The following is a 97,746-nucleotide window of genomic DNA, read 5'->3' as shown; positions in this document are numbered from 1 at the left end:
ATCCCCTCCCTCCCCCCCCCCCCCCCCCCCCCCCCCCCCTCCCCCCCCCCCCCCCCCCCCCCCCCCCCCCCCCCCCCCCCCCCCCCCCCCACGGCCCAGAACCACCTGCCCCACCCTCCCGCTGCGGGGGCGGGACGCCGGCCCGGCCGACGTCCCGCCCCCGTCGCGGTTCCTCCGGGGGCGGGTCACTGCTCGTCGCCGTCCTCGCCCTGGTCGTCGTCACCCGCGTGGAGCCCGGTGGGCTTGGCGAAGACCTGGGAGTTCTCGACCGCCGGGCCGTTGCCGCCGGCGACCAGGTTGCCGCTGGTCGAGCCGAACAGCACGGTCCTGCCGTCGGCCGACACGAACGGGTCGTCCGACGAGCCGTTGCCGAGCGAGCCGTCCGCAGCGGTGGTGACCCGTTCGGTGCGGCCGGTGCGGAGGTCCTGGCGGTAGACGTCCCAGCCCGGGTGCTGCGGGCCCGGCACCAGGTTGTCGGCGGCGGACGAGAAGTAGACCCAGCGGTGGTCGGCGGTGATCGAGCCGTGGCCCGAGGAGGCGACCGAAGTGGTGCCGGGCAGGCCGCCGCTGACCCGCGTCACGGTGCCCGTCCGCAGGTCCCGGACGTGCACCACGGTGTGGTAGCGGTGGCCGCCGGTCGAGCCGCCGGGCTCGGGCAGGGCGTAGACCGCGTACCGTCCGTCGGGGCTGATGGTGGCGTCGAAGGCCGCGTTGGTGAGCTTGCCCTCGGTGTCGTAGCTCGCGGGCGAGATCGTCCGGGAGGCCACGTCGTACGTGTAGTAGGTGGCGGTCGTCGGGCGGGCCAGGAGCGGCGACGCCCCGGCGGACGCGGCGGGGGCGGGCGTCTCCTCGGGCGGCAGCAGCGCGGAGCTGGAGCCGAAGCCGATGGTGCGGCCGTCCGCGCTGATCGTCGGACGGAAGGACGTGTTCTCGCCCGCCCGGCCGTTGTGGTCGCGGGTGACCAGCCGGGTGGTGTGGGTCCAGCGGTCGGTGAGGTAGACGTTGATCTTCCAGGTGTAGGGCCTGGTGAGCGAGGGACCGGTGGTGGACTCCGTTCCGGGCTCCGTTCCGGGCTCCGGCTCCGGCTCCACGACGGTCGGGTCCAGGTCGTTCCGCGAGGACACGTAGACCACGTACCGGCCGTTCCCGCTGACCTGCGCGTTGTACGAGTAGTGGTACTGGTCCTTGTCGGTGTTGGTGGGGCTGCTGCTGACCAGCTCGGTGTGGCCGGTCCTGCGGTCCCTGATGTACACCTCGGTGCGGTGCTCGACCTGCGCGCCGGGCGCCACGTTCTCGCCGTCGCTCTCGAAGACGACGTAGCGGCCGTCGGCGCTGATCCCGGCCTGGTCGGTCGAGCCGTTCGGCGCCGCACCCGAGTCGGACAGGTTGACCTGCTCGACGCGGCCGGTGCGCAGGTCCTTCACGTAGGCGTTGCTCCAGCCCGCCGGGGGCTGGGGCAGCAGGTTCGTGGCCCGGGACGTGAACAGCGCGTAGCGGCCGTCGGCGCTGAGGCCCTGGGCCGAGGACGGGTTGTCGGGCACGGTGCCGTTGACCCCGGTGCTGACCTGTGAGGTGCCACGCGGCGGCGCGGCGGCCTGGGCGGGCGCGGCGGTGACGGCCAGTACGGCGGCGGCGGCCAGCACGCCGCCGCCCGCCGACCACCGGTTGCGGGTGGTACGTGTCATGAGGTTGTTCCTCCCCAGCGATCGCCCGGCCGGGCTCCCTCCCGGCGACGGGCTTTCGCAGAGCCAACCGTCGGGAGGGTCGGAGGGTCAACGTCCTCGGTCGATGTCGGCGGAAAATACGTCAACGGACGTATGCGGAACGGGAGTCAGGGCGTCACAGGCGGCGCAGGAAGACGTCCTGCTGGTCGCCGGTGTTCCCCGGGACCAGGTTGCCGCCGACGGCGGTGAAGATCACCGTGTTGCCGGCGGCGTCCACGGCCGGGCTGTAGGAGGCGGCGCCGGTGGTCTGCTCGCCGTCCCGGGTGAGGCTGACGCGTTCGATCAGGCCGGTCCTCAGGTCGCGTCGGAACACGTCGGTGCTGTCGTTGGTGTCGCCGGGGACGAGGGTCTCGGCGTCGGAGGCGAAGTAGACCCAGCGGTCGTCGAACGTCATGACGCCGCCGAAGGACGACCACTTCGTGCTGGTGCCCGGCAGGTCGGTGTTGACCTTGGTGACCTTGCCGGTGGCCAGTTCCTGGACGTACACGTCCATCCGGATGCCGTGGGCCGGGCCGGGGAAGCCGCCGATGAAGATCGGGAGGCTGTAGACCGCGTAGCGGCCGTCCGGGCTGATCCGGCCGTCCCGGGAGCCGACCAGCTCCCCGGTGTCGTCCAGGCTGCCGCCGACGATGCCGGTGGCGGCGTTCCAGACGTAGTAGCGGTAGTAGTGGGGCCCGGTCAGCCCGGGCGCCCCGCCGTCGGGCGCGGACTCGGCGTCGGCGGTCGGGTCGGTGCCCGGGTCGGTGGCCGGGTCGGTGGCCGGGGCCGGCGGTTCCGGGAGCAGGTTGCCGGCCCGGGAGGTGAAGCCGACCGTGGAGCCGTCCGCGCTGATCGTCGGCTCGAAGGAGTTGTTGTTCGCGCCCTCGCCGTCCGCGCCGACGGTGACCAGCCGGCTGGTGTGGGTCCAGCGGTCGGTGATGTAGACGTTGTTCTTGCCGCGCCGCAGGACGCCCGGGGCGAGGTCGCTGCGGTTGGAGACGTAGGCGACGTAGCGGCCGTCCCGGCTGATGCTGGGGCTGAGGGCGCCGTAGTTGCTCTGGTCGTCGGTGCTCGGCAGGGCGGCGGCGGTGACCAGTTCGGTGCGTCCGGTCCAGCGGTCGCGGACGAAGACGTCGCTGGCGTGCGGCACCTGGCCGGGCACCACGTTGGTGGCGGCGGTGCTGAACGCCACGTAGCGGCTGTCGCCGCTGATCGAGGCTTCGGTGGTGGGGGCGTTCAGCGGGGAGCCGTCGTCGGCGACGCTGGCCCGCTCGATGTGCCCGTTGCGCAGGTTCCGCACGTAGATCTCGTCGGAGTTCGGGGTGCCGGCCACGGGCAGCAGGTTGGTCGCGGCGGACGTGAAGAGCGCGGAGCGGCCGTCCTCGCTCAGCCCGAGCGCGGACGAGGGTCCGTTGAGCTGCTCGCCCTTCGGGCCCTCGCTGACCTTGGCGGTGTCGCCCTTGGGCGGCTTGGCCTCGGCGGCGGGCATCGCGGCGCCGGCCACGGCGGTGGCCGCCAGGACGGCGGCGGCGCGGGCCAGCCATCGGCGGGTGCGTGCGGTGGTCATGGATCGTCCTCCCCTGGGGTCGCCCGGCCGCGCTCCCTCCCGGCGGCGGGCTTCCGCAGAGCCAACCGTCGGGAGGGCCGGTGGTCAACGGCCACGGGTGATCCCGTCGGGAAATACGTCAACAGGCGTATCCCGCAGGGGAGTCAGGCCGTCACAGGCGGCGCCGGAAGACGTCGGTGGTGGCGCTGTCGACGACGGGCGCCAGGTTGCCGTCCTCGGCGCTGAACAGCAACGTCGTGTCGCCGTCGTCGACCTGCGGGAAGAAGGCGGAGGTGGTGCTCTGCGAGCCGTCCTGGGTGAGGGGGACCCGCTCGGTGAGCCCGGTGCGCAGGTCGGTGCGGAAGATGTCGGCCTGCCCGTTGGTGTCGTCGGGGACGAGGTCGGTGACCTCGGAGGTGAAGTACACCCAGCGGTCGCCCAGCGACATCACGGGGTTGTAGGACGATTCGAGGGTGCTGCCGGACAGTGGCTGGTCGACCTTGGTGGTGCGGCCGGTGGCCAGCTCGCGGACGTAGACGTCCTGGTGGCGGCCGTGCGAACCGGGCCGGCCGCCCTCCGCGTAGACCGTGTAGAGCGCGTAGCGGCCGGAGGGGCTGATCCGCCCGTCGCTGCCGGCGCCGATGAGCTGGCCGGCCGCGTCGTAGCTGGCGCCGGTGATCTTCCCGGTGCGGGCGTCCCAGACGTAGTACGGGTAGGCGCGGATGGCGGCCAGCGCGGCCTGGGCGCCGGCGGTCCGCGGGGACTGCGCCGCCTCGGCCCGGTCGGCGCCGCCCGAGGCGGCTTCCGCGGCGGCCGCGGGCGGGGTCTGGTCGGCCGGGAGCAGATTGCCGGCCCGCGAGTTGAAGCCGATGACGGTGCCGTCGGCGCTGATCGTCGGGCGGGAGGAGTTGTTGTCGGCCGGGGTGCCGTCCGCCCCGGTGGAGATCAGCCGGGTGGTGTGGGTCCAGCGGTCGGTGACGAAGACGTTGAACTTGCCGCGGCGCACGCCGGGGGCGAGGTCGGTGCGGTCGGAGGAGTAGACCACGTAGCGGCCGTCGGCACTGATGTCGGCGTCGAAGGCGTTGCGGCCGCTCTGGTCGTCGCCCGCGCCGGAGCTGCCGTCGCCGGTGGTGACCAGCTCGGTGCGTCCGGTCCAGCGGTCGCGGACGAAGACGTCGGTGGGGTGCTTCGGCTGGCCGGCCACCACGTTGCCGGCGTAGCTGCTGAACACCACGTACCGGCCGTCGCCGCTGATCGCCGCGTCGTAGGTGCCCGCGTCCAGCGCGGAGCCGTCGGGGGCGACGCTGATCCGCTCGGTGTGGCCGTTGCGCAGGTCCCGGACGTAGACGTCGCCCACCGCCCCGGCGCCGCCGGGCAGCAGGTCGGTCGCCGAGGAGGAGAACAGCGCGTAGCGGCCGTCGCCGCTCAGACCGAGGGCGAGCGAGGGCCCGTTCAGCGCCTCGCCCTTGGCGCCCTCGCTGACCCTGGCGGTGTCTCCCTTGGGCGGCCGGGCCTCGGCGGCGGGCATCGCGGCCCCGGCCACGGCGGCGGCCACCAGGACGGCGGCGGTGCGGGCCAGTCGGCGGCGGGTGCGTGCGGTGGTCATCGATCATCCTCCCCAGATGACGGCCCCGGGCCCTCGGCCCCCCGTGGCCCGGTCGGTAAGAGCCAAGCGCCGTACGGACGGTCGGTCAACGACCTGGAGCGATCTCGTCCGGAAATGCGCCTCCCGTGCCGCCTCCGGCCGAAACCGCTGCTCCGGGCACTGCCGCCGCCGCTCCGGCCGGTCCGGTGTGCCGCGCCGCGCTGGCAGAATTGGTGCGTGATCGACGCACGACGGCTGCGGACCCTGCGGGCCGTGGCGGACCACCGCACCGTGACCGCCGCGGCGGCCGCCCTCTACCTGACCCCCTCCGCGGTCTCCCAGCAGCTGGCCGCCCTGGAACAGGAGACCGGCCACCACCTGCTCGCCCGGGAGGGCCGGGGCGTGCGGCTGACCGCCGCCGGGGAGATCCTGCTCGGCCACGCCGACGTGGTGCTCGCCCAGCTGGAGCGCGCCGAGGCCGACCTCGCCGCGTACAGCGCGGGCGTCTCAGGGGAGGTCACCGTGGCCTCCTTCGCGACCGCCATCGCCTCCGTGCTCTCCCCGGCCGTCGGCCTGCTCGCCGAACGCGCGCCCGGGGTGCGGCTCAAGGTGCTGGACGCCGAGGGCGACGCCAGCCTGCCGATGGTGCTGGACGGCCGGGCCGACCTCGCGGTGGCCGTCGAGTACCGGGGCGCGCCGCGCGCCGACGACGCCCGGCTGACCAGGGTGCCGCTGTACGCCGAGCCCTTCGAGGCCGTCCTGCCGCTCGGCCACCGGCTGGCCGCCGAGTCGGGACCGCTGGCCGTCGCCGCGCTCGCCGACGAGCCGTGGATCGGGCCGTACCCGGGCAACCCCTGCCACGACGTGGTGCTGCTGGCCTGCGAGCACGCCGGGTTCCAGCCCCGGCTGCTGCACTCCTCCGACGACTTCCGGGCCGTGGTCGCGCTCGCCTCGGCGGGCCTCGGGGTGGCGCTGGTGCCGCGCTCGGCGCTGCGCGGTGTGGACCTCCGCGAGGTGGCGGTGCGCCCCGTGGACAGCGAGCTCGCCACCCGCAGGGTCTTCGCCGCCGTCCGGGCCGGCGCGGACGGGCACCCGCTGGTGCGGCCGGTGCTGGACTCCCTCGCCGAGGCGGCCGCCGCGGGCGCGTGAGCCCGCCGGGCGCGTACCGATGCGGGACGGTACCGATCGGTGCCGTTCGGCGTCGGGGGTGGCTAGGATCTGCCGCATGGCAGTCAACGCGAGGGCGCGCCTGCTGACCACGGCGGAGTCCCTCTTCTACGCCCACGGGATCCGCGCGGTCGGCGTGGAGCGCATCCTCTCCGAGTCCGGCGTGGGCCGGGCCTCCTTCTACCGGCACTTCGCCGGCAAGGAGGCGCTGGTGACGGCGGTCCTGGAAGGCCGCGACGCCCGGTGGCGGGAGTGGCTCAGCGAGCGGGTCGCGGCCCACGGCGGCCACCCGCTGTACGTCTTCGACGCGCTGGCCGAACGCTTCGCGGCGCAGGACTACCGCGGCTGCGTCGCGATCAACACGATGACCGAGATCGCCGACCCGGCCAGCCCGGCCCGCCGGATGGCGGCCCTGCACAAGACCCGCGTCATCGAGCTGGTCGAGCAGCTGATGCGGGGCGCGGACGTCCCCGAACCCGGGGAGCGGGCACGGCAGTTCGCGCTCCTGATGGACGGCGCCATCGTCACCGCCCTGCGCGAGGGCACCCCGGACGCCGCCTGGCGGGCCCGGGGCATCGCCGAGGCTCTGCTGGCGGCCTGACCCACCGCCGGAGGCCGGGCGAGCCCCCGCCCGACCCGCCCCATAGGGTGGGGGCGGCCGACGACCGCGCACCACAGGAGCCCTCATGAGTTCGACCGCCGCACCCGAGACCCGGCTCCCGGTCGGGGTGATCGGCCTCGGCGACATCGCGCAGAAGGCCTACCTGCCGGTGCTCACCGCGCTGCCCGGCCTCGACCTGCGGCTGATGACCCGGGACGCGGCCAAGCTGGACCGGCTCGGCGAGGCCCACCGGATCGCCCCCGAGCACCGCTTCACCGACCTCGGCGCGCTGATCGACGGCGGCATCCGCGCCGCCTTCGTGCACGCCGCCACCGACCAGCACGTCCCGATCGTCGAGCAGCTGCTCACCGCCGGGGTGGACGTCTACGTCGACAAGCCGCTCGACTACACCCTGGACGGCGCCCGTCGGCTGGTCGACCTCGCCGACCGCACCGGCCGCTCGCTGATGGTCGGCTTCAACCGCCGCCACGCGCCCGGCTACGTCCAGGCCAGGGAGCGCCCGCGCGACCTGATCGTCCTCCAGAAGAACCGCGAGGGCCTGGCCGAGGCCGCCCGCACCCTGGTGTACGACGACTTCATCCACGTCGTGGACCTGCTGCGCTTCCTGGCCCCCGGCGAGATCGAGCACGTGGACGTCCGGGCCCGCACCCGGGACGGGCTGGTCGAGCACGTGGTGCTCACCCTCGGCGGGGCGGGGTTCACCGCGCTGGGCATCATGAACCGGGTCTCCGGCTCCACCGAGGAGGTGCTGGAGGTCTCCGGCGGCGACTCCAAGCGCGAGGTGCGCAACCTGGCCGAGGTGATCGACCACCGCGGCCAGCCGACCGTCCGCCGCCGCGGCGACTGGGTGCCGGTGGCCCGCCAGCGCGGCATCGAGCAGTGCGTGCTGGCCTTCCTGGCGGCCGTCCGCGGCGGGCAGACCCTGGACGCCCACGACGCGCTGCGCACCCACGAGCTGTGCGAGCTGGTCGTCGAGCGGATCGAGGCTTCCTGGGAGTCCGCTGGGAGCGGCCTGTGAGAAGCCCGGGTTGACCTGGCGTCAAGTCATCCCGGCGGAACCGACAGTTCACCGGCAGGGTCTTGTCGGGGCATTTTCTACGCGCGTATCTTGAGGGGCGCCGCGGGGGGCGGGAGTCCGTCCTCCGCTTCTTCCCCACGCGAGTAGCGCGCGCTCCAAGCGCGCCTCCGCCCGGACCGTCGTGCCGCACCAGCGCCGCACGACGGAGCTAGGAGTCCTGCCCCGGTGACCACCGCCCCCGCCCCCCGTCCCCGCAGAGCCCTGCTGCGCGCCGCCCTGATCCCGGCGTCGCTGGCCGCCTCGCTGGTGCTCGTCCCGCTGCCGGTGGCCACCGCCGCCTCCACCGCGACCCCCGCCCCGACCGAGGTCGGCCCGCTGCGGATCCACGACATCCAGGGCAACACCCGGATATCCCCGCAGGCCGGCAAGCCGGTCACCGGCGTGCCCGGCATCGTCACCGGCGTGCGCGCGTACGGCAGCTCCAAGGGCTTCTGGATCCAGGACCCGAACCCGGACGCCGACCCGGCCACCAGCGAGGGCGTCTTCGTCTTCACCGGCGCCAACCCGACCGTGAAGGTCGGCGACTCGGTGCTGGTGAGCGGCAAGGTCACCGAGTACTACCCGAACTTCGGCGGCGGCTCGCAGTCCCTCACCGAGATCTCCGCCCCGGGCACCACCGTCCTGTCGGCCGGCAACCCGCTGCCCGCCCCGGTCGTCGTGGACACCCGCAACATCCCCGGCACCTACGCCCCGCCGGCCGGTGCGGACGGCTCCATCGACGGCGTGAAGCTCGACCCGGAGAAGTACACCCTGGACTTCTACGAGTCCCTGGAGGGCATGCTCGTCGAGGTCAGGGACGTCCGGGTGATCCAGGCGACCGACAAGTACAACGAGCTGTGGGTCGCCGCCGACAAGCAGGACCAGCGCAGCAAGCGCGGCGGCGTGCTGTACGAGTCCTACCGCGAGCCCAACGTCGGCCGCCTGATGATCCAGCAGCAGGCCGCCGTCTCCCAGCAGCCCTTCCCGGTCGCCAACGTCGGCGACGAGCTGACCGGTGCCACCACCGGCCCGCTGGACTACAACAACTTCGGCGGCTACACCCTGGTCGCCGGCACCATGGGCACGCTGAAGGACAACCACCTCCAGCGCGAGGTCACCGCTCAGGCGACCGACCGCGAACTCACCCTCGCCACCTACAACGTGGAGAACCTGGCCCCGGGCAACCCGGACGCCAAGTTCGCCGAGCTGGCCCGGGGCGTCGTCACCAACCTGCGCTCGCCCGACATCGTCGCCCTGGAGGAGATCCAGGACAACAACGGCGCCAAGAACGACGGCACGGTGGACGCGAGCCAGACCGTCGCCAAGTTCGTCGCCGCCATCAAGGCGGCCGGCGGCCCGGCCTACGACTGGCGCTCGGTCGACCCGCAGGACGGCAAGGACGGCGGCGAGCCCGGCGGCAACATCCGCCAGGTCTTCCTGTTCAACCCGCAGCGGGTGTCCTTCACGGACATCCCCGGCGGCACCGCCACCACCGCCGTCGGCGTGACCGGCACCGGCGCGAGCACCGCGCTGACCGCCTCGCCCGGCCGGATCGAGCCGAACGACGAGGCCTGGACCAACAGCCGCAAGCCGCTGGTCGGCCAGTTCTCCTTCCGCGGCAAGAAGGTCTTCGTCATCGCCAACCACTTCAACAGCAAGGGCGGCGACCAGGGCATCGACAGCCGCTTCCAGCAGCCGACCCGCAGCTCCGAGGTGCAGCGGATCAAGCAGGCCACCGTCGAGCAGGCCTTCGTCGCCCAACTGCTGGCCGCCGACAAGGAGGCCAAGGTCGTCTCCCTCGGTGACTTCAACGACTACCAGTTCTCGCCCGCGCTCGCCGCGCTCACCAAGGGCGGCGTGCTGCGCGACCTGGTGAACGAGCTGCCGGAGACCGAGCAGTACTCGTACGTCTACCAGGGCAACTCGCAGGTGCTGGACCACATCCTGGTCAGCCCCGAGGTCGGCTACGCCAAGTACGACGTGGTGCACATCAACGCCGAGTTCGCCCAGCAGGCCAGCGACCACGATCCGCAGGTCGTCCGCATCAAGCCGTAGTTCCACCCGGGGTTCCTCTCGCGGTTCCTCCCGCGGTTCCTCTCGCGGCCATCCCGCCTCCGCCGCCGGTGATCACCGGCGGCGGAGGCGGTACGCCCTGGAGGCCTCGGCGCGGATCCTGGAGACGGCCCTCCGCTCGACCCGGCCGCGGCGGCCCGGCCCGGGCCGGACGGCTCAGCCGGAGTGGGACGGCCCGGCCGAGGCAGGACGACTCAGCCCAGGTAGTCGGCCAGCGCCTCGCCGGTCAGCGTGGAGCGGGCCGCGACCAGCTCGGCCGGAGTGCCCTCGAAGACCACCAGCCCGCCGTCGTGGCCGGCACCCGGGCCGAGGTCGATGATCCAGTCGGCGTGCGCCATCACCGCCGGGTGGTGCTCGATCACGATGACCGACTTGCCGGACTCGACCAGCCGGTCCAGCAGCCCGAGCAGCTGCTCGACGTCGGCCAGGTGCAGCCCGGTGGTCGGTTCGTCGAGGACGTAGACACCGCCCTTGTCCGCCATGTGGGTGGCCAGCCTGAGCCGCTGCCGCTCGCCGCCGGAGAGCGTGGTGAGCGGCTGGCCGAGGCTCAGGTAGCCGAGCCCGACATCGGCGAGCCGCTCCAGGACGCGGTGCGCGGCCGGGAGCTTCGTCTCGCCCGAGCCGAAGAACTCCTCCGCCTCCGTCACCGACATCGCCAGCACCTCGGCGATGTCCCGCCCGCCCAGGTGGTACTCCAGCACCGCGGGCTGGTACCGCTTGCCCTCGCAGTCCTCGCAGGTGGTGGCCACCCCGGCCATCATCGCCAGGTCGGTGTAGACCACCCCGGCGCCGTTGCAGGTCGGGCAGGCGCCCTCGGAGTTGGCGCTGAACAGGGCCGGCTTCACGCCGTTGGCCTTGGCGAAGGCCTTGCGGATCGGCTCCAGCAGCCCGGTGTACGTGGCCGGGTTGCTGCGCCGGGAACCCTTGATCGCGCCCTGGTCGACGGAGACCACACCCTCCTCCGCCCGGATCGAGCCGTGGATCAGCGAGCTCTTGCCCGACCCCGCCACCCCGGTCACCACCGTGAGCACCCCGAGCGGGACGTCCACGTCCACGTCCCGCAGGTTGTGGGTGTTCGCGCCGCGGATCTCCAGCGTGCCGGTGGGCTCGCGCACGGTCTCCCGCAGCGCCGTACGGTCGGCCAGGTGGCGGCCGGTCGCCGTGCCGCTGGTGCGCAGCCCCGCCACGTCGCCCTCGTAGCAGACCGTGCCGCCGGCCGCACCGGCCCCCGGGCCGAGGTCGACCACGTGGTCGGCGATCGCGATGGTCTGCGGCTTGTGCTCCACCACCAGCACCGTGTTGCCCTTGTCCCGCAGGCGCAGCAGCAGCCGGTTCATCCGGTCGATGTCGTGCGGGTGCAGGCCGGTGGTGGGCTCGTCGAAGACGTACGTGGTGTCGGTGAGCGAGGAGCCGAGGTGGCGGATCATCTTGACCCGCTGCGCCTCGCCGCCGGACAGGGTGCCGGAGGGACGGTCGAGGGAGAGGTAGCCGAGGCCGATCTCCACGAAGGAGTCGAGGGTCTGCCGGAGCGTGCCGAGCAGCGGCGCCACCGAGGGCTCCCGGAGGTTGCGGACCCAGGCGGCGAGGTCGCTGATCTGCATCGCGCAGGCGTCGGCGATGCTGATGCCCGCGATCTTCGAGGAGCGGGCCGCCGCGCTGAGCCGGGTGCCCTCGCAGTCGGGGCAGGCGGTGAAGGTCACGGCCCGCTCCACGAAGGCCCGGATGTGCGGCTGCAGCGCGTCCTTGTCCTTGGACAGCATGGATTTCTGGATCTTGGGGATCAGGCCCTCGTAGGTGAGGTTGACGCCGTTGACCTTGACCTTGGTCGGCTCCCGGTACAGGAAGTCCTGCAGCTCCTGCTCGGTGAACTCGCGGATGGGCTTGTCCGGGTCGAGGAAGCCCGAGTTGGCGTAGACGCCGACCGTCCACCAGCTGTCCGTCTTCCAGCCGGGGATGGTGAACGCGCCCTCGGAGATCGACTTGCCGTCGTCGTACAGCTGGGTGAGGTCGATGTCCGAGACGGTGCCGCGGCCCTCGCAGCGCGGGCACATGCCGCCGGTGATGCTGAAGCTGCGCCGCTCCTTGACCGTCTTGCCCGCACGTTCGACGGTGACGGCGCCGGCGCCGCTGATCGAGGGGACGTTGAAGGAGAAGGCCTTGGGGGAGCCGATGTGCGGGGTGCCGAGGCGGCTGAACAGGATGCGCAGCATCGCGTTGGCGTCGGTGGCGGTGCCGACGGTGGAGCGCGGGTCGGCGGCCATCCGCTGCTGGTCGACGATGATCGCGGTGGTCAGGCCTTCGAGGACGTCCACCTCGGGCCGGGCCAGGGTGGGCATGAAGCCCTGGACGAACGCGCTGTAGGTCTCGTTGATCAGCCGCTGGGACTCGGCGGCGACGGTGTCGAAGACCAGGGAGCTCTTGCCCGAGCCGGACACCCCGGTGAACACCGTCAGCCGGCGCTTGGGGATGTCGACGCTGACGTCCTTGAGGTTGTTCTCGCGTGCGCCGTGCACGCGGATCAGGTCGTGGCTGTCGGCGACGTGCGGCCGCGCGTCCGTCCGGTTGGGCATCGTTGTCTTCGCTCCCTGGCTCTCGGTGGTCCGTGGGGTGTCCTGAAGGGTACGGGTACCGGCGGGGGTCAGCCCAGCTCGTTGAGGCGGACCATGTTGCCCGCCGGGTCGCGGAACGCGCAGTCGCGGACGCCGTACGGCTGCCGGGTCGGCTCCTGGACCAGCTCGGCGCCGCCGGACTTCAGCCGGTCGTAGACGCCGTCCAGGTCGTGGGTGCCCAGGACGATCCGGGCGAAGGTGCCCTTGGCCATCATCTCGGTGACGGTCCGCCGCTCCTCCTCGGTGCGGCCCGGGTCGGCGGACGCCGGCTCCAGCACCAGGGAGACGTCGGGCTGGCCGGCGGGGCCGACGGTGATCCAGCGCATCGGGCCGCCGCCGATGTCGCTGCGCACCTCGAAGCCGAGCAGGTCGCGGTAGAAGGCGAGGGAGGCCTCGGGGTCGGTGTGCGGGAGGAAGGTCCAGTGAATGGTGATGTCGCTCATGACGGCAACGCTAGGCGCGCACCCCGGTCGGGCGCTTCTCGAATCCTGATCGGTCGCGGCGGGTCCTGGCCGGTCGGGGCGGGTCCTGGCCGGTCGCGGCGGGTCCTGATCGGCGGGGCGGGCCCTGATCGGTCGCGCGCGCGGGCCCTGACCGGTCGCGCGCGGGCGTCCCGGGAAACGCGACCGTGCCGGCCGCACCACCTCGTCGGTGGCCGCGGCCGGCACGGTCGGCCCGCTGCTAGCAGTCGGGGATGGTCGTGCCGTTGTTGTCCTTGGCCGTGTCGTTGCCCCAGCGCGACAGGTAGAACGCGGAGACCCACTGGCCGGCCGGGCCGCCGTCCGAGTCCGTCTTCAGCCACCAGTGGTTGTAGCTGCTGCCGTTGGAGACCTCGCGGCCCCAGGCCTTGCAGTAGACGTAGTTCGTCCCCTGGTTCAGCGTCCCGGTGGCGTTGGTGGAGGTCGGCGAGGCATAGACGCTCGCGCTGGTGAAGGTGTCCACCCAGTACTTCCCGGTGGCGGGCGGGGCGCCGCCACCGGCGCAGGTGGGGATGGTGGTGCCGTTGTTGTCCTTGGCGACGTCGTTGCCCCACCGGGAGAGGTAGTACGCGGACACCCACTGGCCGCCGGGGCCCACGTCCGGGTCGGTCTTCATCCACCAGTGGTTGTAGGCGCTGCCGTTGGAGACCTCACGGCCCCAGGCCTTGCAGTAGACGTAGTTGGTGCCCTGGTACAGGGTGCCCGTGCTGGTGGTGGAGGTCGGGGAGCCGTACACCGGCGCGTTGGCGTTGGTGTCCACCCAGTACTGGCCGCTGTTCGACGGGGGCGGCGTGGTGGGCGGGGTGGTCGGGGTGGAGTTGCCGGGGCCGTACAGGCGGATGGCGCCGTAGTAGTCGCTGTGCGAGGAGAGCGCCACCACGCGGACGTAGCCGCCGGAGTACGGGGCCTCGACGATCCAGCCCTGTCCGAGGTACATCGCGACGTGGTGGATGGTGGAGGCGGTGTTGCCGAAGTACACCAGGTCGCCGGGGAGCAGCGGTGCGGTCCCGTCCGACTTGTAGTAGCGGGCGACGGCCCGCGAGGTCGGCCACTGGGTCCGCGTGGTGCCGTTGATGACGTCCGTGCCGACGGCCAAGTAGTACGCGTAGCGGACCATGCCGGAGCAGTCCAGGCCGCGCACGTTGCAGTCGTTGGGCGCGCCGTTGGCCGAGTCGCAGAGGCCGTACGTCGGGCCGGGCTGGGAGCCGTGGCCGCCACCCCACGAGTACGGGGTGCCTATCAGGCCGCAGGCGGAGCGGACGGCGGCGTCGGCCTGCGAGGCCGCGCCGGTGGAGAGCACCGCGCAGGAGGGCGCCGCCTGGGCCTCGCCGGCGCCGGCGAAGAACACCCCGACCGACACCAGCAGCGACAGCAGGGCCGCCAGCCGGAGCGGGGCGGTCAGCCGTCTTGACAGAAGGTTTACGCGCGTAGTCATGGTGGCGCATCCTTCCGGAATCGCTGACTCCGGGTCAATGGTTGTGGCCCACACACCTCCTGTGGTCGTCCGACCTGCCGGTTTACGGCTCGCGGGCCCCGCCGGCGGCAACTGTGCGGCAAGTTGCCGGGAGGGCTGTCGGGCCTCCCGCCCGGTCAGGGGCCGCCGGTCCGGAGTCCGGCTGTCCGCCGGTTCGCCGTCGGTGCGCCCGTCGAGCGGGGCGAACTGATGTCGGAAAAACAAGCAAGCATGATTGCTTTTTTCTCGGGGCGGTGCCACGCTGCTGGTCGGCGCCGCCCGCCCGAGGGTGCGCCCAACTCAGCGGCAGGGGAGGCGCATTGGCGCGCGACGGCACGGTACTGCGGATCGGCAACGCCTCCGGGTTCTACGGGGACCGCTTCGCGGCGGTGCGGGAGATGCTCACCGGCGGGCCGCTGGACGTGCTCACCGGGGACTACCTGGCCGAGCTGACCATGCTCATCCTCGCCCGGGACCGCTTGAAGGACCCGTCGCTCGGCTACGCCAGGACCTTCCTGCGCCAGATGGAGGAGTGCCTCGGCCTGGCCCGGGATCGCGGCGTGAGGATCGTGGTCAACGCGGGCGGCCTCAATCCGGCCCGGCTCGCCGAGGAGTTGCGCGCGCTGGCCCGGCGGCTCGGCGTCGAGGCGGCCGTCGCCCATGTCGAGGGCGACGACCTGCTTCCGCGCCGCGCCGAACTGGGCCTGCCAGACGTCCTGTTGGCCGCCAACGCCTACCTCGGAGGGTTCGGCGTCGCGGCCTGTCTGGCCGGCGGCGCCGACGTGGTGGTGACCGGCCGGGTGACGGACGCGGCGCTGGTCGTCGGCCCCGGGATCGCCCACTTCGGCTGGACCCCGCAGGACCTGGACGCCCTGGCGGGCGCCGTGGTGGCCGGGCACGTCCTGGAGTGCGGCGCCCAGGCGACCGGCGGCAACTACGCCTTCTTCCACGAGCACGACGTCACCCGCCCCGGCTTCCCGCTCGCCGAGCTGCACGCCGACGGCTCCAGCGTGATCACAAAGCATCCGGGCACCGGCGGCGCCGTCACCATCGGCACCGTCACCGCCCAACTCCTGTACGAGACCGGCGGATCGCACTACCTCGGCCCCGACGTCACGGCCCGGCTGGACACCGTGCGGCTCACCGGGCAGGGCCCGGACCGGGTCCGGATCGACGGCGTGCGCGGCGAGGCCCCGCCGCCGACCCTGAAGGTGGGCCTCAACCGGCTCGGAGGCCACCTCAACGAGGTGGTGTTCGTCCTCACCGGCCTGGACATCGAGGCCAAGGCCGCGCTCGTCCGGCGGCAGTTCGACGACGCCCTGCCGGCCGGTTCCCGCCCCGCCGAACTGCGCTGGACGCTGGCCCGCACCGACCACCCGGACGCCCCGACCGAGGAGGCCGCCTCCGCGCTGCTCCGGTTGGCCGCCCGGGACCCGGACCCGGCCAAGGTGGGGCGTGAACTCGGCAAGGCGGCCGTGGAGTTGGGGCTGTCCGGCTATCCGGGCTTCCACCTCACCGCCCCGCCGGGGCCGGGTGCGCCGTACGGGGTGTTCAGCGCCGCGTACGTCGACGCCAAGGCCGTCGAGCACACCGCCGTCCTGCCGGACGGCCGCCGGATCGTCGTACCGCCGCCGACCGTCACCGGGCAGGCCCGCCCGGTGGAGGGCGAGCTGCCCGAGCCGCTGCCGGCCGGCCCGACCCGGCGGGCCCCGCTCGGCCTGGTGGCCGGCGCCCGCAGCGGCGACAAGGGCGGGGACGCCAACCTCGGCGTCTGGGCCCGTTCCGCGGACGGCTGGCGCTGGCTGGCGCACGTCCTCACCGTCGAGAAGCTGCGCGAACTCCTCCCCGAGACGGCGGAGTCGACCGTCACCCGGCACGTGCTGCCGAACCTGCGCGCGGTCAACTTCACCCTCACGGGACTGCTCGGCGAGGGCGTCGCCGCCCGGCACCGCTTCGATCCGCAGGCCAAGGCCCTGGGGGAGTGGCTGCGCGCCCGTCACCTCGACATCCCGACCACGCTCCTGGACAGCCCGGAGGCCCCGCTGTGACCGTCCTGACCACCCGCGTCGACCCGGCCGGGCCCGAGTACGCCGAGCACCGCGCCACGATGCTCGGCCGGCTCGCCGAGCTCGACGCCGAGCACGCCAAGGCGCTGGCCGGCGGCGGCCCCAAGTACGTGGAACGTCACCGCAAGCGCGGCAAGCTGCTGGCCCGTGAGCGGATCGAGCTGCTGCTCGACCCGGACTCGCCCTTCCTGGAGCTGTCCCCGCTGGCCGCCTGGGGGAGTGACCACCCGGTGGGCGCGGCGCTGGTCACCGGCATCGGCGTGATCGAGGGCGTCGAGTGCGTGGTCACGGCCAACGATCCGACGGTGCGCGGCGGCGCCAGCAACCCGTGGACCCTGCGCAAGGCCCTGCGGGCCAACGAGATCGCGCTGAACAACCGCCTCCCGCTGGTCAACCTGGTCGAGTCCGGCGGCGCCGACCTGCCCAGCCAGAAGGAGATCTTCATCCCCGGCGGCGCCCTCTTCCGCGACCTCACCCGGCTGTCCGCCGCCGGGATCCCCACCGTGGCCGTGGTGTTCGGCAACTCGACGGCCGGCGGCGCCTACGTGCCCGGCATGTCCGACCACACCGTGCTGGTCAAGGAGCGCGCCAAGGTGTTCCTCGGCGGCCCGCCGCTGGTGAAGATGGCCACCGGCGAGGAGGCCGACGACGAGTCGCTCGGCGGCGCCGAGATGCACGCCCGGGTCTCCGGCCTGGCCGACCACTTCGCGGTGGACGAGGCGGACGCCCTGCGGATCGCCCGCCGGATCGTCGCCCGGTTGGACCACCGCAAGCCCGGCCCCGCCCCGGATCCGTCCGCCGAGCCGCCGAAGTACGCCGAGGAGGAGCTGCTCGGCATCGTCCCGGGCGACCTCAAGGTGCCCTTCGACCCGCGCGAGGTGATCGCCCGGATCGTCGACGGCTCCGACTTCGACGAGTTCAAGCCGCTCTACGGCGGCAGCCTCGCCACCGGCTGGGCCCGTCTCCACGGCTACCCGGTCGGCGTCCTGGCCAACGCCCAGGGCGTGCTGTTCAGCCAGGAGTCCCAGAAGGCCGCCCAGTTCATCCAGTTGGCCAACCAGCGGAACACCCCGCTGCTGTTCCTGCACAACACCACCGGCTACATGGTCGGCAAGGACTACGAGCAGGGCGGCATCATCAAGCACGGCGCGATGATGATCAACGCCGTCGCCAACTCCAAGGTCCCGCACCTGTCCGTGCTGATGGGCGCCTCCTACGGGGCCGGCCACTACGGCATGTGCGGCCGCGCCTTCGAGCCGCGCTTCCTGTTCGCCTGGCCGAGCGCCAAGTCCGCGGTGATGGGCCCGCAGCAGCTCGCCGGAGTGCTGTCGATCGTCGCCCGGCAGTCCGCCGCGGCGAAGGGGCAGCCGTACGACGAGGACGCGGACGCGGCGATCCGGGCGATGGTCGAGCAGCAGATCGAGGCCGAGTCGCTGCCGGTGTTCCTCTCCGGCCGGCTCTACGACGACGGCGTGATCGACCCGCGCGACACCCGTACGGTGCTCGGCCTGTGCCTGTCCGCGATCCACAACGCGCCGGTCGAGGGCGCGCACGGCTACGGCGTCTTCCGCCTGTAAAGGACCACCGAGACAATGATCACCAACCTGCTGGTCGCCAACCGGGGTGAGATCGCCCGCCGGGTCTTCCGCACCTGCCGGGAGCTCGGCATCGCGACCACCGCCGTCCACTCCGATCCGGACGCCGGGGCCCCGCACGTGCGGGAGGCCGACGCCGCCGTCCGGCTGCCCGGCGCCGCGCCCGCCGACACCTACCTGCGCGCCGACCTGATCGTCGGGGCCGCGCTCGCCGCCGGGGCCGACGCCGTCCACCCCGGGTACGGATTCCTCTCCGAGAGCGCCGAGTTCGCCCGGGCGGTGCTCGACGCCGGTCTGGTCTGGGTCGGCCCGCCGCCGGCCGCGATCGCCGCGATGGGCTCCAAGACCGCCGCCAAGCGGCTGATGGCCGAGGCCGGGGTGCCGGTGCTGGGCGCGCTCACCGAGCCCGCCGAGGCCGACCTGCCGCTGCTGGTCAAGGCCGCGGCGGGCGGCGGCGGGCGCGGCATGCGCGTGGTGCGGAGCCTGGCCGAACTCCCCGGCGCGCTGGCGGCCGCCAGGGCCGAGGCGGCCAGGGCCTTCGGCTCGGACGAGGTGTTCTGCGAGCGCTACCTGCCCGCCGGACGCCACGTCGAGGTCCAGTTGCTGGCCGACGCCCACGGCACCGTCTGGGCGGTCGGCGACCGTGACTGCTCGCTCCAGCGGCGCCACCAGAAGGTGATCGAGGAGGCCCCGGCCCCCGGCCTGCCGGCCGAGGTCCGCGCCGAACTGCACGCGGCGGCCCGCAGCGCGGCCCGGGCGATCGACTACACCGGCGCCGGCACCGCCGAGTTCCTGCTCGCCGAGGACGGCCGGTTCTTCTTCCTGGAGATGAACACCCGGCTCCAGGTAGAACACCCGGTCACCGAGGCCGTCACCGGACTGGACCTGGTGGCGCTGCAGCTCGCCGTCGCCGAGGGCGCCGCGCTGCCGCCCGAGCCCCCGGCCTCCCGCGGGCACGCGATCGAGGCCCGGCTCTACGCCGAGGACCCGGCCAGGGACTGGCAGCCCGCCACCGGCACCCTGCACCGGCTCGAACTGACGCTCCCGTACCAGGAGTTCACCAGTACCAGTACCGGTGCCAGTGCCAGTACCGGTGTCGGTGCCGGTGCCGGTGCCGGTGCCGGAGCAGAAGCCGGATCCGGAGCCGGATCCGGAGCAGGCACCGGACTGCGGCTGGACTCCGGCGTGGCCGCCGGCAACGAGATCACCCCGCACTACGACGCGATGCTCGCCAAGGTGATCGCCTGGGCGCCCACCCGCGCCGCCGCCGCCCGCCGACTCGCCGACGCGCTCGCCCGCGCCCGCCTCCACGGCCCGGCCACCAACCGGGAACTGCTGGTCCGCGCCCTGCGCCACCCGGCGTTCCTGGCCGCGGACCTGCACACCGGCTTCCTGACCGAGCACACCGCCGAGCTCACCGCCCCGGACACCAAGGGCGCCGACCGCGTCGCCCTGGCCGCCGCCCTCGCCGACGCGGCCGGCCGCCGCGGCGCCCTGCCCTCCGGCTGGCGCAACCTGCCCTCCCAGCCGCAGCTCAAGCGCTACCGGGCCGAGGACGGCACCGAGTCGGCCGTCCGCTACCGGCTCACCCGGGCCGGCCTGCTGGCCGAGGACCACCCGGGCGTCGAGCTGGTCGAGGCCGCGCCGGACCGGGTCGTGCTGTCCGAGGACGGGCTCCGCCGCGCCTACCGCGTCACCCGGTACGGCGACCGGGTGTACGTCGACACCCCGGCCGGCTCCGCCGCGCTCACCGCCCTGCCGAGCTTCCCCGACCCCACCGTCCGCACCGATCCCGGTGCCCTGCTCGCCCCGATGCCCGGTACCGTCGCCCGGGTCGTCGCCGCCGTCGGGGACACCGTCACCGCCGGCCAGCCGCTGCTGGTGCTGGAGGCGATGAAGATGGAGCACCGCATCGCCGCCCCGACCGACGGCACCCTCGTCGAATTGCGCGCCGCCCCCGGCCGCCAGGTCGAAACCGGCACCCTGCTGGCCGTCGTCCAGCCCACCGAAGCCTGAGGAAGGACCCCGCATGTCCACCATCGGCAGTCAGCTCCTGGAGACCCCCGAACGCCAGGCCCTGCGCCGGGCCGTCGGCGACCTCGGCCGCCGCTACGGCTCCGCCTACTACCTCGCCAAGGCCCGGGCCGGCGAGCCCGCCGACGAACTGTGGGCGGAGGCCGGCAAGGCCGGCTACCTCGGCGTCAACCTGCCCGCCGAGTACGGCGGCGGGGGCGGCGGCATCACCGACCTCGCCATCGTCCTGGAGGAGCTCGGCACCGCGGGCTGCCCGCTGCTGCTGCTCATCGTCTCCCCGGCGATCTGCGGCACCGTGATCGCCCGCTACGGCACCGAGGAGCAGAAGCGCCGCTGGCTGCCCGGCCTGTCCGACGGCAGTCGCCGGATGGCCTTCGGCATCACCGAACCCGACGCCGGCTCCAACGCGCACCGGATCTCCACCGTCGCCCGCCGGGACGGCGAGGACTGGGTGCTGACCGGCCGCAAGGTTTTCGTCTCCGGCATCGACCACTGCGACGCGGTGCTGTTCGTGGCCCGTACCGAGGACGCGCGGACGGGCAAGCTGAAGCCCTGCCTGTTCGTCGTCCCGCGCGAGACCCCCGGCTTCGAGTACCGGGCGATCCCGATGGAGCTCGTCGCCCCGGAGAAGCAGTTCCAGGTCTTCCTGGACGATGTGCGACTGCCCGCCGACGCCCTGGTCGGCGACGAGAACGCGGGCCTGCTCCAGCTGTTCGCCGGCCTCAATCCCGAGCGCGTCCTCACCGCCGCGTTCTCGCTCGGCCTCGCCCGCCAGGCCCTCGGCAAGGCGGTCGAGTACGCGAAGACCCGCACCGTCTGGTCCACCCCGATCGGCGCCCACCAGGGTCTGGCCCACCCGCTGGCCCAGTGCGCGGTGGAGATCGAGCTGGCCCGGCTGATGACCCAGAAGGCCGGGCTGCTCTACGACGCCGGCGAGGACCTCGCCGCCGGGGAGGCCGCCAACATGGCCAAGTACGCCGCCGGCGAGGCCGCCGCCCGGACCGTCGACCAGGCCGTGCAGACCCTCGGTGGCAACGGCCTGACCCAGGAGTACGGGCTGGGCGCGCTGCTGGCCGCCACCAGGGTCGGCCGGGTCGCCCCGGTCAGCCGGGAGATGGTGCTCAACTACGTGGCCCAGCACACCCTCGGGCTGCCCAAGTCGTACTGAGCCTCGACGTCGCGAACGGACGTGCGGACACCCTCGCACCGGTCCCGGTGGCCGGTGCGACGGTCCGCGGTCGGGGGGAGGCCCGGGGGCGCACGGGTACGGTGCGCACCGCCGCGTCGGGCGCCCCCCGGGAGCAACCCGCGCCACACGAGGTCCCGCACGGGTTCCCCACAATGGCCGAGCCAGGCCCCCGACTGTCCGTATGCTCCTGAACGCGCCCCGCACGGAACTGTTCGCCGGTTTTGTTGCTACGTCAACTTCCTTACTGGAGGCTCATCTTGGTGTTCCGCAGCGAGTTCCCCGACGTTCCGGTGGTCGACCTGCCGATCCACGAAGCGGTGCTCGGCGCCGCGGCGAGGTACGGCGACCGCCCGGCCCTGATCGACGGCATCACCGGCGACATCGTCACGTACGCCCAACTCGCCGTCACCGTCGAGCGGATGGCCGCCGGGCTGGCCGACACAGGCGTCCGCCGCGGTGACGTCGTCGCCCTCTTCAGCCCCAACTCGACCGCCTACCCGATCGCCTACTACGGCGCGAGCAGGGCCGGCGCCACCATCACCACGGTCTCCTCCTTCGCCACGCCCACCGACCTGGCCGGCCAGCTGAGCGACAGCGGCGCCCGCTGGCTGGTCACCGTCTCCGCCTTCCTGCCGACCGCCCGTGCGGCCGCCGAACTCCTCGCCGAACAGGGCCGCCCGCTGGCCGAGATCTTCGTCCTGGACGGCGCCGAGGGCCACCGCTCGCTCACCGACCTGCTGACCACCACCGCCCCCGTCCCCGAGGTCGCCGTCGACCCGGGCGAGGACATCGCCGTGCTGCCGTACTCCAGCGGCACCACCGGCCTGCCCAAGGGCGTCATGCTCACCCACCGCTCGATCGCCACCAACCTCGCCCAGTGCGACGCCCTCTACCGCCCCGCCGAGGGCGAACGGGTGCTCGCCGTCCTGCCGTTCTTCCACATCTACGGCCAGGCCGCGCTGCTCAACCAGCCGCTGCGCTGCGGCGCCACCGTCGTCGTGCTGCCCCGCTTCGAGCTGGAGCAGTTCTGCCGCACCGTCCAGGAGCAGCGGGTCCAGGCCCTGGTGGTGGCCCCGCCGATCGCCATCGCGCTCGCCCGGCACCCGATCGTCGACCAGTACGACCTCTCCTCGGTCGAGTACCTGCTGTGCGCCGCCGCCCCGCTCGACCGCGAACTCGCCGACGCCTGCGCCCGGCGCCTGGGCCTGCCGCACCTGCTCCAGGGCTACGGCATGACCGAACTCTCCCCGGTCAGCCACGTCGTCTCCCCGCGCGAGGGCGACCCCTCGCCCGGCTCCGTCGGCCGGATGCTCCCCTCCACCGAGCTGCGGATCGCCGCCCTGGACGGCTCCGACGGCGACCTCGGACCCGACGAGCGCGGCGAGCTGCTGATCCGCGGCCCGCAGGTGATGAAGGGCTACCTCGGCCGCCCCTCCGAGACCGCCGCCGTGGTCGACGCCGAGGGCTGGCTGCACACCGGCGACGTCGGCTTCGTGGACGGACGCGGCTACCTGCACATCGTCGACCGGGTCAAGGAGCTGATCAAGTACAAGGGCTACCAGGTCGCCCCCGCCGAGCTGGAGGCCGTCCTGCTCGGGCACCCGCAGATCACCGACGCCGCCGTGATCGGCGTCCGGGACGCCGAGGGCACCGAGTGCCCCAAGGCCTTCGTGGTCCGCGCCCCCGGCAGCACCCTCACCGAGGACGAGGTCACCGGGTACGTCGCCGGGCAGGTCGCCCCGTACAAGAAGGTCCGCGTCGTGGAGTTCGTGGACATCGTCCCCAAGTCCGCGGCCGGCAAGATCCTCCGGCGCGAACTGCGCGCCCGCGAGGCCGCCCGCACCGCCGTCCGCTGACCGGCCCCAGGCGCCCCGGCGGCCGCGGACCCGCACCCGTCTGTGAGGATCTTCCTGCCGCGCCCCGACCGGGAGCCGCCGCGCCCCGACCGGAACAGGAACCGCCCGCCGCCATGACCAGCCACCCCGCCGCCCGCACCCCGCAGCAGGACCGCAGCCGAGCGACCAGGGCCCGGCTGCTGGCGGCGGCCGTGGACTGCCTGGCCGAGCTCGGCTGGCACGGCTCCACCGTCGCCGTCGTCGCCGAGCGGGCCGGCGTCTCCCGGGGCGCGGCCCAGCACCACTTCCCGACCCGCGAGGACCTCGTCACCGCGGCCGTCGAGCACGTCACCGCCGAGCGGCTGGCCGCCGTCCGCGCCCACGCGGACGAGCTGCCGGCCGCCGGACCGGACCGCACCCGCGCCGTCGTCGACATGATCGTGCGCCTCTACACCGGCCCGCAGTTCCGCGCCGCCCTGCACCTGTGGACCGCCGCCGCCACCGAGGAGTCGCTGCGTGAGCGGATCATCGCCCTGGAGGGACACGTCGGCCGCGAGGCCCATCGGGCCGCCGTGGAGTTCCTGGACGCCGACGAGAGCCGCCCCGGCGTCCGCGAATCGGTGCAGGCCACGCTGGACCTCGCCCGCGGACTGGGCCTCGCCAACCTGCTCACCGACGACAGCCACCGACGTTCCGGAGTGATCCGGCAGTGGGCGGGCGTTCTGGAGAGTACGCTGCGGCCGGTACGCCCATGACGCCCGTACACCCGGAGCGGCCGGAGGCCCTGACCAAGGGGTCGCCGGGCGGCCGATGTCCGTGCAGTCTGGAGAAGAACCCGGCCGGCACGGACCGCGTGGCCCAACCGGCCGGGCACGAGCCGAACCGGGGTGCTGCCTGATCATGCACGGACACGAGTGGGACGCTACCGACGCCGCCGACCCGGCACCGGGCGGTACCCCGGGCCGCCCCGAGGGCGCGCACCTTGAAGGCCACCGGCTCGTCCCGTTCGCGACGGCGCTGCTCCAGGACGACGGACTGATCCTGCACTGGAACGAGGACGCCGAGGCCCTCCTGGGCTACACCGCCGAGGAGGCCGTCGGCAGCTACGCCGCCCAGCTGCTCACCGACGAGTCCGACCGCACCGAGGTGCTCGACCTCTTCCAGCGGATCATGAGCGGCACCGGCTGGTCCGGTGTCTTCCCGGTCCGCCACCGCGACGGCCACAAGGTCGACCTGGAGTTCCGCACCTACCCGATCGCCGGCCCGGTCGGCACCCTGCTGCTGCTCGCCACCGCCTCCGACACCCGCGCCCTGCACGCCGTCGAGGCCGACCTCGCGGTGCTCGACGGCATCTTCGACCGCTCGCCGATCGGCATGGCCGTCTACGACACCGAGCTGCGCTACGTCCGGATCAACGAGGCACTCGCCCGGATGAACGGGGTACCGGTCGCCGCCCACCTCGGCCGCCGGATACCCGTCGTGCTGCCCGGCATCAACAGCGCCGAGATCGAGCAGATCATGCGCCAGGTGCTCAATACCGGCAAGCCCGTGGTGGACGCCCGCTCGCACGGCAGGGTCCCCGGTGACCCCAAGCGGGACCGCGCCTGGTCCGCCTCCTACTTCCGGCTGCAGGACTCCACCGGCCGGATCTTCGGCGTCTGCTCCTCGATCATCGACGTCACGGAGCGCTTCCAGGCCGAGGCCCGCGCCGCCCGCGCCCAGGAACGGCTCTCCACCATCGCCGAGGCGACCGCCCGGATCGGCACCACCCTCGACCTCCAGCGCACCGCCGAGGAGCTGATCGAGGCCGTCGTCCCCCGGTTCGCCGACTTCGCCACCGTCGACCTGCTGGAGCCGGTGCTGCGCGGCGCCGAGCCCACCGCGATCCCCTCCGACCGCAACATCACGCTGCGCGCCGTCGCCGTCGGGGAGTCCTACGAGACCGGCCTGGCCCACGCCGTGGACGTGATAGGCGAGACCTCCGAGTACGCCCCCGACCGCAGCTACGTCCAGTGCCTGCGCAGCGGGAAGCCGCTGCTGCGCGCCCAGGTGGACGAGGAGGCGCTGCGCGGACTGGTGGCCAGTGAGGACCGGGTGGCCCCCGGCATGGCGGCCGGCATCCACTCGTACATGATGGTGCCGATCACCGCCCGGGGCATGGTGCTCGGTGGCTCCGAGTTCATCCGGATGCGCAACCCCCAGCCGTTCACCGCCGCCGACGTCGCCCTCGCCGAGGAACTGGTCGCCCGCACCGCGCTGGCGCTCGACAACGCCCGGCTCTACCGCCGCGAGCGGGAGACCGCCCTGACCCTCCAGCGCAGCCTGTTGCCGCAGGAGGTCCACCGCACCCTCGGCCTGGAGATCGCCTACCGCTACCTGCCCAGCAGCGTGGTCAGCGAGGTCGGCGGCGACTGGTTCGACGTGGTGCCGCTGTCCTGCGGGCGGGTCGCCCTGGTGGTCGGCGACGTGATGGGCCACGGCATCCGGGCCGCCGCCACGATGGGCCAGCTGCGCACCGTCGCCCGGACCCTCGCCACCCTCGACATGCCGCCCGAGCAGGTCCTCACCCGACTGGACGAGACCGCCTCGGGAATCGGCGAGGGCCAGTTCGCCACCTGCATCTGCGCGGTGTACGACCCGCTGGAGCGCACCGTCCAGGTCGCCTCGGCCGGACACCTGCCGCCGGTCCGGGTCGCCCCCGACGGCACCGCCACCCGGGTGGACGTGCCGCCCGGGGTGCCGCTGGGCGTCGGCGGGGTGGCCTTCGAGTCGATCGAGTTCACCATCCCCGAGGGCGGCATGGTCACGCTCTACACCGACGGCCTGGTCGAGCGGCGCGGCCAGGACCTGGACGCCGGGATCGACCAGCTCGCCCGCACCCTGGCCGGCCCCGGCCGGACCCTGGAGGAGAGCTGCGACGCCGTCCTCGCCGCGCTGGTCACCGACGGCACCGAGGACGACATCGCGATGATCATGGCCCGGGTGCTGCCGCTGCCCGCCGACCGGATCGCCAGCCTGCCGCTGTCCGGCGGCGGCCGGCTGCCCGGCAGAGCCCGCCGCTTCACCCGCGCCACCCTCGAGGCCTGGGGCCTGTCCGCGCTCACCGACTACGCCGAACTGCTGGTCAGCGAGCTGGTCACGAACGCCCTGCTGCACGCGGACGCCCCGCGCCGGCTGAGACTGTTCCGCGACCGGGTGCTCACCGTGGAGGTCTCCGACGCCGGCGGCCAGACCCCGCAGCTGCGCCCGTTCGCCGAGCAGGACGAGGGCGGGCGCGGGATGTTCCTGGTCAGTGAGCTGGCCCAGCGCTGGGGCACCCGGCTCACCCGGGACGGCAAGGTGGTCTGGGCGGAGCTGGAGCTGCCCTTCGGGACCTCGTAGGAACGACCGTTCCGCGGACGAGAACGGCCGTTCCCCAGGGGGAAACGGCCGTTCTCATCCGTTCTCGGGCGCCCTTGCGGGCCCCTGCGCTTCCGTTCTCGGGCGCCCTTGCGGGCCCCTGCGCTTCCGTTCTCGGGCGCCCTTGCGGGTCCCTACGCGTCGACCTTCGACCGGACGGCCGGTGCGTCGACCGTGCCCTCCGCGCCGCTCTGCGCCCCGGGCCTCCGCTCGGAGAGCCCGCGCAGCATCCGCCAGGCCATCACGGCCGCACCGACCAGCAGCGCGGCGGCCAGCAGTCCGGCGCTGTTCATGCCGTGGACGAAGGACTCCCGGGCGCTCGCCAGCAGCGGCTGGGCGAGCTCCGGCGACAGGCCCCGGGCCGTCTCGACGGCCGAGCCCAGCGACTCGCCGGCCCGGGCGGCGGCCGCCGGGTCCGTCCCGGCCGGGACGGCCAGACCGCTCGCGTACATCGAGCCGACCACCGAGCCCACCACCGCGATGCCGAGCGCGGTGCCCAGCTCGTACGCCGTCTCCGAGACCGCCGAGGCGGCGCCGGCCTTGTCGGCGGGCGCGGCGCTCAGCACCAGGCCGGCGCCGAGCGTGTAGACCACGCCCTCGGCCGTCCCGACCAGCAGGAAGGAGGCGGCCAGCAGCAGGTAGGCGGTGTCCTGCGACAGCCAGCCGAGCGCGCCCACGCCCAGACCCATCGCCAGCAGACAGGCCGTCAGCGCCTTGCGGGCGCCGAAGCGCCGGGCGATCGCGGCGGTCAGCAGTCCGCCGGCCACCGATCCGGCGAAGGCCGGCAGCTCGGCCAGGCCCGCCTGGAGCGGCTGGTAGCCGCGGACCAGCTGGAGGTACTGCGAGACCACGAAAATCACGCCGGAGAGTCCGACCAGGGAGATCAGCGAGGCCGAGACGGCCGCGGTGAACCGCCGGTCGCGGAACAGCCGGACGTCGAGCAGCGGGGTCTCCAGCCGCAGCTGGCGGCGGACGAAGGCGAACAGCGCGGCGGCGCCCAACACGAAGGCGACCGGCACGTCCCAGCGGTCCACGCCGTGTGCGGCGGCCTCCTTGACCGCGTACACCACGCCGATCACACCGGCCATCGACAGGAACACGCTCAGCACGTCCCAGCGGCCCGGCTTCGGGTCCTTGGACTCCGGCAGCAGCCAGGCGCCGGAGACCAGCAGCAGGGTCAGCACCGGGATGTTCATCAGGAACACCGAGCCCCACCAGAAGTGCTCCAGCAGCACCCCGCCGACCACCGGCCCGAGGGCGGCGCCGGCGGTGGCCGCCGCACCCCAGATGCCGATCGCGGTGGCCCGCTCCCGGTCGTCCGGGAAGAGCCCGCGGATCAGCGAGAGGGTGGAGGGCATGATCGTCGCCCCGGCCACGCCGAGCAGCGCGCGGGCCAGGATCAGCCAACCGGCGCTCGGCGCGTACGCGGCCAGCAGTGAGGCGGCGCCGAACGCGGCGGACCCGGCCAGCAGCAGCTTCTTGCGGCCGATCCGGTCGCTCAGGGCGCCCATGCTGACCAGCAGGCCGGCCAGGACGAAGGAGTAGGAGTCGCCGATCCAGAGCAGCTGGGTGCCGCTGGGGCGCAGCGTCTCGCTGATCGACGGGATGGCGAGGGAGAGGACGGTCGCGTCCAGGGCGACCACGGTCACGGCCAGGACGAGGACGGCGAGGCCGGTCCAGCGCTGGCGGGCGGTCAGGGTGCTCATGCTGCCACCCCGCTTCGCTCGGCAGGCGCTTCGCACGATGCGCGCCTCGTGATGATTCGCTCGCTTCGGTCACTCATGGTTTATCGGTGTCCGGCCTGTGGTCGGCGGTGCTGGGGGTGGGGGTGGGGGCGCTGTCGGCGACGGGAGCGGGGGTGCGGGCGTCCGGTCTGCGCAGCGCGCCGCCGAGGAACAGCTCGGCGAGCGAGAAGGCGGCGTCGCGCGGGGCGAGCCGGCCGTCCTGGATGGCCCAGCCGACGCCGGCCACCAGGTCGAAGAAGGCCTCGCTCAGCCAGGCGGCGCTCAGCTCGATGCGGAACACGCCGTGCTGCTGGCCGCGCAGGAAGAGCGCGTGCAGCCGGGCGATCTGGACCTCCCAGAGGTCGTTGATGTCGTCGTGCTCGTAGAGCTGGTTCTCTCCGGCCAGGAAGGCGCAGAGCGCGGCGTCCGGGACGGAGGCGTCCACCAGGCGGCGCAGCGCGGCCTCGGCGTCACCCTGCTCGACCTCGGCGGTGTCCAGCGCGGTGGCGAACCGGCGCAGTCCGAGCAGGCCGATCTCGCGGATCAGCGCGTCGCGCCCCGGGAAGAGCCGGTGCAGCGTGGCGCGGCTGATGCCGGCGGCGCGCGCGATCTCGTCCAGGTGGGCGGTCGGGCGGCGGGAGAGCACGCCGACGGCGGCTTCCAGGACGGTGTCGCGATCGGTGGCCATGAGTCGAGTCTAGTTCATGTGAGACATGGATGTCTCACTATTGATGTCCGGCTCTCAGCTGAGGCGTGGGGGATCGGTGTCCGGGCAGCAAAAAACCGGGGACGGTGGGTGTACCGTCCCCGGTTCCGGGGTGTCGCGGTCGCGGCTCTGCTCTGCCGGCCCAGCTGCGGCGGCTCAGCTCTGGTTGTAGAAGCCGGTGTCGTCCATCGGGCGGTCGATCACCATGACCTCGACGTCGGCCGGGGTGAGCAGGAACACCCGCTTGGCGATCCGCTCGATGCCGCCCCTGGTGCCGAAGATCAGCCCGGAGGCGAAGTCGACCATGCGCTTGGCCTCGGCCTCCTCCATCTCGGTGAGGTCCATGACCACCGGGGTGCTCGCCCGGATGTGCTCACCGACCGTCCGGGCCGCCTCGAAGCCCGTCGGCCGCAGGGAGACGATCTTCGCGGGCGCGGGGACGGCCGGAGCCGTCTCCTGATCGATCCACTCGTCGTCGTACACCGCGGCCGGGTAGTTCCCCGAGGGCATCAGCCACCCGTTGTGGTGCTCGTCGCGAAGTGCTCCCATGCCGCGCCTCCCTGCCTCGTCCCGTCCTGGTCCCCCGGGGGCGCGTGCCGTTCTTGACACGTCATCCACTCGTCGGAACTGTCCGAGTATCGCACTGTTCACCGGTCCCGTGCCCGCTCGCAACCCCCGTACGAGTCGTGCCGCGCCGGAAACCCGGGCGAACCCGGGCACTCCCACTGACGCGGCGCAGCGCCGTACGGTTGCGCGCGTTGACCTTATCGGTCGCCGTCACGGCGTAATTGACCTTCTGTCAACAATGCGGAAACGATTTCACCCGCGGCGTCACTCGCCGGTCGCACCGTCGATCAATTCGCGCAGAAGATCCGCGTGGCCGTTGTGTCGCGCGTACTCCTCGATCATGTGGGTGAGGATCCAGCGCAGCGTCACCGGCTCGCCCCGGCGCGGCTTCTTGCCGACGGTGTCCAGCGGCAGGCCGGCGGCGGCGCCGCGGGCGGCCTCGACCTCGGCGCGCCAGGTGGCCAAGTCGGCCGCGACGTCGGCGGTGTCGACGTCGTCGAAGTCGCCGTCCTCGTTCTCCTTCGTCCAGTAGTGGCCGTTGGTGGTCTCCCGGCCGAGCAGGACGGACTGGAACCAGTACTGCTCCACCTCGGCCATGTGCCGGACCAGGCCCAGCAGCGAGAGGTTGGACGGCGGGACGGAGCGCAGCCGCAGCTGGTCGTCGGTCAGGCCCTCGCACTTCAGCGCGAGGGTGTCGCGGTGGTAGTCGAGGAAGGCGGTCAGGGTGGCGGCCTCGTCGGCCGTCGTCGGCGGGTCCACCCGCGGGTCCGGTTCGATCATGCGTGCCATCCTGGCGTCCGGCGGCGCCCGGGGCGAACGATTTTCGCCGCGGGGTCGCGGGGTCGCGGGGCCGCGGGTCGCGAGTCGCCGCGCCGTGATGGCCTTGCTCGCGCCGGGTTCAGCCCGCCGTCGCCCGGCGGCGGGTGCGGGCCGTCCGCCACAGGCCGACCACGCTGCCCAGCACCAGCAGCGCGATCACCCCCGCCGACAGGAGGAAGGCCGCCGAGCCCGGCCGGCCCGCGCTGGCCGCCGCCGTGACGTACACCGCGGTGGTCGGCACCACGCCGATCGCGGTGGCCAGCACGAAGGGCAGGAAACGGACGCCGGAGAAGGCCGCGCCGTAGTTGGCGGCCTGGAACGGCATTCCCGGCAGCAGCCGCAGCACCAGCACGCTGCGGAAGCCCTGCTCGGTGAACCGCCGGTCCAGTGTCCCGAGCACCTTGCCGCGCAGGTACGGGCGCAGCGCCTCGCGGCCGAGGCCCCGCCCGAGCACGAAGGCCAGGGCGGCGCCCACCGTGGTGCCGAGCACCGCCAGCAGCACGCCCTGCTGGATGCCGAGCAGCAGCCCGGCCGCCGCGTTGAGCGCCGGCCGGGGCACGAAGGCGAGTGTCCCCACCGCGTAGACCAGGGCGAACAGCGGGCCGAACCAGTACCCCGGCATCCGCTCCGCCAGCCCGCCGGACAGCAGCTCCGTCGGGCTCCACAGCAGCAGCGACCCGGCGGCCGCCGCGAGCACCACCACCAGCAGGGCGAACCGCCACCAGGGCGAACGCGACGGGACGGCGGCGGGTACCGGCGGCGCGACCGGCGGCGCGGGCAGGGCCACGACGGGCGGCGCGGGAACGGCATCGGGCTCGAACACCGCCCGAGCCTAACCGGTGCCCGGGCCCCGCCCGCGCCGGGTCCCGGCTCAGCTGTACGGGCTCTTCTCCGGGTTGTAGTGCCAGTACTGGTTGTAGGCGCCCGCGAGGTACTTCCACTGGATCACCGGGGTACCGTTGTCGATGACGCCGCCGGAGACGTCGAGGACCAGGCCGCTGTTGGCGTTCACGATCCGGCGCGGGGTGCCGGGGTGGCTGGCCGGCGGGTCGCTCCACTGCTGGTTGCGGCCGCCGTTGCAGCTCCACTGGCTGGCCTGGACGCCCGGGGCGGTGCTGAAGGCGGCGATCTCCAGGCACTTGCCGCTGTGCAGGTTGATCCAGCCCTGGGCGGTCTGGGTCCACTTCTGGTTGTCGCCGCCGGTGCAGGTCCAGATCCGGACCGGGGCGCCGTTGTCGGTGCGCCAGTCGGCGACCTCCAGGCAGAGGTCGTTCGTCCCGGCGTACATCCCGGTGCGGATCTCGGCGGGTCCGAAGTCGGCGGTGGTGGAGGTGGTGGCGGTGGCGGGCGGGGCGGTGAGGGCCACCGCCGCGGTGGCGAGGACGGCGGCGGCGGTGGAGAGACGGGCTCTGAGGGGCATCTGTTCGACCTCCGTGGTCAGTGCACCTGGCGCGGCCGGGCGAGGAATCCCAGCAGGCGTTGCCAGGAGTCCCGGGCCGCGTCGGCGTGTTCGACAGCGGAGAGTTCGAAGAAGTTGTGCGGGGTGTGAGGATATTTGACGAACTCGTGCGGGCAGCCGGCGGTGGTGAGGGCCGCGTCGAAGGCCGCGACCGTGTCCGCCGGGATGTGCTCGTCGGCGCCGCCCCAGAAGGCGAGGATCGGGGCGGTCAGCTCCCCGGCCAGCTGGGTGGGCCCCGGGGCGCCGTTGATGGCGTCCGGGTAGCCGTAGTAGCCGACGGCGCCGGCCAGGCCGAAGCGCGGCGCGGCGGTGCGGAAGGCCTGCCGGCCGCCGAAGCAGAAGCCGAGCGCGACCACCTCGGCGGGCCCGACGGCGCGCAGCCGGGCCAGGGCGGCGGTGATGTCGGCGTCCAGTCCGTCGGGGGTGAGCGCGAGCAGGTGGGGGAGCAGGTTCGGCAGTTCGCCGAATTCCGCCGGGCGCTTTTCCGGGAATGCGCCGGCGGTGCGGCCGTAGTAGTCGAGGACGAGCGCCGGGTGGCCCTGTTCGGCGAGTCGGGCGGCGGTCTGCCGGTAGAACGCGGAAAGGCCCTTGTTGTCCGGCAGGACGAGCACGCCCGGCCCGGTGGCGATCTCCGGGCGGGCCAGGAAGGCGCCGAAGCGGGTGCCGTCGGCCGAGGTCAGGACCAGTGGGGCGGCCTCGGCCAGCGGCCACGGGGCGGGGGTGAAGGCGGGCGGGGCGGCGTCCGGGTCGTAGCACACGGGGAATCCCTCTCGTGGAACACGAAGAACCGCCGGGCGCGGTTGCGCCCGGCGGTTCGAGACCTTAGTCGGGAATTCCCTCGGGAATGCACCATCATATCGCGGGGAGATCTTTTTCGGAAGTCTTTTCCGGTGACGTTGTGGTCACGTTTTCACCGGTCCCGCTTTTTCCGGCGGTGTTTTTCCGGCGGTGCTTTCGCGGTCGGAATTCCGCTCGGCCAGCCGCAGCGCCCCTGCGCTCAGCAGCAGGGCGCAGGCGAGCGCGGTGACCAGCCCGAAGGAGACCGTCAGCGAGGTGGCCTGGGCGAGGGCGCCGATGACCGCGGGGGCGATCAGGCCGGAGGTGTAGGTGACGGTGGCGACGCCGGCGATGGCCTGGCTGGGATTGGTGCCGATCCGGCCGGCCGCGGCGAAGGCGAGCGGGACGATCACCGCGATGCCGATGCCGATCAGGCCGAAGCCGGGGATGGCCAGGGCGGGGCTGTCGGCGGCGACCACCAGCAGGCCGCCGGCGGTGGCGACGGCGCCGCCGATGCGGGTGGTGCGGACGGCGCCGAGGCGGCGGATCACCGCGTCCCCGGCGAGCCGGCTGACCGCCATGGTGAGCGAGAAGGCGGTGTACGAGGCGGCGGCGACGGTGGCCGAGGCGCCGGTGACGTCCCGCAGGTAGACGCCGCTCCAGTCCATCGAGGCCCCCTCGGCGAAGACCGCGCAGAAGCCGACCAGCCCGATCACCAGCGAGCTGCGCGGTGGCAGGGCGAACCGCGGCGGCTCCTCCGCGCCCTCGTGCGCCCGGATGTCCGGCAGGCCGCGGCAGACGGCCTGGGCGAGGACGAGCAGGACCGCCGCGGTGACGGCCAGTTGGAGCCGGGCGTCGAGGTCCAGGTGGGCGGCGAGGATGCCGAAGGGGGAGGCCAGCAGGCCGCCCGCGCTCCACATCCCGTGCAGCCCGGACATGATCGAGCGGCCGAGCCGCTCCTCGATCTCCACGCCCTGGGCGTTCATCGCCACGTCCGCCATCCCCGAGGTGGCGCCGTACGCCAGCAGCGCCACGCACAGCGCCGGCAGCGAGGGGGCGAGGGCGGGCAGGGCGAGGGCGAGGCACCAGAGCGAGAGCAGTCCGCGCACCGCGGCCCGGCCGCCGTAGCGGTGGACGAAGCGGCCGGCCAGCGGCATGGCGAGGGAGGAGCCGATGGCGGGCATGACCAGGGCCAGTCCGAGCTGGCCGGCCGAGAGGTGGAGGTGGTTCTGGATCCAGGGGATGCGGGTGACGAAGCTGCCGGTGACGGCCCCGTGCACGCAGAAGACCAGGGCGATGCTCGCCCGGGCCCGGCGCGGTGCGGTCAGCGGCTCCGGTGGTGGTGTGGTGGTCCCGGTCATGCGGTGTCCCTCCCGGTCGCGCGGCGCGGGCGCGACAGTGCCCTTGACGGTCGATAAATTATCAGGGAGGGATCCTGATAGAAAGGCTCTGGAAGGATGATCTGCCATGACCACCGCGCGTACGGCCACGCCGAGCACCGCCCGGGCGATCAACGACCGGCTGGCGCTCAACCTCCTGCTCGAACAGGGGCCCCTCACCGCGACCGAGCTGCGCGACCTCACCGGCCTGTCCCGGCCGACCGTCGCCGACCTGCTCGAACGCCTCCAGCGCACCGGCCTGGTGGCCGTCGTCGGTGAGCGCGGAGAACAGCGGCGCGGCCCCAACGCCCGGCTCTACGCGCTGGTCGCCTCCCGGGCGCACCTCGCCGCCGTCGACGTCCGCTCCGGCGGCGTCAGCCTGGTCGTCGCCGACCTGGCCGGGCGCAGCCTGGCCACCGCCGAGGTCCCGGTCGACGGGGACGGCGGGCCGGACACCGCCGGGGCGATCGTCGCCACCCTGCTGGAGACCGCCCGCGGCGTCGGCGTCGAGCGGCTGCACACCGTCGCGGTCGGCGCCCCCGGACTGGTCGACCCGGCCACCGGGCGGCTGCAGAGCACCGGCAAGCTCCCCGGCTGGCACGCCGAGCTCCTCGCCGCGCTGCAGGAGCTGCCCGGCACCGAGGTGATCCTGGAGAACGAGGTCAACCTGGCCGGGCGCGCCGAGTACCGGGTCGGCGCCGCGCGCGACCGCGACACCTTCGTGCTGATGTGGCTCGGCCACAGCGTCGGCGCCGCCGTGATCCTGGACGGCCGGCTGCGCCGGGGCTTCTCCGGCGGCACCGGCGAGATCTGCTTCCTGCCCGTCCCCGGCACCGTCGGCCTGCCCAGCGCCGACAGCTGCGAGGGCGGCTTCCACGGCCTGGTCGGCAGCGCCGCGATCTGCGCGCTGGCCCGCGCCCACGGACTGCCCGCCGACCGCGCCGGGGACGCCTCCGCCGCCGAGGCCGCCGTACGGGCCGCCCTGGTGGCCGGCCCGGTGGGCGAGGGCTTCCTGGACGCGCTGGCCGAGCGGATCGCACTCGGCGCGGCGAGCGTCTGCGTGGTGCTGGACCCCGGCTGCATGGTGCTCGGCGGCGAGGTCGGCCGGGCCGGCGGGCCGGAGCTGGCCGGCCGGGTCGAACGGCGGCTGGCCCTGCTCTCGCCGCTGAGCACCGAGGTGCGGGCCGGTACGGCGGGCGGCGGTGCGGTGCTCGCCGGCGCGGTGCTCACCGCCGGCGACGCGGTGCGGCGCGATCTCTTCGGCGAGCCGTGACGGCCCTCGCGTGACCGTCCGTGCCGCCGGTACGGCAGGATGGCGCGGGGGCGCACGCCTCCCGATCCCGAACCACCGTCAGGAGACGTACATGGGCCAGCCCGAGGTGCCGGCCAACCCGTACCGCATCGGCGAGGCCGCGGCGCTGCTCGGCGTCAGCGCCGACACCATGCGGCGCTGGGTGGACGCCGGGCGGGTCGCCGCCGCGCGGGACGAGAACGGGCACCGGATCATCCCGGGGGCCGAGCTCGCCGCCTTCGCCCGGGAGCTGGCGCGGCCGGAGAACGCCGAGACGGAGGGCCGGCCGTCCTCGGCCCGCAACCGCTTCCCGGGGATCGTCACCGACGTGGTGCTCGGTGACGTGGCCGCGCAGGTGGAGATCCAGGCCGGCCCGTTCCGGGTGGTGTCGCTGATCAGCCGGGAGTCGGCGGAGGAGCTGAACCTGGTGCCCGGCGCGCCCGCCACGGCGGTCATCAAGTCCACCAACGTGATGATCGAACGGCGCTGACGCTCCTCGCAGGAGCCGTCGCACCGAGTCGCCGCAGGAGTCCCGCACGAGCCCCCGCAGCACTCGCCGCAGGACCCCCGTCACGAGTCCCGGAACCGAACGAGAGGCCCCGGATGCCACCCCAGCACCTGCCGACCACCCAGAGCGCCGTGCTCGCGATCGAGGCCGTGGCCGCCAGGCACGGCCGCACCGTCCGCGCCCAGCACGACATCGGCCGCGACCGGACCTTCGCCGGGCTGGTCGGCCCGGACGGCCCGGGCGACGAACTCGACGGGGCCTGCGGCACCATCCCGCACGAGGCGCTGCTGGAGTTCGACGGCAGCCCCGCCGTCACCGTCCGGCTGTTCACCCACGACGAGGTCACCGTCACCGTCGAGGGCATAGCCTTCGACGTCGACCGCGACCGCGTCCCCGGCTTCCTGAACGCCGTCTGGTCCGACCTGGTGCACGTCAAGGCACGCACCTTCCCGCCGTCCACCACGCTGATCGTCACCGTCCCCGGGGAGCCGAGCCACCGCGAGAACGTCGGCGTCCGCGACCTCACCCCGTGGCTCGCCGGAAGGATCCGATGAACACCGCCGCCAAGCCGCTCGCCGTCGCCCACCGCGGCGACCCGTTCCGCTTCCGCGAGAACACCCTGCCCTCCGTCGAGTCCGCGTTCGCCGCCGGGGCCGACGCCGTCGAGGTGGACGTCCAGCTCACCCGCGACCGGGTGCCCGTCCTGCTGCACGACCGCACCCTGGGCCGGCTCTGGGGCGACCCGCGGTCGATCGACCGGGTCACCGCCGAACAGCTGGAAGAGCTGCGCCAGGGCCCGCTCGCCGTCCCCACCCTCGCCGAGGCGGTCAAGGCGGTGGCCGCCGTCGAGGGCCGCCGGCTGCTGATCGACCTGGACGACGCCCGGCCGGCCGCGGCCACCTGGGAGGTGGTCACCGGCCTCGGCGCCGAACGGGCCGTCGCCTTCTGCGGCCCCACCACCGCCATGCTCGCGGTGCGCGAACTCAGCCCCGACGCCGAGATCGCGCTCACCTGGAAGCAGCTCCGGATGCCCGTGCGCGCCCTGCTGGACGACCTGCGCCCGCGCTACCTCAACCCGCCGTTCGGCCTGGTCACCCCCGACTTCACCGCCGCCGCGGCGGGCGAGGGGCTCGCCGTGTCCACCTGGACCGCCGACCTGCGCCGCACCATGCGCCGACTGCGCGACACCGGCGTCGCCTCCATCACCTCCAACCGGATCGGCGTGCTGCGCTCGGTGCTGGACGGCCGCCGGTGACCGAACCGGTCCTCGGGCGGCGGGCGCTCGGCCGGGGCCTGCCGGCCCGCCGGCAGCTGCTCGCCCGCACCGACCCGGCGCCCGCCGCGCTGGTCCACCACCTCGGCGGCCTCCGGGCCCAGGCCGTACCCCAACCGCCCTCCGTCCTCCCGTTCGCGCCGCCGCGCCGGGCCGATCGGCGGGCGGCGGAGGCCGAGGCGGAGCGGGTGCTGGCCTTCGCGGGGCCGGGCGGCGGCGGGTCCGTGCGGTTCGGGGAATCCGGGTAGCTCGTTCGGGTGCTCCCGGCCGATCCGCCGCGCGGGCCGTCGGAACCTCTGCTGAGCTGGGGCGGTTCGGAAACGTCGACGACCCCCCGGCGGAGGTGGCCGTGTCCGTGGAGCGTGCGCCCGGCGAGGATCCGCGGCCGGACCACCGCAGGCCGTACCTGATGCTGCCGCCCGCGCTGCGCCGGGCGGCGGCCTGGTCACTGGCGGTGATCCTGCTGATCGCCGTCGCCTCGCTGGTGGTCTTCGCGCTGGTCGAACTGCGGGCGGCCACCGTGCCGTTCGTCCTGGCCCTGCTCGGGGCCTCGCTGCTCTACCCGGTGGTGCCCTGGCTGGTGCGCCGGGGCGTCGGACGGAGCCTGGCCGCCGGGCTGACCTGCGCGGTACTGGTGGCCGCGGTCGGCGGGGTGATCGCGCTGCTGGTCAACTCCCTGGTGCACAGCGCCCCGCAGATCGCCTCCTCGCTCCCGGCGGCCGGGCGGCGGCTGTCCGGCTGGCTCGGACCCTTCGGGGCGAAGATCGAGCACGCGCTGAGCAACGCCAGGGGCGAGACCAACTCGCTGATCTCCACCCTCACCAACGGGGTGCTCTCCGGGCTCGGCCTGCTCACACAGGTGATCACCGGCGGGGTGCTGGCGCTCGCCCTGGTGTTCTTCTTCCTCCGGGACGGGCACCGCACCGGCGACGTCATCCGCTCCTACCTGCCGGAACGCAGCGCCACCACCGTGATCGCCTGCGCGGAGCGGGCCTTCGAGGCGATGGCCGGGTTCATGCGCGGCACCACCCTGATCGCCCTGATCGACGCGAGTTTCATCACCATCGGCCTGGTCGCCCTCGGCGTGCCGGGCGCGCCGGGGCTCGGCGCGCTGGTCTTCATGGGTGCCTACATCCCCTTCGTCGGCGCGTTCCTGTCCGGCACGGCGGCGGTGCTCGTGGCCCTCGCCAACGGCGGCCTCGGCACGGCCCTGTGGGCGCTCGGCGTGGTGCTCGCGGTGCAGTTGATCGAGGGCAACATCCTCCAGCCCGTCATCCAGAGCCGCACGGTCGAGCTGCACCCGGCCACCATCATGGTCGCCGTGGTGGCCGGCGCCGGCATCGCCGGCATCATCGGCGCCCTGCTCGCCGTCCCGGTCTGCGCCGCCGGCATGGGTGTCGTCACCGTGTTGCGGGGCGACCGGGCCCGGACGGGGAAGTCGCTTGCCGGGCCGTGAGTCGCCGTGTGATCATCACTAATGCGAAATGAGTCGCAATAGTGTCTGAGGGGGCGTTCATGGAGCTGATCGAGGTTGCCGGGACGGGGGCCGGGCCGTACGGGGTGGCGATGGGGGCCGACGGGGGTGTCTGGTTCACCCTGGTGCACGGCGGGGAGATCGGACGGCTGGCTCCCGACGGGGCGGTGGAGCGGTTCGGGCTCGGGGCGGCCGGGTGCGGGCCGGCGGTGATCGCGGCGGGGCCGGACGGGGCGATGTGGTTCAGCCGGTTGCGGGACCACCGGATCGGGCGGATCGACGCGGGCGGGGCGACGGCGTCCTTCGCGCTGCCGACGGCGGACGCCGGGCCGTACGGGATCGCCGCGGGGCCCGACGGGGCGCTCTGGTTCACCGAGTTGAACGCGAACCGGGTCGGGCGGATCACCGTCGACGGCGAGGTGACGGAGTACCCACTGCCGGTCGACGGGGCCTTCCCCTCGCTGATCGCGGCCGGGCCGGACGGCGCCCTGTGGTGCACGCTCCACCAGGCGGACTGCGGTGGCGAGGGTCGCCACGGACGGCGAGGTGACCGTCCACCGGCTGCCCACCGGGGGCACCGCGCCGGTCGGGATCGCCGCCGGGGCGGACGGGGCGCTCTGGTACGTCGGGATCGGCGGCGGGCTGGTCGGGCGGATCGCCGTCGACGGGGAGGTGACGGAGTATCCGCTGGCCGACCGCTCGGCCAGGCCGCACGCGATCGCGGCCGGGCCGGACGGCCGGCTCTGGTTCACCGAGTGGGGCGCCGGGCGGATCGGGGTGCTCACACCGGACGGCCGACCGGACGGGTACCCGATCCCGGGCGAGCGCGCCGAGCCGCACGGCATCGCCGTCGCCCCGGACGGCACGGTGTACGCGGCGCTGGAGCGTGGGCAGATCGCCCGGCTGACGCCGTAGCGGCGCCCGACGGACGGTCAGGAGGTCCCGGCCGCGCGGTCGGGAGGTCCCGGTCGGGGCCCGGGAACTCGGGCCCAGCGGCCCCGGGCGGGCGGGCCGAAGGGCCCTGGGGTGCGGAGGCGGCGAATTCGGATCATGGATCGCCACCCATTCGCACGACGTTCCGAAGGAGTGCGTCCTTGAGCGCCACCCAGGCACAGGGCGACCCCACCTCACCGCCAACGGCCATCCCCGCGGGGACGGTCAGGGCCAGGAGGCCCGGTTCGGCCCTGGTCAGGCTGCTGACCACCACCGACCACAAGACGATCGGCACCATGTACCTGGTGTCATCGTTCGCGTTCTTCCTGATCGGCGGCATCCTCGCCCTGGTCATGCGCGCCGAACTCGCACGGCCCGGAACGCAGATCCTCTCCAACGAGCAGTTCAACCAGGCGTTCACCATGCACGGCTCGGTGATGCTGCTGCTGTTCGCCATGCCGCTGTTCACCGGCTTCGCCAACTGGATCATGCCGCTCCAGATCGGCGCCCCGGACGTCGCCTTCCCGCGGCTGAACATGCTGTCGTACTGGCTGTTCATGTTCGGCTCGCTGATCGCCGCGGCCGGCTTCGCGACCCCGCAGGGCGCCGCCGACTTCGGCTGGTTCCTTTACGCGCCGCTGTCCGACGCGATCCACTCGCCCGGCGTCGGCGCCGACATGTGGATCATGGGCGTGACGCTGTCCGGCTTCGGCAGCATCTTCGGCGCCGTCAACTTCATCACCACCATCATCTGCATGCGCGCTCCCGGAATGACCATGTTCCGGATGTCCATCTTCTGCTGGAACGTGCTGCTCACCTCGGTGCTGGTGCTGCTGGTCTTCCCGGTGCTGGCCGCCGCGCTGCTGGCGCTGGAGTGCGACCGCAAGTTCGGCTCCCACGTCTTCGACCCGGCCAACGGCGGGGCGATGCTCTGGCAGCACCTGTTCTGGTTCTTCGGGCATCCCGAGGTGTACATCCTGGCGCTGCCGTTCTTCGGGATCGTCTCCGAGGTCATCCCGGTGTTCAGCCGCAAGCCGATGTTCGGCTACGCCGGCCTGATCGCCGCGACGGTGGCCATCGCGGGCCTGTCGGTGACGGTGTGGGCGCACCACATGTACGTCACCGGACAGGTCCTGCTGCCGTTCTTCTCCTTCATGACCTTCCTGATCGCCGTCCCGACCGGGGTGAAGTTCTTCAACTGGGTCGGCACCATGTGGAAGGGCTCACTGAGCTTCGAGACCCCGATGCTCTGGACGGTCGGCTTCCTGGTCACCTTCCTGTTCGGCGGCCTGACCGGCGTGCTGCTCGCGGCCCCGCCGATCGACTTCCACGTCTCCGACTCGTACTTCGTGGTCGCGCACTTCCACTACACGCTGTTCGGCACCGTGGTCTACGCGATGTTCGCGGGCTTCCACTTCTGGTGGCCGAAGATGACCGGCAAGAAGCTCGACGAGCGGCTCGGCCGGATCACCTTCTGGACGCTGACCGTCGGCTTCAACGCCACCTTCCTGGTCCAGCACTGGCTGGGCGTGGAGGGCATGCCGCGCCGCTACGCCGACTACCTGGCCTCGGACGGCTTCACCACCCTGAACACCGTCTCGACCATCGGCTCGTTCCTGCTCGGCCTGTCGATCCTGCCGTTCCTCTACAACGTCTGGAAGACCGCCAAGTACGGCGAGAAGGTCACCGAGGACGACCCGTGGGGCTGGGGCCGCTCGCTGGAGTGGGCCACCTCCTGCCCGCCGCCGCGGCACAACTTCGTCAAGCTGCCGCGGATCCGCTCCGAATCCCCGGCCTTCGACCTCCACCACCCGGACATCGCGGCCCGGGACATCCTGGAGAACAGCGGCAAGCCCGCCAAGCACCTGGGTGACGTGGAGCCGGCGAAGTACGACCGGCCGCTGAGCCGGGCGGACCGGGCGGCGGCCGCCGTCGCCACCAAGGACCGGGTCACCGGGCCCACCGATTCACCCTCCTCGGGCGGCTGATCCCGCTCCCCGAACGCCGTCCCCGCCCGCGTCGCTGCCCCCGGGCGGGCGGGGACGGCTCCTCCGCTCCTGATCTCTCCCCTCTCCTCACCCCTTCGTGACCAGGAAGGCCGGGTCGTGAACCACAACGTTCTCGCCATCGGCACAGCCGCCCTCACCGCGAGCGGCTGTGTCTGGTACCTGCCCGCCATCGCCGACCTCCAGGCCGGCGCCGACCGGCCCCGCTCCACCCGCACCGCCGCCGCGGCGTGCGTGCTGTGGTGGGCCGGGCTCGCGCTCGCGGGCGGGCTGCTGCTCGTCCTCACGGACTGGCGGCCCGCCGCACAGGTCGCGCTCGCCGGACTGGTCGGCGGCACGGCGCTGCGGCTGCGGGCCCTGTGGGACCGCCGCCGGGAGGTGCGCGAGACGGCGGCCCGCTGGGCCGCCCTGGACGCCGGGCCCGCCCCGCGCTCCAACCGCCCGCCGGCGCTGGCCCTGGCCGGGTGGCTGGTGGTCGGTACGGCCGTCGCCCTGCTCGGGGCGGTGGCCATCCTGCTGTCCGGCGGCGGCGAGGTCGTGCCCAGGGTGGCGCTCGCGGCGGTCAGCGGCGCGGGCGTCGCGCTCGCCTTCCTGCTGATGGGCCTGGGGAACGTCCGGCGGCAGGGGCGCTGAGACGCGCCCGCCGGCCGGGCCCTGTGTCCCGGTCGCAATGGGGCCCTTGGGCCCTGGGCCGGCGGCCGGCCGTGCGGGATGATGCCCTGGGCCCCGCTGGGAGTGTGCGGGGGTGACGAAGGTGGAGCCGCGTGATGGCGACCAAGACGGAGGGTGCCGAGGCCTCGGCGCCGGTCCGGGTGTTCCTGCTGGACGACCACGAGGTGGTCCGCCGCGGGGTGCACGACCTGCTGGACGGCGAGCCGGACCTGGAGGTGGTCGGGGAGGCGGCGACGGCCGAGCAGGCGCTCGTCCGGGTGCCCGCGCTGCGGCCCGACGTGGCCGTGCTGGACGTCCGGCTGGGCGACGGCGACGGCGTCTCGGTCTGCCGTGAGCTGCGCTCGCGGATGCCCGGCCTCGCCTGCCTGATGCTGACCTCCTTCGACGACGAGGAGGCGCTGCTGGACGCCGTGATGGCGGGTGCCGCCGGGTACGTGCTCAAGCAGATCAGCGGGACCGACCTGGTCGCCGCCGTCCGCACCGTCGCCTCCGGGCGCTCGATGCTGGACCCCGGCGCCGCGACCCGCCTCCTCAACCGGCTGCGCAGCGACGCCGAGCCCGCCCAGCCGGTGACCACAGGACCCGGCCTGACCGCGCGCGAGCAGGAGGTCCTCGAACTCATCGGCGAGGGCCTGACCAACCGGCAGATCGGCGAGCGGCTCTACCTCGCCGAGAAGACCGTCAAGAACCACGTCTCGCGGCTGCTCGCCAAGCTCGGCGTCGAGCGGCGGGTGCAGGCCGCCCTGATCGCCACCGAGCTGCGCCAGGCCGCCGCCCCGCAGCCGTCCGCGCTGCGCTCCGGCCGGTACTGACCCGGCCGGTCGCGGCCGTTCGCGGCTGCCCGGGCCCGTCGGGGCCCGTCCGGTTCCGTTCGGGGCCGAACGGGCCTTCGGTCCCGGGGTCGGCGGTCCTCGGGGCGGGGCCCTCGCCGGGACCATCGGCCCTCGCGACCGGGCCCGGGCCCGGGCGAGCATCGCTCGCATGAACCGCGACCACGTCCCGTCCCCCCGGCCCGTCCCGTCCCCCCGGCCCACCCCGTACGACCTTCCCGAACTCCGCGAACTCGACCGCAGGCGCTCGCTGGAGCTGCTGGCCAGGGCCGACGTCGGCCGGGTGGTCTACACCGTCGACGCCCTCCCGGCCGTCCTGCCGGTGCCTTTCCGGCTCGGCCCCGGCGGCGTGCTGCTCTCGGCGCCGGCCGGTTCCGAACTGGCCCGGGCCGTCGACGGCGCGGTGATCGCCTTCGAGGTCGACGAGGTGGACGGCCGGGACGGCACCGGCTGGTTCGTCACCGTCCTCGGCCGCGCCCAGGTCCGCCCGGCCACCAGGAGCACCGACCCGGGCGACACCGTACGGATCCGGATCCGCCCGGAACTGGTCATCGGCCGCTGCCTGGCCTGAGCCCCGCCGGCGCCCCCCTGCGGCCCCGGCAACTCCTCAGTGGGGCTCCTCAGCGGAGCAGGGGAGTTCGGGGTCCGCCGCAAGGGTCCGGGCCGGGGCGGTCGGGTGGGCGCCCTCGACCGACACGGCGAACTCCCGGGCGCGGGACCGCCGTTCCTCCTCCGCCGGAGCCGGGCGGCGTCCGGCGAGGAGCCCCGGCACCCGCCCGGGGCCGATGGGGCGCTCGAACCTAAAATCACGTCATGACTGAATCCGCCGTGACCGGTTCCCCCGACGACCTGCGCTCCTTCGACAGCGGCCACGGCCGCCTCGCCTACCTCGACGCCGGTACGGGCGAACCTCTGGTGCTGCTGCACGGCGGCCTGCTGGACCACCGGAGCTGGGCGGACCAGCTCCCCGCCCTGCTGCCCGAGTACCGGGTGATCGCACCGGACACCCGCGGCCACGGCGCCTCCGCCAACGCGAGCCGGCCGTTCCGCCCCGCCGACGACCTGGCCGACCTGCTGCGCCACCTCGGCCTCGGTCCCGTGGTCGTGGTCGGGCTCTCCATGGGCGGGACGATCGCCCTCGACCTGGCCCTCGAACACCCGGAGCTGGTCCGCGCGCTGGTGATCAGCGGCAACGGCACCGGCGAGTCCGAGTTCAAGGACCCGTGGCTCGGCGAACTCCGCGACGAGCAGAACGCCGCGCTGGCCGAGGGCGACGGCGAGCGCTGGCTCGACTCGTTCACCCGCCTCGCCTCCGGGCCGCACCGCCGCCTGGACGAGGTCGATCCCGAAGTGGTGCGCCGGCTCAAGGAGATGACCCGGAACACCGTCGCCAAGCACACCCCCGACGAGCCCCAGTACCTGGTGCCGGTGACGGACACCTGGAAGCGGCTGACCGGGATCACCGTCCCGCTGCTGGCGATCAACGGCGGCATCGACTCCGTGGACCACATCGGCCTGGCCGAGCGGGTCGTCCGCACCGTCGTCGACGGCCGCGCGGTGATCGTCGAGGACACCGGGCACTACCCGAACATGGAGCGGCCGGAGGAGTTCAACGCCCACCTGCTCGGCTTCCTGCGCGCCCTGCGGGGCTGACGGCCCGGGCCCGCCGACGGGCGGCCGGCACCCGGCGGTGGCCGGCCGGCCACCGTGGCCCCGGTAGCCCCGGTGGCCGGCCTCCGCGTCGGGAGGGGCCCTCAGGACCCGAGCGGGGCCTCCCACACCAGCCGGGTGCCGCCGCCCTCGGCCGGGTCGACGGTGAAGGAGCCGCCGACCCGGTCGGCGCGCTCGGCGAGGTTGCGCAGCCCGCTGCGCCGCCCGCCCTCGGGCACGCCGACACCGTCGTCCGTCACGGTCAGCACCACCCGCCCGGCCAGGGCGCGCAGCGTCACCTCGACCCGGGACGCCCGGGCGTGTCTGGCGGCGTTGCTGAGCGCCTCGGCGAGGACCGCGACCACGTGCCCGGCCAGCTCCTGCGGCACGTCGGTGTCCAGCAGGCCCTCCAGGCTCAGCCGGGGCGGGAACCCGAGCGTGCCCTGGGCCTCGGTGACCACCCGGGTGGCGCGGGCGCGCAGGCCGCGGTCCGGCTCGCTGTGGGCGCGCAGGCCGAAGATGGTCGAGCGGATGATCTTGATGGTCTCGTCCAGGTCGGCCACCGCCCGGGCCACCCGGTCCGCCGCGGCCTGGCTCTCGATCAGCCGGCCCGCGCTCTGCAGCGTCATCCCGGTCGCGAACAGCCGCTGGATCGCCAGGTCGTGCAGGTCCCGGGCGATCCGGTCCCGGTCCTCCAGCAGGTTCAACTGCTCGGCGTCACGCCGCCGTTCGGCCAGCTCCAGGGCCAGCGCGGCCTGGTCGGCGAAACCCAGCAGCGGGCCGGTCTCCTCCGGCCCGAAGGCCGGCTGCCCCTGCGCCCTGGCCAGCAGCAGCACGCCCCGCCCGTACCCGGCACCGGTGCCCAGCGGCACCGCCACCGCCGCGCCCAGCCCGTCGAAGCGGCCCGCCGGTCCGGCCTTGAACCGGGCGTCGCAGGCCAGCTCGTCACTGGTGGCCGGCGAGCCGGAGGCGTACGCGGCACCGGACAGCGTGCCGTCCACCGGCACCGTCACCCCCAGCCGCGCCGACGGCGTGCCGCCCAGCGCGACCTCCACCGTCAGCTCCTCGGCCCGCTCCTCCGGGCCGGCCAGCGCCACCGAGACGTCCGCCAGCTCGGCGCCCGAGATCTCCCGCGCCCGGCGGGCGATCAGCTCGACCACCTCCAGCCGCGGCGCCCCCGACAGCAGGCTGCGGGTGATCTCCGTGCTCGCCCGCAGCCAGCGCTGGCGCAGCTGCGCCTCCTCGTACAGCCGGGCGTTGTCGATCGCCACGCCGGCCGCGACCGCCAGGGTGGCGATCACCGCCTCGTCGTCCTCGTCGAAGTCCAGTCCGCCGCGCTTGTCGGTCAGGTAGAGGTTGCCGAACACCTCGCCGTGCACCCGCACCGGCACCCCCAGGAAGGTGTGCATCGGCGGGTGGTTCGCCGGGAAGCCGACCGAGGCCGGGTGCTCGGACAGCACCGGGCAGCGCAGCGGCTTCGGCTCGCGGATCAGCTCGCCCAGGATGCCGCGGCCCGACGGCGGCGGGCCGATCTCGGCGATCTCCTCCTCGGTCAGGCCCACCGTCAGGAACTGCGACAGGGTGTGCCCGTCCGGCCCGATCACCCCGAGCGCCGCGTACCGGGCGTCCACGAGGTCGGCCGCCGCCTCCACGATCCGGTGCAGCGCCTGTGCCAGGTCCAGCTCCCGCCCGACCGCCAGCACCGCCTCCAGCAGGCTGTGCACCCGGTTCTGGGTGCCGCGCGCCGCGTCGATCCGCCCCTGGAGCTCCTCCAGTAGCTCGTCCAGGCGCAGCCGTGGCATCCGCGCGCCGCCACCCGTCGCGCTGCCGTCCGCTCCGCCCACCGCTGTCCTCCTCGTCGTGCCGCCCTGACCGGCCCGTCCACCGTCCGGACGTGCCCCATCCGCCCTGCGGACGGCCGCTCCCACCGTCCGGCCCGGCTCGGGCGCCGTCCGACCAGCGGGAATGTCCATTACACGATAGACCGAACGGGGGACCCCACACCGGGCCGGGGAGGGATCCGGGCGGCCGGCGGGCCCGAGATGTCAGTGGCGTGTGCCAGCCTTCCGGTGGGCGCGGGACAGAACGGGACGGAACGGGACGGCGGCGAGGTGGTGATGACGCGGGGCGTAACGGGACGGCGGTGAGGTGGTGGCGACGCGGGACGGAACGGGACGGCGGTGAGGCGATGACGACGCGGCAGGACGCCGCGGGGAGGGGGCGGTGGGAGCCGGGCACCGGATGCCGTGTCATTGGTGGGGACGGCGGGGTCGGCCGTAGGCTCCGTCGGGCGGGGCCTTTCGTCCCGCCGCAGGGGGTCCTGCGGCCTCTGCCGCCGGTCCTGCGCCGCTGCCAGGGTGGGGGAGGAGCGGACGGGGCGTCAGAGCGCACCGCGGCCCGCACCGAACCGCCGAGCGTCGACAGCGTGTCGACAGTGTGGAGGAACTCTCATGACGTCAACCGTGCTGGCCGGGGTCGACGGCTCGCCGCAGAGCACCGCGGCCGCCCACTGGGCCGCCGCCGAGGCGGTGCGCCGCGGTGCCTCGCTGCGCCTGGTGCACGCCTGGCCGTGGCTGACCGACGGGGTGTCCTCCTTCGCCGAGCAGGACGACCTGCCCGCGGCCGTCCGCCGCACCCTCGCCGAGGCCGCCGAGGACGTCCGCCGCCTGCACCCGGACCTGACGGTGGAGACCGACGCCGTCCTGGACGCGCCGGTGGACGGGTTGGTGGCCGCCGCCGCGGAGGCGGAGCTGCTGGTGCTCGGCTCGCGCGGCCGCGGCGGCTTCACCGGCCTGCTGCTCGGGTCGGTCAGCATGTCGGTGGCCGGCCGCAGCAGCGTGCCGCTGGTCGTGGTGCGCGAGGAGGGCGAGACCGGCGAGGGCGAGGTGGTGGTCGGCGTCGACGCCCACGCCCCCGAGACGGAGGTGCTCGACTTCGCCTTCCGTGAGGCGGCCCTGCGCGGCGCCCGGGTCCGGGCGGTGCACGGCTGGGACCTGCCGCCGGTGTTCGGCTACGCGGGCGGCGCCGTCCCGGCGGCCGAGCTCGCCCAGCTGGAGGCGCTGGAGGCCGAGCTGCTCTCGCTCGCCCTGGCCGGCCCGCGCGAGCAGCACCCGGAGGTCGAGGTGGTCGAGGACGTGCAGCTCGGCGCCGCCCGTGCCCTGGTCGAGGCCTCCGCCGGAGCCGCGCTGGTCGTCGTCGGCCGTGGCCGCCGCCCGATCGAGATCGGCCCCCGGCTGGGCCGGATCGCGCACGCCGTCCTGCACCACGCCGAGGCCCCCGTCGCGGTCGTTCCGCACGGGTGACGGAGCGGCCCGTCCGGTGGATCCACCCCCGTCCCTGATCCACCGGACGGGCCCGATGACGGGCCGAAGGACGGGCCCAAGGGCCCTGTCCTCGGGCACCACCGGGCGCGCACGCTCGGAAGCAGCGGGACCTCCTGGCGGGTGCGCGTGCCCGGAGGCGAAGCCGACGCCCCGCGGTTGAAGGAGTGGATCGCCATGACGCTCGACCCGGCTCTCACCCAGATGCTCAGCGCGGCCGACCTGCGCCTGCTCGCCGCCGCCGGCGGCGCGGCGCCGTCGCTGCACAACAGCCAGCCCTGGCGCTTCGTGCCGACCCCGGACGGGCGCGGGCTCGCCGTGTACGCCGACACCGCGCGCTCCGTACCGCTGGCCGACCCGGTCGGTGCCGCCGTGCACATCGCGGTCGGCGCGGCCCTGTTCAACCTGCGGGTGGCGGCCGGGCAGCTGGACCGGGAACCACTGACCCGGCTGCTGCCGGACGCCGCCGAGCCCGAACTGCTCGCCGTGCTGGACCTCTCCCGCCCGGCCGCCGAGCTCACGCCCTTCGGCCGGGACCTCTACCCCGCCATCGCCGCCCGGCACTCCAGCCGCGAGCCGTTCGCCCAGCGCGACGTGCCCGAGGCGGTGATCGGCGAGCTGATCGACGCCGCCCGCGAGGAGGGCGTCACGCTGGCCGCGCTGGAGGAGGAGGGCGCACGGCGGGTGCAGGCGCTCACCGCCGAGGCCGAGAGCCGCAACGCCACCGACCCGGCCCGTGCCGCCGAGTCCCGGGCCTGGCTGCGGTCCGACGACGGCACCGCCGAGGACGGCATCCCGCACGCCGCGCTCGGCCCGCAGGACCACGACGCCCGGGTGCCGATGCGCGAGTTCGGCGGCCGCCCGCCGGAGGCCCCCGCGCAGCCGTCCCGGCGCTTCGAGGCGCTGCCCCAGCTGTGCACCCTCACCACCCCCGGCGACGGCCCGCTGGACTGGCTGCGCACCGGGCAGGCGCTGGAGCGGGTCTGGCTGCTGGCCACGACGCACGGCGTCCGGCTCTCCATCTGGCACCAGGCGATCGAATGGCCGGACACCCGCTGGGCGCTGCGCGACCCGGACACCGGGCCGGGCCACGTCCAGCTGGTGCTGCGGGTCGGCTACGGCCCGTCCGGCGCGGCCACCCCGCGCCGGGCGGTCGAGGAGACGCTCGGGGAGCGGCCTTCCTGATCGCTGCCCCGAGTCGGTGGGAGTGGCCGGAGTCGACGGGAGTGGCCCGGGCCGGTGGGAGCGGCCCGGGCCGTCGCCGTCGCTCGTCGCCGTCGCGCAGCGCGGTCGCTCGCCGCCGTCGCTCAGCGCGGTCGCTCGGCCGCGGGCAGCACCCGGGCGCCGAGCCGCAGCGGCGGGCTGTGGCGGAAGGTGAGGGTGAACTCCACCCACTGGCCGGCCCGCAGCGGTGGCGGGTCGGCGATCATCAGGTCCGCGTCCTCCGGGGTCATCCGCAGCTCGCCGCGGCCCGGCACCGGCAGCGCCGACGCCGGCTCCCAGCGGCCCGCCGCCCCCTGGTGCAGATGCCGTTTCGGGGTGATCCGGCCGCCGAACTCCCAGCTGGCGCCGGTCAGTTCGTCGGGCACGTCGCCCGGGTTGCGGACCGTGAAGAAGGCCGCCGTGGCGGCGGACGCGCCCGCCGTCGGCAGCAGCACCCAGCCCGGCCCGGCCTCCACCGGGCGGGTGCGGCCGGCCCCGCCGACCGCCGTCCACCCGGTGAGCAGGACCAGCGCCAGTGCCGCCGCGCCGACCGGCGGGCCCGCCACCCTGAACCTCTCGGACACCCTCACCGGCGTCCCCCTCGGCTCCTGGCCCGCCCCGGCTCCCAGGTGCGCAGCCGCAGGCTGTTGCCCACCACGAGCAGCGAGCTGAGCGACATGGCGACCGCCGCCAGCATCGGGTTGAGCAGTCCGACGGCCGCCAGCGGGATCAGCACCAGGTTGTAGCCGAAGGCCCAGAGCAGGTTGGCCCGGATGGTCGCCAGGGTCTGCCGTGCCAGCCGTACGGCGTCCACCACCGCTTCGATGTCGCCGCGCACCAGGGTCAGCCCGGCCGCGCCGATCGCGGCGTCGCTGCCGGAGGCCAGCGCCACCCCGAGGTCCGCCGAGGCGAGGGCCACCGCGTCGTTGACGCCGTCGCCGACCACCGCCACCGTCCGTCCGGCGGCGCGCAGTTCGGCCACCACCTCGGCCTTGCGCTCGGGGGAGGCCGAGGCGTGCACCCGCTCGATGCCCAGCTCGGCGGCCACCGCCCGGGCTGCGCCCGGGCCGTCCCCGGTCAGCAGGACGGTCTCCAGGCCCAGCCCGCGCAGCCGGTGGAGCGCCCGCCAGCCGCCCGGGCGCAGCGTGTCGCCGACCGTCAGCACGGCCGCCGGCCGTCCGTCCAGCTCGACCACGACGGCCGTGCGGCCGGCCTTCCCGGCCCGCGCGGCCGCCTCGGCCAGGTCCGGCGGCAGGACGGTGTCGTCCGGCCGCACCACCCGTACGGCCCGGCCCTCGACCGTCCCGGACACCCCGAGCCCGGTGGCGGCCCGGAAGCCCTCCACCGCGGGCAGCGGCCCGCAGCGCTCCCGCGCCGCCTGCGTGACCGCCCGGCCGATCGGGTGCTCGGAGCGGTGCTCGACCGCGCCGGCCAGGCGCAGGGCCTCGTCCGGGGTGGGGCCGCCGGTGGTGGTGACCTCCGCCAGTTCCATCCGGCCGGTGGTCAGCGTGCCGGTCTTGTCCATCACCACCGTGTCCACCCGGCGCAGGCTCTCCAGCACCTCCGGGCCGCGCACCAGCACGCCCAGCTCCGCGCCCCGCCCCGTCGCCGCCAGCAGTGCCGTCGGCGTGGCCAGCCCCAGCGCGCACGGGCAGGCCACCACCAGCACCGCGACCGCCGCCGTCACCGCCGCCTGCGGGGCCGCGCCCGCGCCCAGCCAGAAGCCCAGCACGCTCGCCGCGACCGCCAGCACACAGGGCACGAACACCCCGGCCACCGCGTCCGCCAGCCGCTGCGCCCGCGCCTTGCCGGCCTGGGCCTCCGCCACCAGGGCGGTGATCCGGGCCAGCTGGGTGTCCGCGCCGACCGCCGTGGCCCGGACCACCAGCGCACCGCCGACGTTCACCGTCGCACCCGCCACCACGTCCCCGGGGCCGACCTCGACCGGCACGCTCTCCCCGGTCAGCAGACTCAGGTCGAGCGCCGAACCCCCTTCGACCACCACCCCGTCGGTGGCCACCCGCTCGCCCGGCCGCACCACGAACTCCTGCCCGGGCAGCAGCAGTTCGATCGGCACCAGGCGCTCCTCGCCGTCCGCCCCCCGCAGGCACACCTGCTTTGCGCCCAGCTCGGCCAGCGCCCGCAGCGCGGACCCGCTGCGCCGGCGCACCCGGCCCTCCAGCAGCCGCCCGGCCAGCACGAACAGCGGCACGCCGACCGCCGCCTCCAGGTACACGTGCGCGGTGCCGCCGCCGTCGGCGGTCAGCGAGAACGGCATCCGCATGTCCGGATCGCCGGCCCCGCCGAGGAACAGCGCGTACGCCGACCAGCCGAAGGAGGCCACCACGCCCAGGCTGACCAGGGTGTCCATGGTCGCCGCCGCGTGCCGCAGCCCCTGCCAGGCCCGGCGGTGGAAACCGGCCGACCCCCAGGTCACCACCGGGACGGCGAGCGCGAAGCAGACCCACTGCCAGGCGGTGAACTGCGCCGACGGCACCATCGACAGCACCAGCACCGGGACGGCCAGCAGGGCGGTGACCAGCAGCCCCCACCGGTCGTCCGGTTCCTCGGCCGCGACCCCGACCGGCGCCCCCGCGGGCAGCGGCTCGGCGGTGTAGCCCGCCCGCTCGACGGCCGCGACCAGCTCCGCGACCGGCACCCCGGCCGGATGCAGCACCCGGGCCCGCCCGGTCGCCAGGTTCACCCCGGCCGTCACGCCCTCGATCCGGGCCAGCCGCTTCTCGACCCGGCCCACGCAGGCGGCGCAGGTCATCCCGCCGACCGCCAGATCGGTGGCGACCACGGGCTCGGCGACGGCGCTCATCGCATCCCGCCCATGTCGTGCCCGCCCATCCCGGGCGAGGCGCCGCCCCCGCTGCTCGGCCGCAACCCGGGCGCCACGGGCCCGACCTGCCGTCCCACCCCGTAGGCCACCACGAACACCACCACCAGCAGCAGGACGAATCTCGCCAGCACACTCAACGGCCGGACACCCGGCGACTTCGCACTCACGCCCCAGCAGTCGGACGGGCACCGCGATCGGTTCCCGTACGGTCCGAAGTCGGAGGTGCGGAACCGCTCGCGGGGTGGCGCCCCGACAGGTGTCCTCCGGGCAGGCGTGTTCTGTCGGTGGGGTGTCGTAGGTTTGCTCCGTACGCCGAACACCAGGCGTACGACCGAGGGCACCGAAGGGGGAATCAGCGGTGAAGCGCATGAAGAAGCACGGCTTCGTGGCGGTGGCGGGGGCGTTGGGGGCGGTTCTCGCCGTCGCCGGGACGGCGGTGGCGGAGCCGGCCACGGGCGGGGCCGCGGCTCCCGTCAGGGCTCTGGGCCAGCCGGGGACGGGCGAGATCCTGCCGCACCCGGGGCCGGAGGCGCTGCTCTGGATACCGGACTGGATCGGCGACGGCGGCGCCGTGACGGCCTCGGTGAACCCGTCGTTGCCGTTCACGTTCACGCTCGGCTGTCGTGGCGGAGGCTCGGTGGACGTGCACATCGGCGGCGAGGCGCCGGCCGACTTCACGGTCCAGTGCCCGACGGACTCCACCGGCATCGGCTCGGTGGAGGTCCCCGCCCGCCCGGGCCGGGACCTGCTGTTCACCGCTCACACCTCGGACCCGTCCATCCACTGGGGCATGTACGCCGTCCAAGCCGACTGAGGTCCTACGGCCGCACGCTGCGCGGCCCGGTGACGTCGGCGCCCAACGCGCCGACCCGGGCGCGCAGTTCGCGGTCGGCGGTGGCCACCAGGCAGGCCCGCTCCGGGTGTTCGGTACGAGCCGCGCGGACCAGCTCCACGATCCGGTCGTCCCCGCTCCCGCTCGCCTCCACCACCCGCACCCCCGGCACCCCGGCGACGCCCCGGGCCGCGCCCTCCACCACCAGAACCACCTCCAGCGGTCCCGGCAGCTCCGGCACACCCCGCCCGGCGACGGCGACCAGCGCGTCCCGCAGCCGCTCTGCGGCGCCCCGCCGGTCCCGCCACCACCCGTCCGGCACCGATCCGACCACGTTCGCGCCGTCGACGACCAGCAGGGGGAGCGGCGCGGCCTCGTTCTCGTCCATGGCCGTCAGCCTGCCACCCCGGCCCGCGGGACTCCTCAGGGCGTGGCGGTCCAGCGGACCGGGTGGCCCGAGGAGTCGGTGGTGAGCCAGGAGCCGTCACCGAGCGGCAGGAGGTCGTACGGCTCCGCCGTGCGGGCGTCGAACTCGCCCCGGACCCGGCCGGACCGGGCGTCGACGAGGTAGTGCCCGAACCAGTCCTGCTCGTCCTCGGTCTCGCCGACGAGGGTGGCGACGAGGGTGTCCGGGGTCAGGTAGCCGCCGCTCCACTCCAGGCAGACGGCTTCCGGGTCGTGCCCGAAGTCCTCGGCCGTCAGGCTGAACGCCACCTCGCCTCCGGGGAAGGCGTGCACGGCGAGGTCGTTCTGCGCGTGGTCGACGGTCAGGAACCGGTGGCCGTCGGGCGAGAGGTCGATGAGGCACCGGTCGACCCAGGGGTAGCTGACGAGGTCGATCCGACCGTCGGCCAGCGACGCGTGGTGGACGACCGTGCCGTCCTGCCCCTCGCCCACGTTGAGGAAGATCCGCCCGCTCGCCGGGTGCGGCAGCTGGATGCCGCCGTGCCCGGCCGTCTCCAGGTCCGTCCGGGCGAGGACCTCCCCCGTCGAGGCGTCCACGGCGACCCACTGGTCCGGCCGGTCGCGGCCCGCCGGTACGTCGGGCCGGTAGACCCAGAGCACCCGTCCGTCCGGGGACAGCTCGCAGGCGGGCCGGTGGCCGTGGACGGGGTGCGCCTGCGGCTCGAACCGCGACCGCCAGACCTCGGCGCCGTCCGCCGTCGCCACGCAGACGGCGGCGTCGAGCGTCGTGTAGTAGGCGTGCCGGAGGTCGGCGGCGACGGTGTGGCCGACGACCTCGTCCCCGGCGGCCGGCCGGCAGGCCACGGCGGGCGACAGCACGCCCACGGCGTCGGGGGCGGGGGCGTAGGCGCAGACGAGTCCGTCGACGAGCCGGGTGGTGGGCCGAACGGGGCGGGGAGGGGAGGCCATCCCCGGAGGCTAGCGAACCCGGCCCCCGCCCGCCCGTCCGGGCCGGTCCCCGGGCGGGGTCAGTCCGTGAGCGTGATCCGGATGCCGACGGTGCCGCGCTCGCCGCGCCGCAGCCGGCTGCCGAGCAGGGTGAGCACGCCGAGCAGGCCGTACTTCTGACGCAACAGGGTGCGGTAGGCGGAGGTGCGCTCGGGGCCGAGGATCTCGGCGGTGGCGGGGTACTGCTCGCCGGTCGGGCGGCCCTTGACGTCGCACGGGCCTACCAGCACGTCGGCGCGGTTGCGGATCCGCTTGACCTTCCAGGAGTCCGCGACCGTCCAGACGCCCAGCGCCTCCCCGTCACGCACCACCCACACCGGGGTCGGTACGGCGGTGCCGTCCTTCTTGTAGGTGGTGACGAGCAGGTAGCTCCCGGCGGAGAGCCGGACGATCCGGTCGAGCCGGGCCGCGGGGGAGGAGTCGGGCGTGGTCATGGCCGGAAGTCTAGGGCGTGTCCGACAATGCGCGCCTGGCGCGAATCGTCGGACGCGCCGCCCTGGGGCCGGCCGGCGCGGGACACCCGGCGGGGACGTCCGGCGAACGACGGCCACCGGTGCGGCCCGCCCGGCCGGGATGTCGGCCTCGGTCACCGGGGTCCGCGGCCACGGGCGGTACGGGCGGAGCGGACCAGGGCGCGGGCCCGGCGGGTGAGGCCGCGCCAGCCGCGCCCGCCGACGCCGCGGAGGGCGGTCCTGCCGCCGCCGGACCCCGGGGCGGCCGCGGGTTCGCCCGGCGCTGTGCGGCGGCGGGCGACGACCCAGGAGATGGCCCAGGCGGCGAGGGCGGTGCCCAGGATGGCGGCGGTCCAGACGGCGGGGGCGAGGCCGGGGCCGGATCCGTCGGCCGCCGGCGGGCGGGACCCGGGCGGCAGCTGCTCGTCGGCCTCGGACCGGACCTGGGCCTGGGCCGTGGCACTGGGGGAGGGCGCGGCGGTGTCGTCGACCAGCTTGCCGACCGGTTGGACCTTCCCGGCGGCCGCGAAGCCCCAGTCGAGCAGGCTGGCGGCCTCGTCGTACACCCTGCCCTGTGCGTTGGGGTGCATCACCGTCACCAGCAGGGTGCGGCCGTCGCGTGTGGCGGCGCCGGTGAAGGTGGCGCCCGCCTTGGTGGTGTAGCCGTTCTTGACGCCGATCAGGCCGGGGTACTTGCCGAGCAGCCGGTCGGTGTTGGCGATGTCGAAGCTGATGCGCTGGCCGGTGACCTTGTCCAGCCCGCCGGGGAAGCGTGCGGTGCGGGTGGAGCAGTAGGACCGGAAGTCGGCGTTGCGCAGCCCGGCCCGGGCGAAGAGCGTGAGGTCGTAGGCGGAGGAGACCTGGCCGTCCATGTCGTAGCCGTCGGGGGAGAGCACCTTGGTGTCGCCGGCCTGGAGCGTCCGGGCGCGCTCCTGCATCTCGGCGACGGTCTGCTCGATGCCGCCGTTCATGTGGGCGAGCACGTGGACGGCGTCGTTGCCGGAGCTGAGGAACACGCCCCGCCAGAGGTCCTCGACCCGGTACGGCAGGTTCTCCTTGACCCCGACCAGGCTGCTGCCGACGCCGAGGCTGGCGAGCTCGGCCGGGGTGACCTGGTGCTCCAGCGCCCGGTCGAACTTGGGCAGCACGGTGTCCGCGAACAGCATCTTGAGGGTGCTGGCCGGAGGCAGCGGAAGGTGGGCGTCGCGGGCGGCGAGCACCTCGCCGGTGGACGCGTCGGCGACCAGCCAGGAGCGGCCGGTCAGCTCGGACGGCAGCGCGGGTGCCCCGGCCAGCGGCGCGACCTGGACGGCCGGGCGGCCGAGCCGATCCCCGCCCACGGCGGGGACGGCGTCCCGGGCGAGGGCGGACGGGGCGACGGCGGTGAGCACCAGGGCGGAGGCGGTGGCGCCGACCGCGACCCTGGTGACGGAACGTTTCTTCTGCGCCGCGTGGGTGGGGAGCACACGGCGAACGTAACCCGGGCCGCCGCCGGGGCGCCGGGCCTGCTGCTCCGTCCGGAGCCACTCGGGCGGGGACGACTTTGGTGGCGCAGGGCCGCACCGAAAGTCGGATGTCCGGCCGAGGGCGGCTTCCTAGGCTCGGGGACATGAAGACCCTGCTCGGCTACCTCGGTTTCGTGTTGATCGTCGGCGGCGCCTCCGGCCTGGTGTCCGGCTGGGTCGCCGGCTTCCGGCTGTTCGGTTTCGTCCGGTTCCTGGTACCGGAGGGCCACGAGACCGCCGGGTACGCCGTCCTGGTGGCGCTCGGCGTCCTGCTGGCGATCCCCGCCGCCCGGCGGGGTTAGGGGGTCTCCGAAGGGTCCTCCGTCGACGGCTGCCGCGCTGACGGTTCCCCCGCCGACGGTTCCTCCGCCGACGGCTGCCGCACCGCGATGCCGTCGAGGAGCACGGCGAGCCCGCTGCGGAAGGCCTCCCGGTGGCTGTCCTGCGGGGCGCCGCCGCCCGTGCTCTGCAGGGCGACGAGCAGCGGGAAGCGCTCCGCGAAGTCCGGTGCCAGCTCGGCGAGTCGGGCGGAGCGGCCGGCCCACCACTCCTCGTCGGCGACCCCGGTCGCGGCCGCCGCGCCGCGCGCGTCGGCGGTGGTGGCGGCCAGGCCGCGGACGAACTGCCAGAGCGCGGCGACCGCCCCGCGCAGCCGCAGCGGCGACAGCCCGGCCGGTCGCAGCGCGCCCAACAGCGCTTCCATCGCCGCCAGTTCGGCCGGGCCGAGGACCGGGCGGGCCTGCGAGACCTGGAGCACCCAGGGGTGGCGCAGGTAGCAGGCGTACAGTTCCTCGGCCCAGGCGGTGACGGCATCCCGCCAACTGTCCGACGCCCGCTGCCCGGTGGGGATTTCGGCGAGCGCCCGGTCGTGCATCAGGTCCAGGAGTTCGGCCTTGCCGGGCACGTAGGTGTAGAGCGCCATCGCGGTCCGGCCGAGCCGTTCGCCCACGGCGCGCATCGAGAGCGCGGCCATGCCCTCGGCGTCGGCGACCGCGATTCCGGCGGACACGATCGCCTCCACGCTCAGGCCCGGCTTGGGGCCGCTGCGCCCGGCGCGCGGTTCCTCGGGTGCGCCCCAGAGCAGGGCGAGCGAGCGATGGGCGTCGCCCTGCCCGGCGTAGACGGTCATCCGACATCTCCTTATGGCGTAAAGTATCGTTCCGACGGCAACTCTTTATGCCGTAAGGTTACCAACCGAAGGGGTTTCGCGATGACATTGCCCGTCACCTTCGTCGAGGTCGTCGAGGTCCGCCGGATCACGCCCCGCACCGCCCGGATCACCTTCGCCGCCGAGGAACTGCCCGACACCGTCGGCTCCGCCCCCGACCAGCAGCTCAAGCTCTGCTTCCCGCGCCCCGGGCAGCGCGAGCCGCTGCTGCCCGCCCGGCAGGACGACCCGACGGACTGGTACCGGGCCTACCTGGCGATCCCCGAGGAACAGCGCCCGCTGCTGCGCAGCTTCACCCTGCGCGGCCGCCGCGCCGGCACCCGGCTGGTCGAGATCGACTTCGTGCTGCACGGCGACACCGGCCCGGCCGCCGCCTGGGCGCTGCGCGCCGCGCCGGGGGACCGGCTCGGGATGGTCGGCCCCTCCGCGCTGTACGCCCCGGCGGTGCCGTTCGCCGAGGTCGCGGCGGCCGCCGACTGGGTGCTGCTGGCCGGGGACGAGACCGCGCTGCCGGCGCTCGCGACGCTGGTCGGGGCGCTGCCCGCGGGGGTGCGGGCGTACGCGTGGATCGAGGTCGCCGACCGGGCGGAGCGTCAGGAGCTGGCGAGCCGGGCGGAGCTGGAGGTGGTGTGGCTGTACCGCGCCGGGGCGGCTCCGGGCGCCGTGCTGGCCGAGGCGTTCCTGGACGGTGTGCTGCCGGCCGGCGAACCCTTCGTCTGGCTGGCCGGGGAGGCGGGGGCGGTCCGGACGATCCGGCGGCACCTGGTCGAGCGGGAGGGGGTGCCGAAGGAGAACATCGACTTCACCGGCTACTGGCGCCACCGGCTGACCCAGGACGACGCGCCGACCGCCGAGGACCTGGCGGACGCTCAGGAGCGGGCGGCCGGGTATTGACCAGGGGGAACGGGGCCGGATCCGCTCGGGGCCGATCGGCTGAAAGATGCGGATTCGGCCCGATTTCCTCCCCGAATTTTACTGATTGATGGTCAACTTTACTTTCTGATGGGGATTTACCCCCTTGTCGTGATCCTCTCAGGTGCGTTGGAATGCGTCAGCTATCCATTCGACTACCCATCTGACGAGAGGATTTATATGATCGGCTGGCGCAAAACCCAGCTAGCAGCCGCCGTCACGGTCACCGCCGCGTCCATGGTCCTGAGCCTCGGGACCATCGCGAGCGCAGCCCCGGCCCCCGACCCGCAGAACGCCTCGGCGGCGTCCGCGGACGGGGCTCCGGTGCCGGTGATCGTGATCCTGAAGGACCAGGTCGCGGACGCCCCGGCCGACCACGGCCACCTGGGCGCCCGGCAGCAGAAGACCGCCTCCGCACAGGCGCCGCTGCTGAACAAGGTCAAGGCGGGCGGCGGCACCGACATCAAGAGCTTCGTGGTCGGCAACGCGTTCTCGGCCACGGTCAGCCCCGCCCTGCGCGCCCAGCTCCAGGCGGACCCGGCCGTCTCCTCCGTGGTGGCGGACGCCCAGGTCCAGGTCGCCCCGCCGGCCGCCACCAAGGCGAAGGCGGCCAAGGACGCCGCCGCCGGTGCCGGCGCCAAGGCCCCCAAGGCCGACGCCGCCGCGCAGGCCGTTACGGGCAGCAACGGTCAGGGCGCCGAGGAGAACGCGACCAACACGGTCTGCCCCTCCGACCCGGGCAAGCCGCTGCTGGAGCCCGAGGGCCTGTACTCCACCCGGGCCGTCACCGGCAACGGCAAGCCCGGCGTGGAGGACCTGGCCACCGGCAAGGGCGTCAAGGTCGCCTACATCGCGGACGGCCTCGACCCGAACAACCCGGACTTCATCCGGGCCGACGGCTCGCACGCCGTGGTCGACTACCAGGACTTCGCGGGCGACGGCTGGGACGCGCCGACCGGCGCGGCCGAGGCCTTCGGCGACGCCTCGGCGGTCATCGCCCAGGGCCGCCAGGTCTACGACGTCTCCAAGTTCGTCAACTCCTCGCACCCGCTGCCGGCCGGCTGCAACATCCGCATCCGCGGCCTCGCCCCGGACGCCGACCTGGTCGCGCTGAAGGCCGGCGGCGAGATGATGTCCAACTCCTCGATCCTGCAGTCGATCGACTACGCGGTGCGGGTCGCCCACGTCGACGTGCTGAACGAGTCGTTCGGCGGCAACGTCACCCCGGACAGCGGCGCGCACGACACCATCTCGCTCTTCAACGAGCAGGCCGTCAAGGCCGGTGTCACCGTCGCCGTCTCCAGCGGTGACGCCGGGCTCAGCGGCACCGTCGGCACCCCGGCCACCGACCCGTACGTGATCGCGGTCGGCGCCTCCACCGACAACCAGAACTACCAGCAGACCGGCTACGCGGCCTCCAAGTTCTCCAACGGGACCTGGAGCGACAACCGCATCTCCGCGCTCTCCTCGGGCGGCTTCACCCAGGCCGGCCGGACCGTCGACCTGGTCGCGCCCGGCGAGTCGGACTGGGCGCTGTGCACCCCCGACACCAGCAAGTACACCGACTGCACCGGCTACAACGGCCAGCCCTCGCCGATCCAGCCGTTCGGCGGCACCAGCCAGTCGGCCCCGTTCGTCACCGGCGCCGCGGCCCTGGTCATCCAGGCCTACCGCGACACCCACGGCGGCGACTCGCCGTCCCCGGCACTGGTGAAGAAGTTCCTCACCGGCACCGCCACCGACCTCGGCGTGCCGGCCGAGGAGCAGGGCGCCGGCCTGCTGAACGTCCGCGCCGCCGTCGAGGCCGCCCGCGGCTACGACGACGGGGACGGCACCGACGGCGCCAGGACCGTCGTGGTCGACACCGGCCAGATCGACATCGCCGGCACCCCCGGCTCGACCCACATCGCCGACGTGACCGTCACCAACACCGGTGACAGCACCCAGACGGTGAGCGCCGCGACCCGCAGCTTCGTCCCGCAGTCGGGCAGCCGGCAGACCGTCCAGCTGGACCCGTCCTCGAAGGACACCTTCAAGTACGCGACCAACGGCGCGGACTGGGTGCAGAAGCAGGTCAAGTTCACCGTCCCGGCCGGCGCCGACCGCCTCGCGGCCTCGATCGCCTGGCAGGGCGCCCCCAACCCGGTCACCAACGGCCCGGTGGTCCGCATGACGCTGCTCGACCCCTCGGGCCGCTTCGAGACCAACACCCGTCCGCAGGGTGGCGCCACCCCGGCGAACTACGGCCTGGTGGACGTCCCGCACCCGGTGGCCGGCGAGTGGACCGCGATCCTCTACACCCCGGCCGGCAAGGCCGGCTACAGCGGCGCCGTCCAGCTCGGCACCGCCACCCAGCGCGCGGTGCCGGCCGGCGCCGTGAGCCCGAACACCACCGACCTGAAGCCGGGCCAGACCAAGACCCTCAAGGTCCAGCTCACCACCCCGGCCACCAGCGGCGACTCCAGCGAGGCCGTCCTGGTCTCCGGCTCCAACGGGAACACCACCAGCGTCCCGGTCGTGCTGCGCAGCCTGGTGCCGGTCAACCAGGGCAAGGGCACGTTCACCGGCACCATCACCGGTGGCAACGGCCGCAGCGCCTCGCCGACGCAGAGCTTCTCGTACGCCTTCGACGTCCCGAAGGGCCAGCGGGACCTGCGGGTCGGCCTGACCGTCGCCAAGGACCCGAAGCTGCTCATGCAGGGCGCGCTGATCAGCCCGAACGGCACCCCGGTCGACATCGAGGGCAACGGGCAGTTCGACGCCCAGGGCAACCTGGCCGGCACCGGCAACGGCGTCTCGGCCACCGCCGTCAACCCGGCCGCCGGCCGCTGGCGGTTCGTCCTGAACGTGCTCGGCCCGGTCAGCGGCCAGGAGCTCGCCCAGGACTTCACCGGCACCGTCGCGTTCAACCAGAACCAGGCCACCGCGGCCGGTCTGCCGAACGACCCGCGCACCGGGCTGGCGGCCGGCAAGCCGGTCACCGTCCAGGTGAACTACACCAACAACACCGTCGCGACCCAGCGGATCGCGGCCGACGGCCGACTGGACCGCCGGGTGGACGTGCCGCTGGTGCCGCAGGGCTCCTCGGCGACCGTCAGCCTGCCGCTGAGCCTCAGCTCCGCCGTGCCGTCCTTCCTGGTGCCCCCGGGCACCGACCGGCTCAAGGCCGTGGCGGCGTCCTCGACGCCGGCGCAGATCGAGCTGAGCGCCACCACCGGCTCGCCGGACCTGTTCGGCGACCTGAAGAAGGCCCAGGACGGCTCGACCGTCTCGGTGGTGACCGACAACGGCACCCCCGAGCAGCCGGTCGTCCCCGGCACCTGGGGCACCTTCGTCCAGCAGATCGGCCCGTTCGGCAACGGCTCCGCGCCGGCCGGCACCTCCACCATCACGGCCACCGCGCACACCCAGGCCTTCGACCCGGCGCTGACCTCCAGCACCGGTGACCCGTACGCCGCCTCGGTGAACGCCTCGGCCGTGGCCGCCAACCCGGTGACCGTCGCCCCCGGTGCCACCGGTTCGCTCCAGGTGACGCTGACCCCGACCGGCCCGAAGGGCAGCACCGTCAAGGGCGTGCTGTACCTGGTGTCCGGCCCGACCGGCGTGGCCACCGCCAACAACGTCCTGAACACCACCGGTTCGGTGCTCGCGGCGATCCCGTACAGCTACACGGTGAACTGACGTAACGTCAACTCACCTGATACCGAGGCCGTCCCGGAGTTCCGGGGCGGCCTCGGCCGGTTCCGGTGGGCCGGGTTCCGGCGGCCGATGGAAACCTTCGGGCGCCGCCGGTCGTTGGGCCGGGCAGGGGCCGTTGCGGCCCGACCGACCGACCAGGGAGCGGGAGTTGAACGACGCGATCAAGCACGGCGAGGTCGAGGTCAACGGCGTACGGCTGCACTACGCGGAGCAGGGCGAGGGGCCGCTGGTCCTGCTGCTGCACGGCTTCCCGGAGAGCTGGTACTCCTGGCGGCACCAGTTCGCGCCGCTCGCCGAGGCCGGGTACCGGGTCGTCGCGCCGGACCAGCGCGGCTACGCCCGCAGCTCCCAGCCCGAGCAGGTGGACGCCTACACCCTGCTGCACCTGGTCGGCGACGTGACCGCGCTGATCGGCGCACTGGGCGAGGAGCGCGCCGTCGTGGTCGGCCACGACTGGGGCGCGCCGGTGGCCTGGACCACCGCGGCGCTGCGGCCTGACCTGGTGCGCGGGGTGGCTGGACTGAGCGTGCCGCCGCTGCCGGTGGGCGGGCCGCGGCCGCTCGAGGCCGCCCGGGCGGCCTTCGGGGAGGGCTTCTACCAGGTCTACTTCCAGGAGCCCGGCAAGGCCGACGCCGAGCTGGCCGCGGACGTCAAGTCCAGCCTGCGGCGCATCCTCTGCGGCAAGCAGCCGGACGGCGTGCCGCGGCCGTGGATCGTCCCCGAGGGCGGGAAGCTGCTGGACACCGTCCCGGAACCGGAGCGGCTGCCCGACTGGCTCACCGACGCGGACCTGGACGTCTTCACGGCCGACTACGCCGCCCACGGCGAGCGCGCCTTCACCGGCGGCCTCAACTGGTACCGCAACCTCGACCGCAGCGCCGAACTCCTGGCCGCCTTCAGCGGGGTGACGGTCGAGGTGCCCGCGCTGTTCGTGGTGGGCGAGCAGGACCTGGTCAACGCGCTGGTCCCGCGCCCGGTGCTGGACCACCTGTTGGGCCGGCTGCCCAGGCTGCACGGCCACGTCCGGCTGCCGGACACCGGGCACTGGACGCAGCAGGAGCGCCCGGCCGAGGTGACCGAGGCGCTGCTGGACTTCCTGGCGCACCTGGACAAGTAGTCGGGCCGGGCGCCGTCCGCGGCCGACGACTGCGGCCGACGACTGCGGCCGACGACTGCGGCCGACGACTGCGGACAGCCGCGGACGGCGTCAGACCGGCAGCAGGCGGGCGATCAGTTCGCCGAGGCGGCGGGCGTTGCGGCAGGAGTGCATCTCCACCACGCCCGCGTAGGCGAGCGCGGCGGAGTCGCCGGTCGGCCAGAGCGAGGGCTGCTCCGGGTTGAGCCAGAACACCCGGCGCGCCCGGCCGGCGACCCGGCGCAGCGCGTCCAGGTTGGGGTCGCGCTGGTTGTTCCTGGCGTCGCCGAGGACCAGCACGCAGGTGCGCGGGCCGACGGCGTCCAGGTGCCGCTCGGCGAACTCCCCGAACGCGGCGCCGTAGTCGCTGTTGCCGTGGTAGCCCGTCACCTTGGCCTCGGCGAGGATCCGGGCGGCCAGCCGCGCCGGGTCGTCGCCGCCGCGCAGCAGTCCGGTGACCTCGGCGGTGCGGTTGACGAAGGCGAACACCCGGACCTTGCTGAACTGTTCGCTCATCGCCTGCACCAGCAGCATGGTGAAGTCGGCGAAGCCGGCCACCGAACCGGAGACGTCGCACAGCAGCACCAGCTCCGGCCGGGCCGGGCGGCGCAGCCGGTAGGCGGGGCGCAGCGGCACCCCGCCGGTGGTCAGCGAACGGCGCAGGGTGCGGCGCAGGTCGATCTCGCCGCGGGCGGCGCGGCGGCGCCGGGCGGCCAGCCGGGTGGCCAGCTTGCGGGCCAGGGGGTGGACGGTGCGGCGCAGTTCGGCGAGCTGGGTGCGGCCGGCGTAGAGGAAGTCGACCAGGTCGGTGGTCGGGGCGACGGCGCGTTCGGCGATCCGCTCGGGGCCGCGCAGCTCGGCGACCCGGCGGCGGGCCTCGCCGGCGGCCATGGCGCGGAAGTCCCGGATGCGGCGGCGGATCTCGTCGGCGAGCACCCGGTCGGAGAGGTCCCGGGTGTTCTGCCCCTCGCACAGGGCGGCGAGGACGCGGGCGAGCAGGGTGTCGGGGGCGAGCCGGCCGAGCGCCTGCTGGGCGGACCAGCCGTCGGAGCCGGGCGAGCTGCCGACGCCGTACCGGCCGAAGGCCTCCAGCACCTCGCCGGCCAGCCGGGCCTGGGCGGCGCGGTCGTCGGCGGCCAGCGCGGCGGCGAGCCGGTCGCGCAGCTGGTCGCGCAGCGGGTCGGGGCGGCCGAAGCGCGGCGGCTCCGGGTCGTCCGGGATCGGCGGCGGGTCGGCCCGCACGGCCTCCGGGGTGCCGACGCCGAGCGGGAAGAACAGGTCGAAGGTGGCGTCGAAGACCGCCCGCTGGCTCTGCGAGCGCAGCAGGGCGGCGGCCAGGCCGGCCCGCATCGGCTCGCGGTCGGTGAAGCCGAGGACGTCCAGGACGGCGGCGGCGTCCACCGTCTCGGCCGGGCCGATCGGTAGGCCGTGGCCGCGCAGGGCGCGGACCAGGCCGGTGAGGCGGGCGGCGGTGTCGGCTTCCGGGGGCGGCGTCGTCACGCGAGGGTGAGCTTCTGGGCGGCCTTGCGGACGTCGTCCTGGTGCTTGAGGATCACCCCGAGGGTGTCCCGTACGACGGTGTCGTCCAGGGTGTCGGCGCCGAGGGCCAGCAGGGTGCGGGCCCAGTCGATGGTCTCGGCGACGGACGGCGCCTTGCGCAGCTCCATCGCGCGCAGCGCGCCGACCACCCGGACCAGCGACTCGGCCAGCGTCTCGTCCAGCCCGGGCACCTTGAGCCGGACGATCTGTCGCTCCAACTCGGCCTCGGGATAGTCGAGGTGGAGGAAGAGGCAGCGGCGGCGCAGCGCCTCGGAGAGCTCGCGGGTGGCGTTCGAGGTGAGCAGGACGAAGGGGCGGCGGCTCGCGGTGATGGTGCCGAGCTCGGGGACGGTGACCTGGAAGTCGCTGAGCACCTCCAGCAGCAGCGCCTCCACCTCGACGTCGGCCTTGTCCATCTCGTCGATCAGCAGCACGGTCGGCTCCTCGCCGCGGATCGCGGTGAGCAGCGGGCGGGTGAGCAGGAACTCCTCGCCGAAGATGTCGGTGCGGGCGTCCTGCCAGCCCTCGTCGCGGCCGGCGGTGATCCGCAGCAGCTGCTTGGCGTGGTTCCACTCGTAGAGCGCGCGGGCCTCGTCGATGCCCTCGTAGCACTGGAGCCGGACCAGCCGGGCGCGGCCGATCTCGGCGACGGCCTTGGCGAGTTCGGTCTTGCCGACCCCGGCCGGGCCCTCGACCAGCAGCGGCTTGCCGAGCCGGTCGGCGAGGAACACGGTGGTGGCCACGGAGGTGGAGGCCAGGTAGCCGGTGGCGGCCAGCTGTTCGGCGGCGTCCGCCACCGAGGTGAAGAAGCCCGTGCCGTTGTCGCTCATCCGTCTGCCCCGTTCCGGTTCGCCGTCTCCGTGCGGCGACACCCTACCGGCCGGTCACTTCGCTGTCTCGGGTTCGTGGGCTCGGCGTTCGTTGGCCCGGGTTCGTCGGCTCGGCGTTCGTTGGCGTGGGATGGCGCGGTGGCTTCGGTGCGGTGCCGGGGCAAGGCGGTGCGGCGGCGTACGGCTCCGGTGAGGGTGCCGTACGCCGCCGTCGTCACGACGGGCCGGGTGGGCCCTGGTGTCAGTTGACGAAGAGGACCGGCTGGCCGGGGGCGGTGATGTCGATGACCTGGCCGTAGGTGGCGCTGAAGAAGCCGGTCGAGAAGCACAGGCTCGGGCCGGAGACCAGGGTGAACGGCTGGCCGGAGAAGCCGATGGTGTTGCCGGTGTTCGAGGTGGTGCCGTTGATCCCGGTGCTGTTCTGGTAGTTGCAGTTGATGCTGCCCAGGATGGTGTTGAGCACCACCGTGGTGCCCATCACGCCGGCCGCGCCGGGGGTGAGCTTGACCGGGTTGCCGGGCGCGTCGCTGACCGTGTTGGTGAACGGCAGGTTGGTGACGCTGATGCTCTTGACGCCGGTGACGCCCACGACGTTGGAGGTGCAGGACCCGAAGGTCTGGGTGTCGAGCCGCTCGACGGCGCTGCCCGGCGCGGCCGGGTTGGAGGTGACGGTCGCCGAGAAGGAGGAGGCGGCACACTTGACGCCGGTCGTCCCGGTGGCGCTGTTGTAGAAGGTCGCGTAGGTGCCGGAGACCAGGTTGGCGGTCAGTACGTCGCCGACGGCGACGGCCGGGCCGCTCGGGCTGCCGGTGGTCAGTACCGCGCCGGCGGCCTGGGCGGGGGCGACGGCCGCGCCGGTGAGGGCGAGCGAGGCGAGTGCGGCGGTGGCGAGGGTGCGGCTGATGCGCATGAGGGTGCCTCTCTCCGTCCGGTGGACGGGTGGGGGAATCCCCGCGTGCGGGTGTGGTGGTGTGCACGGCGGGGGAGGTGCATGGCGTACCGGGGGCTTCGTACCGGCGGCCGGTGCCGAACGCCGCTTCGGAGGCCTGAGTTGCGGGCGTCGTCCGGTGGGCTTCGGCACAGGCCGAGGGGAGGGCGGGCCCGGCGCCACGGGCCCGCCCGTGTGGTACGGCGGTGCGGACGTACGCGAGGGTGGGCGCGTACGGCGGTGCGGTGGTACGACAGTGCGGTGGTGCGGTGGTGCGACCTCGCGGTGGAACTGCGGTGCGGTGGTGCTGACGTGCGTACGGGCGGCGGCGTGGACACCAGCGGCACTGCGCCGTTCGGTCGGGGACGTGCGGTGCCGTGGGGCACGTGGACGGCTGCCACCGTCGCGTCCCCGCCTCCGCCGTGGTCCCGACGGCCTGGGCGTTCGCCCGGGCCGTCGGAGCCCCCGGAAGGTCCGTCCGGTGGTGGCCTGCTGGCCCACCGGTCGGAAACCTGTCAGTGTTGTAAACCCGGTGTACCGTCAATGTCAATACAGGACACAGGAGTTGGTGATGGATCGGAACTACCTCCGCGAAGCCGACGTGGTCCTGCTGCCGGGTGCCAGGACCGGCCGCGATCCGGCCCGCTCGATCAAGCCGGGGCCGCGCCGACTGCCCGCCGGCGTGATCGCCGCGACCCAGCGCGAACGGCTGCTGGACGGCCTGGTGCGGACCGTGGCCGAACGCGGCTACCAGCACGCCACGATCAGCGACATCTGTCGTGCGGCGGGCGTGACCAGGCCGGTCTTCTACGAGCTGTTCAGCGGCAAGGAGGACGCCTTCCTGGCCGCGCACCGGTACGGCACGGGCGTGGTGATCCGCCGGATGGCGGAGGCCTACGCGGCCGAAACCGACTGGTGCCGGGGCATCCGCAAGGGACTCGGAGTGATGCTCCAACTCCTCGCAGGTACACCGGCGTTCGCGAAGATGGCGGTGATCGAGATCGAGGCGGTCGGCCCGGCCGGACGTTGGGAGCGGGCCCAACTGCTCACCAGGTTCCGCACGTTCTTCTCCGAGGTGCCCCAACTCCCGGGTGGGGTGGAGTCCAAGGAGATGGTGGACGCCGTGGTGGGCGGCGTCTACAGCGTCGTCTACCGACGGATCGACTCCGGAAGGACCGAGCAACTGCTGGAGATCCTGCCGGTGTTGAGCATGTTCTGCCTGTCGCCGTTCCTCGGCCCGGCGGAGGCGGCCGAGCGGCTGGGGGTGCGGGACTGGCCGAAGCGTGTCGCGGATTGGTGAAGAACCTTCGTGCACCCGTATTGACCCGGCCAATACCGGGCAGTAGCTTCCCAGTTACTTACCGCGTGCTGACCGGAAGGACCCCGCTGCCGAGGGGTTGACGGCCCGGTCGCGCCGAAGAACGCTGTCCGCGCCAGGACAACGTGCCAAGTGCCTGCACACCCATCCACCCACAGGGAGCACACACATGGCCATGTCCGAGGACGCCGCCACGGCGGCCGAGGCCCCGCAGACGCCGGGCACGCCGAGAAGAGGCCGGGTCCGCCTCAAGCGCACCGCCCTGATGGCCGTACCGGCCATCGCGGCCGGCGGCGTCCTGATGGCGCTCACCGCCCAGGGCGTGCTCGCCGCCCAGTTCTCCATCTCCGGCATGCCGTTCACCATCACCGCCGACAAGCTGGAGGGCGAGGGCTTCGCCCAGTTCGGCGCGCTGGACTCGATGATCCCCGACAGCCCCAACGCCGGCTCCACCGGCGGCCAGGTGCTGGTCGCGGTGTCGGCGATCAAGAAGGCCGAGATCACCAACCTCTGCCAGAGCGTCGACCTCGGCGGCATCAACCTGGTGATCCACGCGGGCGACGGCGGCACCCCCGTCTCCGCCAGCAACCTCACCACCGACTCCGACCTGCTCTCCGGCGACGCGGAGTTCACCAACATCGAGATCGGCGGCGACGCCAGCACTTACACCAAGGCCGGTCCGATCGGCAAGGGCGGCCCCGGCGTGTTCGGCCAGCAGGCCGACACCGTCAAGCTGACCCACCTGAACCAGCACAACTACGCGAGCACCGCCGCCGGGTTCAAGCTGCCCAACCTGCGGCTGAGCTTCAGCTCCACGGGCTGCTGACCATGACGGAGTCCGTACCGGAGCCGGCCGGCACCGGCGAGGGCACCGCGGCACGGGCCGAGGGGGTGGCCGCCGAGGGGACGGCGGCCACGCCCGCCCAGGCCGTGGCGGCCCCCGTCGCCGAGCCCGCCGCACACCCGGTCAAGAACGACTGGCGGGGGCGGCGACCGTTCTGGGGCGGGCTGCTGGTGACACTCGGCGGCGCCGAGATCCTGTTCACCCTGAAGGCCCCGCTGCCCGTCCTCCTGCACATCGGAATGGAGGGGCTGGCCGGGTACCTGGTGCCCGCGGTGATGGTGCTGTGCGGCCTGCTGATCCTGTTCAACCCGGCACAGCGGCTGTTCTACTCCATCCTCGCCGTGCTGGCCTCGCTGGCCACCTGGGTCACGTCCAACCTGGGCGGCTTCGTGGTCGGGATGATGCTCGGGGTGGTCGGCGCCTGCCTCACCTTCGGGTGGCTGCCCGAGCAGCCGCTGCGCCAGGGCCGGCAGCGGCGGCTGGAGCGCCGGGCGGCGCGCCGGGCGGCGGTCTGACGGCGGTCTGACGGCGGTGCCCCGGGTCCTGGTGGTGGGAGAGCACCAGGGCGTGGGGCACCTCGCCGTCGACGCGCCCGACGCGGGCGCTGCGGGCGCTGCGCCCGCAGTGGTCCGGGGTGGTCCGGGGCCGGGTCCGGGGTGGTCCGGGGTGGCCGAAAACCATCCCGGACCGCACGCACCGAGGCAATGGGCCGAAGGTCCCGGGTCTCTCCGGGGCGATCGGCCCTTCTCGCGTTCGGCGGCCGGGCAGTTGACTGGACACGACATGGACCACAGCAGCAGCATGAGCACTGGCACCGCCGCCACCGCCGAGTACGACCGCCTGATCGCCCGCCATCACGCGATGCGCCTGCGACGCCAACTCCTCGCCCCGTCCTCCTCGGGCGGCGGCGACTTCGGGTACGGCGCCTACAGCGAGGACGGCGGCTACGACGGCGCCGCCGACCAGCACCTGATCCGGCGCGACCTCGACCTGATCTCCCCGCTCTCGGACCTGATCGACCACCTCTACGCGGTGATGTTCAGCCACCGCCCCTACCTGCGACCGATCTTCCCCGCCTCGATGGAGTTCCAGCAGCTCCACCTGGAACGGATCTTCCACCACTTGATCGACCACCTCGACCGCCCGGCCGAGCTGGAGCAGACGCTACGCCAACTCGGCCGCGACCACCGGAAGCTGGGCGTCCGGCCGGTGCACTACGAGGCCTTCGAGGAGGCCCTGTGTGCGGCCGTCCGGTACCGGGCCGGCGAGCGCTGGACCGAGGAGCTGGAGGGCGCCTGGGTGCGGATGCTGCGCTTCGCCGTCGGCGCGATGGTGGCCGGCGCCGACTCCGCGCTCACCGAACCGCCGTACTGGCACGCCGTGGTGACCGGGCACGAGCGCCGCCGCCCCGACCTCGCCGTGCTGCGGGTGCGCACCGGCGAGCCCTACCCGTACCGGGCCGGGCAGTACGGCACCGTCGAGCACCCGGCGCTGCCGCACACCTGGCGGCAGTACTCGATGGGCTGCGCCCCGCGGTCCGACAACGAGCTGGAGTTCCACGTCCGCCGCACCGGCCTCGGCGGGGTCAGCGCCGCCCTGGTCGACCACACCGCCATCGGCGACCGGCTGCGCCTCGGTCCGCCGCGCGGCAGCCTGCTGCCCGACGGTGACCCCCGCGACCTGCTGCTGATCGCGGGAGGCACCGGCCTCGCCCCGATGAAGGCGATCGTCGAGCAGCAGACCACCCAGCGGCCGACCGGCCGAAGGGTCCACCTGTTCGTCGGCGCCCGGGACCGCGGCGACCTCTACGACTGGCAGGCGCTGTCCGAACTCGGCCTGCACAAGCCGTGGTTGACCGTCACCCCGGTCACCGTCGGCGAACTCGCCGACGCCGTCGCGGCGGCCGGCGACTGGCGCGAGCACCTGGCCTGCGTCACCGGCCCTGTGGGCATGGTCGGCTCCGTCCGCACCCGGCTGGCGGAAGTTGGGATGCCGTCGACGCAGGTGCGGTTCGACCAGGCGCTCTTCCGCTGAGGACCGGTCGGCGCCGGATTGGCTTCGGCGCCGGCGTCGGTGTCGGTGTTGGCGCTGGTGTTGGCGCCCGCGCCCGTGCTGGCGTCCCGCGCCGGTGTCGGCGTCAACGTCCGGGGCGACGTCCGGGTCAGCGGAAGCAGTAGGAGTCGGAGGAGGCGTCGCCGCCCGCCAGATGGGTCTGGTGGACGCGCAGACCCCGGAAGTCGGCGCCGTGCGGGAAGAAGCGCTCGTCCACGCTCAGCCCGCCGGCCTCCGGATCGGCGTCCAGCTTGACCATCCAGGGCTCGATGCCGTCCGGGTAGAACTGGTCGTCCCAGGCGCCGTAGAGCGAGTTGGTGAGGTAGAGCCGCCGGCCGTCCCGGCTGATCTCCACCATCTGCGGCGCCCCGCTCAGCGGACGGCCGGGCTCGGCCGGGTGCGGGGTGCGCGCGGCGATCCCGCCGAGCCGCACCGAGTCCGTCAGCCGGGGGTGGAACGGGTCCGAGACGTCGTACTGGAACAACTCGCCGGTGCCCCAGGCGGACACGTACAGCCAGCGGTCGTCCACCGACAGGTTGATGTCGGTGACCAGCGGCGGCACCGCGCCGAACGGCTGCAGCGCGGGCGGCAGGTCCTCGGCCTTGGCCGGCTGGGCGGGGATCTCGATCACCTTGCGCGCGGTGAACGCCGGCCCCTCCCGGTACCAGAGCCAGATCGAGGAGGACAGGTCCTCGACGTTGGTGACCACCCCGACGAACCCCCACTCCGCCTGCGGGTCGTGCGCCGGACGCAGCTCCAGCACCATCTGGTACTGGTCGCCGAGGTCCACCCGCTGCAGGTGGCGGCCGGAGTCCAGCTCCCAGAAGTGCAGCGCGTGGCCGTACTTGCGCCCGAGCAGGAGGTCCGGCACCACCCCGTCCTCGACCATCCGCGGGGTGCCCCACTCGCTGGTGATGCCCACGTTGGTGCCCAGGTGCCACCAGACGTCGTACGCGAACTGCTGCGGCCCGCGCTCGGTCTCCCAGGCGCGCAGCACGTCGAAGGTCGTGTGGTCGAGCAGCGCCACCCCGCCCGGGCCGTCGTCGCCCTCGCCGCTGCCGAGGCAGGAGAGGAAGACGCCGTCGGGGCCGCAGTGCAGGGTGTGCGGACGCGAGTAGCCGGCCTTGGCGGCGAGCTCCTCGGCCTCGATCGTCTTCACCAGCCGCGGGCGGACCGGGTCGGGCCGGGTGTCCAGCACGTGCAGCCGCGAGGAGCGCAGCCCGGGCAGCAGCAGGTAGCGCCGCTCCGGGTTCTCGTGGCAGGCGTGGGCGAGGGCGCTGGAGCAGGCGTTCCAGCCGAAGTGGTGCAACTCGTCGCCGAGCGTGGGCAGTTCGGCGAAGTTCAGGACCTTCCCGTAGCTCGCCGAGTCCGGATCGGTGTCGACGCTCAGCAACGCGTCCGGCTGCCGCCCCGACCGGTCGAAACCGGCCACGTACGCCAGCTTCTCCGGCGGAGCGGCGATCGCCTCGGCGGCCGAACGGTAGAGCGACGGATCGGTATGCCCGTGCTGCATGCAAACTCCCCAACTCGCCGTGTCTGTCCGGGAAGCGTTCCACAGAGACACCGGCGCACAGCAGGCGCACGAGGGGCGGACGGGGGCGGTACGGAGGCGGCCGGGGTGGCGGTCCGGACGCGGTCGGGGTGGCGGTCCGGAGGCGGGCGGGTGGCGGTCGGGACGCGGTCGGGACGTGCGGGCGGCTACCCTCGGCCGGGTGCACAACAGCATTCGCGGGGGCGACTTCCACGCCCCGGTCGTCCAGGCGGACACCGCACACGTGACCGTCCCCGCCCGGCCGCCGACCATCTCGGGGCTGCCACCGCTCACCTCCGCCTTCACCGGGCGTGACCAGGACCTCGCCGAACTGCGGACCCTGTTGGCGTCGGACGGCCCGCCGACGGTCACGGTCACCGGCCTCGGCGGCATCGGCAAGACGACGCTGGCGATCGCGGCCGGCCACGCACTGCTCGACGCCGGCCGCTTCTCCCTGGCCATCTTCGTCGACCTCCGCGGTTACGACGAGACCCCGGTGGAGGTGGGGCGAGCCCTCGACGCCCTGCTCCGAGCCCTCGGCGTCCCCGCCGACCACATCCCCCCGGAGCCGCAGACCCGCGCCGCCCTCTACCGCGCCCAGCTGGAACGGCACGCCGGCGTCCTCGTCATCGCCGACAACGCCTCCGCCGCGGAGCAGGTCCGTCTCCTGCAACCCCCGTCCACCCGCCACCGCCTCCTGGTCACCTCTCGCGAAACCCTCCCCAGCCTAGGCGCCCGCCTCCACCGCCTCGGCGTCCTCGCCCCCGAGGCGGCCACGGCCCTCCTCGACACCGCGTTGCGCGCCGCCCGTGCGGCCGACGACCGCGTCGCCGCCGACCCGGCAGCCGCCCAGCGGATCGCGAAGCTGTGTGGTCACCTCCCGCTCGCCCTGCGCCTCGCCGCCGCCCAGCTCGTCCTGGACCCGCACCTGCGCCCGGGAGAACTCGCCGACGACTTGGTCGTCGGTACGGACTGCCTCGACCTGCTGTGCGACGGCGACATCGGCGTCCGTCTCACCTTTGAGCGCTCCTACCGTCGCCTCACCCCCGAGCAGGCCGAGCTCTTTCGCTTCCTCTCGATCTGCGTCGGACGCGATGTCCCGACCCAAGCCGGGGCGGCGCTCATCGGCAGGAAGGTCCGAGCGGCCCGTGCCCTGTTCGCCCAGCTGGCCGGTACTGCGCTGATCGAGCAGAGCCCGGGAGGCGGTCGGTGGTACATGCACGACCTCGTCCGGTCCTACGCCTTGGAACGACTGGTGGAGGACCCGGAGCTGGGCGCACTCGGTCTGAGCCGCTTCACGGAGTACTACGTGATGACCGCTCATGCCGCCAACCGGCGGGTCATGTCGAGGCCCGATCGCTCCGGTGGTGATCTCTTTCCGGAACGGGCCGCCGCTCTGGCGTGGTTGGACGACGAGCGGGCGAACATGGTGGCCATGACGCTGGCGATGGCGCAGGCCGGAATCCACAGAGGGGTGGTCCGCCTCTCCTCCGTCGTGATGCCCGGCTTGATCCACAGCGGTAGCGCCGAGATGGCGATGGCCGTGTCGGAGGCGGCACTGAGGGCTGCAGGTTCGGTCGATTCGGATGCGGACGAAGCCGACGAAGCGAATGCGTGGAACAACTACGGCACTTCGCTCCGCCTCGCGGGACGCTTCGAAGAATCGGTCGAAGCCTATCGACGCGCTCTCGCCATCTCGCCCGACCGCCCCGGCTCGGTGAGTCAGATGATTGCGTTGATCAATCTGGGCGAGGTGCTCCGGACGGCCGGTCGCCCCGGGGAAGCCCTTGAGCTGCTCGAACGTGTCCGCGCGCTCTGCCGGGAGCGTGGCGACCGGAAGTGCGAGGCCATCGCCTGGGAGAGCACGGAATCGGCGCTTCGTGTGCTGGGCCGGAACGACGAGGCGGCCCAGGCCCGGGAGCGTGCCCGCGCCATCCTCCTGGCCCTGGGCGTGGACGGAGCGGATTCCCGGGACGGCGATGAGCCCAGTACCACCCGTGCCTCCCTTGAGGCCGCCGGGCAGATCACCTGGTGACACCCCGCCGCCGAGCGCCCCGCAGCTACCGGCCGGTATGGTCGGGGGCGGAAACAGGTGGTCACCTGCCGAGAGGGCAGGCGGAACAGAGGACGGGTGCGGCGGCAGATGGAGTTCCGTGAAGACATCCTGGGTGCCCCCTACGAGGCGGCCGAGCTGACGCTGCGGCCCGACGACGAAGGGGCCGTGTGCGCGACGCTCGTCCGTCGGCCGGTGCCCGGGTCGGAACGGGCCGTGCTGTACATCCACGGCTACAACGACTACTTCTTCCAGACCAACCTCGCGGACCACTACACCGCGCTCGGGTTCTCCTTCTACGCCCTCGACCTGCGCAAGTACGGCCGCTCCCTGCGCCCGCACCAGTCGCCGAACTTCGTCCGCGACCTCGCCGAGTACGACGAGGAGATCGACGAGGCGGTCCGGATCATCCGCGAGGTGGACGGGCACCGGCAGTTGCTGCTGAACGGGCACTCCACCGGCGGGCTGATCGGGGCCCTGTGGGCCGGGCGTCGGGCCGGACGCGGAGTCGTGGACGGGCTGTTCCTCAACTCGCCGTTCCTGTCGATGCCCGCCGCGCCCGCGGTCCGCACGCTCGGCGGGCCCGCCGTGACGGCGCTCGGGCGGCTGGCGCCGACCCGCGTCCTGCCGTCCGCGCTCAACCCCCACTACACCCACAGCCTGCACAAGGACCACCAGGGCGAGTGGGACTTCGACCTCACGCTCAAGCGTCCCCAGAGCTTCCCGCTGTACGCGGGGTGGCTGTCGGCGATCCACCAGGGCCACCGGCGACTGCAGCGCGGGCTGGGCATCGACGTGCCGGTGCTGCTGATGGCCTCGACCCGCTCCATCTCCACCACCAAGTGGCACAACGCGCTGCACCACGCCGACGCCGTGCTGCGCGCCGACGACATCGCCGCGCAGGGGCCGCGGCTGGGCCGGCACGTCACCATCGTCCGGATCAAGGGCGGCATGCACGACCTGATCCTCTCCGGCGAGGCGGCCCGCACCGAGGTGTTCGCCGAGCTGGACCACTGGCTCGCCGCCTACCTCGACGTCAAGCCCGTCGGGGAGCACGCGTGACCTCCGAGCACGACCCGCACGACTCGCACGACTCGGACGACCTGCACGACTCGGACGACCATGCGGGCGGGCACGACTCGCACGACCCGCACGACGAGCCCGTGCCGGTCGGGCGGCGCACCGACCTGGGCTTCGCCAAGCTCATGCCCGACCTCGACCGCGACGGCGGCTGGCTGCTCACCCTGGACGGCACCCCGCAGTCGTACGTCGACCTCGCCGACCCGACCCACCTCGAGTTCGAGTACACCCGGCGCCTCGGCCACCTCGCCGACGCCCTCGCCCCCGCCGGCCGGCCGCTGGACGCGCTGCACCTCGGCGGCGGCGCGCTCACCCTGCCCCGCTACCTGGCCGCCACCCGGCCCGGCTCGCGGCAGCGGGTGGTCGAGGTGGACGGGCCGCTGCTGGAGCTGGTCGCCGAACAGCTGCCCTGGCAGGGCCCCGGCGCGGACATCACCGCGACCGCCGGCGACGCCCGGGCGGCCCTCGCCGAGACCCCGGCCGGCTCGCAGGACCTGGTGATCGCCGACGTCTTCCACGGCTCGCGCACCCCCGCCCACCTCACGTCGGTGGAGTTCCTGCGGCTGGCGGCGGCCGCGCTGCGCCCCGGTGGCTGCTACGCGGCGAACCTGGCGGACGGCCCGCCACTGGCCTTCGCCAAGGCGCAGGCGGCGACGGTGCGGGCGGTGTTCCCGTACGTCTGCCTGGTGGCGGAGGCGCCGGTGCTGCGCGGCCGCCGGTACGGCAACATCCTGCTGGCCGGCTCGACGGCGCCGCTCCCGGTGGCCGAGCTGACCCGGCTGCTCGCGGGCGACATCTTCCCGGCCCGCCTCACCGAGGGGGATGACCTGGCGGCCCTGGTCGGCCGCACCGCCCCGGTCACCGACGCCGAGGCCACCGACTCCCCGCCCCCGCCGGACGGCGCCTTCAGCATCGGCTGACGCCCCACCCCTGTGGACCTACCCCTGCGGCCCCACCCCCTGCGGCCCTGCCGCCGGAAATCCGCTGGTCCGTCCCCGCCGCCCCGGATAGCGTGCGGGGACGGTCCGGAGGAGGCGAGACGATGCGGCCGCTCCTGCTGGTGGACGTCGACGGCCCGCTGAACCCGTGCGCGGCGAAGCCCTCCCGCCGGCCCGACGGCTACCGAAGCCACCGGCTGATGACACCGCGCTGGGCGGTGACCGAACGCACTTCTCCATCGGATAGTTGGACGCGGGGTGGTGTCAGGCCGACTCGGCCAGCGGGCCGGCGCGGCGAGCCACGCAGTTTCGGCAGGCACAGGTGGAGCGCACAGCGGCGTTCTGGACCAGCGTGCCGACGGACGGAGCCTGACCGGCCGCGTTGGCTGCCCGGTAGTCGTCCAGCGGGCTCCAACCGGCGGGGATCTCGGTCCGCTTGGGCTTCATGGGATGAGCCGGGTCCCCGTAGACGCGTTTCGCCGTACGTCGCTTCGGAGTCGCCACCGAGGACTTCTCGGACTGGCCGGACTGTCTTCCCCTGGCGACGCTCCCTCTCCGTCTCAGGACGCCTGGTGACGTTCAAAAACGGTAGGGAACAGCGGGGCGCGCGGTCGATGAACTTGCTTGAGCTTGCTCGCATTCATCCGAGCGCGTTGATGGCTCCAGTGATGAGCGATCTCGCCTCAGCACCGTGAACAGCGATGCTGGCCGGCTCGGAGAAGGCCTGGCCGTACTCGGAAATCTCGGCCGCTGGGTGAGGGTGAGGTGCGCGGAGACGAGCTCGACGTTCACCTGTGCGTCGTCGTAGACGGTGAAGGACTCAACCGGCCTGCCAGCACCTCTGGTCGAACCGAGGGGAATCACCCCAAGACTCACCGACGGGAGGGAGCTGACGGTGATGAGATGGCCGAGTTGACCGACGAGGATGTCCGGAGCGCCGATGACGGTCCGCAGCACCCACTCCTCGATCAGGATGGCGAACCGGTGATCTGCCGTGTGCAGTACCTTCTGCCGCTCCATTCGTACGGCGACAGCGTCGTCCATATCGTCGGGAGTGCTGCGCAACGAAACGATTCGCGCATCTCCAGGTGGAGAGCCGACTGGACCACCGACAGGCGTCGGGCCTTCGCCGACGATCTGGAGCACTCCCGGCTGCTCGCAGTGTCCGCCGCCTCGAACCGGGCGAAGGCCGACAAGGGCCCGACGGTAGGTCACTTCGGTATCCGGGGCGCAGGGGGATGTGCACGAATCGGACGAGGGTGACGAATCAGTCCTTTACCTGCGTTTGGGTGGATCCATTGCAGGTCTATACGGCCGGTGGCAAAAACGGACGGAGATTAAGCCAGTTGGCACGCGATCCAGCCAAAATCATTCCACCCCGTCGATCTGCCTTTTCCGGCACTAGGATTCCTGCGGCATCAGAACAACTGTCCTGGTGAACACCGATCCTGACGGATCGGTAGTTGGGGAAGGAAGAGGGGGAAAATGGCGAAATCGCCAATGAGGGCAGGACCGGCACGGCGCTCACGCGCCAGGATCCTGTCCGCCACGGCCATGATGCTGGCCGCGACCGTCATGGGGACGACGGTCGCCCAAGCACTCCCGTCCGACACGGCCCCGGAGCCGCTTCCGGCCGGCTACCGCGCGCAGGTGGTCGAAGCCTGGCAGGGCGGCGGCACGGCGGTGAAGGACGCGGCCGCACGGGCACTGGTCGGCTCGGACGCCGACATCACCACGTTCTTGACCAGCACGCTGAGCCGTGCTCAGGCGTCGGACGAGCGCTTCGCCGTCATCAAGATGCTGAGCAACACCGGCAAGGGCGTGCGCGATGCCGCGACGAAGGCACTGAGCGGGTCGGACGCCGACCTCCACGCGTTCGTCACGAGCGGCTGGCAGAACCCGATGATGGACGATCGCCGGGCGGCGATCGTCACCATCGTCGACGGCGCCGACGTCGCCGTCCGCACGGCCGGGACCAAGGCGCTCAGCGATGGCACCGCCGAGGCCATGGACGCCTTCCTGACCACCGGCCGGTTCAAGGCGCAGGAGGAGGACGACCGGGTCGCCGTCCTGCGGCTGATGGATGTCTACACCGGCCCGGAGTTCACCAAGCAGGCGGGCCGGGCGCTCGGCGGCACGCCCGCCGACGTCCGCGAGTTCCTGGAGAACGGCCAGCTCCTCGCCCAGGCCAGGGACCAGGAGACGCTCGACGTCAAGCAGCTCGCCCAGACCGCGAAGGACGCCACCAAGCGGGCCCTGGAGGAGACGGCGGCCGCCCAGGAGGCGGGCGCCCGGGCCGAGATGGCCGCCGAGACGGCCAAGCGGGCCGCGCTGACGGCCGCGGACGAGGCTGCCAAGACCAAGGACGACGCCGAGAAGACGGGCGCCGCGGCCAACAGGGCGGCCGAGGCCGCCCAGGGTGCGGCCGAGGCCGCGAAGACCGCGATCGACGCCTCCAACACGGCGGTGGCGGCAGCCAAGACGGCTGCCACGGCGGCGCGTTCGGCCGCTTCGGCCGCCGCCGCCGCCGGCCAGGCCGCCAGCCGCGCGTACAGCGCCGCGGCCGCCGCCGCGGGCGACCGGGCCCAGGCCAAGGCGGCGAGCGACGCCGCTGTGCTTGCACGCAACGCTGCCGCCGGTGCGCGTGACGCGGCGTCGGCCGCCTCGTCCGCCGCCGACGCGAGTGCCCGGGCGGGCCAGGCCGGCTCCGCCGCGGCCCGCGCCGCCAACAACGCCGCCGCTGCCGCCGAGGCCAGCGCCCAGGCGGCCGGTTCCGCGGGCCAGGCCACCGAGCAGGCGGCCCGCGCCCGCAACGCGGCCACCACCGCCCGCAACGCGGCCAACGCGGCCGGCGCGGCCGCGACCCGTGCCGAGAACCTCGCCACCTCGGCCGCCACCGCGGCGGGCGAGGCCAAGGACCTGGCCAACCGGACCGCCGACCACGCGGAGAAGGCCGCCGCAGCAGCCGACGCCGCGGCCGCCGCCGCGGGCCAGGCCCAGGACTGGGCGAACATCGCGGGGCAGCACGCGGACGCCGCCGCCGTCGCCGCCCAGACCGCGGCCTCGGCGGTGACGAAGGCCCAGACGCTCGAGAAGCTGGCCCGTGACGCCGAGGCCGTGCAGCTGGAGTCGGACAAGCAGCTCGGCATCACCCAGGCCGACCTGCTGCTGAAGGACGATCAGGCCACCCAGGCGAACTTCAACCAGCAGCAGACCGAGGCCGCCTCGCAGGACGCCGCGACGAAGGACCTGGTCAAGCAGGCCGCGGCGCCCGGAACCGCCACCGCGACGGCCGCCCAGGCCGGCCGCAAGGCCGCGGCCAACCTGCTGAAGTCCACCGGCTCCTGGACCCGGGCGTCGGCGCAGGCCGCGCTCTCCGGCACCGACGAGGCCGTGGTGTCCTGGGCCAGGTCGGACTACCAGCGCAGCCTGCAGCTCGACGACCGGGAGAAGGTCCTGGCCGTCACGAGCATCGCGAACGCCAAGCTGGCCACCGAGGCGCAGAAGACGCTGGAGAGCGCCGACCCGACCGCGGTCGAGAAGTTCCTCAGCGGTGGGGCGCTCCAGGCCCAGGCCGAGGACCTGCGGGTGCGGACCGTCTCCCTGATCTCGGACGGCGGCAAGGCCGTCCAGCGGGACGGCGGCGCCGCGCTGGCCGACGGCCGGGTCTCGGTCATGGCCGCCTTCCTGTCCAACGGCTACGCCAAGGCCCTGGCCGAGGACGACCGGGTGGCCGTGGTGGTCGCCACGGACGGCGGCGGGCCCAACGTGAAGGCCGCGGGCGCGGTCGCCCTGGCCGGACCGGCCTGGATGCAGCACGAGTTCGTCCGCAAGACCCAGTACACGGCGGCGCAGAAGGACGCGGACACCGACGCACACGTGTCGTCCGTGCTGAGCATGATCGCCAACGCTGCGAAGGACGCGGCCACCGCGAGCGAGAGCGCCCAGCGGGCGTACCAGATCGCGGCGGACGCGCGCCACGCGTCGGAGGAGGCCGCTCACTGGGCGAGCCTGGCAGGGCAGTCGGCCCAGGAGGCGAAGGGGTACGCGGACGACGCCAAGGCCAAGTCCACCGCCGCCGACGCCTCCGCGGCAGCCGCCGCCGCTTCGGCGCAGAAGGCCAGGAGTGCGGCGGCGACCGCGCAGACGGCCAACCGGCAGGCCAACTACTCGGCCACCCAGGCGACCGCCTCCGCGAACCAGGCCGTGAGCTCGGCGGCGAGCGCGAAGGCCTCGGCGGAGCAGGCCGCGGCGAGCGCGAGCGCGGCGGGCAAGGACGCCGCCACGGCGTCGCAGGCCGCGAGCGACGCCCACGCCATCGCCGCCCAGAAGCGCGCGCAGGAGCAGGCCGCTGCCGCCGCGGCCGCGGCGGCCCAGGCGAAGGCCAACGAGGCCAACCACGTCGACCCGGTGAACACGCCGGCCAACGACAAGGTGACCACTCCGGCTCCCGACAAGCCGGCGCCGGGTTCTCCGCCGAAGGACGACAAGCAGCTGTTCCGGGACTACGGAAAATTCCTGAGCACTGTCAGCACCGTCAGCGGGTTCATCGCGGCCGGCCTGATGCTCGTTCCGGGTGGTCAGCCCTTCGCGGCTGCCGTCGGTACGTTCTCGCTGGTGACGGGTGTGGCTTCGGCCCTGTACACCGGAATCGGCTACGGCTTCAGCAGCGACGAGTTCATCGTCTCGGTGGCAACCGTCGGCCTCGCCCTGATCGGTGGCCGAGTGGTCGGCGCGATCGAGAAGGGCGCGGCGGAAGCGGCAAAGTTCGGCGTGAAGGTGACCGAGAAGGTCGGCGAGAGGCTGGTGAAGGCCGGACACAGTGCCGTCTCGTCCGTCGTCGGCTGGTTCACGAGCGACTGATCAGGTCATCGCTAGGCTGTCAGGGATCGGCCGTGTTCGAATGGCCGTGACAGAACAGCGCTGTGGAGCCCGCGTCCGGCGCGGGCTCCACAGCCGGAACGAGGGGGGTGCGCGGTGTATCCGTTGGGGCTCGGCGCGGTGTCGTGGTGGTGGCTCGCGATCCTGGCGACCGCGGTGTTCTGGGCGGTCCTGGTGCCGGGAATGCCCACCCGCACGCACCGGATCAGCATGGCGCTGGCGCCGGCCGTGATGGCGGTCTTCGGCGTCGGCAGTTACTACGCGAAGCACATGGACGCCGCCGCAGTGCTCGCCATGTACTCGTTCGCGGTGGTGTCCTTCCCGGTGGGAATGATCGGCCACCGCAGGAAGTTCGCGGAGCGCCTGATGGAGGCGAAGCGGAGGGGCGAGTCGGAGGAGAACACGTGGCCTCCCGCCATGATGGCTCAGGTCTTCGTGTCCTTTGTCGTATTCGGGACCGCAGCGATCTGGACCACCCGGTAGCGGCGCGGCCCGCGGCTCACCCGCCCGCGGAAACCTCCTTCCCGGACATATGAGTCGCATGCGAACAGAGCGGAATTCCAGATACTTTCGAAGCAGGAAACGATCTTCCGGAAGTCGACCCGCTCGTGATAGCAATGGTGCCGGTCGGGGCCGGGGGTGGCCGAAGCGCCATTCGACCGGGTTGCCGGTACGTGCACCTACTCGGCAGGTCTGCTGCGATCCAGCAGCAATTGACGGTTAACCAGGGGGTTCCATTCATGCGTTCCATTACCAAGATGGTCATCGTCGGCGTGGTCGGCGGTACGGTCGCGGTGTCCGGCGTCGTGGGCGCCGTCGCGGCTGACCGCACCGCCGCCGCGCCCGGCGGCATCGCCGCCGCTCCGAAGGCGCTGACTGCCGACGACACTCCTCCGCCGGCCGTGGAGGACTTCGCCTACCCCGGCGCTGACCAGATCTTCGCGGACCGTGGCATCCGGCTGAAGAGCGGTGACGGCCACATCGTCCTCGCGCCCTGCGCTCCGGGCCTGCTGGAGGTCGACGCCCGGAACATGGCGGAGACCGACAAGGTCGGCGGCGGCCGCTTCTGCTTCACCACCACCGGCACGTCCGGTCGGCTCAGCCTGGAGCTGCCGTCGACCTACGCCGTCTCCACCTCCGACTACTCCGTCCACCTGGTCATGGTGAACGGCGCCGAGACCAAGATCCACGACCTGAAGCCGAACACCTGGAACAAGGTCGGCGAGCTCACCGACCCGCAGCAGCGCCCGTTCACCCTGATGGAGATCACCACCTCCAAGTGAGGATCCGATCAGGCGGTTTGACGCGCGTCTGATCCCCCGGTTCCGGCCCCGCCGCGTGAGTGGCGGGACCGGAACCGTCTGAGCGGTCCGCATCGCCGGAGACCGCGAGCGGCGGTGCGAACGCCCTCCGCGCCCACCCCGCAACGACGGCGGCCGACTCCACGAGGCCCAACGGGGCCGCACAGCGGGGCTTCGGCCGCACAGCGGGGCTCCGACCGCCAGGATGGCGAACGGCTGGCCCAGCGCTTCGAGTTGCTTGACGGCCGGCTGCCGCCGCTCGGGGGTGGGCCACAGGACGGCACAGGCCGGTGAGCCGGCTGTAGGCGTGCCGCTCGCGCCGCTCCAGGCGGCTGAGCGGGTTACGGGGCGACGGCCTGGCCTGGCGGCCCGTCAGAGGCCGCACGATCGCGGACTCCGCCGGACGCGGGCGGCCCACTCGTCCCCGGCCTCGGCGACGGCGGGCCCGGACTGCCGGGGCAGCCTCACCGCTGACGTGCGCCCCGCAGGTCCTCCGCGCTCCATGGCAGCGCTCCGCGATGTCGGCGAAGGCGCCGGCGGGAAACCCGCCGGACCACGTCGGACCGATCGCTACCCGAATTCACCTCTTACCGTTGGGAACCCTGTTCATGCCTCACAACTCCTCGCTCCGCTCCCGGCGAGCGGGCGTGCTGATAGCGGCCGCGGCCGCGGCCGCCGGCACGATGACCTCCTTCGCCCCGGCCGGCGCCGTGACCGGCGACGCCGCCGCCGACGGCTCGTACGCCTACACCGCCCGGATCGTCGTCGGTGACGCCCTGCGCGGCTGCACCGGCACGCTGGTGGACCCCTACTGGGTGCTGACCGCCGCGTCCTGCTTCTCCGACGACCCCGCACAGCCGCAGACGCTGGCGACCGGCGCGCCGAAGTGGAAGACGACCGCCACGGTGGGTGCCAAGTCCGTCGACGTGGCCGAGCTGGTGCCGCGTCAGGAGCGCGACCTGGTGATGGCCCGCCTGGCCACCGCCGTGGACGGCATCGCCCCGCCGGCGTTCGCCACGACCGCCCCCACCCCGGGGGAGAACCTGCGGGTGGTCGGATACGGCCGCACCAAGGACGAGTGGGCCCCGTTGAAGCCCCACACCGGCTCCTTCGCCCTCGGCACCGTGAACGCGACCGGCGTCAGCATCACCGGCACCGGCGGCGCGGCGATCTGCAAGGGCGACACCGGCGCCCCCACGATCCGCGAGAGGGGCGGCAAGACCGAACTCGTCGCCGTCGCGTCCCGCTCCTGGCAGGGCGGCTGCCTCGACACCCCGGCCACCGAGACCCGCACCGGCGCGACCGCCACCCGCATCGACGACCTCGGCGGATGGATCTCCTCGACCGTGGCCGCCGGTGGCGTGTCGGTCAAGTCGGACACCAAGCTGACCTCCGGGCAGTCGGTCGTCGGCGCGGACCTGAAGCTGACCATGCGGCCGGACGGCGACCTGGTCGTCACTCACCGGCAGGTCGACAGCGGGATCCTGTGGTCGAGCGGGACGTCGGGCAACAACGGCGCCTGGGCGTACGTCCAGCCGGACGGCAACTTCGTCGTCTACAAGAGCGACGGCAACCCGGCCGCCGGCACCGGCGCCCTGTGGGCCTCCGGCACCTGGGGCCAGAGCGGCGCGTTCCTCAAGCTCCGGAACGATGGCAACGTGGCCATGGTCAAGGCCGACGGCAGCTCCACCGTGTGGTCCGCCGGCACCACCCGCCTGGATCAGAAGCTGGACAGCGACACCAGGATCAAGCCCGGTCAGTGGTTCCAGTCGCAGACCGCCGTGGTCGAGATGCAGCAGGACGGCAACCTGGTGCGCTACCGCCGCGTCGACGCCACACCCACCTGGTACACCAACACCGCCGGGAACAAGGGAGCGTGGGCGTACCTGCAGTCGGACGGCAACTTCGTCGTCTACAAGAGCGACGGCAACCCGGCCGCCGGCACCGGCGCCCTGTGGGGCTCCAACACCTGGGGCCAGAGCGGCGCGTTCCTGAAGCTCCAGGACGACGGCGGCCTCGTGCTCTACAAGAAGAACTCCGCCGAGACGGCCGCCAACTCGGTCTGGAGCGCCACGACCTTCCGCCCCGGCACCCGGCTCGCGGCCGGCCAGCAGACGTACGCGAAGACCACCCGCCTGGCGATGCAGTGGGACGGTGACCTCGTCCTCTACCGCCTCAGCGACGACGCGGTCCTGTGGCGCAGCAACACCGCCGGCAACAGCAACGCCTTCCTCCGGATCCAGGACGACGGCAACGCCGTCGTCTACACCGCGGACGGCAGCCGCGGCCTCTGGGCCTCCGGTACCTTCTGGTCGGCAGGCGCCTTCCTGAAGCTCCAGGACGACGGCAACCTCGTCGTCTACAAGGCCGACGGCGGCGAAGGCATCGGCGGCGCGATCTGGTCCACCAACACCTTCGCCTGATCCCGGGCCGGCCTCACCGCACGGACCGCCGACGGACCGCGCGGCGCGGGAGCCCCGGACGGCGGGGTGTGGTTGCGGCGTCGGTGCTACGCCCTCTACCACCCAGGGCCTACGAGGCCCGCTGACGCCGGTGCCGCTGAGACCAGCGGCACCGGCGTCTGGGCGATCGGAAGGGTATCGGGCGGCTTCCATCAGTCACGACGTCCATCAGTCACGACGTTCCCCTGCGCCCTCGAAGACACGCATGAAGCGCGACTCTGTCGGGGGCATCGGAGCTTTCCCGAGCATGCCCGTTGACCAGCGGGCATGCTCGGGGCTGATCGACGCTACGAAGGTGTCGAGATGTCAGTTGCCACTCCACGTGGTGCGGATGGCGGGCCGCGGGGCCGATCAGCGGCTGACACCGGGAGAGCCGGGTGCGGTCGGTGCCCGCGGCCGTCGCGTGCCGCGACAGCCGCGCGAACGCCTCCCGGGCGGCGTCCGCGGCGGCAACGTCCCGCAGGCCGTTCTGGACCTCCTCAACGACAACCGCCGCCAGTACAGCCAGGCCGTGTGGGCCAACGCCGACGAGCCGACGCTCGGCCGCATCCTCGTCGACTACTCCTGCATCGGCGTCCCCACCCCCGCGGCGAATGGAGGCCCCGGAGTGAAATGAAATCCGTTTTCATTTAGGCTAGGGTGAGTCGCGCTTCCCCGGGGCGTCGTGCCGACCCCGGGAGCGAGACCGACCGCCTGCCCGCCCGATCCGCAACGGAGTCGCCTCCCCATGTCCGCTCACTGCCAACTGACCGGCCGCAAGCCGTCCTTCGGCAACGCGATCTCCCACTCGCACCGCCGCACCCGCCGCCGGTTCGACCCCAACATCCAGCGCAAGCGCTACTGGCTGCCCAGCGAGGGCCGGTTCGTGCGCCTGACGCTCAGCGCCAAGGGCCTGAAGACCGTGGACGCCATCGGCATCGAGACCGCCGTCGCCCGCATCCGCGCCCGGGGGGAGAAGGTCTGATGGCCAAGCAGAGCAAGATCGCCAAGAACGAGCAGCGGCGGGCGACCGTCGCCCGGTACGCCGAGCGCCGGGCCGAGCTGAAGCGGGTCATCGCCCACCCGTCCAGCACGCCCGACGAGCGAGCGGCCGCCCGGCGGGAGCTGGACCGCCAGCCCAGGGACGCCAGCGCCACCCGGATCCGCAACCGCGACAGCGTGGACGGCCGCCCGCGCGGCTACCAGCGCGCCTTCGGCCTCTCCCGGCTCAACCTGCGCACCATGGCGCACGCCGGGCAGCTCCCCGGCGTGCGGAAGTCGAGCTGGTGAGCGCGGTGACCGAACACGTGAGGCTCCCCGTCGTCGTGGTGGCCGGGCTGCACCGCGCGGAACGCCGCCGTGCCGTCCAGGAACTGCTGGACGGCAGCGTCAACGGCGTCGTCCTGCACCACGATCTGCGCGACGCCGGCCGCGGCACCGTCCACCGCGAACTGCGCGACGGCGACGGTGCGTACGACACCACCGACGTCCCGCTGGCCAACGACTGCGCCTGCTGCGCCCTGCGCGAGGACCTGCTGCCCGAGCTGGCCAGGGTCGCCGAGGCCGGGCAGCACGGGCTGGCGATCGTCGAGCTGTGGGGCGGCAGCGACCCGCACCCGGCGGTCGAGGTGATCGCCGGCGGCGAGGTGGACGGCCGCCCGACGGCGGAGTTCATCGAGCCGGCGGGCGTAGTGGTCGCGGTCGACCCCGACCGGCTGCTCGGCGAGCTCTCCGTCCCGGACACCCTGGCCGAGCACGGCGAGCACACCTCGCCCGACGACACCCGCACCCGTGCCGAGGCGCTCGCCCACCAGATCGAGTACGCCACCACCATCGCCGTCGCCCGCGGCGGTGCGGCCGGGCTGGCGATGCTGCGGCAGCTGCACCCGACCGCCCGGCGGGTCCTGCTCGGCACCGGCGAGCTGCTGCGGGCTGCGCTCGGCGGCTTCGACGTGGCAGCGGCCCGCGACCGGGTGAACCCGGCCCTGGCGCTGCTGCCGCAGCCGGCCGACGAGGCGGGCGTGGCCACCCTGGTGTGGGAACGGCGGCGCCCGCTACACCCGGGCCGGCTCTACGAGGCGCTGGAGCTGCTGGTGCCGGCCGCCCAGCGCAGCCGGGGCCGGTTCTGGCTGGCCAACCGCGGCGAACTGATGCTCGCCTGGGACGCCGCCGGCGCCAATCTCGCGGTCGAGGAGTGCGGGCCCTGGCTGGCCTCGCTGCCGGACGCCGCCTGGGAGCAGTACCCGCCCGCCCGGCGGGCCGCCGCGGCCCTCGACTGGCACCCCGCCCACGGCGACCGCGTCCAGCAACTCGTCTTCACGGCCGAGGGGTTGGACGTCGACGGGATCACCGATCTGCTCGACTCCTGCCTGCTCACCGACGCCGAGCTGCTGGCGGGGGAAGCCGGCTGGAAGGCGCTGCCCGACGCCTTCGAGGACCTGCTCGAACCCGTCTCCTGAACGACCGTACGAAGGAACCGACATGGCCAAGCGCCCCACCGCCGGACGTCCGGCCCGTCCGCGCCCGAACCCGCTGATCGAGGCGGGCATCACCCGCATCGACTACAAGGACACCGATCTGCTGCGCAGGTTCGTCTCCGACCGCGGCAAGATCCGCAGCCGCCGGGTCACCCGGCTCACGGTCCAGCAACAGCGGGCGATGGCACGGGCGATCAAGAACGCCCGCGCCATGGCGCTGCTGCCCCACACCTCGACCACCCGGTAGGGGCGTGTCCCGTGGCCGTACCCAAGTGCAGGACGTCCCGCAGCGCCACCCGCCACCGCCGCGCCCAGTGGAAGGCGAGCGCGCCACGGCTGGTGCCGATCACCGTCGACGGGCGCGAGCACCTGGTGCCGCGCAATCTGGTCCGCGCGTACGAGCGCGGGCTGATCCAGCCGTGAGGGAGAGGGGCCGCGGCGCATGCGCCGCGGCCCCGCACCCTTCCCGGGGTCGGCTGCGTTCGGCGGCCGTCAGGACTGTCGGGTTGTCGGACGGGCGGCATGGGCGGCGTGGGCGGCACGGGCTGTGACCTCGGCTGCCTCGCCGGTGCCGAGCTTGATGCTCGCCGCCCCGTGCGGGCCGGTGGCGGGACTGGAACCACAAGGTCCACCGGCCGCTGCACTGCCGGGACGCCGCGACGCCTACCGCCGGTTGGCCGGCCTGCGGATCAACCGCTCGGCGCGGTCGAGTGCGGCCTGCGTCGACTCGATGAGTTCGGTGTCTCCCTTGGCGACCCGCAACCGCATCGCCTCTTGCAGATGGGCGAGGGCACCCGCGAGGTCGCCGCGCTCCATCAGGTGCTTGCCGAAGTGCTGGAGCGCGTAGTCGACGAGTTCCGGATGGTGGCTTCGCGCGGTGTTCAGCGCGCTGCGGTAGAGCGCGTCCGCGGTCCGCACGTCGCCGGAGTAGCGGTGCGCGTCGGCCAGGTTGAGCCCGGTGGCGACGACGGCCCCGGTGTTGCCGAGAGCGGCGGCCAGGTCGAGCGACCGCTTGAGGAACGTACGGGCGTCCTCGTGATCGCCCAGGCACATCCGGCCGATGCCGATCCACCTGGTCAGGACCCGAGTGCGGGCGTGGTCGCTCCCTTCGGGCAGGCCCCGCAGTTCCTCGTGGAGGCGCCCGAGCGCGGTGGTCAGCTCGTCCCGGTCGGTGGGGACCATCTGCAGGTCATCGTCGTGAGTGATGAGGTGCCCGAGCACATGACCCTCCGTCGTTCGGTTCCGCTCAGCGTGGCACTACAGGTGGTCGGTCTGGTGGCGCAGGTCAGCCAGCAGGCCCGCACCGTGGGGCGTGAAGTGCTCACGCAGCAGCTCGAGTTCGCGCATGAGATAGCGGACGGCCGGCAGGCCCTCGTCGTAGGAGGCCTGGAAGCTCGCGTGCCCGTCGGCGGTCAGGACCTCGGCCGCACTGCCCCGGTCACCGACGCCGAGGCGGTCGACTCCCGCCCCCGCCGGACGGCGCCTTCAGCATCGGCTGACCCCGCGCCGGGGCGGCCGGCCCCGGAAAACCACTGGGCGTCCGCCCGTTCCCGTCGGTAGCGTGCGGGGACGATCCCGGAGGTGAGACGGTGCGGCCGCTGCTGCTGATGGACGTCGACGGGCCGCTGAACCCGTACGCGGCGAAGCCGTACCGGCGGCCCGAGGGCTACGAGACCCATCGGCTGATGATGCCGAGCTGGGAGGCCGCCGAGCGCCGCCGGCTCGCTGCGTGGGGCCTGCCCCACAAGGCGCCGAAGCTCCTGCGGGTCTGGCTCAACCCGGACCATGGCCCGGTCCTCGCGGCGCTACCGTACGACCTGGTGTGGGCGACCACGTGGCAGGAGGAAGCGGATGCCTTCATCGCCCCCCTCCTCGGACTGCCCGCCCTGCCGCACATCGCCTGGTCCGAGCCGCGGCCCGAGCCGGACGGCGGGGTGTTCTGGAAGACCCCGCAGATCGTCGCCTGGGCGCGCGGCCGCCCGTTCGCCTGGGTCGACGACCTGATCACCGACGCCGACCGGGCCTGGGTCGAAGCCCACCACCCCGGCCCGGCCCTCCTCCACCACGTCGACCCGAAGGCCGGCCTAACGGCGGACGACTTCGCCCGGCTGACGGACTGGGCCCGCCAACTCGGCTGACGCCAGCGGCGTCACTTCCTCCGAGTCCTTCGGCCTCGAGTTCGGTTGGGCCGGCGCTTCGCCCGCACCGGTGTGCTGCCCCGGCCCCATCGCCCGCGGCACATTGAGTACTCTTCCGGCATTGGTCTCCGCGCTGGCGCCCGACCTTCGCTGTCGGCCATTACTAGTACTGCAACGACACTTCGACATGCCCTCTTCGCTTGTAGTAGCTGGCGCGTGCCCGGGCTTGGGCTTTTCTGCGCCAGTGGGACCAGGCGAGCGCATGCCGGATTCCGTGGCGTATCGGAGAGGAGACGCGGTTGAACAGCCGTCGTGCCTCGTTCATGCTGATGGGCACGAGGGCTTCATCAGTTCGAGTTTTTTCGTCCCCTTTTTTGTCTCGGCCCGCAGGATAGCAAGGAAAGCGAGAGCGGCCATCGAGAGGGTGATGTGCCGGTACCACGGGGTGTAGCCGCGGACCTGGTAGTGGTCGAGGCCAGCCTCGTTCTTCGCGGTCTGGAAGCACTCCTCCACCATCCACCGCGCCCCCGCGATCTCCGTGAGCTTTTCAAGTGGGGTCCCGGTCGGGCAGAAGCAGATGTAGTAGGCGATTTCCGTGGGATCGGAGGTGCTTCGCCGGGCGAGCAGCCAGTGGTCCCATCCCTCGCGCCGCCAGGGCCGGATCGGGGCCGCGGCCCAGTTGTACTCCCGCGGGCCGTGGGCGCCGTCGCCGCAGCTCAAGCGTTGCCACGCCTCGTCCGGAAGGCGGCCGATCAGCTCGTGCGCGCGGGCCTGGCCGAAGAACTCCATGGTCATGACCATCTGGGATTTCGGAACTGCGAGCACATGGGGGATGTCGTTCTCTTCCAGCCAGAGCCGCAGGCGCCCGGTCTGGCCGTAGAGTTCATCGGCTGTCACCCAGCCGAACGGCACTTCGGATTCCACCGCGCGTTTCAGCATCCGCAGTCCGATATCGGGTTTGGTGGCGAACTGGACGTCGTCTCCGATGCCCGCCGCCCGGCAGCGTTCACGGTCCGAGGTCCAGTCCTTCGGCAGGTAAAGCTCCCGGTCGATCAGCGCCCGGCCCCGGTTGGATCCGTAGGCCAGGAAAACCGCCACCTGGGAATTCTCGATCCGTCCCGCTGTGCCCGAGTACTGGCGGGCCACGCCCGCCGACCGGACACCCTTCTTCAGGAATCCTGTCTCGTCGAGGATGAGAACTCCGTCATGGGGATCGCCGATGTTCTCCAGAACGGCATCACGGACATCGTCGCGCAGCGCGTCGGCGTCCCACTGGTAGTGGTTCAGCAGGCGCTGCATCCCCTGCGGGCCATCGTCGCCGGCGGCCTCGGCCAGGGTCCAGCCGTTCTTCCGCTCGGCCTCGCCGAGCAGTCCCCGCAGGTAGGACACCATCCGCCGCCGGGGCTCCACCCGACCGAAGCGGCCGGCGAACCGCGCCGTGAAGTCAGCAAACTCGCCCGACCATCCGTCAGTTATGTCTTCCAGCACGAACACACTCAACGAAGTGAGCACGCGCAACGTTACGGAGTGTCGTTGCAGTACTAGAGACCCGCGAGCGCGGGGCCGATCGTCAGGTATCCCCAACTGGCCACGCCGTGTCGGAGCAACCCCCGCGAGCGCGGGGCCGATCCCCCAGCACCGTGCCAACGGGTACAACGTCGGGAGCAACCCCCGCGAGCGCGGGGCCGATCATGCGACGTCTTCGGCCCGAACAAGCTCCGGGGAGCAACCCCCGCGAGCGCGGGGCCGATGACCGGCTGGAGGAGGCCCGGCGCACCCTCGGCGAGCAACCCCCGCGAGCGCGGGGCCAATGGCTTGCCGATGCGGTACGCCAGGGTGGTCGTGGAGCAACCCCCGCGAGCGCGGGGCCGATGTGGGCGGACTGGCGGGTGATACCGCCGACCGCGAGCAACCCCCGCGAGCGCGGGGCCGATGTCCTCACCAACTGCATGGTGCTGACCGAGGGGGAGCAACCCCCGCGAGCGCGGGGCCGATTCGGAGATCGAGGCGATGCGGGACTGCGTACCGGAGTAACCCCTGCGAGCGCGGGGCCGATCCTTCGCTCTCCGGGGTGATCCACTCCGAGAGGGAGCAACCCCCGCGAGCGCGGGGCCTATGCGGTGTCCACGATGACGCCCTCGCGGCCGCCGGAGCAACCCCCGCGAGCGCGGGGCCGATGCGGCAGCTCAATTTCGGGTGTGACAAATCGAGGAGCAACCCCGCGAGCGCGGGGCCGATCGCCCCTGCGGGCACCACAGGACCCGGCCGCCGGAGCAACCCCCGCGAGCGCGGGGCCGACTTACCAGTCTTCTGGGAAATGCCACTCACGTAGGAGCAACCCCCGCGAGCGCGGGGCCGATCAGTCGGTCCAGGGGGTGGGGATGTCGACCGCGGAGCAACCCCCGCGAGCGCGGGGCCGATCCCAACTCGGTGGCAAGCCCCGCGAAGCGCCGGGAGCAACCCCCGCGAGCGCGGGGCCGATGCGGCCGGGTTGGCGCCGGGGCACGGGGCGTGGGAGCAACCCCCGCGAGCGCGGGGCCGATAGCTCTCTCCCCCCGCTCAAGCTCTCGACCCTGGAGCAACCCCCGCGAGCGCGGGGCCGATTACGCCCTCGCGTGCCTCTGACCTGACCGCCGGGAGCAACCCCCGCGAGCGCGGGGCCGATTGGGCGACGACGTTCGCGCCGGGCGCCAGGTAGGAGCAACCCCCGCGAGCGCGGGGCCGATGCGTGCTTGGCCAGCAGGACGCCGGCCTCGTAGGAGCAACCCCCGCGAGCGCGGGGCCGATCTGGGTGACGGGGAGGCGTCCCCGAGCCGAAAGGAGCAACCCCCGCGAGCGCGGGGCCGATGGCAGGTGACCACATCTCCCCGCCTCACCGCCGGAGCAACCCCCGCGAGCGCGGGGCCGATCGGGAGTGCACTCTCGGTAACCGGGGGCCGTGGGAGCAACCCCCGCGAGCGCGGGGCCGATCGGCCGTCGGGGGTGGGTGCGATCGGGCCGTGGGAGCAACCCCCGCGAGCGCGGGGCCGATCGCCTCCTTTCAGGGTTGACAGAGAGTCACGGAGAGCAACCCCCGCGAGCGCGGGGCCGATAAAATATTCGAGCTTTTCTGTCCAGTGTCTCCGGAGCAACCCCCGCGAGCGCGGGGCCGATTGCGGGGTGACCGCGAGCATCCCGGCCGGCGGGGAGCAACCCCCGCGAGCGCGGGGCCGATGCGCGCCGCTCGGTAACGGCGCGGCCCCGATCGGAGCAACCCCCGCGAGCGCGGGGCCGATGCGCTGGCCCGCACCAGGTCGTCCCCGGCGCCGGAGCAACCCCCGCGAGCGCGGGGCCGATCACACCCGCCGCTCCCAACACCTGGGGTGGCAGGAGCAACCCCCGCGAGCGCGGGGCCGATTGGCTGCCGCTGCCGGCCGAGTTCCCGTCGCCGGAGCAACCCCCGCGAGCGCGGGGCCGATACTTGCTGACCTGCGGCGATTGGCGTCAGGGGGCGCCGATTGATTCAGTTCGATTGGACGGAAACCTGGAGGGCAAGTGATGTCGTACCGTCATTCTCGTCACGCCAACCCGAGTTGCCAGCATCATGTCCCGTGCTCCCGAAGCGTACTCGCACGTGGGGGTCGGGATGATTGTCGAGGACCTCTGATAGCGGTGCCCGCCGGAAGTCAGAGGCTGGTTGCGTGCCTTGTGGGACAAGGTCGCGCGCGAGGAAGGCCGGTGGGTCTGCTCCGGGTTCCAGCGGCTTGACCACGGCTGCGCGACCGGGGAGAGCTTTCCCTCCCCGCCAGGGCCGGCGACCACCAACCGGTTCGGTGTGGGCGCTCGGAGTCGCGCGACCATGTCCTCGAACCCGAGCTGTTCAGGCAGTCCCGTGCGCGAGTCGCTTCCGTGAGGCTGCTCCAGCTCTCACGGAAGCGGCATCGCGGCCCGTTCCCGTAGACCGCGGACGTCGGCCTTGCCGCGCCCTGCTCCAGGACCTCGTGGGTCAGCCCGTCCACGGCTTCCTCGGTGTTGGCGGGGCGGCCCCGATTCGGTGGATCGCCGGGGCGAGCCGCCGGAGACCTCGCTCGCTGACCAGGGCCGCAAGCACGAGAACCGTCCGCAGCCTTCCGACCGGGCGACCCGTAAATCCGGGCGCAGACCGTCCCCTGTGGTGCCGTAGCATCCGGACGGCACGACGCACAGCTGTTCACGGGGGAGTACCGCACTTGTTCAAGAGATCGACGCCCGCGTTGTCCGGAGCGGGCGTACGGGCCGCCCGTGCGGCCGTACTGGCGGTCTCGGGTGCCCTGGTGCTGAGCTCGTGCTCGCTCGTGGAGCCACTGGTCGGAGGGGCGGAGAAGCCGAGCAAGCCGGTACGGGTCGAGTCCCGGGAGGAGGCGCTGCTCCGGGCGGACCAGGTGCAGAACCACGTGTGCGAGCTGACGGGCCTCGAACGCGATCCGTGGACCAAGCTCATCGCCTACTCCAGGTGCTCGGGGCGGGGGACGGGCATCGCCGATGAGGGTGAGGCGTACGAGCTCAGCTCGGCGATCCGCTTGAAGGCCACGGACGACCAGCGTCCCGAGGTGGTTCGGGCACTGCGGGAGAAGCTCGCGGGCGAGGGCTTCAAGATCACCTCGAACGAGCCGGATTCGGCCGATCAGTCCACGTGGGAGTTCGAGGCCGTCCACGAGCCCGACCGCTACACCGTTCGCGCGGGTGAGGCGAAGCCCGGCCAGGGCGTGGGTGTCGTCGTCACGCTCCCCTGCCAGGATCCGCCGGCCACCGCGGCCTCGCCTGCTCTGTCGGTCCCCCTCTGACGACCGCAGTGGCGAGCACCCACTCGGCGGCGGTGACGGTGCGCCGGGTGGGCGGCTGACGGCGGCAGGCTGGTGGGTCCGGAACGAGTGGCCGAACAACGGGCGCCACGGCCGTCTACTGCCCGATCGCGGCGGCCTCGGCCGTCTACCGCCCGGTCACGGCCACTTCGGCCGGCCCCAGGCCGTGTCGATCCGGACGCGCGGCCGCGGACCGCCGATGCTCATCGCTACCCGGCGGCAACTGCCGCCGGGCGACGTGTGGTTCGCGGCTATCCGAAGCCGCGGGCGTCCTGCTTCAGCGCGGTGTCCACGGTGAGCGCGGTCGCCAGGACGAGGCTGAGCAGCGGGTCGGCGAGCGGGCGGTGGATCTGGAGCACGTAGTTGTCGGCCGTGGTGAACATCGTCTTCGCCAGGCCCTCCCACGTCTTGGTGATCCGGGCGACCTCGGTGTCCGTCGCGTCGACGATGGAGAAGTTCCAGGCCCGCCAGTTCTCGGCCTTGATGGCGCCGATCCTCTGGCCGTTGACCTCGAGCGCGAAGTCGATCTTTCCGATGACGTTCTGCTGGATGATCCGGCCGACCTCCTGACCGTTCGGACGCTGCACGATCACCCGCGACTTGATGAGCTTCGCCGGGCGGGTCAGCAGCAGCACCGGGGTGCCGTGCGCGTCGCGGATCTCCAGCTTGTGGGTCAGGTACTGGTCGATGGAGGAGAGCAGCCGCAGCACCTTGCGCAGACCGCTCTGGCCGACCTGGACCACCGAGCCCAGCGTGGCGCCCTGCTGGTCGAAGACCGAGTACTCGTTGGTCAGCTCGATCAGCTTGACCTTCTGGTTCACCACCAGGACGGGCTCGGAGAAGAGGGTGCCGCCGCCACCGGAGACGGGTCCGACGCCCGCCTGGTGCTGTACCTGGCGCTGCACCCTGGCGGCGTCGCCGGACGGAGCGGCCGCCTGTCCGGGGAAACCGGAGGTGTTCGTGTTCTGGGACATGGCGGGCAGGCTAGGGCCAGGCCGCCGCGGACAGCCAGATCGTTTGCACCGGCTCCCGGGTTCGTTCGGTCGCGAACTCGACAGGGAGGTCGGGGCGTTGCGAATGACGAGCGACCGGTACTCGGCGAAGTGGATGTGGCAGATGTCACATCCACTCGGCCTGATTCGAGTTCCGTGCCGGCGCCTGGTCCGTCGCTCAGGCAGTGCGCAGTGCAGAGGCGTCCGGCTGCTCCGGTCCGACTTCCGAGACGACCGTCAGGGGAGCGGGGGCCTCGGCGTCCTCCTCCGTCCGCCGAGCCAGCTTCGACTTGAGGCTGATCAGGCCGCTCCTGACGTGCGGAGCGGCCTTCACCGCGACGATCCCCAGGGCGACGCCCGCGCCGAGGATCCCCAGGGCCACCTTGGTCCCGGGGAACAGCACGGCGTGCGTGGTGAGTTCGTTGTCGTCGTTCCGCGCCAGCGCGCTCTTCCCGCCAGAAGTGCTCGACTGCGAGAGGTGCGTATCGGAGGGGCGCTGTACCAGCATCAGTTCCCAGGTCGAGTCGTCCCAGTTGACATCCATGGCGCCACTGTAGGGGTGACCGGGTGTGCCGCGGTCCGAAACGTCGTCAGGAATGGTCCTTCTTGCGGTGGTTGACGATGCTGGCGGGGGCGCCGCTGTAGTTGCAGTCGGCGCACTTCTGCCACGAGCAGTCCGGATCGGCGACAGCGGCATGGCGGACGGAGTGGTGTGAGCCGTAGCCGTGGGCGTGGAGCAGTTGAGCGACGGACCCGTCGTACTTGAGCGCCATGAGCGCTGCTTCGGCGATCTTGTCGTGGCCGGCGGCGAAGAACTTGCCCAGGCCAACGTCCTTCCCGCAGCCGCACCAGCACTTTCCGGTCGGGATGAGGCGAGGCTTCTCGTTGTTTGGCATGAAGCCAAGGTATCAATCCTTGGGTCGAAGTCAAGATGTCAATCCAAGGATTTCGTACGAGGATTGAGTTGATGTCAGACGGCATGCAGGCGGCTGCGGCGGGACTACTGCGCGAGGTCTCTCCGGGGGTGCGACGACCCGTCACCGGCCCAGTTCGGGGTAGTAGCCGCGCTGGTACGGCGACAGATCGGTCACAGCGAGCTCCGCCGCACCCCGGCAGATCACGCAGACACGACGCCGGTGACAGACAGGGCAGTTGACCCGCCCGCGGGCCGCGTCAGGGCGCCAGCCGCGTCCTCCGCAGTCATGGCACCAGCCCAGGCCGTCGCACTCGTAGCACAGTACATATCCGAGGGTGACGGTCTCGGGCGTGAGCAGGGGTTCCGGGCGTCGGAACTCCTCCGGCTCGTACAGGGCCATCGCCGGTGTCTGCCCGCTGAACCAGAGAGTGGACATGTGCTCGACCGCACAGATCTCGATGCCGCAGCCGTGGCGGCGGCCGGTGACGACGAAGCGGACCGTCCCGCCGGCCTCCTCCCGCGAGGTCGCGACCTTCCAGCCGGCCGATTCGAGCAGGGCGGCCCCGCGGGACGCGGCGTCGGCGGCGGTGACGTTCGCGGGGCGCCTTCCCGTGAAGCAGCCGACCGAGTACCGGTAGCGGAGCGGCTCGTGCCAGTCGACGACCTCCGGCTCGGCGAGGAACGGCGGGCTCAGATCGCCAGCGGGAGCCAACTCGTCTATCAGCTTGACGAGTTGTGCTCGCAGCACCTGGCCCAGCCGGTCCAATTCCTCCCGCGCCCGGTACGGGCCCCATGGCGCCCTCCTCCTCACCCGGACCTGCCGTCGCCGGGATTCCATGAGGGGATCATGGCACCGGGCCTGTGTCGGCGAACGGTCGTGGCCGGTGCGGCCTCAAGCCGATCCGGACGTGGTTGCGCGATCCCCGCGAGCGCGGGGCCGAGGGCAGCGGCGCCATCCACGACTTCCTCAAGAAGGAGCAATCCCCGCGAGCGCGGGGCCGAGCAGCCCGAACTGGCCCGCGCGAACACGATCTTCGAGCAATCTCCGCGAGCGCGGGGCCGAGGCGGTGAAACTCGGCGGCAACGACTACCGGCAGGAGCAATCCCCGCGAGCGCGGGGCCGAGGGGGTCGTGAACCAGGGCGAGCCCGTGGTGTGGGAGCAATCCCCGCGAGCGCGGGGCCGAGGTCGGCGCGCCGAACCGGCTCACTGGCCGCATGGAGCAATCCCCGCGAGCGCGGGGCCGAGTCCTGGGCCACGGTCCCCTCCTAGGGGTCGAGGGAGCCATCCCCGCGAGCGCGGGGCCGAGACCGAGACCGCCGCCCGTCGGCCGACCACGGTGGAGCCATCCCCGCGAGCGCGGGGCCGAGAATCGGCGTACTGGGCGATCACGGCCCTGTCGGGAGCCATCCCCGCGAGCGCGGGGCCGAGGTCGCGGACGGTGGACGGCTTGATGCCGGCCACGAGCCATCCCCGCGAGCGCGGGGCCGAGGACGAGGAATCGCTGCGGATGGGCGGCAAGGAGGAGCCATCCCCGCGAGCGCGGGGCCGAGTACTTCAACGTCAGCGCCGCGGACACCCTCCAGGAGCCATCCCCGCGAGCGCGGGGCCGAGGGGGCGTTCGGCAGGCGCGACCGCCTGGGCTGCGAGCCATCCCCGCGAGCGCGGGGCCGAGCGGGGACTACCTGAGGGGCGACGATCTCC

General features: G+C 73.4%; 83 protein-coding genes, 1 pseudogene and 3 CRISPR repeat arrays (1 of these 87 only partly in view). Of the genes and pseudogenes, 49 read left to right on the top strand and 35 right to left on the bottom strand.

The features are described 5' to 3' along the window. Window positions 1-185 precede the first annotated feature (185 nt). The 3 genes from ACZ5OX_RS16890 to ACZ5OX_RS16880 form a co-directional block, all read right to left on the bottom strand. Complete coding sequence (locus tag ACZ5OX_RS16890; protein ID WP_465630542.1) at window positions 186-1,685, bottom strand: TolB family protein; 1,500 nt, start codon at window positions 1,683-1,685, stop codon at window positions 186-188. Between the two features lie 154 nt (window positions 1,686-1,839). Continuing rightward, on the bottom strand, window positions 1,840-3,270 hold the full coding sequence (locus ACZ5OX_RS16885) for a hypothetical protein (RefSeq protein ID WP_465630540.1): 1,431 nt from the start codon (window positions 3,268-3,270) through the stop codon (window positions 1,840-1,842). 151 nt (window positions 3,271-3,421) lie between these two features. After that, window positions 3,422-4,855 (bottom strand): hypothetical protein, encoded by a 1,434-nt coding sequence (locus ACZ5OX_RS16880; RefSeq protein ID WP_465630539.1) that lies wholly within the window; start codon window positions 4,853-4,855, stop codon window positions 3,422-3,424. 216 nt (window positions 4,856-5,071) lie between these two features. Between ACZ5OX_RS16880 and ACZ5OX_RS16875 the strand changes: the two genes are divergently transcribed. The 4 genes from ACZ5OX_RS16875 to ACZ5OX_RS16860 all read left to right on the top strand — a co-directional run bounded on the left by ACZ5OX_RS16875 (window position 5,072) and on the right by ACZ5OX_RS16860 (window position 9,735). Next, the gene (locus tag ACZ5OX_RS16875) at window positions 5,072-5,983 is read left to right on the top strand and encodes a LysR family transcriptional regulator (RefSeq protein WP_465630537.1); all 912 of its coding nucleotides are present in this window, start codon (window positions 5,072-5,074) and stop codon (window positions 5,981-5,983) included. A 76-nt stretch (window positions 5,984-6,059) separates the two neighbouring features. Beyond that, the gene (locus ACZ5OX_RS16870; RefSeq protein ID WP_465630535.1) at window positions 6,060-6,602 is read left to right on the top strand and encodes a TetR/AcrR family transcriptional regulator; all 543 of its coding nucleotides are present in this window, start codon (window positions 6,060-6,062) and stop codon (window positions 6,600-6,602) included. An 85-nt stretch (window positions 6,603-6,687) separates the two neighbouring features. Then, window positions 6,688-7,641 (top strand): Gfo/Idh/MocA family protein, encoded by a 954-nt coding sequence (locus tag ACZ5OX_RS16865; protein ID WP_465630533.1) that lies wholly within the window; start codon window positions 6,688-6,690, stop codon window positions 7,639-7,641. A 225-nt stretch (window positions 7,642-7,866) separates the two neighbouring features. Beyond that, a complete protein-coding gene (locus tag ACZ5OX_RS16860) occupies window positions 7,867-9,735 on the top strand; it encodes an endonuclease/exonuclease/phosphatase family protein (protein WP_465630531.1) in 1,869 nt (622 codons plus the stop codon). 212 nt (window positions 9,736-9,947) lie between these two features. On the opposite strand, the gene ACZ5OX_RS16855 is transcribed toward ACZ5OX_RS16860, so the two are convergent. From ACZ5OX_RS16855 to ACZ5OX_RS16845, 3 genes are all read right to left on the bottom strand, one after another. Next, a complete protein-coding gene (locus tag ACZ5OX_RS16855; protein WP_465630529.1) occupies window positions 9,948-12,323 on the bottom strand; it encodes an ATP-binding cassette domain-containing protein in 2,376 nt (791 codons plus the stop codon). 68 nt (window positions 12,324-12,391) lie between these two features. Continuing rightward, window positions 12,392-12,805, bottom strand: a complete 414-nt coding sequence (locus ACZ5OX_RS16850; RefSeq protein WP_465630527.1) for a VOC family protein — start codon at window positions 12,803-12,805, stop codon at window positions 12,392-12,394. A gap of 238 nt (window positions 12,806-13,043) precedes the next feature. After that, window positions 13,044-14,276, bottom strand: a complete 1,233-nt coding sequence (locus tag ACZ5OX_RS16845) for a C40 family peptidase (RefSeq protein ID WP_465630525.1) — start codon at window positions 14,274-14,276, stop codon at window positions 13,044-13,046. Between the two features lie 338 nt (window positions 14,277-14,614). Between ACZ5OX_RS16845 and ACZ5OX_RS16840 the strand changes: the two genes are divergently transcribed. The 7 genes from ACZ5OX_RS16840 (at window position 14,615) to ACZ5OX_RS16810 (ending at window position 26,394) form a co-directional block, all read left to right on the top strand. Next, window positions 14,615-16,342, top strand: coding sequence for an acyclic terpene utilization AtuA family protein (locus ACZ5OX_RS16840; protein ID WP_465630523.1), 1,728 nt, complete (start codon window positions 14,615-14,617; stop codon window positions 16,340-16,342). After that, window positions 16,339-17,937 (top strand): acyl-CoA carboxylase subunit beta, encoded by a 1,599-nt coding sequence (locus ACZ5OX_RS16835; protein ID WP_465630521.1) that lies wholly within the window; start codon window positions 16,339-16,341, stop codon window positions 17,935-17,937. The genes ACZ5OX_RS16840 and ACZ5OX_RS16835 overlap by 4 nt, the downstream gene beginning before the upstream one ends. A 15-nt stretch (window positions 17,938-17,952) precedes the next feature. Beyond that, window positions 17,953-19,971: an acetyl/propionyl/methylcrotonyl-CoA carboxylase subunit alpha gene (locus tag ACZ5OX_RS16830; RefSeq protein ID WP_465630519.1), complete on the top strand. Its 2,019-nt coding sequence runs from the start codon at window positions 17,953-17,955 to the stop codon at window positions 19,969-19,971. A gap of 13 nt (window positions 19,972-19,984) precedes the next feature. Next, complete coding sequence (locus ACZ5OX_RS16825) at window positions 19,985-21,157, top strand: acyl-CoA dehydrogenase family protein (RefSeq protein ID WP_449792490.1); 1,173 nt, start codon at window positions 19,985-19,987, stop codon at window positions 21,155-21,157. Window positions 21,158-21,435: 278 nt separating this feature from the next. Next, window positions 21,436-23,034: a 4-coumarate--CoA ligase family protein gene (locus ACZ5OX_RS16820; protein WP_465630517.1), complete on the top strand. Its 1,599-nt coding sequence runs from the start codon at window positions 21,436-21,438 to the stop codon at window positions 23,032-23,034. 113 nt (window positions 23,035-23,147) lie between these two features. Beyond that, window positions 23,148-23,768, top strand: a complete 621-nt coding sequence (locus tag ACZ5OX_RS16815; RefSeq protein ID WP_392871252.1) for a TetR/AcrR family transcriptional regulator — start codon at window positions 23,148-23,150, stop codon at window positions 23,766-23,768. A 145-nt stretch (window positions 23,769-23,913) separates the two neighbouring features. Continuing rightward, window positions 23,914-26,394: a SpoIIE family protein phosphatase gene (locus ACZ5OX_RS16810; protein ID WP_465630515.1), complete on the top strand. Its 2,481-nt coding sequence runs from the start codon at window positions 23,914-23,916 to the stop codon at window positions 26,392-26,394. A gap of 152 nt (window positions 26,395-26,546) precedes the next feature. Here ACZ5OX_RS16810 and ACZ5OX_RS16805 read toward each other — a convergent pair whose 3' ends face one another. The 8 genes from ACZ5OX_RS16805 to ACZ5OX_RS16770 all read right to left on the bottom strand — a co-directional run bounded on the left by ACZ5OX_RS16805 (window position 26,547) and on the right by ACZ5OX_RS16770 (window position 33,825). Further along, entirely contained in the window at window positions 26,547-28,118 is a 1,572-nt protein-coding gene (locus tag ACZ5OX_RS16805; protein ID WP_465630513.1) for an MFS transporter, read from the bottom strand. A 73-nt stretch (window positions 28,119-28,191) separates the two neighbouring features. After that, window positions 28,192-28,824, bottom strand: coding sequence for a TetR/AcrR family transcriptional regulator (locus ACZ5OX_RS16800; RefSeq protein ID WP_465630511.1), 633 nt, complete (start codon window positions 28,822-28,824; stop codon window positions 28,192-28,194). Between the two features lie 174 nt (window positions 28,825-28,998). Further along, the gene (locus ACZ5OX_RS16795; protein WP_449792495.1) at window positions 28,999-29,391 is read right to left on the bottom strand and encodes a cell division protein SepF; all 393 of its coding nucleotides are present in this window, start codon (window positions 29,389-29,391) and stop codon (window positions 28,999-29,001) included. 282 nt (window positions 29,392-29,673) lie between these two features. Beyond that, the gene (locus ACZ5OX_RS16790; protein WP_465630509.1) at window positions 29,674-30,189 is read right to left on the bottom strand and encodes a DinB family protein; all 516 of its coding nucleotides are present in this window, start codon (window positions 30,187-30,189) and stop codon (window positions 29,674-29,676) included. Between the two features lie 118 nt (window positions 30,190-30,307). After that, window positions 30,308-31,051, bottom strand: coding sequence for a TVP38/TMEM64 family protein (locus ACZ5OX_RS16785; RefSeq protein ID WP_465630508.1), 744 nt, complete (start codon window positions 31,049-31,051; stop codon window positions 30,308-30,310). A 48-nt stretch (window positions 31,052-31,099) separates the two neighbouring features. Continuing rightward, window positions 31,100-31,648, bottom strand: a complete 549-nt coding sequence (locus ACZ5OX_RS16780) for an RICIN domain-containing protein (protein WP_465630506.1) — start codon at window positions 31,646-31,648, stop codon at window positions 31,100-31,102. Window positions 31,649-31,665: 17 nt separating this feature from the next. Continuing rightward, window positions 31,666-32,445: a dienelactone hydrolase family protein gene (locus tag ACZ5OX_RS16775; RefSeq protein WP_465630504.1), complete on the bottom strand. Its 780-nt coding sequence runs from the start codon at window positions 32,443-32,445 to the stop codon at window positions 31,666-31,668. A 144-nt stretch (window positions 32,446-32,589) separates the two neighbouring features. After that, entirely contained in the window at window positions 32,590-33,825 is a 1,236-nt protein-coding gene (locus tag ACZ5OX_RS16770; protein ID WP_465630503.1) for an MFS transporter, read from the bottom strand. Window positions 33,826-33,931: 106 nt separating this feature from the next. On the opposite strand from ACZ5OX_RS16770, the gene ACZ5OX_RS16765 reads away from it, so the two are divergent. From ACZ5OX_RS16765 to ACZ5OX_RS16710, 12 genes and pseudogenes are all read left to right on the top strand, one after another. Further along, complete coding sequence (locus ACZ5OX_RS16765) at window positions 33,932-35,116, top strand: ROK family transcriptional regulator (protein ID WP_465630502.1); 1,185 nt, start codon at window positions 33,932-33,934, stop codon at window positions 35,114-35,116. Window positions 35,117-35,207: 91 nt separating this feature from the next. Then, window positions 35,208-35,624: a TOBE domain-containing protein gene (locus ACZ5OX_RS16760; RefSeq protein ID WP_402408143.1), complete on the top strand. Its 417-nt coding sequence runs from the start codon at window positions 35,208-35,210 to the stop codon at window positions 35,622-35,624. Between the two features lie 113 nt (window positions 35,625-35,737). After that, window positions 35,738-36,196, top strand: coding sequence for a hypothetical protein (locus tag ACZ5OX_RS16755; RefSeq protein WP_465630501.1), 459 nt, complete (start codon window positions 35,738-35,740; stop codon window positions 36,194-36,196). Beyond that, on the top strand, window positions 36,193-36,897 hold the full coding sequence (locus tag ACZ5OX_RS16750; RefSeq protein ID WP_465630500.1) for a glycerophosphodiester phosphodiesterase: 705 nt from the start codon (window positions 36,193-36,195) through the stop codon (window positions 36,895-36,897). Before ACZ5OX_RS16755 ends, ACZ5OX_RS16750 begins: the two co-directional genes overlap by 4 nt. Continuing rightward, on the top strand, window positions 36,894-37,163 hold the full coding sequence (locus ACZ5OX_RS16745; RefSeq protein ID WP_465630499.1) for a hypothetical protein: 270 nt from the start codon (window positions 36,894-36,896) through the stop codon (window positions 37,161-37,163). Before ACZ5OX_RS16750 ends, ACZ5OX_RS16745 begins: the two co-directional genes overlap by 4 nt. A gap of 101 nt (window positions 37,164-37,264) precedes the next feature. Then, window positions 37,265-38,371 (top strand): AI-2E family transporter, encoded by a 1,107-nt coding sequence (locus ACZ5OX_RS16740; RefSeq protein WP_465630498.1) that lies wholly within the window; start codon window positions 37,265-37,267, stop codon window positions 38,369-38,371. A 59-nt stretch (window positions 38,372-38,430) separates the two neighbouring features. Continuing rightward, window positions 38,431-39,304, top strand: a pseudogene (locus tag ACZ5OX_RS16735) (Vgb family protein). A gap of 227 nt (window positions 39,305-39,531) precedes the next feature. After that, the gene (ctaD, locus tag ACZ5OX_RS16730; RefSeq protein ID WP_449792518.1) at window positions 39,532-41,310 is read left to right on the top strand and encodes an aa3-type cytochrome oxidase subunit I; all 1,779 of its coding nucleotides are present in this window, start codon (window positions 39,532-39,534) and stop codon (window positions 41,308-41,310) included. A 117-nt stretch (window positions 41,311-41,427) separates the two neighbouring features. Then, window positions 41,428-41,961 carry a hypothetical protein gene (locus ACZ5OX_RS16725; protein WP_465630497.1) on the top strand — a complete coding sequence of 178 codons (534 nt, stop codon included), beginning with the start codon at window positions 41,428-41,430 and terminating at the stop codon, window positions 41,959-41,961. Window positions 41,962-42,095: 134 nt separating this feature from the next. Beyond that, window positions 42,096-42,812: a response regulator gene (locus ACZ5OX_RS16720; protein WP_449792508.1), complete on the top strand. Its 717-nt coding sequence runs from the start codon at window positions 42,096-42,098 to the stop codon at window positions 42,810-42,812. A 169-nt stretch (window positions 42,813-42,981) separates the two neighbouring features. Beyond that, complete coding sequence (locus ACZ5OX_RS16715; RefSeq protein WP_465630496.1) at window positions 42,982-43,401, top strand: pyridoxamine 5'-phosphate oxidase family protein; 420 nt, start codon at window positions 42,982-42,984, stop codon at window positions 43,399-43,401. 242 nt (window positions 43,402-43,643) lie between these two features. After that, window positions 43,644-44,483, top strand: a complete 840-nt coding sequence (locus tag ACZ5OX_RS16710) for an alpha/beta fold hydrolase (protein WP_465630495.1) — start codon at window positions 43,644-43,646, stop codon at window positions 44,481-44,483. A gap of 101 nt (window positions 44,484-44,584) precedes the next feature. On the opposite strand, the gene ACZ5OX_RS16705 is transcribed toward ACZ5OX_RS16710, so the two are convergent. After that, entirely contained in the window at window positions 44,585-46,282 is a 1,698-nt protein-coding gene (locus ACZ5OX_RS16705) for a sensor histidine kinase (RefSeq protein ID WP_449792519.1), read from the bottom strand. A 648-nt stretch (window positions 46,283-46,930) separates the two neighbouring features. Here ACZ5OX_RS16705 and ACZ5OX_RS16700 point away from each other — a divergent pair. Together ACZ5OX_RS16700 and ACZ5OX_RS16695 are read left to right on the top strand one after the other, a co-directional pair. Next, window positions 46,931-47,782 carry a universal stress protein gene (locus ACZ5OX_RS16700; RefSeq protein ID WP_465630494.1) on the top strand — a complete coding sequence of 284 codons (852 nt, stop codon included), beginning with the start codon at window positions 46,931-46,933 and terminating at the stop codon, window positions 47,780-47,782. Window positions 47,783-47,977: 195 nt separating this feature from the next. Continuing rightward, window positions 47,978-48,985 (top strand): Acg family FMN-binding oxidoreductase, encoded by a 1,008-nt coding sequence (locus tag ACZ5OX_RS16695; RefSeq protein WP_465630493.1) that lies wholly within the window; start codon window positions 47,978-47,980, stop codon window positions 48,983-48,985. A 122-nt stretch (window positions 48,986-49,107) separates the two neighbouring features. On the opposite strand, the gene ACZ5OX_RS16690 is transcribed toward ACZ5OX_RS16695, so the two are convergent. The 3 genes from ACZ5OX_RS16690 to ACZ5OX_RS16680 are packed head-to-tail and all read right to left on the bottom strand — an operon-like array spanning window position 49,108 to window position 51,985. Beyond that, on the bottom strand, window positions 49,108-49,587 hold the full coding sequence (locus tag ACZ5OX_RS16690) for a copper chaperone PCu(A)C (RefSeq protein ID WP_465630492.1): 480 nt from the start codon (window positions 49,585-49,587) through the stop codon (window positions 49,108-49,110). A gap of 2 nt (window positions 49,588-49,589) precedes the next feature. Next, window positions 49,590-51,827 (bottom strand): heavy metal translocating P-type ATPase, encoded by a 2,238-nt coding sequence (locus ACZ5OX_RS16685; protein WP_465630491.1) that lies wholly within the window; start codon window positions 51,825-51,827, stop codon window positions 49,590-49,592. Beyond that, window positions 51,824-51,985 carry a hypothetical protein gene (locus tag ACZ5OX_RS16680; protein WP_465630490.1) on the bottom strand — a complete coding sequence of 54 codons (162 nt, stop codon included), beginning with the start codon at window positions 51,983-51,985 and terminating at the stop codon, window positions 51,824-51,826. The genes ACZ5OX_RS16685 and ACZ5OX_RS16680 overlap by 4 nt, the downstream gene beginning before the upstream one ends. Before the next feature lie 221 nt (window positions 51,986-52,206). Here ACZ5OX_RS16680 and ACZ5OX_RS16675 point away from each other — a divergent pair, with 221 nt between their 5' ends. After that, window positions 52,207-52,662, top strand: a complete 456-nt coding sequence (locus tag ACZ5OX_RS16675) for a hypothetical protein (protein WP_465630489.1) — start codon at window positions 52,207-52,209, stop codon at window positions 52,660-52,662. 4 nt (window positions 52,663-52,666) lie between these two features. Here ACZ5OX_RS16675 and ACZ5OX_RS16670 read toward each other — a convergent pair whose 3' ends face one another. The 4 genes from ACZ5OX_RS16670 to ACZ5OX_RS16655 form a co-directional block, all read right to left on the bottom strand. After that, complete coding sequence (locus tag ACZ5OX_RS16670; protein WP_449792516.1) at window positions 52,667-53,068, bottom strand: PIN domain-containing protein; 402 nt, start codon at window positions 53,066-53,068, stop codon at window positions 52,667-52,669. A 35-nt stretch (window positions 53,069-53,103) separates the two neighbouring features. After that, window positions 53,104-54,054, bottom strand: a complete 951-nt coding sequence (locus tag ACZ5OX_RS16665; protein ID WP_465630488.1) for a hypothetical protein — start codon at window positions 54,052-54,054, stop codon at window positions 53,104-53,106. Between the two features lie 59 nt (window positions 54,055-54,113). Beyond that, on the bottom strand, window positions 54,114-54,527 hold the full coding sequence (locus tag ACZ5OX_RS16660; RefSeq protein WP_392871343.1) for a PPOX class F420-dependent oxidoreductase: 414 nt from the start codon (window positions 54,525-54,527) through the stop codon (window positions 54,114-54,116). A gap of 152 nt (window positions 54,528-54,679) precedes the next feature. Next, window positions 54,680-56,011 carry a D-alanyl-D-alanine carboxypeptidase family protein gene (locus tag ACZ5OX_RS16655; protein ID WP_465630487.1) on the bottom strand — a complete coding sequence of 444 codons (1,332 nt, stop codon included), beginning with the start codon at window positions 56,009-56,011 and terminating at the stop codon, window positions 54,680-54,682. A 143-nt stretch (window positions 56,012-56,154) separates the two neighbouring features. On the opposite strand from ACZ5OX_RS16655, the gene ACZ5OX_RS16650 reads away from it, so the two are divergent. Next, on the top strand, window positions 56,155-56,352 hold the full coding sequence (locus ACZ5OX_RS16650) for a hypothetical protein (protein ID WP_392871349.1): 198 nt from the start codon (window positions 56,155-56,157) through the stop codon (window positions 56,350-56,352). Here the strand turns inward: ACZ5OX_RS16650 and ACZ5OX_RS16645 are convergent. Then, window positions 56,349-57,179 carry a TetR/AcrR family transcriptional regulator gene (locus tag ACZ5OX_RS16645; protein ID WP_465630486.1) on the bottom strand — a complete coding sequence of 277 codons (831 nt, stop codon included), beginning with the start codon at window positions 57,177-57,179 and terminating at the stop codon, window positions 56,349-56,351. The genes ACZ5OX_RS16650 and ACZ5OX_RS16645 overlap by 4 nt on opposite strands. A gap of 81 nt (window positions 57,180-57,260) precedes the next feature. Here ACZ5OX_RS16645 and ACZ5OX_RS16640 point away from each other — a divergent pair, with 81 nt between their 5' ends. The 3 genes from ACZ5OX_RS16640 to ACZ5OX_RS16630 all read left to right on the top strand — a co-directional run bounded on the left by ACZ5OX_RS16640 (window position 57,261) and on the right by ACZ5OX_RS16630 (window position 62,946). Next, window positions 57,261-58,112: a siderophore-interacting protein gene (locus ACZ5OX_RS16640; protein WP_465630485.1), complete on the top strand. Its 852-nt coding sequence runs from the start codon at window positions 57,261-57,263 to the stop codon at window positions 58,110-58,112. 198 nt (window positions 58,113-58,310) lie between these two features. Further along, entirely contained in the window at window positions 58,311-61,811 is a 3,501-nt protein-coding gene (locus ACZ5OX_RS16635) for a S8 family serine peptidase (protein ID WP_465630484.1), read from the top strand. A 166-nt stretch (window positions 61,812-61,977) separates the two neighbouring features. Beyond that, complete coding sequence (locus ACZ5OX_RS16630) at window positions 61,978-62,946, top strand: alpha/beta fold hydrolase (RefSeq protein WP_465630483.1); 969 nt, start codon at window positions 61,978-61,980, stop codon at window positions 62,944-62,946. A gap of 90 nt (window positions 62,947-63,036) precedes the next feature. Here the strand turns inward: ACZ5OX_RS16630 and ACZ5OX_RS16625 are convergent, their stop codons facing one another. From ACZ5OX_RS16625 to ACZ5OX_RS16615, 3 genes are all read right to left on the bottom strand, one after another. Beyond that, on the bottom strand, window positions 63,037-64,464 hold the full coding sequence (locus ACZ5OX_RS16625) for a VWA domain-containing protein (RefSeq protein ID WP_465630482.1): 1,428 nt from the start codon (window positions 64,462-64,464) through the stop codon (window positions 63,037-63,039). Continuing rightward, complete coding sequence (locus ACZ5OX_RS16620; RefSeq protein ID WP_465630481.1) at window positions 64,461-65,333, bottom strand: AAA family ATPase; 873 nt, start codon at window positions 65,331-65,333, stop codon at window positions 64,461-64,463. The genes ACZ5OX_RS16625 and ACZ5OX_RS16620 overlap by 4 nt, the downstream gene beginning before the upstream one ends. A gap of 241 nt (window positions 65,334-65,574) precedes the next feature. Further along, entirely contained in the window at window positions 65,575-66,243 is a 669-nt protein-coding gene (locus tag ACZ5OX_RS16615; RefSeq protein ID WP_465630480.1) for a Tat pathway signal sequence domain protein, read from the bottom strand. Window positions 66,244-66,832: 589 nt separating this feature from the next. Here ACZ5OX_RS16615 and ACZ5OX_RS16610 point away from each other — a divergent pair. From ACZ5OX_RS16610 to ACZ5OX_RS16595, 4 genes are all read left to right on the top strand, one after another. Further along, complete coding sequence (locus ACZ5OX_RS16610) at window positions 66,833-67,561, top strand: TetR/AcrR family transcriptional regulator (protein ID WP_465630479.1); 729 nt, start codon at window positions 66,833-66,835, stop codon at window positions 67,559-67,561. Between the two features lie 187 nt (window positions 67,562-67,748). After that, window positions 67,749-68,405 (top strand): DUF6230 family protein, encoded by a 657-nt coding sequence (locus ACZ5OX_RS16605; protein WP_449792116.1) that lies wholly within the window; start codon window positions 67,749-67,751, stop codon window positions 68,403-68,405. 2 nt (window positions 68,406-68,407) lie between these two features. Further along, window positions 68,408-68,938, top strand: coding sequence for a DUF6114 domain-containing protein (locus ACZ5OX_RS16600; protein WP_465630478.1), 531 nt, complete (start codon window positions 68,408-68,410; stop codon window positions 68,936-68,938). Window positions 68,939-69,224: 286 nt separating this feature from the next. After that, the gene (locus ACZ5OX_RS16595; RefSeq protein WP_465630477.1) at window positions 69,225-70,457 is read left to right on the top strand and encodes a globin domain-containing protein; all 1,233 of its coding nucleotides are present in this window, start codon (window positions 69,225-69,227) and stop codon (window positions 70,455-70,457) included. Window positions 70,458-70,584: 127 nt separating this feature from the next. Here the strand turns inward: ACZ5OX_RS16595 and ACZ5OX_RS16590 are convergent, their stop codons facing one another. After that, on the bottom strand, window positions 70,585-71,988 hold the full coding sequence (locus tag ACZ5OX_RS16590) for a selenium-binding protein SBP56-related protein (RefSeq protein WP_465630476.1): 1,404 nt from the start codon (window positions 71,986-71,988) through the stop codon (window positions 70,585-70,587). Between the two features lie 262 nt (window positions 71,989-72,250). Between ACZ5OX_RS16590 and ACZ5OX_RS16585 the strand changes: the two genes are divergently transcribed. From ACZ5OX_RS16585 to ACZ5OX_RS16575, 3 genes are all read left to right on the top strand, one after another. Next, window positions 72,251-74,041, top strand: coding sequence for a tetratricopeptide repeat protein (locus tag ACZ5OX_RS16585; protein WP_465630475.1), 1,791 nt, complete (start codon window positions 72,251-72,253; stop codon window positions 74,039-74,041). A gap of 108 nt (window positions 74,042-74,149) precedes the next feature. Continuing rightward, a complete protein-coding gene (locus tag ACZ5OX_RS16580; protein ID WP_465630474.1) occupies window positions 74,150-75,121 on the top strand; it encodes an alpha/beta hydrolase in 972 nt (323 codons plus the stop codon). A gap of 143 nt (window positions 75,122-75,264) precedes the next feature. Continuing rightward, the gene (locus tag ACZ5OX_RS16575) at window positions 75,265-76,059 is read left to right on the top strand and encodes a spermidine synthase (RefSeq protein ID WP_465630881.1); all 795 of its coding nucleotides are present in this window, start codon (window positions 75,265-75,267) and stop codon (window positions 76,057-76,059) included. Window positions 76,060-76,341: 282 nt separating this feature from the next. Here ACZ5OX_RS16575 and ACZ5OX_RS16570 read toward each other — a convergent pair whose 3' ends face one another. Together ACZ5OX_RS16570 and ACZ5OX_RS16565 are read right to left on the bottom strand one after the other, a co-directional pair. Beyond that, on the bottom strand, window positions 76,342-76,524 hold the full coding sequence (locus ACZ5OX_RS16570) for a hypothetical protein (RefSeq protein ID WP_465630898.1): 183 nt from the start codon (window positions 76,522-76,524) through the stop codon (window positions 76,342-76,344). Window positions 76,525-76,656: 132 nt separating this feature from the next. Beyond that, window positions 76,657-77,223 (bottom strand): Scr1 family TA system antitoxin-like transcriptional regulator, encoded by a 567-nt coding sequence (locus ACZ5OX_RS16565; RefSeq protein ID WP_465630473.1) that lies wholly within the window; start codon window positions 77,221-77,223, stop codon window positions 76,657-76,659. A gap of 408 nt (window positions 77,224-77,631) precedes the next feature. Here ACZ5OX_RS16565 and ACZ5OX_RS16560 point away from each other — a divergent pair, with 408 nt between their 5' ends. From ACZ5OX_RS16560 to rpmF, 10 genes are all read left to right on the top strand, one after another. Continuing rightward, complete coding sequence (locus ACZ5OX_RS16560) at window positions 77,632-80,940, top strand: hypothetical protein (RefSeq protein ID WP_465630472.1); 3,309 nt, start codon at window positions 77,632-77,634, stop codon at window positions 80,938-80,940. Window positions 80,941-81,054: 114 nt separating this feature from the next. Continuing rightward, window positions 81,055-81,441, top strand: a complete 387-nt coding sequence (locus ACZ5OX_RS16555) for a hypothetical protein (RefSeq protein ID WP_465630471.1) — start codon at window positions 81,055-81,057, stop codon at window positions 81,439-81,441. 257 nt (window positions 81,442-81,698) lie between these two features. Continuing rightward, window positions 81,699-82,241 (top strand): hypothetical protein, encoded by a 543-nt coding sequence (locus ACZ5OX_RS16550; RefSeq protein WP_465630470.1) that lies wholly within the window; start codon window positions 81,699-81,701, stop codon window positions 82,239-82,241. A 626-nt stretch (window positions 82,242-82,867) separates the two neighbouring features. Then, entirely contained in the window at window positions 82,868-84,682 is a 1,815-nt protein-coding gene (locus ACZ5OX_RS16545; RefSeq protein WP_465630469.1) for a trypsin-like serine protease, read from the top strand. A gap of 442 nt (window positions 84,683-85,124) precedes the next feature. Continuing rightward, complete coding sequence (locus ACZ5OX_RS16540; RefSeq protein WP_465630468.1) at window positions 85,125-85,337, top strand: hypothetical protein; 213 nt, start codon at window positions 85,125-85,127, stop codon at window positions 85,335-85,337. Window positions 85,338-85,448: 111 nt separating this feature from the next. After that, complete coding sequence (gene rpmB / locus ACZ5OX_RS16535; RefSeq protein WP_465630467.1) at window positions 85,449-85,685, top strand: 50S ribosomal protein L28; 237 nt, start codon at window positions 85,449-85,451, stop codon at window positions 85,683-85,685. Next, window positions 85,685-85,990, top strand: a complete 306-nt coding sequence (rpsN, locus tag ACZ5OX_RS16530) for a 30S ribosomal protein S14 (RefSeq protein WP_449792125.1) — start codon at window positions 85,685-85,687, stop codon at window positions 85,988-85,990. Before rpmB ends, rpsN begins: the two co-directional genes overlap by 1 nt. Before the next feature lie 5 nt (window positions 85,991-85,995). Then, the gene (locus ACZ5OX_RS16525; RefSeq protein WP_465630466.1) at window positions 85,996-87,159 is read left to right on the top strand and encodes a CobW family GTP-binding protein; all 1,164 of its coding nucleotides are present in this window, start codon (window positions 85,996-85,998) and stop codon (window positions 87,157-87,159) included. Window positions 87,160-87,181: 22 nt separating this feature from the next. Further along, complete coding sequence (gene rpsR, locus ACZ5OX_RS16520) at window positions 87,182-87,424, top strand: 30S ribosomal protein S18 (protein ID WP_465630465.1); 243 nt, start codon at window positions 87,182-87,184, stop codon at window positions 87,422-87,424. A gap of 11 nt (window positions 87,425-87,435) precedes the next feature. Further along, a complete protein-coding gene (rpmF, locus tag ACZ5OX_RS16515) occupies window positions 87,436-87,600 on the top strand; it encodes a 50S ribosomal protein L32 (RefSeq protein ID WP_449807718.1) in 165 nt (54 codons plus the stop codon). Between the two features lie 240 nt (window positions 87,601-87,840). Here the strand turns inward: rpmF and ACZ5OX_RS16510 are convergent, their stop codons facing one another. Beyond that, window positions 87,841-88,359: a tetratricopeptide repeat protein gene (locus ACZ5OX_RS16510; RefSeq protein WP_465630464.1), complete on the bottom strand. Its 519-nt coding sequence runs from the start codon at window positions 88,357-88,359 to the stop codon at window positions 87,841-87,843. Between the two features lie 425 nt (window positions 88,360-88,784). Here ACZ5OX_RS16510 and ACZ5OX_RS16505 point away from each other — a divergent pair, with 425 nt between their 5' ends. Then, the gene (locus tag ACZ5OX_RS16505; RefSeq protein WP_465630879.1) at window positions 88,785-89,315 is read left to right on the top strand and encodes an HAD domain-containing protein; all 531 of its coding nucleotides are present in this window, start codon (window positions 88,785-88,787) and stop codon (window positions 89,313-89,315) included. 321 nt (window positions 89,316-89,636) lie between these two features. Here ACZ5OX_RS16505 and ACZ5OX_RS16500 read toward each other — a convergent pair whose 3' ends face one another. Continuing rightward, on the bottom strand, window positions 89,637-90,800 hold the full coding sequence (locus ACZ5OX_RS16500) for an IS701 family transposase (RefSeq protein WP_465630877.1): 1,164 nt from the start codon (window positions 90,798-90,800) through the stop codon (window positions 89,637-89,639). A 115-nt stretch (window positions 90,801-90,915) separates the two neighbouring features. Next, window positions 90,916-91,493: direct repeats of the CRISPR family, unit length 29 nt; unit sequence GGAGCAACCCCCGCGAGCGCGGGGCCGAT. A gap of 91 nt (window positions 91,494-91,584) precedes the next feature. After that, a CRISPR array of direct repeats spans window positions 91,585-92,773; the repeat unit is 29 nt; unit sequence GGAGCAACCCCCGCGAGCGCGGGGCCGAT. A gap of 750 nt (window positions 92,774-93,523) precedes the next feature. On the opposite strand from ACZ5OX_RS16500, the gene ACZ5OX_RS16495 reads away from it, so the two are divergent. Next, window positions 93,524-94,117, top strand: coding sequence for a hypothetical protein (locus ACZ5OX_RS16495; RefSeq protein WP_465630463.1), 594 nt, complete (start codon window positions 93,524-93,526; stop codon window positions 94,115-94,117). Between the two features lie 269 nt (window positions 94,118-94,386). Here ACZ5OX_RS16495 and ACZ5OX_RS16490 read toward each other — a convergent pair whose 3' ends face one another. From ACZ5OX_RS16490 to ACZ5OX_RS16475, 4 genes are all read right to left on the bottom strand, one after another. After that, complete coding sequence (locus ACZ5OX_RS16490; protein ID WP_465630462.1) at window positions 94,387-95,109, bottom strand: LURP-one-related family protein; 723 nt, start codon at window positions 95,107-95,109, stop codon at window positions 94,387-94,389. Between the two features lie 196 nt (window positions 95,110-95,305). Further along, window positions 95,306-95,671, bottom strand: a complete 366-nt coding sequence (locus tag ACZ5OX_RS16485; RefSeq protein WP_465630461.1) for a hypothetical protein — start codon at window positions 95,669-95,671, stop codon at window positions 95,306-95,308. A 46-nt stretch (window positions 95,672-95,717) separates the two neighbouring features. After that, window positions 95,718-96,023 carry a hypothetical protein gene (locus ACZ5OX_RS16480; RefSeq protein ID WP_465630460.1) on the bottom strand — a complete coding sequence of 102 codons (306 nt, stop codon included), beginning with the start codon at window positions 96,021-96,023 and terminating at the stop codon, window positions 95,718-95,720. Window positions 96,024-96,164: 141 nt separating this feature from the next. Then, entirely contained in the window at window positions 96,165-96,881 is a 717-nt protein-coding gene (locus ACZ5OX_RS16475; RefSeq protein WP_465630459.1) for a hypothetical protein, read from the bottom strand. Window positions 96,882-96,956: 75 nt separating this feature from the next. Beyond that, window positions 96,957-97,746: a CRISPR direct-repeat array (repeat unit 29 nt; unit sequence GGAGCCATCCCCGCGAGCGCGGGGCCGAG); it runs 642 nt beyond the window's last position.

It is taken from the genome of Kitasatospora sp. NPDC032121 (assembly GCF_055580145.1).
This window is presented reverse-complemented; position numbering and strand designations above follow the sequence as displayed.

What these genes read in the sequence shown, in the direction of transcription:
- ACZ5OX_RS16890 (WP_465630542.1), bottom strand. Translation starts at nt 1,685, where the DNA reads ATGACACGTACCACCCGCAACCGGTGGTCGGCGGGCGGCGGCGTGCTG.
- ACZ5OX_RS16885 (WP_465630540.1), bottom strand. Translation starts at nt 3,270, where the DNA reads ATGACCACCGCACGCACCCGCCGATGGCTGGCCCGCGCCGCCGCCGTC.
- ACZ5OX_RS16880 (WP_465630539.1), bottom strand. Translation starts at nt 4,855, where the DNA reads ATGACCACCGCACGCACCCGCCGCCGACTGGCCCGCACCGCCGCCGTC.
- ACZ5OX_RS16870 (WP_465630535.1), top strand. Translation starts at nt 6,060, where the DNA reads ATGGCAGTCAACGCGAGGGCGCGCCTGCTGACCACGGCGGAGTCCCTC.
- ACZ5OX_RS16865 (WP_465630533.1), top strand. Translation starts at nt 6,688, where the DNA reads ATGAGTTCGACCGCCGCACCCGAGACCCGGCTCCCGGTCGGGGTGATC.
- ACZ5OX_RS16855 (WP_465630529.1), bottom strand. Translation starts at nt 12,323, where the DNA reads ATGCCCAACCGGACGGACGCGCGGCCGCACGTCGCCGACAGCCACGAC.
- ACZ5OX_RS16850 (WP_465630527.1), bottom strand. Translation starts at nt 12,805, where the DNA reads ATGAGCGACATCACCATTCACTGGACCTTCCTCCCGCACACCGACCCC.
- ACZ5OX_RS16845 (WP_465630525.1), bottom strand. Translation starts at nt 14,276, where the DNA reads ATGACTACGCGCGTAAACCTTCTGTCAAGACGGCTGACCGCCCCGCTC.
- ACZ5OX_RS16830 (WP_465630519.1), top strand. Translation starts at nt 17,953, where the DNA reads ATGATCACCAACCTGCTGGTCGCCAACCGGGGTGAGATCGCCCGCCGG.
- ACZ5OX_RS16825 (WP_449792490.1), top strand. Translation starts at nt 19,985, where the DNA reads ATGTCCACCATCGGCAGTCAGCTCCTGGAGACCCCCGAACGCCAGGCC.
- ACZ5OX_RS16815 (WP_392871252.1), top strand. Translation starts at nt 23,148, where the DNA reads ATGACCAGCCACCCCGCCGCCCGCACCCCGCAGCAGGACCGCAGCCGA.
- ACZ5OX_RS16810 (WP_465630515.1), top strand. Translation starts at nt 23,914, where the DNA reads ATGCACGGACACGAGTGGGACGCTACCGACGCCGCCGACCCGGCACCG.
- ACZ5OX_RS16805 (WP_465630513.1), bottom strand. Translation starts at nt 28,118, where the DNA reads ATGAGCACCCTGACCGCCCGCCAGCGCTGGACCGGCCTCGCCGTCCTC.
- ACZ5OX_RS16800 (WP_465630511.1), bottom strand. Translation starts at nt 28,824, where the DNA reads ATGGCCACCGATCGCGACACCGTCCTGGAAGCCGCCGTCGGCGTGCTC.
- ACZ5OX_RS16795 (WP_449792495.1), bottom strand. Translation starts at nt 29,391, where the DNA reads ATGGGAGCACTTCGCGACGAGCACCACAACGGGTGGCTGATGCCCTCG.
- ACZ5OX_RS16790 (WP_465630509.1), bottom strand. Translation starts at nt 30,189, where the DNA reads ATGATCGAACCGGACCCGCGGGTGGACCCGCCGACGACGGCCGACGAG.
- ACZ5OX_RS16780 (WP_465630506.1), bottom strand. Translation starts at nt 31,648, where the DNA reads ATGCCCCTCAGAGCCCGTCTCTCCACCGCCGCCGCCGTCCTCGCCACC.
- ACZ5OX_RS16770 (WP_465630503.1), bottom strand. Translation starts at nt 33,825, where the DNA reads ATGACCGGGACCACCACACCACCACCGGAGCCGCTGACCGCACCGCGC.
- ACZ5OX_RS16765 (WP_465630502.1), top strand. Translation starts at nt 33,932, where the DNA reads ATGACCACCGCGCGTACGGCCACGCCGAGCACCGCCCGGGCGATCAAC.
- ACZ5OX_RS16760 (WP_402408143.1), top strand. Translation starts at nt 35,208, where the DNA reads ATGGGCCAGCCCGAGGTGCCGGCCAACCCGTACCGCATCGGCGAGGCC.
- ACZ5OX_RS16755 (WP_465630501.1), top strand. Translation starts at nt 35,738, where the DNA reads ATGCCACCCCAGCACCTGCCGACCACCCAGAGCGCCGTGCTCGCGATC.
- ACZ5OX_RS16750 (WP_465630500.1), top strand. Translation starts at nt 36,193, where the DNA reads ATGAACACCGCCGCCAAGCCGCTCGCCGTCGCCCACCGCGGCGACCCG.
- ACZ5OX_RS16720 (WP_449792508.1), top strand. Translation starts at nt 42,096, where the DNA reads ATGGCGACCAAGACGGAGGGTGCCGAGGCCTCGGCGCCGGTCCGGGTG.
- ACZ5OX_RS16715 (WP_465630496.1), top strand. Translation starts at nt 42,982, where the DNA reads ATGAACCGCGACCACGTCCCGTCCCCCCGGCCCGTCCCGTCCCCCCGG.
- ACZ5OX_RS16710 (WP_465630495.1), top strand. Translation starts at nt 43,644, where the DNA reads ATGACTGAATCCGCCGTGACCGGTTCCCCCGACGACCTGCGCTCCTTC.
- ACZ5OX_RS16705 (WP_449792519.1), bottom strand. Translation starts at nt 46,282, where the DNA reads ATGCCACGGCTGCGCCTGGACGAGCTACTGGAGGAGCTCCAGGGGCGG.
- ACZ5OX_RS16700 (WP_465630494.1), top strand. Translation starts at nt 46,931, where the DNA reads ATGACGTCAACCGTGCTGGCCGGGGTCGACGGCTCGCCGCAGAGCACC.
- ACZ5OX_RS16695 (WP_465630493.1), top strand. Translation starts at nt 47,978, where the DNA reads ATGACGCTCGACCCGGCTCTCACCCAGATGCTCAGCGCGGCCGACCTG.
- ACZ5OX_RS16685 (WP_465630491.1), bottom strand. Translation starts at nt 51,827, where the DNA reads ATGAGCGCCGTCGCCGAGCCCGTGGTCGCCACCGATCTGGCGGTCGGC.
- ACZ5OX_RS16670 (WP_449792516.1), bottom strand. Translation starts at nt 53,068, where the DNA reads ATGGACGAGAACGAGGCCGCGCCGCTCCCCCTGCTGGTCGTCGACGGC.
- ACZ5OX_RS16665 (WP_465630488.1), bottom strand. Translation starts at nt 54,054, where the DNA reads ATGGCCTCCCCTCCCCGCCCCGTTCGGCCCACCACCCGGCTCGTCGAC.
- ACZ5OX_RS16660 (WP_392871343.1), bottom strand. Translation starts at nt 54,527, where the DNA reads ATGACCACGCCCGACTCCTCCCCCGCGGCCCGGCTCGACCGGATCGTC.
- ACZ5OX_RS16650 (WP_392871349.1), top strand. Translation starts at nt 56,155, where the DNA reads ATGAAGACCCTGCTCGGCTACCTCGGTTTCGTGTTGATCGTCGGCGGC.
- ACZ5OX_RS16645 (WP_465630486.1), bottom strand. Translation starts at nt 57,179, where the DNA reads ATGACCGTCTACGCCGGGCAGGGCGACGCCCATCGCTCGCTCGCCCTG.
- ACZ5OX_RS16640 (WP_465630485.1), top strand. Translation starts at nt 57,261, where the DNA reads ATGACATTGCCCGTCACCTTCGTCGAGGTCGTCGAGGTCCGCCGGATC.
- ACZ5OX_RS16635 (WP_465630484.1), top strand. Translation starts at nt 58,311, where the DNA reads ATGATCGGCTGGCGCAAAACCCAGCTAGCAGCCGCCGTCACGGTCACC.
- ACZ5OX_RS16620 (WP_465630481.1), bottom strand. Translation starts at nt 65,333, where the DNA reads ATGAGCGACAACGGCACGGGCTTCTTCACCTCGGTGGCGGACGCCGCC.
- ACZ5OX_RS16615 (WP_465630480.1), bottom strand. Translation starts at nt 66,243, where the DNA reads ATGCGCATCAGCCGCACCCTCGCCACCGCCGCACTCGCCTCGCTCGCC.
- ACZ5OX_RS16610 (WP_465630479.1), top strand. Translation starts at nt 66,833, where the DNA reads ATGGATCGGAACTACCTCCGCGAAGCCGACGTGGTCCTGCTGCCGGGT.
- ACZ5OX_RS16605 (WP_449792116.1), top strand. Translation starts at nt 67,749, where the DNA reads ATGGCCATGTCCGAGGACGCCGCCACGGCGGCCGAGGCCCCGCAGACG.
- ACZ5OX_RS16600 (WP_465630478.1), top strand. Translation starts at nt 68,408, where the DNA reads ATGACGGAGTCCGTACCGGAGCCGGCCGGCACCGGCGAGGGCACCGCG.
- ACZ5OX_RS16595 (WP_465630477.1), top strand. Translation starts at nt 69,225, where the DNA reads ATGAGCACTGGCACCGCCGCCACCGCCGAGTACGACCGCCTGATCGCC.
- ACZ5OX_RS16590 (WP_465630476.1), bottom strand. Translation starts at nt 71,988, where the DNA reads ATGCAGCACGGGCATACCGATCCGTCGCTCTACCGTTCGGCCGCCGAG.
- ACZ5OX_RS16580 (WP_465630474.1), top strand. Translation starts at nt 74,150, where the DNA reads ATGGAGTTCCGTGAAGACATCCTGGGTGCCCCCTACGAGGCGGCCGAG.
- ACZ5OX_RS16575 (WP_465630881.1), top strand. Translation starts at nt 75,265, where the DNA reads ATGCCCGACCTCGACCGCGACGGCGGCTGGCTGCTCACCCTGGACGGC.
- ACZ5OX_RS16570 (WP_465630898.1), bottom strand. Translation starts at nt 76,524, where the DNA reads ATGAAGCCCAAGCGGACCGAGATCCCCGCCGGTTGGAGCCCGCTGGAC.
- ACZ5OX_RS16560 (WP_465630472.1), top strand. Translation starts at nt 77,632, where the DNA reads ATGATGCTGGCCGCGACCGTCATGGGGACGACGGTCGCCCAAGCACTC.
- ACZ5OX_RS16550 (WP_465630470.1), top strand. Translation starts at nt 81,699, where the DNA reads ATGCGTTCCATTACCAAGATGGTCATCGTCGGCGTGGTCGGCGGTACG.
- ACZ5OX_RS16545 (WP_465630469.1), top strand. Translation starts at nt 82,868, where the DNA reads ATGCCTCACAACTCCTCGCTCCGCTCCCGGCGAGCGGGCGTGCTGATA.
- rpmB (WP_465630467.1), top strand. Translation starts at nt 85,449, where the DNA reads ATGTCCGCTCACTGCCAACTGACCGGCCGCAAGCCGTCCTTCGGCAAC.
- rpsN (WP_449792125.1), top strand. Translation starts at nt 85,685, where the DNA reads ATGGCCAAGCAGAGCAAGATCGCCAAGAACGAGCAGCGGCGGGCGACC.
- rpsR (WP_465630465.1), top strand. Translation starts at nt 87,182, where the DNA reads ATGGCCAAGCGCCCCACCGCCGGACGTCCGGCCCGTCCGCGCCCGAAC.
- ACZ5OX_RS16510 (WP_465630464.1), bottom strand. Translation starts at nt 88,359, where the DNA reads ATGGTCCCCACCGACCGGGACGAGCTGACCACCGCGCTCGGGCGCCTC.
- ACZ5OX_RS16505 (WP_465630879.1), top strand. Translation starts at nt 88,785, where the DNA reads ATGGACGTCGACGGGCCGCTGAACCCGTACGCGGCGAAGCCGTACCGG.
- ACZ5OX_RS16490 (WP_465630462.1), bottom strand. Translation starts at nt 95,109, where the DNA reads ATGTCCCAGAACACGAACACCTCCGGTTTCCCCGGACAGGCGGCCGCT.
- ACZ5OX_RS16485 (WP_465630461.1), bottom strand. Translation starts at nt 95,671, where the DNA reads ATGGATGTCAACTGGGACGACTCGACCTGGGAACTGATGCTGGTACAG.
- ACZ5OX_RS16480 (WP_465630460.1), bottom strand. Translation starts at nt 96,023, where the DNA reads ATGCCAAACAACGAGAAGCCTCGCCTCATCCCGACCGGAAAGTGCTGG.
- ACZ5OX_RS16475 (WP_465630459.1), bottom strand. Translation starts at nt 96,881, where the DNA reads ATGGAATCCCGGCGACGGCAGGTCCGGGTGAGGAGGAGGGCGCCATGG.